113 protein-coding genes, 1 tRNA gene and 1 pseudogene (2 of these 115 cut by a window edge) are annotated in these 113568 nt (G+C 59.6%); 44 read left to right on the top strand and 71 right to left on the bottom strand.

Translation table 11 applies throughout. The features are described from left to right. The 4 genes from K529_RS01625 to K529_RS01610 all read right to left on the bottom strand — a co-directional run. Window positions 1–448, bottom strand: partial view of a nucleoside triphosphate hydrolase gene (locus K529_RS01625; RefSeq protein WP_005626855.1) — the 5' portion only. The gene continues 191 nt to the left of window position 1, outside the view; the window shows 448 of its 639 coding nt (coding positions 1–448); it begins with the start codon at window positions 446–448; its stop codon lies beyond the left edge, outside the window. After that, window positions 445–1221, bottom strand: a complete 777-nt coding sequence (locus K529_RS01620; RefSeq protein ID WP_005626858.1) for an ATP-binding cassette domain-containing protein — start codon at window positions 1219–1221, stop codon at window positions 445–447. The genes K529_RS01625 and K529_RS01620 overlap by 4 nt, the downstream gene beginning before the upstream one ends. Continuing rightward, on the bottom strand, window positions 1221–2282 hold the full coding sequence (locus K529_RS01615; RefSeq protein WP_005626860.1) for an ABC transporter permease: 1062 nt from the start codon (window positions 2280–2282) through the stop codon (window positions 1221–1223). The genes K529_RS01620 and K529_RS01615 overlap by 1 nt, the downstream gene beginning before the upstream one ends. A 182-nt stretch (window positions 2283–2464) precedes the next feature. Next, a complete protein-coding gene (locus tag K529_RS01610; protein ID WP_005626863.1) occupies window positions 2465–3481 on the bottom strand; it encodes a sugar ABC transporter substrate-binding protein in 1017 nt (338 codons plus the stop codon). A gap of 196 nt (window positions 3482–3677) precedes the next feature. Here K529_RS01610 and K529_RS01605 point away from each other — a divergent pair, with 196 nt between their 5' ends. From K529_RS01605 to K529_RS01595, 3 genes are all read left to right on the top strand, one after another. Next, the gene (locus K529_RS01605) at window positions 3678–4874 is read left to right on the top strand and encodes an ROK family transcriptional regulator (RefSeq protein ID WP_005626865.1); all 1197 of its coding nucleotides are present in this window, start codon (window positions 3678–3680) and stop codon (window positions 4872–4874) included. 133 nt (window positions 4875–5007) lie between these two features. Beyond that, the gene (locus K529_RS01600) at window positions 5008–5844 is read left to right on the top strand and encodes a sulfite exporter TauE/SafE family protein (protein WP_005626867.1); all 837 of its coding nucleotides are present in this window, start codon (window positions 5008–5010) and stop codon (window positions 5842–5844) included. Beyond that, window positions 5835–6533 carry a FadR/GntR family transcriptional regulator gene (locus K529_RS01595; protein ID WP_005626869.1) on the top strand — a complete coding sequence of 233 codons (699 nt, stop codon included), beginning with the start codon at window positions 5835–5837 and terminating at the stop codon, window positions 6531–6533. The genes K529_RS01600 and K529_RS01595 overlap by 10 nt, the downstream gene beginning before the upstream one ends. Window positions 6534–6614: 81 nt before the next feature. Here K529_RS01595 and K529_RS01590 read toward each other — a convergent pair whose 3' ends face one another. From K529_RS01590 to K529_RS01540, 11 genes are all read right to left on the bottom strand, one after another. Then, a complete protein-coding gene (locus K529_RS01590) occupies window positions 6615–7409 on the bottom strand; it encodes an ORF6N domain-containing protein (RefSeq protein WP_005626872.1) in 795 nt (264 codons plus the stop codon). 120 nt (window positions 7410–7529) lie between these two features. Next, a complete protein-coding gene (locus K529_RS01585) occupies window positions 7530–8492 on the bottom strand; it encodes a glucokinase (protein WP_046002523.1) in 963 nt (320 codons plus the stop codon). 214 nt (window positions 8493–8706) lie between these two features. Further along, window positions 8707–9432, bottom strand: coding sequence for a DUF1868 domain-containing protein (locus tag K529_RS01580; protein ID WP_005634854.1), 726 nt, complete (start codon window positions 9430–9432; stop codon window positions 8707–8709). Window positions 9433–9501: 69 nt separating this feature from the next. Beyond that, window positions 9502–10296, bottom strand: a complete 795-nt coding sequence (locus K529_RS01575; protein WP_005634857.1) for an IclR family transcriptional regulator — start codon at window positions 10294–10296, stop codon at window positions 9502–9504. A gap of 204 nt (window positions 10297–10500) precedes the next feature. Next, window positions 10501–11679, bottom strand: coding sequence for an acetyl-CoA C-acyltransferase (locus K529_RS01570; RefSeq protein ID WP_005634859.1), 1179 nt, complete (start codon window positions 11677–11679; stop codon window positions 10501–10503). A 22-nt stretch (window positions 11680–11701) separates the two neighbouring features. Beyond that, complete coding sequence (locus tag K529_RS01565; protein WP_040642947.1) at window positions 11702–13792, bottom strand: 3-hydroxyacyl-CoA dehydrogenase NAD-binding domain-containing protein; 2091 nt, start codon at window positions 13790–13792, stop codon at window positions 11702–11704. Between the two features lie 181 nt (window positions 13793–13973). Next, window positions 13974–16706, bottom strand: coding sequence for a methyl-accepting chemotaxis protein (locus K529_RS01560; protein WP_081287993.1), 2733 nt, complete (start codon window positions 16704–16706; stop codon window positions 13974–13976). A gap of 455 nt (window positions 16707–17161) precedes the next feature. Beyond that, window positions 17162–18466, bottom strand: coding sequence for a TRAP transporter large permease (locus K529_RS01555; RefSeq protein ID WP_005614769.1), 1305 nt, complete (start codon window positions 18464–18466; stop codon window positions 17162–17164). Further along, window positions 18463–19176 carry a TRAP transporter small permease gene (locus K529_RS01550; RefSeq protein WP_005614767.1) on the bottom strand — a complete coding sequence of 238 codons (714 nt, stop codon included), beginning with the start codon at window positions 19174–19176 and terminating at the stop codon, window positions 18463–18465. The genes K529_RS01555 and K529_RS01550 overlap by 4 nt, the downstream gene beginning before the upstream one ends. A 111-nt stretch (window positions 19177–19287) precedes the next feature. Then, the gene (gene dctP, locus K529_RS01545; RefSeq protein WP_005614765.1) at window positions 19288–20265 is read right to left on the bottom strand and encodes a TRAP transporter substrate-binding protein DctP; all 978 of its coding nucleotides are present in this window, start codon (window positions 20263–20265) and stop codon (window positions 19288–19290) included. Window positions 20266–20301: 36 nt separating this feature from the next. Next, entirely contained in the window at window positions 20302–21549 is a 1248-nt protein-coding gene (locus tag K529_RS01540) for an NAD(P)/FAD-dependent oxidoreductase (RefSeq protein WP_005614763.1), read from the bottom strand. 102 nt (window positions 21550–21651) lie between these two features. Here K529_RS01540 and K529_RS01535 point away from each other — a divergent pair, with 102 nt between their 5' ends. Together K529_RS01535 and K529_RS01530 are read left to right on the top strand one after the other, a co-directional pair. Beyond that, entirely contained in the window at window positions 21652–22584 is a 933-nt protein-coding gene (locus K529_RS01535; RefSeq protein WP_005614761.1) for a LysR family transcriptional regulator, read from the top strand. A 2-nt stretch (window positions 22585–22586) separates the two neighbouring features. Next, window positions 22587–23324, top strand: a complete 738-nt coding sequence (locus K529_RS01530; RefSeq protein WP_005614757.1) for an aspartate/glutamate racemase family protein — start codon at window positions 22587–22589, stop codon at window positions 23322–23324. Here the strand turns inward: K529_RS01530 and K529_RS01525 are convergent. The 6 genes from K529_RS01525 to K529_RS01500 are packed head-to-tail and all read right to left on the bottom strand — an operon-like array spanning window position 23321 to window position 28137. Then, the gene (locus K529_RS01525; RefSeq protein ID WP_046002833.1) at window positions 23321–24196 is read right to left on the bottom strand and encodes an energy transducer TonB; all 876 of its coding nucleotides are present in this window, start codon (window positions 24194–24196) and stop codon (window positions 23321–23323) included. The two genes, K529_RS01530 and K529_RS01525, sit on opposite strands and share 4 nt — an antisense overlap. Further along, the gene (locus tag K529_RS01520; protein ID WP_005612162.1) at window positions 24193–24588 is read right to left on the bottom strand and encodes an ExbD/TolR family protein; all 396 of its coding nucleotides are present in this window, start codon (window positions 24586–24588) and stop codon (window positions 24193–24195) included. Before K529_RS01520 ends, K529_RS01525 begins: the two co-directional genes overlap by 4 nt. A 4-nt stretch (window positions 24589–24592) precedes the next feature. Then, window positions 24593–24985, bottom strand: a complete 393-nt coding sequence (locus K529_RS01515) for an ExbD/TolR family protein (protein ID WP_005612170.1) — start codon at window positions 24983–24985, stop codon at window positions 24593–24595. Continuing rightward, complete coding sequence (locus K529_RS01510) at window positions 24985–25665, bottom strand: MotA/TolQ/ExbB proton channel family protein (protein ID WP_005612171.1); 681 nt, start codon at window positions 25663–25665, stop codon at window positions 24985–24987. Before K529_RS01510 ends, K529_RS01515 begins: the two co-directional genes overlap by 1 nt. Further along, the gene (locus tag K529_RS01505) at window positions 25662–26108 is read right to left on the bottom strand and encodes a hypothetical protein (RefSeq protein WP_005612175.1); all 447 of its coding nucleotides are present in this window, start codon (window positions 26106–26108) and stop codon (window positions 25662–25664) included. The genes K529_RS01510 and K529_RS01505 overlap by 4 nt, the downstream gene beginning before the upstream one ends. Window positions 26109–26124: 16 nt before the next feature. Next, the gene (locus K529_RS01500) at window positions 26125–28137 is read right to left on the bottom strand and encodes a TonB-dependent receptor domain-containing protein (RefSeq protein WP_005612177.1); all 2013 of its coding nucleotides are present in this window, start codon (window positions 28135–28137) and stop codon (window positions 26125–26127) included. Between the two features lie 252 nt (window positions 28138–28389). Between K529_RS01500 and K529_RS01495 the strand changes: the two genes are divergently transcribed. From K529_RS01495 to K529_RS01480, 4 genes are read left to right on the top strand one after another with little or no spacing between them, the layout of a single operon-like run. Beyond that, entirely contained in the window at window positions 28390–29445 is a 1056-nt protein-coding gene (locus K529_RS01495) for a hemin-degrading factor (protein ID WP_005612180.1), read from the top strand. After that, the gene (locus K529_RS01490; protein WP_005612183.1) at window positions 29445–30290 is read left to right on the top strand and encodes a heme/hemin ABC transporter substrate-binding protein; all 846 of its coding nucleotides are present in this window, start codon (window positions 29445–29447) and stop codon (window positions 30288–30290) included. Before K529_RS01495 ends, K529_RS01490 begins: the two co-directional genes overlap by 1 nt. Before the next feature lie 3 nt (window positions 30291–30293). Beyond that, window positions 30294–31382: a FecCD family ABC transporter permease gene (locus K529_RS01485; RefSeq protein WP_005612186.1), complete on the top strand. Its 1089-nt coding sequence runs from the start codon at window positions 30294–30296 to the stop codon at window positions 31380–31382. Further along, a complete protein-coding gene (locus K529_RS01480) occupies window positions 31379–32161 on the top strand; it encodes a heme ABC transporter ATP-binding protein (RefSeq protein ID WP_005612189.1) in 783 nt (260 codons plus the stop codon). The genes K529_RS01485 and K529_RS01480 overlap by 4 nt, the downstream gene beginning before the upstream one ends. Window positions 32162–32228: 67 nt before the next feature. Here the strand turns inward: K529_RS01480 and K529_RS01475 are convergent, their stop codons facing one another. The 10 genes from K529_RS01475 to K529_RS01430 form a co-directional block, all read right to left on the bottom strand. Then, the gene (locus tag K529_RS01475) at window positions 32229–34697 is read right to left on the bottom strand and encodes an ATP-binding protein (protein ID WP_406707199.1); all 2469 of its coding nucleotides are present in this window, start codon (window positions 34695–34697) and stop codon (window positions 32229–32231) included. 207 nt (window positions 34698–34904) lie between these two features. Further along, complete coding sequence (locus K529_RS01470) at window positions 34905–35942, bottom strand: LysM peptidoglycan-binding domain-containing protein (protein ID WP_005612193.1); 1038 nt, start codon at window positions 35940–35942, stop codon at window positions 34905–34907. An 11-nt stretch (window positions 35943–35953) separates the two neighbouring features. After that, window positions 35954–37033 (bottom strand): transporter substrate-binding domain-containing protein, encoded by a 1080-nt coding sequence (locus tag K529_RS01465; RefSeq protein WP_005612196.1) that lies wholly within the window; start codon window positions 37031–37033, stop codon window positions 35954–35956. Between the two features lie 116 nt (window positions 37034–37149). After that, window positions 37150–37809, bottom strand: a complete 660-nt coding sequence (locus K529_RS01460; RefSeq protein WP_046002834.1) for a hypothetical protein — start codon at window positions 37807–37809, stop codon at window positions 37150–37152. Window positions 37810–38398: 589 nt separating this feature from the next. Then, on the bottom strand, window positions 38399–38692 hold the full coding sequence (locus K529_RS01455) for a DUF1330 domain-containing protein (RefSeq protein ID WP_005622431.1): 294 nt from the start codon (window positions 38690–38692) through the stop codon (window positions 38399–38401). Between the two features lie 66 nt (window positions 38693–38758). Next, window positions 38759–40249, bottom strand: coding sequence for an NCS1 family nucleobase:cation symporter-1 (locus K529_RS01450; RefSeq protein ID WP_005622429.1), 1491 nt, complete (start codon window positions 40247–40249; stop codon window positions 38759–38761). A 90-nt stretch (window positions 40250–40339) separates the two neighbouring features. Beyond that, the gene (hydA, locus tag K529_RS01445) at window positions 40340–41794 is read right to left on the bottom strand and encodes a dihydropyrimidinase (protein ID WP_040642375.1); all 1455 of its coding nucleotides are present in this window, start codon (window positions 41792–41794) and stop codon (window positions 40340–40342) included. A 10-nt stretch (window positions 41795–41804) separates the two neighbouring features. Further along, window positions 41805–43055: a Zn-dependent hydrolase gene (locus K529_RS01440; RefSeq protein WP_005622426.1), complete on the bottom strand. Its 1251-nt coding sequence runs from the start codon at window positions 43053–43055 to the stop codon at window positions 41805–41807. Between the two features lie 83 nt (window positions 43056–43138). Continuing rightward, window positions 43139–44572 carry an NAD(P)(+) transhydrogenase (Re/Si-specific) subunit beta gene (locus tag K529_RS01435; RefSeq protein ID WP_065317464.1) on the bottom strand — a complete coding sequence of 478 codons (1434 nt, stop codon included), beginning with the start codon at window positions 44570–44572 and terminating at the stop codon, window positions 43139–43141. Window positions 44573–44585: 13 nt separating this feature from the next. Continuing rightward, complete coding sequence (locus K529_RS01430; RefSeq protein WP_065317463.1) at window positions 44586–46160, bottom strand: Re/Si-specific NAD(P)(+) transhydrogenase subunit alpha; 1575 nt, start codon at window positions 46158–46160, stop codon at window positions 44586–44588. Between the two features lie 238 nt (window positions 46161–46398). Here K529_RS01430 and cofG point away from each other — a divergent pair, with 238 nt between their 5' ends. The 8 genes from cofG (at window position 46399) to K529_RS01390 (ending at window position 53774) form a co-directional block, all read left to right on the top strand. Further along, window positions 46399–47541 (top strand): 7,8-didemethyl-8-hydroxy-5-deazariboflavin synthase CofG, encoded by a 1143-nt coding sequence (cofG, locus tag K529_RS01425; RefSeq protein ID WP_005654359.1) that lies wholly within the window; start codon window positions 46399–46401, stop codon window positions 47539–47541. Then, entirely contained in the window at window positions 47538–48815 is a 1278-nt protein-coding gene (gene cofH / locus K529_RS01420) for a 5-amino-6-(D-ribitylamino)uracil--L-tyrosine 4-hydroxyphenyl transferase CofH (protein ID WP_005654357.1), read from the top strand. Before cofG ends, cofH begins: the two co-directional genes overlap by 4 nt. After that, the gene (cofD, locus tag K529_RS01415; protein WP_046002734.1) at window positions 48812–49780 is read left to right on the top strand and encodes a 2-phospho-L-lactate transferase; all 969 of its coding nucleotides are present in this window, start codon (window positions 48812–48814) and stop codon (window positions 49778–49780) included. Before cofH ends, cofD begins: the two co-directional genes overlap by 4 nt. Then, window positions 49777–50430 (top strand): 2-phospho-L-lactate guanylyltransferase, encoded by a 654-nt coding sequence (gene cofC, locus K529_RS01410; RefSeq protein ID WP_046002735.1) that lies wholly within the window; start codon window positions 49777–49779, stop codon window positions 50428–50430. The genes cofD and cofC overlap by 4 nt, the downstream gene beginning before the upstream one ends. Then, window positions 50427–51200, top strand: coding sequence for a coenzyme F420-0:L-glutamate ligase (gene cofE / locus K529_RS01405; RefSeq protein ID WP_005682662.1), 774 nt, complete (start codon window positions 50427–50429; stop codon window positions 51198–51200). Before cofC ends, cofE begins: the two co-directional genes overlap by 4 nt. After that, the gene (gene npdG / locus K529_RS01400; RefSeq protein WP_040643173.1) at window positions 51197–51865 is read left to right on the top strand and encodes an NADPH-dependent F420 reductase; all 669 of its coding nucleotides are present in this window, start codon (window positions 51197–51199) and stop codon (window positions 51863–51865) included. Before cofE ends, npdG begins: the two co-directional genes overlap by 4 nt. 41 nt (window positions 51866–51906) lie before the next feature. After that, entirely contained in the window at window positions 51907–52947 is a 1041-nt protein-coding gene (locus K529_RS01395) for a TIGR03842 family LLM class F420-dependent oxidoreductase (protein ID WP_005643716.1), read from the top strand. Between the two features lie 203 nt (window positions 52948–53150). After that, on the top strand, window positions 53151–53774 hold the full coding sequence (locus K529_RS01390; protein WP_005643713.1) for a TetR family transcriptional regulator C-terminal domain-containing protein: 624 nt from the start codon (window positions 53151–53153) through the stop codon (window positions 53772–53774). Between the two features lie 77 nt (window positions 53775–53851). On the opposite strand, the gene K529_RS01385 is transcribed toward K529_RS01390, so the two are convergent. Genes K529_RS01385 through K529_RS01375 form a run of 3 tightly spaced genes read right to left on the bottom strand, consistent with a single transcriptional unit; the run spans window position 53852 to window position 56388 of the window. Beyond that, window positions 53852–54628, bottom strand: coding sequence for a MetQ/NlpA family ABC transporter substrate-binding protein (locus K529_RS01385; protein ID WP_005643710.1), 777 nt, complete (start codon window positions 54626–54628; stop codon window positions 53852–53854). Window positions 54629–54665: 37 nt separating this feature from the next. After that, window positions 54666–55340, bottom strand: a complete 675-nt coding sequence (locus K529_RS01380) for a methionine ABC transporter permease (RefSeq protein WP_005643708.1) — start codon at window positions 55338–55340, stop codon at window positions 54666–54668. Then, on the bottom strand, window positions 55330–56388 hold the full coding sequence (locus K529_RS01375) for a methionine ABC transporter ATP-binding protein (protein WP_005643706.1): 1059 nt from the start codon (window positions 56386–56388) through the stop codon (window positions 55330–55332). The genes K529_RS01380 and K529_RS01375 overlap by 11 nt, the downstream gene beginning before the upstream one ends. Before the next feature lie 294 nt (window positions 56389–56682). Between K529_RS01375 and K529_RS01370 the strand changes: the two genes are divergently transcribed. From K529_RS01370 to K529_RS01340, 7 genes are all read left to right on the top strand, one after another. After that, window positions 56683–57408 carry a DUF4129 domain-containing protein gene (locus K529_RS01370; RefSeq protein WP_227512346.1) on the top strand — a complete coding sequence of 242 codons (726 nt, stop codon included), beginning with the start codon at window positions 56683–56685 and terminating at the stop codon, window positions 57406–57408. Further along, window positions 57405–58751: a hypothetical protein gene (locus tag K529_RS01365; RefSeq protein WP_005643702.1), complete on the top strand. Its 1347-nt coding sequence runs from the start codon at window positions 57405–57407 to the stop codon at window positions 58749–58751. Before K529_RS01370 ends, K529_RS01365 begins: the two co-directional genes overlap by 4 nt. After that, on the top strand, window positions 58741–59697 hold the full coding sequence (locus K529_RS01360) for an AAA family ATPase (RefSeq protein WP_009176517.1): 957 nt from the start codon (window positions 58741–58743) through the stop codon (window positions 59695–59697). Before K529_RS01365 ends, K529_RS01360 begins: the two co-directional genes overlap by 11 nt. A 53-nt stretch (window positions 59698–59750) precedes the next feature. Beyond that, on the top strand, window positions 59751–60992 hold the full coding sequence (locus tag K529_RS01355; RefSeq protein WP_005647656.1) for a DUF58 domain-containing protein: 1242 nt from the start codon (window positions 59751–59753) through the stop codon (window positions 60990–60992). After that, window positions 60992–61990, top strand: a complete 999-nt coding sequence (locus K529_RS01350) for a stage II sporulation protein M (protein ID WP_046002736.1) — start codon at window positions 60992–60994, stop codon at window positions 61988–61990. Before K529_RS01355 ends, K529_RS01350 begins: the two co-directional genes overlap by 1 nt. Continuing rightward, window positions 61987–62907, top strand: coding sequence for an RDD family protein (locus tag K529_RS01345; RefSeq protein WP_005648845.1), 921 nt, complete (start codon window positions 61987–61989; stop codon window positions 62905–62907). The genes K529_RS01350 and K529_RS01345 overlap by 4 nt, the downstream gene beginning before the upstream one ends. A 163-nt stretch (window positions 62908–63070) precedes the next feature. Further along, window positions 63071–63847 carry a hypothetical protein gene (locus tag K529_RS01340; RefSeq protein WP_005648847.1) on the top strand — a complete coding sequence of 259 codons (777 nt, stop codon included), beginning with the start codon at window positions 63071–63073 and terminating at the stop codon, window positions 63845–63847. A 126-nt stretch (window positions 63848–63973) separates the two neighbouring features. Here the strand turns inward: K529_RS01340 and K529_RS01335 are convergent, their stop codons facing one another. The 5 genes and pseudogenes from K529_RS01335 to K529_RS01320 form a co-directional block, all read right to left on the bottom strand. Then, on the bottom strand, window positions 63974–64576 hold the full coding sequence (locus K529_RS01335) for a GNAT family N-acetyltransferase (RefSeq protein WP_227512347.1): 603 nt from the start codon (window positions 64574–64576) through the stop codon (window positions 63974–63976). Window positions 64577–64607: 31 nt separating this feature from the next. Next, a complete protein-coding gene (locus tag K529_RS23785) occupies window positions 64608–64751 on the bottom strand; it encodes a hypothetical protein (RefSeq protein ID WP_227511988.1) in 144 nt (47 codons plus the stop codon). Window positions 64752–64793: 42 nt separating this feature from the next. Then, complete coding sequence (locus K529_RS01330; protein ID WP_052699553.1) at window positions 64794–65675, bottom strand: sigma 54-interacting transcriptional regulator; 882 nt, start codon at window positions 65673–65675, stop codon at window positions 64794–64796. A gap of 418 nt (window positions 65676–66093) precedes the next feature. Next, window positions 66094–66170, bottom strand: a tRNA-Arg gene (locus K529_RS01325). A 112-nt stretch (window positions 66171–66282) separates the two neighbouring features. Next, a pseudogene (locus tag K529_RS01320) lies at window positions 66283–67290 on the bottom strand (amino acid ABC transporter substrate-binding protein). 220 nt (window positions 67291–67510) lie between these two features. Here K529_RS01320 and K529_RS01315 point away from each other — a divergent pair. After that, window positions 67511–68176, top strand: a complete 666-nt coding sequence (locus K529_RS01315) for a GntR family transcriptional regulator (RefSeq protein ID WP_110590646.1) — start codon at window positions 67511–67513, stop codon at window positions 68174–68176. Here K529_RS01315 and K529_RS01310 read toward each other — a convergent pair. The 3 genes from K529_RS01310 to K529_RS01300 are packed head-to-tail and all read right to left on the bottom strand — an operon-like array spanning window position 68173 to window position 71732. Further along, window positions 68173–69558, bottom strand: coding sequence for a sensor histidine kinase (locus tag K529_RS01310; protein ID WP_046002737.1), 1386 nt, complete (start codon window positions 69556–69558; stop codon window positions 68173–68175). The two genes, K529_RS01315 and K529_RS01310, sit on opposite strands and share 4 nt — an antisense overlap. Window positions 69559–69575: 17 nt before the next feature. Further along, window positions 69576–70991 (bottom strand): dihydrolipoyl dehydrogenase family protein, encoded by a 1416-nt coding sequence (locus tag K529_RS01305; protein ID WP_046002738.1) that lies wholly within the window; start codon window positions 70989–70991, stop codon window positions 69576–69578. Between the two features lie 3 nt (window positions 70992–70994). Continuing rightward, on the bottom strand, window positions 70995–71732 hold the full coding sequence (locus K529_RS01300) for a TVP38/TMEM64 family protein (protein WP_005632165.1): 738 nt from the start codon (window positions 71730–71732) through the stop codon (window positions 70995–70997). A gap of 427 nt (window positions 71733–72159) precedes the next feature. Between K529_RS01300 and rpmH the strand changes: the two genes are divergently transcribed. From rpmH to yidD, 3 genes are all read left to right on the top strand, one after another. Further along, window positions 72160–72294: a 50S ribosomal protein L34 gene (gene rpmH / locus K529_RS01295; RefSeq protein WP_005632162.1), complete on the top strand. Its 135-nt coding sequence runs from the start codon at window positions 72160–72162 to the stop codon at window positions 72292–72294. 33 nt (window positions 72295–72327) lie between these two features. Then, on the top strand, window positions 72328–72795 hold the full coding sequence (gene rnpA / locus K529_RS01290; protein ID WP_040642909.1) for a ribonuclease P protein component: 468 nt from the start codon (window positions 72328–72330) through the stop codon (window positions 72793–72795). A 133-nt stretch (window positions 72796–72928) separates the two neighbouring features. Then, on the top strand, window positions 72929–73189 hold the full coding sequence (yidD, locus tag K529_RS01285; protein ID WP_039982888.1) for a membrane protein insertion efficiency factor YidD: 261 nt from the start codon (window positions 72929–72931) through the stop codon (window positions 73187–73189). A gap of 1 nt (window position 73190) precedes the next feature. Here the strand turns inward: yidD and K529_RS01280 are convergent, their stop codons facing one another. Beyond that, on the bottom strand, window positions 73191–73739 hold the full coding sequence (locus K529_RS01280; RefSeq protein WP_005632151.1) for a DUF3833 domain-containing protein: 549 nt from the start codon (window positions 73737–73739) through the stop codon (window positions 73191–73193). A gap of 134 nt (window positions 73740–73873) precedes the next feature. On the opposite strand from K529_RS01280, the gene ttcA reads away from it, so the two are divergent. From ttcA to K529_RS01245, 7 genes are all read left to right on the top strand, one after another. Then, window positions 73874–74761, top strand: coding sequence for a tRNA 2-thiocytidine(32) synthetase TtcA (gene ttcA, locus K529_RS01275; RefSeq protein ID WP_005632146.1), 888 nt, complete (start codon window positions 73874–73876; stop codon window positions 74759–74761). A gap of 67 nt (window positions 74762–74828) precedes the next feature. Then, on the top strand, window positions 74829–76373 hold the full coding sequence (locus tag K529_RS01270; protein ID WP_046002739.1) for a putative bifunctional diguanylate cyclase/phosphodiesterase: 1545 nt from the start codon (window positions 74829–74831) through the stop codon (window positions 76371–76373). 291 nt (window positions 76374–76664) lie between these two features. Continuing rightward, on the top strand, window positions 76665–78500 hold the full coding sequence (gene yidC / locus K529_RS01265) for a membrane protein insertase YidC (protein WP_046002749.1): 1836 nt from the start codon (window positions 76665–76667) through the stop codon (window positions 78498–78500). Further along, entirely contained in the window at window positions 78497–79234 is a 738-nt protein-coding gene (locus tag K529_RS01260) for an MOSC domain-containing protein (RefSeq protein ID WP_005635895.1), read from the top strand. Before yidC ends, K529_RS01260 begins: the two co-directional genes overlap by 4 nt. Next, window positions 79234–79884 carry a ribosome biogenesis GTP-binding protein YihA/YsxC gene (gene yihA, locus K529_RS01255; protein ID WP_005635897.1) on the top strand — a complete coding sequence of 217 codons (651 nt, stop codon included), beginning with the start codon at window positions 79234–79236 and terminating at the stop codon, window positions 79882–79884. Before K529_RS01260 ends, yihA begins: the two co-directional genes overlap by 1 nt. A gap of 16 nt (window positions 79885–79900) precedes the next feature. Then, on the top strand, window positions 79901–80260 hold the full coding sequence (locus K529_RS01250) for a DUF2946 family protein (protein ID WP_005635902.1): 360 nt from the start codon (window positions 79901–79903) through the stop codon (window positions 80258–80260). A 68-nt stretch (window positions 80261–80328) separates the two neighbouring features. Then, entirely contained in the window at window positions 80329–81741 is a 1413-nt protein-coding gene (locus K529_RS01245; RefSeq protein ID WP_046002740.1) for a PepSY-associated TM helix domain-containing protein, read from the top strand. 46 nt (window positions 81742–81787) lie between these two features. On the opposite strand, the gene K529_RS01240 is transcribed toward K529_RS01245, so the two are convergent. Continuing rightward, complete coding sequence (locus K529_RS01240) at window positions 81788–82519, bottom strand: SDR family NAD(P)-dependent oxidoreductase (RefSeq protein ID WP_009177046.1); 732 nt, start codon at window positions 82517–82519, stop codon at window positions 81788–81790. Window positions 82520–82690: 171 nt separating this feature from the next. On the opposite strand from K529_RS01240, the gene argB reads away from it, so the two are divergent. The 4 genes from argB to K529_RS01220 all read left to right on the top strand — a co-directional run bounded on the left by argB (window position 82691) and on the right by K529_RS01220 (window position 85453). Then, a complete protein-coding gene (argB, locus tag K529_RS01235; protein WP_046002741.1) occupies window positions 82691–83551 on the top strand; it encodes an acetylglutamate kinase in 861 nt (286 codons plus the stop codon). A gap of 70 nt (window positions 83552–83621) precedes the next feature. Then, complete coding sequence (locus K529_RS01230; protein ID WP_005665575.1) at window positions 83622–84317, top strand: hypothetical protein; 696 nt, start codon at window positions 83622–83624, stop codon at window positions 84315–84317. After that, window positions 84314–84811 carry a SixA phosphatase family protein gene (locus K529_RS01225; RefSeq protein WP_005633197.1) on the top strand — a complete coding sequence of 166 codons (498 nt, stop codon included), beginning with the start codon at window positions 84314–84316 and terminating at the stop codon, window positions 84809–84811. Before K529_RS01230 ends, K529_RS01225 begins: the two co-directional genes overlap by 4 nt. Window positions 84812–85027: 216 nt before the next feature. After that, a complete protein-coding gene (locus K529_RS01220; RefSeq protein ID WP_005633194.1) occupies window positions 85028–85453 on the top strand; it encodes a GNAT family N-acetyltransferase in 426 nt (141 codons plus the stop codon). Between the two features lie 236 nt (window positions 85454–85689). On the opposite strand, the gene K529_RS01215 is transcribed toward K529_RS01220, so the two are convergent. The 8 genes from K529_RS01215 to crcB all read right to left on the bottom strand — a co-directional run bounded on the left by K529_RS01215 (window position 85690) and on the right by crcB (window position 93394). Further along, window positions 85690–86481, bottom strand: coding sequence for an amino acid ABC transporter ATP-binding protein (locus tag K529_RS01215; RefSeq protein ID WP_040642922.1), 792 nt, complete (start codon window positions 86479–86481; stop codon window positions 85690–85692). A gap of 12 nt (window positions 86482–86493) precedes the next feature. Beyond that, window positions 86494–87822, bottom strand: a complete 1329-nt coding sequence (locus tag K529_RS01210; protein ID WP_005633190.1) for an amino acid ABC transporter permease — start codon at window positions 87820–87822, stop codon at window positions 86494–86496. Between the two features lies 1 nt (window position 87823). Next, a complete protein-coding gene (locus K529_RS01205; protein ID WP_005633188.1) occupies window positions 87824–89092 on the bottom strand; it encodes an amino acid ABC transporter permease in 1269 nt (422 codons plus the stop codon). 139 nt (window positions 89093–89231) lie between these two features. Continuing rightward, window positions 89232–90248 (bottom strand): amino acid ABC transporter substrate-binding protein, encoded by a 1017-nt coding sequence (locus K529_RS01200; protein WP_039982887.1) that lies wholly within the window; start codon window positions 90246–90248, stop codon window positions 89232–89234. Between the two features lie 310 nt (window positions 90249–90558). Further along, the gene (locus K529_RS01195; RefSeq protein ID WP_046002742.1) at window positions 90559–91263 is read right to left on the bottom strand and encodes an ATP12 family chaperone protein; all 705 of its coding nucleotides are present in this window, start codon (window positions 91261–91263) and stop codon (window positions 90559–90561) included. A gap of 42 nt (window positions 91264–91305) precedes the next feature. Next, a complete protein-coding gene (locus K529_RS01190) occupies window positions 91306–91974 on the bottom strand; it encodes an HAD-IA family hydrolase (RefSeq protein ID WP_046002743.1) in 669 nt (222 codons plus the stop codon). After that, window positions 91971–93017, bottom strand: coding sequence for an RluA family pseudouridine synthase (locus K529_RS01185; protein WP_046002744.1), 1047 nt, complete (start codon window positions 93015–93017; stop codon window positions 91971–91973). Before K529_RS01185 ends, K529_RS01190 begins: the two co-directional genes overlap by 4 nt. After that, a complete protein-coding gene (gene crcB, locus K529_RS01180; protein WP_009176317.1) occupies window positions 93014–93394 on the bottom strand; it encodes a fluoride efflux transporter CrcB in 381 nt (126 codons plus the stop codon). Before crcB ends, K529_RS01185 begins: the two co-directional genes overlap by 4 nt. Before the next feature lie 167 nt (window positions 93395–93561). Here crcB and K529_RS01175 point away from each other — a divergent pair, with 167 nt between their 5' ends. Beyond that, window positions 93562–94956, top strand: a complete 1395-nt coding sequence (locus tag K529_RS01175) for a multicopper oxidase family protein (protein WP_080929631.1) — start codon at window positions 93562–93564, stop codon at window positions 94954–94956. A 67-nt stretch (window positions 94957–95023) separates the two neighbouring features. Here the strand turns inward: K529_RS01175 and K529_RS01170 are convergent, their stop codons facing one another. The 3 genes from K529_RS01170 to K529_RS01160 form a co-directional block, all read right to left on the bottom strand. Next, the gene (locus tag K529_RS01170; RefSeq protein ID WP_046002746.1) at window positions 95024–96355 is read right to left on the bottom strand and encodes a replication-associated recombination protein A; all 1332 of its coding nucleotides are present in this window, start codon (window positions 96353–96355) and stop codon (window positions 95024–95026) included. A gap of 3 nt (window positions 96356–96358) precedes the next feature. Next, complete coding sequence (locus tag K529_RS01165; RefSeq protein ID WP_046002747.1) at window positions 96359–97756, bottom strand: trypsin-like peptidase domain-containing protein; 1398 nt, start codon at window positions 97754–97756, stop codon at window positions 96359–96361. Between the two features lie 181 nt (window positions 97757–97937). Then, the gene (locus K529_RS01160; RefSeq protein WP_046002748.1) at window positions 97938–99032 is read right to left on the bottom strand and encodes a 3-deoxy-7-phosphoheptulonate synthase; all 1095 of its coding nucleotides are present in this window, start codon (window positions 99030–99032) and stop codon (window positions 97938–97940) included. Between the two features lie 356 nt (window positions 99033–99388). On the opposite strand from K529_RS01160, the gene K529_RS01155 reads away from it, so the two are divergent. Continuing rightward, window positions 99389–100786: an MATE family efflux transporter gene (locus K529_RS01155; protein WP_046002750.1), complete on the top strand. Its 1398-nt coding sequence runs from the start codon at window positions 99389–99391 to the stop codon at window positions 100784–100786. Here the strand turns inward: K529_RS01155 and K529_RS01150 are convergent. Next, window positions 100773–101426: a YitT family protein gene (locus K529_RS01150; RefSeq protein WP_005621793.1), complete on the bottom strand. Its 654-nt coding sequence runs from the start codon at window positions 101424–101426 to the stop codon at window positions 100773–100775. The two genes, K529_RS01155 and K529_RS01150, sit on opposite strands and share 14 nt — an antisense overlap. Before the next feature lie 151 nt (window positions 101427–101577). Here K529_RS01150 and K529_RS01145 point away from each other — a divergent pair, with 151 nt between their 5' ends. Then, a complete protein-coding gene (locus K529_RS01145) occupies window positions 101578–102477 on the top strand; it encodes an NAD-dependent epimerase/dehydratase family protein (protein WP_005621795.1) in 900 nt (299 codons plus the stop codon). Window positions 102478–102532: 55 nt separating this feature from the next. Further along, the gene (locus K529_RS01140) at window positions 102533–102871 is read left to right on the top strand and encodes a zinc ribbon domain-containing protein YjdM (protein ID WP_005621798.1); all 339 of its coding nucleotides are present in this window, start codon (window positions 102533–102535) and stop codon (window positions 102869–102871) included. Between the two features lie 184 nt (window positions 102872–103055). On the opposite strand, the gene rplQ is transcribed toward K529_RS01140, so the two are convergent. From rplQ to K529_RS01095, 9 genes are all read right to left on the bottom strand, one after another. Then, window positions 103056–103481 carry a 50S ribosomal protein L17 gene (gene rplQ / locus K529_RS01135; RefSeq protein WP_005621801.1) on the bottom strand — a complete coding sequence of 142 codons (426 nt, stop codon included), beginning with the start codon at window positions 103479–103481 and terminating at the stop codon, window positions 103056–103058. A 183-nt stretch (window positions 103482–103664) separates the two neighbouring features. After that, entirely contained in the window at window positions 103665–104681 is a 1017-nt protein-coding gene (locus K529_RS01130) for a DNA-directed RNA polymerase subunit alpha (RefSeq protein ID WP_005621805.1), read from the bottom strand. A gap of 113 nt (window positions 104682–104794) precedes the next feature. After that, window positions 104795–105184: a 30S ribosomal protein S11 gene (gene rpsK, locus K529_RS01125; protein WP_005621807.1), complete on the bottom strand. Its 390-nt coding sequence runs from the start codon at window positions 105182–105184 to the stop codon at window positions 104795–104797. Between the two features lie 16 nt (window positions 105185–105200). Continuing rightward, window positions 105201–105569 (bottom strand): 30S ribosomal protein S13, encoded by a 369-nt coding sequence (gene rpsM, locus K529_RS01120; protein ID WP_005621809.1) that lies wholly within the window; start codon window positions 105567–105569, stop codon window positions 105201–105203. 373 nt (window positions 105570–105942) lie between these two features. Continuing rightward, on the bottom strand, window positions 105943–106524 hold the full coding sequence (locus tag K529_RS01115) for an adenylate kinase (RefSeq protein WP_005621812.1): 582 nt from the start codon (window positions 106522–106524) through the stop codon (window positions 105943–105945). Continuing rightward, window positions 106521–107885, bottom strand: a complete 1365-nt coding sequence (secY, locus tag K529_RS01110) for a preprotein translocase subunit SecY (RefSeq protein WP_005621816.1) — start codon at window positions 107883–107885, stop codon at window positions 106521–106523. The genes K529_RS01115 and secY overlap by 4 nt, the downstream gene beginning before the upstream one ends. A 110-nt stretch (window positions 107886–107995) precedes the next feature. Continuing rightward, a complete protein-coding gene (gene rplO, locus K529_RS01105; protein ID WP_005621818.1) occupies window positions 107996–108466 on the bottom strand; it encodes a 50S ribosomal protein L15 in 471 nt (156 codons plus the stop codon). Between the two features lie 183 nt (window positions 108467–108649). After that, window positions 108650–109342 (bottom strand): hypothetical protein, encoded by a 693-nt coding sequence (locus K529_RS01100; RefSeq protein WP_005621820.1) that lies wholly within the window; start codon window positions 109340–109342, stop codon window positions 108650–108652. Between the two features lie 451 nt (window positions 109343–109793). Next, window positions 109794–110009 (bottom strand): DUF1127 domain-containing protein, encoded by a 216-nt coding sequence (locus tag K529_RS01095; RefSeq protein WP_005621822.1) that lies wholly within the window; start codon window positions 110007–110009, stop codon window positions 109794–109796. Between the two features lie 260 nt (window positions 110010–110269). Between K529_RS01095 and K529_RS01090 the strand changes: the two genes are divergently transcribed. Continuing rightward, complete coding sequence (locus K529_RS01090; RefSeq protein ID WP_005621825.1) at window positions 110270–111010, top strand: class I SAM-dependent methyltransferase; 741 nt, start codon at window positions 110270–110272, stop codon at window positions 111008–111010. 94 nt (window positions 111011–111104) lie between these two features. Here K529_RS01090 and rpmD read toward each other — a convergent pair whose 3' ends face one another. The 6 genes from rpmD to rpsN form a co-directional block, all read right to left on the bottom strand. After that, entirely contained in the window at window positions 111105–111293 is a 189-nt protein-coding gene (gene rpmD / locus K529_RS01085; RefSeq protein ID WP_005621828.1) for a 50S ribosomal protein L30, read from the bottom strand. Window positions 111294–111305: 12 nt separating this feature from the next. Then, on the bottom strand, window positions 111306–111869 hold the full coding sequence (rpsE, locus tag K529_RS01080; protein ID WP_005621831.1) for a 30S ribosomal protein S5: 564 nt from the start codon (window positions 111867–111869) through the stop codon (window positions 111306–111308). 167 nt (window positions 111870–112036) lie between these two features. Then, the gene (rplR, locus tag K529_RS01075) at window positions 112037–112396 is read right to left on the bottom strand and encodes a 50S ribosomal protein L18 (RefSeq protein WP_005621834.1); all 360 of its coding nucleotides are present in this window, start codon (window positions 112394–112396) and stop codon (window positions 112037–112039) included. An 11-nt stretch (window positions 112397–112407) separates the two neighbouring features. Next, window positions 112408–112941 carry a 50S ribosomal protein L6 gene (rplF, locus tag K529_RS01070; protein WP_005621838.1) on the bottom strand — a complete coding sequence of 178 codons (534 nt, stop codon included), beginning with the start codon at window positions 112939–112941 and terminating at the stop codon, window positions 112408–112410. 15 nt (window positions 112942–112956) lie between these two features. Beyond that, window positions 112957–113349: a 30S ribosomal protein S8 gene (rpsH, locus tag K529_RS01065; RefSeq protein WP_005621841.1), complete on the bottom strand. Its 393-nt coding sequence runs from the start codon at window positions 113347–113349 to the stop codon at window positions 112957–112959. A gap of 12 nt (window positions 113350–113361) precedes the next feature. Then, on the bottom strand, window positions 113362–113568 hold the 3' portion of the coding sequence (gene rpsN / locus K529_RS01060; protein ID WP_005621844.1) for a 30S ribosomal protein S14. The gene runs 99 nt beyond the window's last position; 207 of the gene's 306 nt are visible here — the last part of the coding sequence; the start codon falls outside the window, past its right edge; it ends in the stop codon at window positions 113362–113364.

Genomic DNA, 113568 nt, shown 5'->3' with positions numbered 1-113568 from the left:
ACACATCCCAAAGTGCTGCCACATCGCGCCAACCGGGCACGTCAAAGAGCAAATAATTGCCTTCAATAACTGCGACACGGCAGTCCGGCCCCACCTCTGCGGCGCCCGAAATGGCAATGTCGCGTCCCCTGTCAAACGCAGGATAGATCACATGATCCGGCTGTTTTAGCGCCTGACACAAACGCATAAATCCATGCAGATCAAAGGTCTCCGGCGCTCCTTTGCGCGCCAGCAACCCGCGTGCCTGAAGCAGGCGATTGTCCAGATGAAACCCATCCATCGGCACCACCTCGGCCTTCCATCCGCGCGCTGTCAGCGCTTTGGCCAAAGGGGCTGACAGCGTTGATTTCCCGCTGCCCGGCGCGCCAGACAGGGCCACCAACTGACGCCCCTGATGCGCGGTGTCGAGCTGCTCAATCACGCTTTGGCACAGCGCATCGATGGTCATGCGGCAGACAACTCCGGATCAGGTTCCTTTGCCCCGGTCATATAGGCCACCGCATCCGACATTTCATGCTGTTTGGGGTCAATCACGCAGAGCCGTTTGCCCAGACGATGCACATGAATGCGGTCGGCCACCTCAAACACATGCGGCATGTTGTGGCTGATCAGAATGATCGGAATGCCTCGCGATCTCACGTCCTGAATAAGCTCAAGCACCCGGCGGCTTTCTTTAACTCCAAGGGCTGCTGTCGGCTCGTCAAGGATGATGACTTTAGAGCCAAATGCCGCCGCGCGCGCCACGGCCACGCCCTGACGCTGACCACCAGAGAGCGTTTCTACCGCCTGATTGATGTTCTGAATCGTCATTAACCCCAACTCATTGAGCTTTTCGCGGGCGACTTCTTCCATACGGGCACGGTCCAACTGGCGCAGGAATTGGCCGCGCCAGCCGGGTTTGCGCAATTCGCGCCCCATGAACATATTGTCAGCAATCGACAGCGCAGGCGACATGGCCAACGTCTGGTAAACCGTCTCGATCCCCGCCTCGCGCGCGTCAATGGGCGAGTGGAAGTTCACCGGTTTTCCGTCCAGTTCCACAGTGCCCTCGTCCGGGATCACCGCGCCCGAGAGCGCCTTGATCAGGGTCGACTTTCCCGCGCCGTTGTCGCCAATCACCGCAAGGATCTCTCCCGGCATCAACTCGAAATCACAGTGATCGAGCGCGGTCACCTTGCCATAGCGTTTGACCAGATTGCGGCCTTTGAGAATGGGTTCCATTACACCGATACCTTTCTGATCCACTGGTCCACAGCCACGGCGGCGATGATGAGCACACCAATAAGGAGGTAAGTCCATTGCGCGTCGGCACCAAGCAGACGCAAACCAAGGGTGAAGACACCGACGATGAGCGCGCCAAAAAAAGTCCCCAAGACCGAACCCCGCCCGCCAAAGAGCGAGATCCCCCCAATCACCACGGCAGTAATGGATTCAATATTCGCAAGCTGGCCGGATGTAGGCGAAACCGACCCGATACGACCAATCAAAGCCCAACCTGCAAAGGCGCAGATCAGCCCCGAGAGCATGTAGACGGAAATCAATACCTTGTCTGTGTTGACACCCGAAAGCTCCGCCGCCTCCTTGTCATCACCGACCGCATAGACGTGCCGCCCCCAAGCCGTGTGACGCAGCACATAAGCAAGGATCAGAACCAGCGCGATCATGAAGATGACCCCGTAAGTAAAGACCGCACCGCCCACTTTGAATTTCTCACCAAAGAACTGCAGGAACGCAGCCTTTTCCGCAATCTCCTGACTACGGATGGTTTCATTCGCGGAATAGAGGAAGTTTGACGCCAGCACGATCTGCCACATGCCGAGGGTCACAATAAAGGGAGGCAGCTTCATCTTGGCCACAAGCCAGCCGTTAATATAGCCACAGAGCAACCCGCAGAGCAGCCCAAATGCCACGCCCATGACAGGCGGCACACCATAACGGAAGGTAAATTGCCCCATCACCACCGATGAGAGCACCATAATTGCACCAACCGACAGGTCGATCCCCGCAGTGAGGATCACCAGAGACTGCGCACAGGCGACAATGCCGACAATGCCAACTTGCTGCAGGATCAGGGTCATTGCGAAGGGGGAAAAGAACTTCGATCCCAATAGCAGCCCAAAGATCACAACGGACATCACCAGCACGATCAATGGCACCAGCGAAGGCGTTACATGCAATGCGTGCTGAAATTTCTGAATGAAACTCTGCGGGCCATGGTCGAATTCGGCCACCTTGTCCGGGCTTCCGGCAACCGCGGCTTCATAGCTCTGCGGGGTAGACATGATACTCCTCCAAATCACCCGCTGCGGCGGGGTTGGTCTTTGTTATTGTTATATTTTGGGATGAAAGGGCGACGAATACGCGCCGCCCTGTTTCAAACATGACATTTTCTGGATCGTAATCGCACTTCACCACAAGGCCTGCGCCAAAGGGGTGGGACCAGATAGGCCCCACCCTGTTCAGATCAGCCCCAGCAGAGGTTGGTGCCCTCAGTGGTATCGATGCTTTCGACACCCTCGACTGGCTTGTCAGTCACCAATGCGACGCCTGTATCAAAGAAGGCCTTGCCCGGGGTCGGTTCGGGTTTCACGCCCTCATCGGCCCATTTCTTGATCGCCTCAACGCCGAGCGAGGCCATCATCAGCGGATACTGCTGCGAGGTCGCACCGATTACACCGTCCTTAACGTTCTGCACACCGGGGCAGCCGCCATCGACAGAGACGATCAGCACGTCGTTTTCACGACCAATGGATTTCAGCGCCTCATAAGCGCCTGCCGCCGCAGGTTCGTTGATGGTGTAGACCACATTGATCATCGGATCTTTGGCGAGAAGGTTCTCCATCGCCTTGCGACCCCCCTCTTCGTTGCCTGCGGTCACATCGTTACCGACGATACGCGGATCGGTCTCATCACCCCATTTGTTAGGGTCGCCCAGATCAATGCCAAAGCCCTGAAGGAAGCCCTGATCGCGCAATACGCCCACTGTCGGCTGGCTAACGCCGAGGTCGAGCATCGCGATTTTTGCGTTTGCCGCCTCATCGCCAAGCGAGGCTGCCGCCCACTGACCGATCAACTCACCCGCAAGGAAGTTATCGGTCGCAAAGGTTGCATCAGCGGCATCAATCGGGCTGAGCGGCGTGTCGAGCGCGATCACTACCAGACCGGCATCACGGGCCTGTTGAACAGCCGGAACAATCGACGAAGTGTCCGATGCCGTCAGCAAAATACCCTTAGCGCCATCAGCGATGCAGGTTTCAATCGCAGCCACCTGGGTTTCATGATCACCGTCAATTTTACCTGCAAAGGACTTGAGCTCCATGCCCAGTTCCTCCGCCTTGGCGGTCGCCCCTTCTTTCATTTTCACAAAGAACGGATTGGTGTCCGTCTTGGTGATCAAGCAGGCGGTCACCTTCTCATCGGCCTGCGCAGCGCCGGCCAACAGGGCCGCACCAGCTATCGTGGTCAGCAAAAGTTTCTTCATGGTCTCCTCCCAGAAACAACAATCTTACTCTGTGTATATGCATCGCTTAGCCCTCTTCTTCGCTGGGGCCCTCGCTGTGACTGACTGCATGAAAACCGTGATTCCACGTTTCTGTCAATAAATAAATAAAGTTGATTTATTAACTCAGCGCGCGCAAGCTCTTGCCTCAGATAAGGGAGGAGCGCATAGACCGGGCATGACAGATCCACGTCCTCACACCACCGGCGCAAGCCAAAGTGAACTGCGCGCTTATAACGAGCGGTTGTTGCTATCGCTGCTGCATCAGGACGGTGCGCTACCGGGGAGCGAGATGGCACGCCGCACCGGGCTGTCGTCGCAGACAGTTTCGGTGATTTTGCGCAAGCTTGAACAGGATGGTCTGGTCCAAAGGGGAGAAAGCCAGAAGGGCCGCGTGGGCAAACCTTCGGTCCCAATGAGCATCAACCCAGAAGGGCTGTTTTCCTTTGGAATAAAGATCGGCCGGCGCAGCACAGATCTGATGCTTACGGATTTTTGCGGTGGCGTGCGTGCTGAACGACGGCTCCGCTACCCCTATCCCCAGCCCACCGAAGTATTCGACTTTATCAAAACCAGCATCGACGAGATCAGCGCTGACCTGAGCGCAAAACAACGTGCGCGTATCTGTGGTATCGGTGTGGCTACGCCATTTGACCTCTGGCGCTGGCACGAACAAATCGGAGCCCCCAAGGCCAGCCTCACCGCATGGCGCGCCCTTGATCCCGCAACCGAGATCGCCCGGTTTAGTTCTCTCAAAGTCTTTGTGATCAATGATGCCACTGCGGCGTGCCGTGCCGAACATATGTTCGGCAGCAGCCGTCGGTGGCGCGACAGCGTGTATTTCTTCATCGCCTCCTTTATTGGCGGTGGCGTGGTGCTGAATCACTCCGTCTATGAGGGCGGCATGGGCAACGCCGGTGCACTTGGCCCCCTGCCCTCCCAACGGGCCGATGGTCGCATTTGTCGCTTGCTCGATAGCGCCTCTATCCGCGAACTCGAACGGCAGCTCAACGAAGCCGATATCGACTCCAGCGCACTTTGGCAGCAGCCACAGGACTGGAGCCCCTTCGCCTCCCTTGTTGATCAATGGCTGGAAGAAACCGCCTGCGCACTCGCGCGGGCTGCTTTGACAACCTGCGCGATCATCGATTTTCAGGCCGTGGTGATCGATGGTGCCATGCCTGCACCCGTCCGCAGCCGCCTCGTTGAACGCATCCGACGTGAACTCCCCACATTAGATTCGCGTGGTTTAATTCTGCCTCAGGTGGAAGAAGGCCAGATCGGCGCAAATGCCTCGGCCCTTGGCGCTGCGGCCAAACCTCTGATCGCACAGTACCTCCTCGACACACACGCAGGTTTTGCAGCTCCAAGCTGAGGCAATCCTAACGCACGACCGCCCTATTCCCTCATGTGGTAAGCGCTGGGGTTGACGAACAATTTATGCAGCGCGTAAACCAATCTTAAATTGGTTCCCCAAGGTCGGGAATGTAAAAGCGGGCAGGATCGACATGCTGGAATTGGAAACACTCTTGCCCTTGATGGGTGTTGCTGCGGGTGCGGGCATCGCTGGCGGCATCCTTGCGGGGCTACTCGGTGTCGGTGGCGGTATTGTTATCGTTCCTGCCCTCTATTTTGCACTTGGCCTTACGGGTATGGACCCAGCTTTGACGATGCAAGTGGCCGTGGGCACCTCGCTTGCAACCATCGTGTTCACGGCGCTGTCGTCGGGGTATGGCCACTACAAAAAAGGAGCGATCGACATGGCGCTCCTAAAGCTCTGGGCCCCTTCCATTCTCGGCGGTGTGGTCATCGGCGGCGTCTTGGGCGGGCTGGTCTCGGGCAATGTCTTGCTGATCGTCTTTGCCACAATCGCAATGGCGGTGGCACTGGATCTGATCCTGCGCAAACCCAAGGAATCCCCTGAACCGCGCTCTTTTTCCAAACCCGTCTGGGCCGCGCTTGGGGTCTTTGCTGGTGCGGTGTCCGCGATGATGGGCATTGGCGGCGGCTCTGTCTGCGTGCCAACACTGAGCTTTCTCGGCTATGACATCCGCAAAGCCGTGGGCACGTCTGCCGCCATAGGGTTCATCATCGGCCTGCCCGGCGCGATTATCTACATGGCAACTGGCTTTGGTGCCGAAGGGTTGCCACCGCTGTCGCTGGGTTATGTGAACCTGCTGCTGGCGGCCGTCATCATTCCCCTGTCGACAACCTTTGCCCGCGTGGGGGTGAAGCTCGCCCATTCAATCCCGCGCCGCGCTTTGAAGCTGTCGTTTGGGCTGTTCCTCATGGCAACCTCTATCCGCATGTTTGCGGATCTGGCGGAGCAGGCAGGGTGGCTCTGAAGCCCGCCACGCTCGCTCAGACTGACTTGCGTGCGGCCATTCTTCAGGGGGATTTTTCCACGGATGGCCGCTTGCCCCCGGAACGCGTATTGGCTGAAAAGCTGGCCATTTCGCGCACACAACTGCGAGGCGTATTGGACGCGCTGGCCAAAGAGGGGCTGATTTTCCGCCGTCACGGTCAAGGCACCTTTCTGCAACCGCCCCCCGTGCAAGGGGCTGAACGGCTGAGCGCGCTTGCCCGGCGGGTTTCGCCCCGTGATCTGATGGAGGTGCGGCTGGATCTGGAACCAGCACTGGCTGCCCATGCCGCAACCCGTGGCAGCACCGAAGACAAATCCCGCCTTCTTCACCTGATGGAAGACAGCCTTATGGCACCCGATCTCGAAAGCTACGAGCGCGCTGACGACATCTTTCACTATAAGATCGCCCAAATGGCAGGAAACCCGGTGTTTCTATCCCTATTTGAGGAAATTCGCACCCTGCGTCAGGCAGCGGATTGGAAACGCACTCGCCGCGAGGCGCTCGGCCTTGAGGAAATCGCCGAGTTTTCGACCCTACACAGCGCCATCGCAAATGCCATTTGTGCCGGCTCCGCAGAGGCCGCGCGCAGCGCAATGGCGGAACATCTGCAACAGGTCTCCCATGCGCTGCGCCGCAGTGACACTTGGCTTGAGAGCCCTGAGATGTGATGCGCCATTGGCGCGACGCCCGTCCGGCGCGTCAGCGCCATAACCTGTGCGCCGCAGGCGCTCCGCTGGGTCACCCGGATGTCAGCTGCCCAGATCGGTCAACACCGCCAACAGCGTATCCACATCGCCCTGTTCCAGATAGCGCTGGACCTCGATGACAATTCTCAGCTGCTTGGCCAGATACGCCAACTGGCGATGATTATTCTCAATGTGCCGCGCGGAAATCTCGGCATCGATCGCCTCTGCTTCCTTCAGGAGCTTATGCACCTCGGCAAGCGTCTTTTCATTGGCGATATCCTGCTTTTTCAGATGCGCCTTGATCGCAGAAAGCCCCTCCAGCGCGATGGTGCGCGCCTCGTCGCGCACTGAGGTCTCCTGTACAGGATCGGCAATGGCATCCAGCACCCGGCCCAAGGCCGCGTCGAGCTTGGTGACCAAACCGCTGCGCTCGGAACTCGCAAGCGGCAACAGATCATTCACCGGCAGCGACAGCGGCAGGTTCTGCCCCTTGGATTTTGACAAAAGCCCCCGACGCGCAGCAACAAAGGTACGCACCACAAAACGAGACGCCTCAGCCGCGCGTGGTGATCGCATAAGCGTTGCTGCCATCACCGCACCGTGTTCAGTATACATCATCGGCGGATGGCGCTGCCCCCCATGGGCTTTTGATATTCCGAGTTGGAATTTCAAGTCGGCAAACTCGTCCTCATTCAGGCGAAAGGCAAAATCCTCGCCAAAGCGTTCGGCGTTGTTGTTCACCAGTTTGTTGAGGTTCCCTGTGGTGTAGGAAAACAGCGCCGCAAGATCTGCGTCCCGGATCACCGGTTGACCCCGAAAGGTGAAAATCTGTGGCGTGGTCAATGTCTCGTCCGTCATAAAGGCGCTGAAACTCCGCTTTGGTCAAATCCAATGGCCCAATGCTTGATCTTCCATCCCGGAATATCAAGATGAGAGTGCACCGTCTCAGCGCCCCATGACAGAAAGGGTCAGATCCGCCTACCGCGCCCGCAGGTAATTCCGCGCCCCGATCAGGCCAAAATTGGGCTGATGATAGAGATGCAGCGGCAACTCTTCACGCCACGCGGTATGACGCCCGCCCGCGTTGAACGCCTCCACAAAGGCATCATCAAAGATCCAGGGGTTGGCGGCAGCAACGCCCCCGGTCACGAACACGCCCCCTTTGGCCGCGAAGACGAGGCCGAGGTCACCCGCGACCCCGGCGAGATACTGCGCAAACAGCTCAACCGCGCGCACCGCTGCGGTGTCGAGCCGGGCATGGGCGGATTGAAAGATCTCGGCCCCCGTAGAAAGCGGCGCAGTCAGTTCCATGCTGCGCGCCACCGCGCGATAAAAATAGGGTAGCCCGGTTCCCGACAGGATCCCCTCCGCCTCCACCGCAAGCCCCGGCCCCATGCCGATCTCAGGCCACTCTTCCCGCAGGGCCTCAAAGATCGCGACCTCTTCGGCGGTGCGCGGGCCGATTGCCACATGACCGCCTTCGCCGGGCACCACGCAGGGTTCGCCATTGGCCCAGATCAAGGCCCCGACGCCAAGCCCTGTGCCGGGACCGATAATCAGGCAAGGCTCCTTGGGAAACACCGCCCGCCCTTGCAGAACTGTCACATCCCCCTCACCCACAGAAGCCAATGACCAAGCAGCCGCTTCAAAATCATTGAGCACTTTGACGCGCTCGGTCTGTAGGGCAGCAGCGATACCGCGTTCCGAGAAGCTCTGGTTGGCGTTGGTCAGCTGTACCGATCCCGCGCGCACCACGCCCGCCGCCGCAATCACCGCACGCCCCGGCGCACTGGCGCGGTGGGCTGCAAAATCTGCGCAGGCCTCTTCCAGATTGCGCGTGCCCTTGCTGTCATAGCGGGCCTGTTCGAGGATCTCGCCCTCGACGTTCACGGCCGCAAGCCGCATATTGGTTCCGCCGACGTCAGCGATCAGATTCCACATCTTAGCCCCTCCAGCCCGCCACGCACACAAGGTACGGGCAGACCCGATGCTCAGGTTGTCAGTTGCCAAGGGTCAAACAGGCTCAGCGCGCACAGGTCAAGTCTCGCAGGTCATTTCACGACCGCTTTGCTGACCGCGAGCCAAAACCCGCGTGACTGTCGCGCAAGAGCGCGCAGGGCGCAAGTGTTAGCGCAAACAAATTTCACGCGAACACTTACTGCGTCAGATAAGCCACCGGCTCGAAATGGTACATGTCTTCGAAGTTGCACAGCTCCAGCGGCCCAAGATCGATCCGGGCCAGCTGCGCCGCATAACGGGCAAAGACCTCATCCGAGAAGGCCACAAGGTCTGCCGCCTCCGCCGCATCCAACCAGCGTAAAAGATAACCAAGGGTCGAATGAAACGTATAGGTGTCAAAGTGATCCGGACGCAGCCCGGTCATCTCGCGCAGAGAGACGCGGGTGGCGCGCAGGCGGGCGTCTTCGGTGGCATCAGCCCCCTCAAGGGTCACGGAATGCCCGGCAAACAGGCCCCGCGCACTCACATGTCTGCTCTTTGGAAGGTCCTGACCCACCAACCTGTCCTGAAATGCCGCCGTCACCTCATCCCGCGTTGCACCCCGCGCGATGCCAGCGGGCCAGTTCCGTTCATCTGGAGCGATCCCACCAAACACTGTCATATGCAGGCTAGAAACCGGGAGCCATGTGAAGAGCGCACCAAACGGGCTCTCACGGACATCATTTTGCATCTCACACAGGGCCGCATGCGCGTCGCTGCGCGGGTCGATATGACAGATCACCGTATTTCCCGGCCAATGCAACACAGTTCCATCGGGTGCAAATTTCCCACCCTGCCCCGGCTCTGTAATCGCAGCCGGACGGTTGGTTTCAGCATCGGCACCGGTCAAATGCCGTATCGGGTCTGGGCGAAAGATAGCCATCGGGTCTCGTCCTTGAGTGGTCTGACCCACCAGCCCTATCGCCCTTTCATGTCAGGTGTTTGACAGCCGCTAGGCCGATGCAACCGCTGACACCGCGTGGCCCGTCAGCGCTTTCAGCTTATCCACCGCTTGCACCAATTCTGGCCCAACCTGTTCATGAATGCGCGCATTGCTCAGGTCATCCACATTGGCCCCACAGAAGATCGAGACCGGTTCGCCAATTTCAGACGGGCGAAACGGGGTGGCAACCGCATTGATCGCCCGGGAGTAGCGCACATCTTCGCACACGCAGGCATAGCCAAGGCGGCGCAGCTGCGAGCGATGATAGTCCCACACCTCTTCGCACATCTCCGCTGCCTCAACCGACAACAGTGTTTCCAGCTTTTCGCGCTCTTCTCGCGACAGCGCCCCTAAATAGGCAATCCCGGATGAGGAGGTCATCACCGGCATGCGATACCCGACATCAAGCCAGATAGTACCGGACCCTTCTGGCCGCCACGTTTTGACAATCAGCATATTGCCATCATCCTGAATGGCCACGCCCACCAGTGCATTCACCTTATTGGCAAGGGCCTGCATGATTGGTGAGGCCACCGTCACAAACCCAAAGGCCGCGGAGGCGATGTTGCCGAGCGCTAAAGCCGCAGGACCAAGGCGATATTTGTCGAAATGCCGCCCATGCGTGAGATAGCCGAGCGCACAGAGCGTAAACGTCAGACGTGAAACCGTCGAACGCGGAATGCCGGTGCGTTCGGAAATTTCGAGATTGCCCAGCCCGTTGTCCGAAGGACGAAACGCACGCAAAATCTTGAGCCCTCGGGCCAGAGTATTGGCGTATCTCCGATCCTGCTCGAGATCGCGCATCGTTTTTCGTCCTTTAGCATCACCTGAAGGCGCAATCATACAAAGTTTTCTCGCGTTAAGAAAAGTAGATTTACTAAGACTCTCAATGCATTTGCCGTAAGATCACCAATGATTGATGAGACATTTGCAGTCGTGGTGATGGCACGCTGGTTTTTGCGTGCCATCTGAGTTTTACAGGACCAGCCCGGCCCCAAAAGCGGTGGATCAGAAGATCTCAAATAGGCCTGCCGCGCCCTGCCCCCCACCGATGCACATGGTCACCACACCGAGTTTCGCCCCCCGGCGCTTGCCCTCAAGGAGCAAATGCCCCGTCATCCGTGCGCCCGTCATGCCAAAGGGGTGGCCGATAGAAATGGACCCACCGTTCACGTTGCAAATTGCAGGATCAATCTCCAGCCGTTCACGACAGTAAAGCGCCTGCGACGCAAAGGCCTCGTTGAGTTCCCACAGGTCGATGTCGGAAACCTTCAGACCATGGCGTTCCAACAGGCGCGGCACCGCAAAGACCGGGCCGATCCCCATCTCATCGGGTTCACAGCCTGCGGTGACAAACCCCTTAAGCGCGCCAAGCGGCTCTAGTCCTTGCTGTGCGGCAAGATCTGCGTCCATCACCACCAACGCCGCCGCCCCATCGGAGAGTTGCGAGGCGTTGCCAGCGGTCACAAAGTTACCCTCGCCGCGCACGGGTTTCAGACCCGCGAGACCCTCAAGCGTGGTGTTGGGTCGGTTGCAGTCATCCATCGAGAATGTCACCTCTTTATAGGAGACCTCCTTGGTTTCCTTATCGGTGATCTTCTGCGTCACAGTGATGGGTACGATTTCATCGTCGAGCTTGCCTGCAGCCTGCGCCGCTGCCGTGCGCATCTGGCTTTCCAGTGACAGCTCGTCCTGCGCCTCGCGGCTCACGCCATAACGCTGCGCAACCACATCGGCGGTCTCGATCATGGTCATATAGACTTCGGACTTATTCGCCTCGATCCATTCGTCCCGGCGTTGCGCCGGGCGCGAGGGCGGCATTTGGCTGATGCTTTCCACACCGCCCGCGATGGCGGCAGAGGCGCCCTCTAGTGTAACCGCATGACCCGCCATGGCGATGGCCTGCAGCCCGGACGAGCAAAAACGGTTCACCGTCGCAGCGGCCACCGTCACCGGCAGCCCCGCGCGCACCACAGCCTGACGTGCGATATTGCCGCCAGTCCAGCCCTCTGGATAGCCGCAGCCAATAAACGCATCCTCAATCAGTGCCGGGTCCACTTTGGAACGCGCGACAGCATGTTGGATCGCATGGCCCGCGATATGGGCACCATGGGTGTCGTTGAAGGCGCCGCGATAGGATTTGGCGAGACCCGTGCGGGCAGTGGAGACGATAACGGCTTGTTTCATAGGTAGTTCCTCCCCGAGGCAATCAGGCGTTGTTGAGGTCGGCAAAGGTCTTACCCTCAGCCACCAGACGTTTCAGAAGCGATGCAGGCTGCCACAGGAAGTCATCCTCCTGCGCGAACCGTTCGATATCGGCGAGGATTTTATTAAGGCCCACGGTATCGGCGTATTGCATCGGGCCACCACGCCAGCGCGGGAAACCATAGCCATTCAGCAGGGTCACATCGACGTCGAGTGGACGTAGTGCGATGCCTTCCTCCACCACACGGGCGGCCTCATTGACCATCGCAGCCATGTAGCGATCGACAATTTCCTGTTCAGAAATTTCACGCGCGGCAATGCCTTTGGCGGCGCGCTCCATGGCGATATGCTCCAGCACCTCGTCATTCGGAACCTGCCCCTCCTCGCCATAAACATAGAATCCTTTGCCGGTCTTGCGCCCGAAATGGCCCGCCTCGCACAGACGATCCGCAAACTCTGCATAGACCTCAAGCGGATCGCGGGTCGGGGCGAGACGCTTGCGCGTGGCCCATCCGATGTCCAGGCCGGCCAGATCGCTCACCGCATAGGGCCCCATCGCAAGGCCGAAATTCACCAAGGCGCGATCCACCTCAAAGGGGCTTGCGCCTGCAAGGACCGCACCATCGCCAGCTTTCCGGTAATGGCTCAGGATACGATTGCCGATAAAGCCATCACAAACACCTGCGCGCACCGCGACTTTTTTCAACCGTTTCGCAAGCGCAAAGCCGGTGGCTGTGACCTCTGGTGCCGTTTTGTCCGCAACCACGATTTCCAACAGACGCATCACATGCGCGGGCGAAAAGAAATGCAGCCCGATCACATCCTCAGGCCGGGACGTCATCGCTGCGATCTCATTCACATCAAGATAAGAGGTGTTAGACGCCAAAACCGCACCGGGTTTGCAGATGGCATCAAGCTTGGTGAAAACGTCCTTTTTCACCTCCATGCTCTCAAAGACAGCCTCAATCACCACATCTGCCTCGGCGAGCGCCGCGTAGTCGTCGCTGGCACGGAAGGTTCCGCCCATAATGGCGTCGTATTTCTCTTGTGAAAGCTTGCCGCGTTTGACCGACCCTTGCAGGGTCTTTGACACATTGGCCTCAGCGCGTGCGACAGCATCTGCGTCGCGCTCAATCAGTGTCACCTGAAGCCCCGCCAGCAGCACCGAAACCGCAATACCTGCGCCCATGGTGCCGCCGCCGATCACACCGATCTGGTCAATCGCACGAGGCGCAACATCCTTGATCTCAGGCACTTTGGCCACCTGCCGCTCGGCAAAGAACGCATGTATCAGGGCTGCGCGCTGGTCGCTTTCCATCAATTCCTGAAACAAGGCGCGCTCATTGGCGAGCCCCTCTGCAAACGAAAGGCGCGTTGCACCCTCCACCGCTTTGATGCAGTTTTGGGGCGCCAGTTGCCCGCGCGCTTTTTTTGCTAGTCGTGTGCGGGCGGCGTCAAACACCTCAGCCGCTACCGGGGCTGGAGAAAGTTCACTGGTCCGGCGCGGCGTGGCACCGGAGGCGACCAATTCTCGTGCGTAAGTTAGGCCCATTTCACGAACGTCGGAGGTGTCGCTGATGCGATCAATCACTCCGGTTTTCAGCGCCTCATCTGCGCTGATCTGACGGCCGGACGTTATGGCTTCCAGCGCGAATTCTACTCCTGCCAGACGCGGCAGGCGCTGGGTTCCCCCCGCCCCCGGTAGAATACCAAGCGTGACCTCCGGCAGACCAAAACGCGCGTTTGGTACTGCCACGCGATAATGCGCCCCAAGAGCGACCTCAAGACCGCCGCCAAGAGCTGTGCCATGCAGGGCCGCGACGACCGGAACGGTGCATGCTTCAATGCGGTTGATCAAATCCGGCAGGAACGGCTCTTGCGGCGGTTTGCCAAATTCACGAATGTCTGCCCCCGCAATAAAGGTGCGGTCCGTGCCATAAATCACCACCGCCTTCACATCATCACGGCGCGCGATCTCGGCAAAGGCTGCATCCAGACCGCTGCGCACAGCGTGGCTGAGTGCGTTTACGGGCGGATTGGCAATCGCGATGACTGCAATATCATCAACAACTTCCATAAGCACGGGGTTCGACACGGGCGGCTCCTCCTTGCGCGGCAGCATTCGATTCCGCCTAAGTCCTATCCTCCTCGCCGCTTAGTTTCAATATGCGGAATTATGTGCTTCAATGCGGAATACCTCTGCTGCGCATGAAAAAACCCGGCAGGAGCAATTCCCACCGGGGGTTGTTCATCACATTGCAGTTTGTCTTATGCGATCAGGAGCCGGTTTCCTTGACGTCATCGAAGTCGGACCAGTCTGTCACTCTTGGCGCTTCAGCTTCGACCACATCTGTGGTGTCCCACTCCACATCCGCCTTCTCTCCCCAGCTGCTCGGCGCGGGGCTGTCCTTGGGACTGGCGGGGTCTGCCGCCGCCGGGTCGATCTGGGCCGTCTGGAACCGTGCCACCAATTCTGCAAGCGTCTGTGCATCGGTGTTGAGCAACTGCCCTGCCGCCGTGGCTTGTTCTACCATGGCCGCGTTCTGCTGGGTGACCTGATCCAATTGGTTCATGCCCGTGTTGATTTCACCAAGCCCCGTAGATTGCTCCTGCGCGCCCGTGGCAATCCCGGAAATCAACTCCGATATATGGCTCACCCGCTGCAAGATATTCTCAAGCGCGCTGCCCGCTTTGCCAACAAGATCCACACCGCGCTCCACCTGCACGGAGCTGTCACCGATCAGGTTCTTGATCTCCAGTGCCGCATCGGACGACCGCTGCGCCAGCCCGCGGACCTCGGAGGCAACCACCGCAAAACCCCGCCCCGCTTCGCCTGCGCGCGCCGCCTCGACCCCGGCATTCAGCGCCAGCAAATTGGTCTGAAAGGCGATGTCATCGATTACGGAAATGATCTGCGCGATTTTGCCGGAGCTTTGTTCAATTTCCGTCATCGCCGAGACCGCATTGCGCACGATTTCCCCGCTGGCTTCGGCTTCGGCGCGCGCTTCATTTGTGGTGCGTTCCACATCCCTGGCCCCCGTCGCCGCCGAGGTCACGCTGGCGGTCATCTCATCCAACGCTGCTGCCGTCTCCTCCAGCGTTGCCGCCTGGCTCTCGGTGCGATGCGACAGATCCTGCGAGGCCTGACTGATCTCAGAGGCTCCATTGCGGATCGAAGACGAGGTGTTGATCACCTGTCCAACGGTATCATTGAGCGTATCCAGCGTGCGGTTGAAATCAATACGCAGCCGGTCATATCCCTCGCCCAGTTCATCGGAAATATGGGCCGTGAGATCGCCCTCTGACAGGCGGGCCAGACCCGTTCCAAGCGCATCTACCGCCTTGTCCTGCACCGCGCGCCGCTGCGCACGTTCTTCGGCCGCCGCCTCTTCCATCTTCTCTTTTTCCACGATCCCGTCCCGGAACACTGATAGCGAACGCGCTATGCGATAAATCTCCGTGCTGGTGCGCTCAAAACCCGTGATCGGGCTGCGATCCCCCTCTGCCAACGCCTCGGTGCTGGCGCTAATACGGTTCAGAGGGCGAAGGATAAGCAACTGAATCAGCAGCAAAGCGGCAAGGAAAACGCCGCCAGCCACCGCCAGCAACACCATCATATTACGGTTGGCGAGATCGACCTCTGCCGAGATTTCATTCGCCATCCCTCTGATCGATCCAAGGGTCTGCGTTGCAAACGCCGACGCACGATCGGCAATCCCCAACACCATGGTTTCGGTGGTGTGGGTGGCCTCATCCGCTGCAGCCCTTGCATTGAGTGCGTTCAGACGCAACGCCGCCAATCCGGTATCTTCCGCAGCAAAGGCAGAGATTCGCTCCAGAAGATCCACCACCCGCGCATCCTGAAATTCCTCGTAAAAGGACAGGTTCAGAGTGGCGCTGGACATATCAAACGCCGCATCTTTCACATGCTGGGCATCCGGCGCGGTCAGCGCATCAAGGGCGGCGACCTGAAAACTGTTCACATTCTGGCTGATCTCCATCAGCGTGTTGAGGAAGCCAACTTCATTTTTCATCAATTCGCGCAGCGCCTGACCATTTTCCTTGCTCGCTCTTGCAGCCGAGACGGAGAGCTTGTGAAGCTGCGCATCTATTGCCATCACGATAAATCGATCTGTATCTGCGCGGGCTTTCATAGCGGCGCGACGGAGCGATTCTGAGGGAAACAAGCTCTGGGCGATCACGGATTGCAACGTGAAAATCGCACCATGAATGAGGGTCACGTCCATCATTTCCGGGGCGTTCAACTCAATTTCATCGGCGATCTCCAGCAACCGGGCGTCCGAGCTGTCGGCGAGCTCCTGAAGGCTCGCGAGGGTTTCCGGATCCTTGGTCCCGCCAAACGCAACTGCAGTCCCCGCCAACAAATTCAACTCCGCACGCGCTTCTAGCAGCAGTTCGAGGTTGTGGAAATCTCGCTCAACAAGAACCTTCAGGGAATTGTCGATGGCGTTGTAGGTATTGACCGCCCCTTTGTTGAGCTCGACCGATGCAGCCTGCGCCAATTCTGTCATCACATCGCGCAATTCGTTATTGATGCTGTGGAAATTCGCAACTTCTGTTTCGATCTGAGCATCGCTTTTCAAGGTCACGCGACGGGCTGCGGCCAGATCCGTCAGTGCATTTGCCACCTCGGCGGCCTGCGTTTCAAAGGCTGGCTGCATATCCGGGTCGAGATTATCAATCAGCCGCGCCAATTGCTGCGAGACCGCATCGGCGCTGGACACCGCTGCATCAACCGCGCCCATGTCCTCTGCCGACATCAGGGCCAGCATGCTGTCTTTGGCCTGCGCCGCCGCCAGTGAAATCTCTGACGCCAGTTCCAGATCAGGCAGGTTGTCCACGTTCAACTCGCTCATATCCCGATCGATCTCGGACAGAACGGAGTGGATCATATAAGCAAAGACGCCAAATGAAGCCCCTATAACGAATAGGATCATACCCATCTTGGCGCGGATGCTGCGCAACAGGCCGAAACCTTTACGCGTCATGGATGGGAGGGCTTTGGGCTGGGGCATAACGTCACTCTGCGTGATAGTGGGTTGGGATCTGCGTGGATTTGCGCAGTGAGGCTCAGGTCGGTGAAGATCGCAGAGGGCCAAGCGGCCTCACAAAACAGCGATAGAGAGGCGCGGTTCGCGACACGCCCTCGCCTGCCTGCTTGTTCAGGTCGCAAAGTCGCTTTCGGCGGGGCAGTTTCAGCACGCAAACCACTCGACTTCTCCGGCTTCATTCCAGTCGAAGTTTGCGAACAGAGCCTTTAATTTTCGGTGAAATCACCGTGCTGTCACGCGGCCTTTGCTACGGTTTCACGGACAAAATGCGTCTTCAAAGCCAATATATACGGCGGATTTGGTTAAATTTCGTCAGAACCAACGCCCTGCGTAAAAACGCGCACCCCAAGAAGAAGGGCCGCCCTGCAAGGCGGCCCTTTGGATCTGCGTCCCTATTGCTGCCGAATATTCTCCGGCAGCCACGTGGCCAATTCCGGCCAAACCACCAATATACCCACCATCAACAGCATTAACGCCACCATCGGCACGGCCGTCTTGGCGATGTAGGAAATTTCGTGCCGGGTCATCCCCTGCAGCACAAAGAGGTTGAACCCGATAGGAGGCGTCACCTGCGCGGTTTCGATCACCACAACGAGGAAGATGCCAAACCAGATCACATCGATCCCGGCTTGACGGATCATGGGTTCCACAATGGCCATGGTCAGTACGACCGAGGACAGGCCATCCATGAACATACCAAGGATCAGGTAGAACACTGTCAGCACCGCAATCAGCGCAATGGGCGACAGGTTGTAACTCTCGATTAGTCCCGCAAGGGCACGCGGCAGCCCCGTAAATCCCATGGAGAGCGACAAAAACGCAGCTCCCATCAGGATAAAAGCAATCATCGCAGAGGTGCGCGTCGCCCCCATCAGGCTCTCGACAAAGGTTGCCCAATTGAGACTGCCCTGCATCAAGGACAGGCCCAATGCCCCCAAAACACCGACGGCTGCCGCCTCGGTCGCGGTGGCAAACCCCATATACATCGACCCGATGACCACAATGACCAGACCAAAGAGCGGCAGCAGAAAGCGGCTCTCGGCGATCATTTCGCCCAGCGACAGGCGCGGCTCTTCTTTTGGGCGCTGACCGGAGCCAAAGAAATGCCAGCCCACAATATAGAGCATGAACAGCCCGGCCAAAACGAGGCCAGGAAAGACCCCGGCCATGAACAGCTTAGTGATGCTCTCATTGATGGTGACGCCGTAGACGATCAACGTCAGCGATGGCGGGATCATCAGGCCCAGTGTGGCCGCACCGGCCAGTGTGCCGATAATCATATACTCCGGATAGCCGCGCGCACGCAGTTCCGGGATCGACATTTTGCCCACCATATTGAGCGTCGCAGCAGAGGAACCTGACACAGCCGCAAAGATCGTGCAGCCCGCGATGTTGGTGTGCAAAAGCCCGCCCGGCAGAAACCGCATCCACGGCGCGAGACCACGAAACATGTCCTCCGATAATCGGGTGCGATAGAGGATCTCGCCCATCCAGATAAAGAGCGGCAGGGCGGTGAGCGTCCAACTGGACGAGCCGCTCCAGATCGTGGTGATCATCGCATCCCCTGCGGGGCGCGAGGTGAACAGCTCCATCCCCACCCAAGCAACGCCCATCAGCGCAAGACCAATCCAAACGGAACCGCCCAAGAGCCCAAACAGGACAAAGAGGAAAATAATAGTGGTATAGACCTCACTCATTCCAAAGCCTCCCCTTTGATTTGGGGCGCGCCCGTCACCAGCATCCGCGAAAGGTAATCCCAAAGCGCGATGGCCAAAAGCACAGTGCCAATCGACATCGGCAGTTGCGGCAACCAGACGGGGGTATAGACCCAACCAGACCCGCTCTCAGCCCAGAGGCTGCCCCAGTTCCAAGGCCATGTGCCAAACATCGCGACAAGTGTCAGCAGCCACTCTGGCGCAAAATCCTGACCTTGGGTGCGGTCATTCAGCATATGCGACAGAAGGTTTGTCTTGATCGCGTAGCGGGCAAAATAGGTCGCCGTCAGCGCTGAAATCAGCATCGCGCCTGCATCAAGCCAATAGTGATGCCGCCCGCCGAGGTTCAGAAAGATTGATACCCGGATATGGCCACCATGCGTGAGCGTATAGGCCAGCGCAAAGAAAGACGTCGCCGCCATCGCGTAGCCTGCATATTCGGTAGAGCCGGGAAATGTGACCGACGCCCAGCGCGCAATCATCTGTCCCACGATCAGCAACAAAATAGTCACCATGAACACAGCCGCCACGACGCCCGCGCCATTATAAAAGCGGTCCAGCACCCCCCAAAGCGGCTGCAGGAGCCGCCGCATCCGGTCCGGCTTCAGAATACACAGAAGCATCAAGCCGCTTGGCACAACAAAGAGCCACACCCACAGGGGCAGGCCCAGAACAGGTTGCCAGTCACGCATATCATGTCCTTTGAATTATGGGTCGGGCGCGAGGTGCCAAGCCCTCGCGCCCGTGATACGGATCTGAAACGATGCAGCCTTTATTCAAAGCGGCAAAGACTGCGATGCAGATCAATTCGCCTTGAACGCGTCGACGATTTCCTGACCGTCCTCACCCACGGTTGCCAGCCACTCATCCGTCATCTTGGCACCGATGGCTTCCAGTTCCGCGCGGAACTCAGGCCCCGCTTCCACCACTTTCATGCCATTGGCTTCGAGTTGTTCGAAATACCAGTTGGCAAGCTCTTCGGATTTGGCGGTACAGGCGGCACCGGTTTCATCCGCAGCCTTCTGGATCGCGTCCTGCGTGTCGGCGCTCAGACCATCCCAAACCTGCTTGTTGACCATCACATAGTTGCGCGGCAGCCAGGCATTGACCTTGTAATAATAACCCAGCTGTTCCCACACCTTGCGGTCATAACCAGTCGACCCCGAGGAGATAAACGCATCGACAACGCCAGTTGCCAGCGCCTGACTTAGCTCGGCCGCTTCGACCTGAACCGGGATCATGCCCAGCTCCTCGGCAAAGGTGGCGGTCGCGGTATTATACGAGCGGAATTTCACGCCCTGTGTGTCTTCGGACGAATTGACTTCCTTTTTGAAATAGAAGCCCTGCCCCGGCCACGGGCAGGAATAGAGCGTCACGAGGTTTTGCTCGGCAAGCTTGGCGTTCACCTTATCCTTGGCAACCGCCCATAGTTTATCGTTGTCGGCATAGGACGTTGCGAGGAAGGGAAGGTTATCCCAGCCAAGCAGAGGCTCTTCATTGGTATGCGCGGACATCAGCCGCTCCCCAATCGGGGCCTGCCCGGTTTGCACCGCGCGTTTGATTTCGCCGCCCTTAAAAAGCGACCCACCGGCATGCACGGTGATGTCGACATCGCCGCCTGTGTAATCGCGCACCTTATCGGCAAAAACCACGCCCATCTCGGAATGATAGTTGGACGCCGCATAGGCCATCGGCATGTCCCATTTTTCAGCTTGCGCACCAGCCGCAACGACAGCGAGCGCGGCGCTGGCGACGGTGGTCTTCAGGGTCATTTTGTTCATTTGTTCAGTCTCCCGTGTTGGTCAGTTTTTTTCTATTTAATGTGTCGCAAAGCGCATCGGATCAAAGGCGCTTGTATCCGCGTTGGGCCAGTTTCCCGTAATCATGTCAGCAACCAGTCGGCCCGTCTTTGGCCCACCTGTCAACCCGATGTGGTGATGACCAAAGGCCGTGAAGACACCGCTGCCACGGACTTCACCAATCAGTGGCAGGCTGTCTGTGGGCGCGGGCCGAAAGCCCAGCCACTCCTCTTCTGATGAATAGCTCAGTTCAGGGAAGGTCCGCGCGACGGTGCGGCGCAGCATATCCAGCGGTTTTTTGGATTTCTCTTCCGTCAGGCCACCAAATTCCACGATCCCAGCACAGCGCAGTCCTTGATCCATCGGGGTTGCGACAAATTTCCCATCCGTCAGCATCATTGGAGCGTTGGGCAATTGGCTCGGATCTTTGAAGATGATGTGATAGCCGCGTTCGGCCTCAAGTGGCACCTCAAGCCCCAGACGCTTCATCAGGGCCGCAGACCAGACGCCAGCAGACAGCACCGCCCGGTCACAGGCAATCCGCCCCTGATCGGTATCAACCGCTGTGATCTGACCACCCGTCAGGTCAAAATCGCGCACCTCCGCTTGCACAAAGCGGCCTCCCATCGCTTCCAGTTGCTTGACCAAATCCTGCACATAACTGCCCGGGTTGAGGATAAACCCATGATCCTTGTTGATCGCCAAAAGGCCCATGTCGGGCGACAGGATCGGCTCGCGTTCACGGACCGCTGCGCCCTCGACGATCTCAGGTTCAAACCCGGCCTCACGTCTGAGGTTCCACGTATAGGCATCCGCCTCAAAACCCGCGCGATCGCGGTAGACAAAGTTATATTCGCTGTCCTTGATCCATTTTGCAGCGGGCATCCCATCGGTGAGTGCCTTGTGCTGTTCGACGCTATCGCCAACAATGGTCAAGAGCCCCTTGGAAATCCGCCGGGTATCTGCGTCATTGGTGTGCTTCAAATAACGCGCGAGCCATGGCAAAAGCCGCGGCAGATAAGACCAACGCATATAGAGCGGAAAATTCGGGTCGAGCAGATATTTCGGCCCCTTTGCAATCAGCCCCGGCGAGGTGACCGGCACAATCGCGCTTCGGGCCAGAATGCAGGCGTTGCCATAAGAGGTCCCCATGCCCGGCCTGCCCTTGTCGACAAGTGTCACCTCCAGCCCTGCCCGACGCAGCCAGATGGCACTGGCCGCGCCGACGATACCTGCTCCGACGACCACAATATGCTGCGTTGCCATGTCACTTCCCTGTCTCTTGTTAAAAGCGAGACTGTCGACAAGATGGCATCATTTCAAATACTAATTGATCATGCATACATCAGTTTAAGTGATACGTTACTCGTGAAAATTCGCTTTCGTCAGCTTCAGGCCTTTCACGCCATTGTGGAAACCGGCACCGTAACCGGTGCGGCGGGGCTGTTGGGGATCTCTCAGCCCGGTGTCTCTAACCTTTTGTCCCAGCTTGAAGATCAGGCAGGGCTGCCCCTGTTTGAACGGCTCCATGGTCGCCTGCTGCCCACCCCGGAGGCGGAGCTGCTATTTGCTGAGGTGGACACGGTGATGCGCGGAATGAGCAAAGTCACCCAGACCATGGTTGACCTAAAAACCCGCAAGCTTGGCCAGCTGCAGATCGCATCACAGCACGCCATGTCCTTTGGGTTCATGCCCCGGCTGATCGCGCGGTTTGCGGCCGACCGACCGGAGCTCAACATTTCTTTTCAGTCGCAATATTCCAGCAAAGTGCAGGAATGGGTTTGGAACGGGTTGTTTGAAATCGGCGTCTGCGAGATGCCGCTGCTTTACGACACGCTCACGGTCTACCCGCTTTATGTGGAAACGATGCTGGCCCTTCATAAGGACAACCCGCTGGCCCGCCACGAGGTGCTGACGCCGGAATTGCTGGCAGGCGAGCCGTTTATCGTGATGGGACAAGACCACATGACCCACCGCCGCCTGCGTGAGGCGTTTCAAAATGCGGGCGTGCCCCTGCGCGCAAGGGTGCATTCACATCTGTTCAAGAACCTCCTGAGCTTTGTCCAAGAAGGCATGGGCGTCGCGCTATTGGACCGGTTCATGCTGGATTACGACATGCAGGGCGACGTGATCACCCGCCCGTTTCGTCCCACGATCATGATGGATATGTGCGTGATCACCTCAAAATCGCGACCCATGTCGCAGCTTGGCAAGGAGTTCCTTGACCTGCTGTTGCACGAGTTGCAGCACTACACATTAGATGGGCGTCCCTTGCGACAAGCGGACCGAACACGGAGATAGCCATGCAAAGAGGCGGTAAAACGGTTTATGGCGCAGGCATCGGTGTCTTGATGCTGGAGACACGCTTTCCCCGCATTCCGGGCGATATCGGGCATGCCGAGAGCTTTCCCTTTCCGCTGCAGTATCGCGTGGTGCGCGGGGCCACGCCAGACCGTGCCGTCCGGCAAGATCCGCGCGCCTTGGTGGATGATTTCATCAAAGCGGGCCGCGATCTGGTCGATATGGGCTGTGACGGGATCACCACCACCTGCGGGTATCTGTCGCTCATTCAGGATCAAATCAAGGATGCGCTTGGTGTGCCGGTGGCGGCCTCATCACTGATGCAGGTGCCGATGGTTCAGACATTGCTGCCTATGGGCCAGAAGGTCGGCATCCTGACCGTCTCTCAGGTTGCGCTGACGGATGCGCATCTGGCAGCCGCAGGCGTGCCGCTTGACACACCCGTTGTGGGCACCGAAGGCGGACGCGCCTTTTATGATGGGTTCCTCAACAACCGGGTTGAGATCGACATTACGGCCTGCCGCGCTGATCTTTTGGATGCGGCCAACACGTTGTGCCGTGACCACCCGGAGGTCGGGGCGATTGTGTTGGAATGCACCAACATGGTGCCATTCGCGCATGACATCCGGCGTGATACAGGCCTGCCCGTCTACTCGATCGAGAGTTTTCTGACGTGGTTTCAGGCTGGCCTCATGCCGCGTCGTTTCTCAATGGATCTTTCTGATCCGCGCTGGCGCTAGCGCCCCTTGATGGCAATGGAGAACTGCGTCCGCGCCCCTGTCGGGGGCGGCGGGAACGGGGCCGCTTTGCGAATTTGCTGCAACGCCAGTTGGTCCAGCTCTGAGGAGCCGGAGCTTTTGCGGATACGCACCGACGCCAGCTGTCCGCCGCCGCCAATGACAAACGACACATGCGCCACCCCCTTGACGGAGGTTCGCGGTTTTCGGACCCGGGAGATCTTGCGCATCACCAGCCCCTGATAATTGGAGGCCGCCGCATTCCCCGCACCGCTGCCCTGCGCCGGGCGGGTGCTGGCGGCTTGCGCTGCGCGCTGGTTTTCTGCGCCACTTTCGGTCCCAGCCCGCGCATTCACGGTGCTGTTGCCGCGCGGGGCAGCTTGGCGTGGCTTTGCCTTGTCAGGTTGGTCAGGTTTGGGATCTGGCCGCGTTTCAGGACGCGGGCTTTGCACGGGGGCGAGGTCCGATGGCTCTTCCACCGGCTCCATCTGATCGGGCTGCACCTCAGTCACTTGCTGATCGACCGGAACGGCAGCTGCCGCATGTGTCACCGGCACTATGGCGGATGCGCTTTGTGCGGTTTTGGGGGCTGTCACCTCTGGTGTGACCGGTTGCACCTGAGGGGATGCCGCCCGGTCTGGCTCTGTCGGCACCATAGGCTCGACTGGCGCGGTTTCACTGACAGTTTCAGCCTCCACAGAGGTAGCCGTTCCTTGCGCCAAATCGGCAAAACTATTGCCCAGCGCCGCCGGGGCCACATTGCCGCCGCCCTCGAGTTCAACGGTGTTGTCCTCAACATCCACCAGAAACGCCGCATGCGCCGCAAGCGCAAAGCACAGCGACAGGCCAGCAATAAAAGGCGAGCGCGCGATCATGACAGGTTTCGCTCTGACAGAAGTGTAATTCTCACCGCCCCAAGGCGCCGCAATTCCTTTGCCACCGCCAACAGAGAGGCCGCTGGAAGCGCGCGGTCAGGCACCAGCCGCGCGGTGAACTCTTCCTCTTCCTCCCAGATGATGCGCACATAGGCCTCGGGCGAGGTCAGCTCCGCCCCGCGAAAACTGAGGCTGCCGTCGGCGCGGATCACCAGAGCATCAGGCGGCGGGCTGGCTTCAAGGTCGGACGCCTCCACCAGCCGCACGGATGGGTCCATTGAGGGGGCCAATGATCCTGCAACCATAAAGAACACCAACATCAAAAAGACCACGTTGATCAGCGCAATCGTGGGCTCCCGGTGGCTCTTGGTTTTGCGACGTCGCATCAGCATAGCGCTACCCCATGACCGTTACGGCCAAGTCAGGTTGGCCGCGTAGCACCGCCAAAACATCGACCAATCGCTGCGATGTCACCTCACCTGACAGGCTCAACAGCACCTGTTGCGAAGAGTTTTCTTGTTGCGCGCGCAACTGGCCGAGGCTCTGTGCCAGCCGATCCAGCGCAACCACTTCTCCGTTCAGCGAAATCTGCCCCGGTGACAACCTCAGAAATAGTGGGCGCGTCTCGCCAGACACGCCCTGCCCGGCCTCGGCCGCCATCAGATCGACAGTGCCAAACCGGGAAAATGTGGACGACAGCATGAAAAACAGCAGCAGCAGAAAAATCACATCAATGAGCGAGGTCATCGACAGTCTGCGCTTGTGTTTCTTGCTGAGGCTCAGTGCCATCAGGCGGCCTCCGGTCGCGCCGCGCGAGGGGCAGACTGCCGATCGGGGGCAAAAGCCTGACGCAATGCGCGATTGGCAAAGACCCGGTCGCGCTCCACGGCACCACTCAGCCAGCCATGAATGGCAGCCACAGGCATCGCCACCGCCAACCCCGCCGCAGTGGTCAAAAGCGCCACCCAGATCCCGCCTGCCAGCACAGTCGGATCAACCGAAGTGCCCGCTGCCTGCAATCCCTGAAACGCCTCGATCATGCCAAGAACGGTTCCGAACAAGCCGATGAGCGGCGCAAGTTGCGCAACCAGATCCAGAAATCCAAGCCCGGTCTCAAGGCGCAAAAACAGCGCCTCCGCCTCCGCATCACAGCGATCCGATGCCGCCGCACGATCTTTGACCTCTGCGCAGGACATCGCACGCTGGATCGGGGCGACAAGATAGCTCTTTGATTGCGCCAGTAGCGCCGTGGCGGTTTTGGCATCGCCCCGCTCATAAGCCTCCAGTGCCATGGAAACCCGCCGATGGCGTCCGACACCGGAGCGGCGAAACTGCCATATTTTATAGAGAACCGTCGCCGCGCTGATGATCGACAGCGCAATCAACAACACAACAACAGGGCCACCGACCTCGATCACCTCAAGGAGGGACGCCCGCATCGAGCCCCAGATTTGCGTGATATCATTCATCCCAGCAACTCCACATCCGTGCGGCTGGAGAGCGAAAGCCCTTCTGTGCAAAGCGTGCTACCGCCACCGCTTTGACATTGGCTGGCACCGTTGATCAGAACCCGCCCCAGATCTTCGCAAGCCACGTCTGAGAGATCGAACTGCCGCACCCGAGGGCGCTCTGACGGCAGGTCGCGAAAATCAAACAGCGTAAGCATCATCACCTGACCGGCCCGATCAAAGAGCACGGTCTCGTAGACCGCCTCCTCGATATCGGTGGTACCGGCGTTCTGCGCCACAAACGACAGGCGGCACGCGCCCGCCTGATCCTGCAACGCATTGAGTTCAATCTGAACGCCTGATTTTGGCGGGGTATCCGTGTCCTGTGCCAAGGCTGCCCCCCCGAGGGAAGAAAGGGCCGCGATGGCAAGGACAGCTTTATAAGCCTGGCTCTGGTGGTTCATGATGTATGCTCCCTGATCAGAAGGCCGCTGAGAGCGAAACCTTGATGTTGCGACCGGGAGCCGGGCGTGTTGCAAGATGAGTTTGGTATTGTTTGTCAAAGAGGTTATCAACACCGACACGCAGCTTCGCCTCTTTCAAATAACCTGTGTCAATTTGATAAGACGCGCGCAGGTTATGCACTGCAAACCCCGGGGTGGCTTCGAATCTCTTATAAAATTCGCCTTCCCAAGAGACATCCAGCCTGTCGTTGAACTTCTTACCTAGGGTCAACTCGAGATTGTTGGTCGGCATACCATCATAGCGTTGCAAATATCGGTTGGGAGTCGGAATGGCGAACTTGGACCAATGCCCGCTGCTGATGTTTGCATTCATATCCACATAGAAGCCGGAGGCGTGGCTGTATGAGGCTTCAAGCTCGACGCCTTTGGTGTCTTGCTGATCGAAATCCATGAAGTTGGATCCTGACGACGTGTAGTCCCACAGACGGGTCTGCCAAAAATTCACTTTGGCCATCAGAGTATCATCTGACGCAAACACGCCGACCCGATCATAAGACGCACCAAGTTCGTAGGTCACAGCCTTCTCGGTCTGTGTCATCAAGATTGGATAGTGCGTGTAGTCGACGTCATCGATGACCGGGAAACCCGCTGTGTAGGCGACTGAGCCAAAGAGGGCAAAACCACTTTGGAATTCATACCGCGTTGAGAGCCCCCCCATGAGCGCGCTATTGTCAAAATCCTGACCCGCGCGGATGTTTGTGCCATCATTGCTGGCCTCGATATTTTGGCGTTCATAGCGCAGCGCTGGTGTCACCGTCAGCCCATTGTCAAAGTCGATCTCGTCAACCGCGAAGAAGGCCAGCCGCTTGTCAGTGCCGCCAGGAGCAGAGGCGGCATTCAGGCGTTCTTTGCGCAGAACTTCAACACCTGCACGCAGGTTGTGTTTCACACCAAATGCCTGAAACAACGACGCGTTTTTAACCGTGAGCTTGGTTGTTTCGTACCGGTGATCGGCGTCTTGAATACCAAACGGTATACCGCTCACCTGCTCTTGCTCGATGTACTGATCCGCGTAAGATAGCGTTGCGGTCAGATCGAGCAGATCGTTACCCACCGGATTGTAAGCATATTCCAAAACTGCTGTCTTGGACTCTGTCAAACGGTCCACGTTGCCAAAGACCGAATTCCCGGCGAATGCATCATAGGGGACGTCTTTTTCATCGGAAGTGCTCTCATTCCACGAGAGCGTCAGAGACTGATCAGCATTGTCTCCAAAACTATACTTGCCCTTGAGCAAAAGTGATGACACCTCAGAGGCTGTGTTAGCCACGACATTGCCATCGCCATCGGTGTAGTCATCCTGTTCGCGGTAGGTGTAATTGAACAAGAATTCCAAGTTCTCTGTTGGCTGCCAGCCCAAAATGGTGGAGGAAATACGCGCGCCAGAGTTACCATGGTAGCTTAGCGTCTGACGCCCCGCGAGACCCATTTGACCTTCGGTCAGGTCAGATGCATTGATCGTATCAAGCTTTACAATACCACCGATAACGCCTGAACCGTATTCGAATGAACCAACCGTACCGCGAATGACAGAGACCTCGCGATACAACTCTGGATCAGTCGAGAGTTGGGTCCCAATCCGATAAAGTTCTTCAGACCCCACCGACGCTCCGTCGATCTGGATCTGAACCTTCTGATTGGCTCCATAGGTGCCATCTGCGCCATGCCCGCGAATGTTGATCCCGGCACCCGTGGGCGTGCCGGAGTTTACCAATGCCACACCAGGCACAGAGTCGATCAGCTCAGCGATGCTGCTGGCCTGACGGTCCTGAATTTCTTCGGCGTTGATGACGGTCTCTGGCGTTGCGGTATCGGTCTGGACGTCGCGCTTGTTGTTGCCCAGAACCAGCAGACCGAGGAAGCCATCCTCATCGCTTGCATCCTGAGCGACGGCAACCGTGCTCGTCATCGCCAATGTCATCGCGGAGGCAGAGCACAAAAGTGCTCGGCGCATATGTTTGATTTTCATGTCGTCCCCATGTTTTTCGTGCAGTTGGATTCCGCATGCTCGCCTGGGGCTGGCTTGGTATCTCGCGCCTGATTTTATCGAATAGTTGCGATCTTCTGGCGTTCACTCTTGCGGCCATTAAGATGATTTATTAAATCTGTCAAGAATTATCCCGACGCAGGCCACGGCCCACGCGCCGGCCGTCAGCCTGATCGTCCCGCCTGCCAGCGGACGCAAGCCAGCAGTACCCCATCCCAAAGATCGAGGACCCTGATGGATCAGGCCATTTCTACTTCCCCCGAGGGAATCCGCCGTCTGCGCGACGAACATCACGCTCTGCGCGCACGCGATTTCTGTGATCGATTTCAAATCTCTGAAGCCCAGCTCGTCGCCGCGTACACCGGCCAAGGCGTCACTCGGATCAAAGCGCATCCTGATGATATCATGCCCCGCATTGAGCGTCTGGGAGAGGTCATGGCGCTAACGCGGAATGCGTCCTGCGTGCATGAACGCGTCGGCATCTACGGCAACTATAAAAGCGGGCCACATGCGGCCATGATTCTGCAGCCGGAAATCGACCTGCGTCTCTTTCCCTCGCATTGGATCAGCGCCTTTGCGCTGGAAGAGCAGACCGATAAGGGCATGAAACGCTCGATCCAGATCTTTGACGCGGCGGGGGACGCTGTGCACAAGATCCACCTGCGAGAGACCTCAAACCATGACGCCTGGGCGGACGTGATAGCGGAACTTGCCACTGAAGACACCTCAGACACGCTGGAGGTCGCCCCGCGCAAACCCGCAGAAGCTGCCAAAAGCAACCCCGACAAACGCGAGCTTTTGCGCAGCGAGTGGCGCAAGATGACAGACACGCATCAGTTCCTGCGTCTTACGTCCAAACTCAAGATGAATCGCTTGGGGGCCTATCGCATTGTGGGCGCGCCCTTTGTAGAGCGCATGGGACCAGAAGCCGTCGATGCTGCGCTGCAATCACTGACCGGAAGCGGCACTGAGATCATGCTTTTTGTTGGCAATCGCGGCTGCATCCAGATCCATGGCGGCCCTATTGAGACCCTGCGCGCAATGGGGCCTTGGCAGAACGTGATGGATGAGCGGTTCAATCTGCACCTGCGCCTTGACCACATCCATGAGGTCTATGTGGTCAACAAACCAACGCAGCGCGGCCCGGCTGTCTCACTGGAAGCCTTCGACGCTGAGGGAAACATCATTCTACAGATCTTTGGCCGCGCCACCGCAGAACGCGACAGCCGCCCTGACTGGGAAACGCTCCTGTCCGCCCTGCCCCGCCTTCAAACAGAGGACGCCGTCTGATGCGCCATATCGCTTTTGCCGCAGCCCTGAGCCTGATGGCTACAGCCACCCCCATGCTTGCCGCCGAACGCATTCTTTCCATCGGCGGCTCTGTCACCGAGATCATCTATGCGCTTGGAGGAGAGGACAAGGTTATCGCGCGTGACACCACCTCCAGCTATCCGGCTGCCGCCGAAGAGTTGCCCGATGTTGGCTATATGCGCGCGCTGTCGCCCGAAGGTGTGCTCTCCGTGAACCCGGATCTGATCGTCTCCGAAGCTGGCGCAGGCCCGGCTGAGACGCTTGAGGTCCTGAAAAAGGCCGGGATCACTTTTATCGAAGTGCCGGATTCCTTTACCGCTGACGGCATCCTGGAGAAAATCGCCGCCGTAGGAGAGGCCATTGGCAAACCGGCTGAGGCCGCCATACTTTCCGCCAAGGTGGAAAACGATCTGACCTCAGTGGCTGAAAAAACCGCCACCATCCCCGAAACTGAGCGCAAGCGTGTGTTGTTCATCCTGTCTACGCGCGGGGGCCGCATCATGGCATCGGGCACCAATACGGCTGCGGATGGCATCATTTCGCTCGCGGGGGGTGTCAACGCGCTGACGGATTTCGAAGGCTACAAGCTGATGACCGACGAAGCGGTTTCTCAGGCTGCGCCAGATGTAATCCTGATGATGGACCGGGGCGGTGATCATGGCGCACCCGATGATGAGCTGTTGGCCCTTCCTGCAATCGTCACAACTCCCGCAGCAGAGACCCGATCCGTCATCCGGATGGATGGGCTCTATTTGCTGGGCTTTGGTCCGCGCACCGCAGATGCCGCGCTCGCACTGGCGCAAAAAATCTATGGCACGTTCTGATCCATGGTAGCGTTGAGTGAAACCGAACTGCCCGCGCCCACGCAGGACATCAAGCAGCTAGATCGCCGGATCATCGCCCGCCGACTGAGCGTCATTTTGATGGCCTTGCTGGCACTTGCGGTCGTGGTGAACCTTGCATTGGGTGCGTCGGGCACCTCGCTTTGGGGGGCACTTGGCAAACTGATTTCCAGCGAAGACCTGACGACGATGGAACGGGTGGTTTTATGGGACATACGCCTGCCTCGTATCATCCTCTGCATCTTGGTGGGGGCAGCACTTGCAGTGTCAGGCGCGGTCATGCAGGGCCTCTTTCGCAACCCTCTTGCCGATCCCGGTCTTGTTGGGGTTGGCGCGGGGGCCGGTTTAGGTGCAATCACATCTATCGTTTTGGGGAGCCTGCTACCGGTCGGGTTTCAGAGCCTCTTTGGCCATTATGTGACCCCTGCGGCGGCCTTCGTCGGCGGTTGGGGCAGCACGTTGATCCTGTATCGGGTCTCAACCCGCGGTGGGCGCACCTCTGTCGCCACGATGCTGCTTGCAGGGATCGCGCTCGGATCGCTCGCGGGCGCGGTTTCGGGCATTCTGGTCTACATGGCGGATGACAATCAACTGCGTGATTTGACCTTCTGGCAGATGGGGTCGCTTGCCGGAGCCACATGGGAGAAATCAATGATTGCCGGTCCGGTGATCTTGCTCGCCATTGCAGGCTCCACTTGGCTTGCACATGGGCTCAATTGTCTGGCCTTGGGTGAGGCTGCGGCAGCGCATATGGGTATTCCGGTTCAACGTATGAAAAATGCTGCGATCTTCTCGGTCGCAGCCGCCACGGGTGTTGCGGTTGCAGCCACGGGGGGCATCGGCTTTGTCGGCATTGTCGTGCCGCATGTGCTGCGCCTTGCTACGGGGCCAGATCATGGCACCCTGCTGCCCAATGCGGCCCTTCTGGGCGCAACACTCCTGCTCGGTGCGGATCTCATCAGCCGTACAATCATTGCCCCGGCGGAACTGCCCATCGGTATCGTTACAGCGGTTCTAGGGGCTCCGGTGTTTCTGTGGATCTTGCTGAAACGGCGCGGGATGGTGGATCAATGACACTGCATGCAGATCAACTCTCGCTCACGATTGGCAAAAAGCAAATTCTTCGCGATGTGAGTTTCACCGCCCGCGCGGGCGAGGTGTCCGCCATCGTGGGGCCCAATGGCTCTGGCAAATCCACATTACTCAAGGCGCTGGTCGCAGAGTTACCAAGCACCGGCAACATTACCCTGAATGGGCGCGCCTTGCAGGATTATAAGCCGTGGGAACTTGCAAGCCTGCGTGCCGTCCTGCCACAAGCCACCGTCCTGGCTTTTCCCTTCACCGTGCTGGAGGTGGTGCGGCTTGGGCTGGCTGCCGGACCCGACGCCAACAATCCCGAACTTCCGTTTGAAATGCTATCGCGCGTGGATCTCGACGGATATGCCGGGCGCTACTATCAGGAGCTCTCGGGAGGTGAGCAGCAGCGTGTCCAACTTGCCCGTGTCTTGGCGCAGGTGGGGCGTCCGATGCGTGACGGTCACCCCTGCTGGCTGTTTCTGGATGAACCTGTATCGAGCCTCGACATCGCCCATCAGCTAACCGTGATGGAGATCGCGCGCCAGTTTGCAAGCGACGGCGGTGGGGTGATCGCGGTGATGCATGACCTGAACCTGACGGCGATGTATGCCGATCATGTGCATGTCATGGCAGAAGGGCAAACCGCTGGCGCAGGATCCGTAGCAACGGTGCTGACCGATGCACGCCTGTCTCAGGTCTATGGCTGCCCTCTGCGCACCGGGGTGGTTCCGGCAGACGTCGGCGTATTTGTATTGCCGCAAACCGCGCGCGCCTGAGCCCTAAGACAAAAGCGACCTGCGCGTTTCTTGCGCAGGTCTGCCCGAACCGACTTGGCGTGCCGCTTCAGGCCGACGCCGCGTGACGTAGCACATCCGGGTCTTCCATGACCCCCGCCATGCCACTCAGCAGCTCTTTTTTGTTGATCGGCTTTGACAAAAAACCGTTCATACCCGCAGCCAGACAGGCCTCACGATCGCTGGCAAACGCATTCGCGGTCAGCGCCACAATCGGGGGTTGCGGGTGGTTTTGCATACGGATCAGTCTGGTCGCAGTCAGGCCGTCCATTTCCGGCATCGACATATCCATCAGGATCAAGTCGGGACGGTGTCGGGCGCAAAGCTCCACCGCCTCATAGCCATTTTCGGCTTCGATCAACTCTACCCTCAGATCTGACAGATACTTTCGGATCAGGAGCCGGTTAGTGCGATTGTCCTCGGCCAACAGAACCTTACATCCGCGAATGCGATCTAGGTCCGGTTCGTGGGCAGTGTCGGTCTGCTCCGGCTGGCCCAGCGGCGCGTCACACTGGATATAGAGCGAAAAACAGCTGCCCCGCCCCGGCTCAGAATGAACGGTGATATCGCCCTGCATCTGCTGCGCCAAAAGGCGAGAGATGGTAAGCCCCAACCCCGTGCCGCCAAAGGATCGGGTGGTCGCCGCATCTGCCTGCGAAAATCGGTCAAAAATATTGTTGAGCTGAGCCTGCGACATGCCGATGCCAGAGTCCTGTACGTCGATGGTCAGCCTGTAAGGATCCGACTGCGCGCGCAAAACACGCACGTCCACACGACCGGATGCGGTGAATTTCACCGCATTCCCCACAAGGTTCACAAGGATCTGGCGCACGCGCCCATCGTCAGCCCGCACGGACTTGGGCAGGTCGGTGGCATAGTTCACATTGAGCGTCAGCCCTTTTTCGCGCGCAACAGGGCGCAAAATATCGACAGCGCTTTCAATGCAGCGTTCAAGGTCGAAGTCCACGGGTTCCAGCGACAGTTTGCCGGATTCCATCCGTGTGAGATCCAAGATGTCATTGATGATCTTCAAAAGCGCCTTGGACGATGTGCGGATAATCTGGACATATTGCTCCTGTTCTTCAGGCAAGGCCGTTTCCGACAGCAAATCCGCCATCCCGATGATCCCATTCATCGGCGTGCGGATTTCATGGCTCATATTGGCGAGGAATTCCGTCTTAGTGCGATCCGCTTCCTCAGCCGCACGCTTGGCTTCGGCCAATTCAACCGCATTTCGTTTTTGCGAGGTCACATCACGCTCGATGCCGATAACCATGCGCATGTCACCATTCTCATTGAGGACGGGCACAAGGTTCGTGTCCACCCAAATGGTGTTGCCATCCTTGGTGTAATTCAAAATCTCGCGGTGCAGCCGTTCGCCCCGCGCGATATGTTCCGCAATCTCGCGAATTGCCTCCGGGTCGGTTTCAGGGCCGTTCAGCAAGTCTCCCGGTCGCTTCCCAATCGCATCGTCAATCGTGTAGCCCGTCATACGGGTGAACGCATCGTTGACCCAGAACACGCGCAGATCCGGGCCACTCAGAATGATGCTGTCAGAAGCATTTTGCGCAACCGTCGACAATTGCTCCAACTCGACCTGGTGTCGTTCCAATTCCTGTTCGCGCTTGCGCAGCGTCTTGATGGTAGATCGGCGAACAGCTGAGAGCCTGCACGCCATGAACGTGGGTACGATGATCAGGATACCTGCCACGATCAACACAAGCCGCAGCTTCCACAGGTTGCCCGGTTCCTTGGGCCAGCCACCGCGCGGGATTGCGGCCAGTTCCCATGTGCCGGTGGGCAAGATGACATCCATCACCATCGGGCCGTGCTCGTGGATCGCGGGATCCCCGTAGAACACGCCCCCCTGATGGCCGGTGCCATCGCGACCGCTCAGCGCAATTTCAATCGGGAGATCGGCCTGATGTAGCCCAGCCCCCTGATAAAGCGCATCCGCATCAATGACCGCAGCGACCATTCCCCAGAAGGCACGATCCTCACCTTCGCCGGTAAAAACCGGAAAACGGATGATAAACCCGGTTCCGCCCTGAACCAGATTTACGGGCCCCGCGAGGACGATCTCGCCGCTGTCACGCATTCGCATGACGGCTTCTCGCTGGGCGTCATTCTTATTGTAATCAAGACCAAGCACCGCCTTGTTGCGCTCGTAGGGGTAAACCATCGAGACAACCAGATCCGGCGCAACGGCAATATTCAAAATCTCAGGTAAATCGCCAGCGACATAAGCGGCAATCTCGTTGAACCGATCCTGTGTCATCGACTGCTCAGACACCAAAAGCCCCACAAGCCCTTTGATCAGCTGCACGTCCGCAGTCAGCTGACCTTCCAGATGGGAGCGGATCAATCCAGCCTCAGCCAGCACCTCTGCCCGCAGCTCTTGTTTGTTGATGATCCGGTTCTGGTTCTCGGCAAAGATGAGAGATACGCCAACGACAAACAGCGCAATCCAGGTGGGCAGATACGTCCGATTTCCCAACGCTAGAATAATAGACCGCACCCTGTCGCGCACTGTTCCTGTCTCCGTCTCAACTTTGGAACCCCATAACTTGCGTTGCCAGTATCGCCGAGAATCCTTCCCGGGCCGTTAAGCAACCATAATTTCATCATTGAACCGAAGGACAAGGAGATATTTTATATTTCAAAATTAAAGGATCACAGTGCAGTTGCAGAGAAGCACCGCTTTTTGAACCCATGCAGCGCGCTATTACTGCAGGCCCGCCCAGAACAACTCCATCTGGCGGCTCATAATTTCATCGTACTTTCCGCTTTCACGCAGCTTTCGCAGCCCGGCGTTCACCCGGTAAAGATATGACGTTCCGCGCCAGTGTGTTTTTGATATTATGACATGAAGGCTCACCTGAGAGAGCGGTTTCTCAAGTGGCTCGACCTGACCACGTAAGCCTTCTGCCACCAATGCGCTTGCTCCAACAAAGAGATTGAGCGCCGCGGCATCAACGCGCCCCTCGGCCACCATGCGCAGGCAATCACCGGCGCTTTGTGGTTGCAGAAGGGTGATTTTATCCTCGCTCAGCCAGCGTCGCCCGGCGCTGTCCAGATCATACACATCCTCACGCAGCGGGCGGCACAGGGTTTTACCCACCACATCCGCATCGCTGGCATAGGCCATCCCACCACGGCTGCGCACAAACAGCATCACCGGCACTTCGATCAGCGGATCTGAATAATGATACTTCACACATCGCGGATTGCTCGCATCCGCAGTGCAATCTGGCTTGGCCCATGGAAACCCCATATCGAACCGCTTGCTGTCGAGCATGGGCGACAGATGCTGGCTCCAGTCATCTTCCCATGTGATTGCATAAGGCACGGGCGACGGAGCAAGTTCCAACGCGGCATTGACCAGTTCTGTCACCAGCCCCTGTCCGGGCAGGTTCGGATCAGTGAAAGGCGCGTAATTGCCGCCTGTCAGCAGATTGAGCTCTGCTGACGGCTGGCGAGGCGGTGCAGGCTCCACCACGGCTTCCTCAGGCTCGGCATCTGGCGGGCAGGGAATAAAGAGCGTGCGCCCCGGAATGACCGAGGGGCCATCCAAATTTCCCTGATTGCTATAGTAGATCACCGTCCAGCGTTCGCGGTCGCCATAATGCGCCTCTGCAATCGAAAACAGATTGTCTCCGGGCTGCACCACATAATCCACATCACAAATCGCCCATGCGGCTGAGGGCATAAGCCCTAACAACAGCACCACCCGCCAGATCAGCGGCATCAGAACGCGTCGCATCTGTTTCTCCGTCAGAACCCAGCCCAGACGCGGGCAAGGTGATCTTCGACAATGGTTTGATACGACCCATCTTCACGAATGCCGCGCAGGCCGCGATTCACAATATCGAGAAGTTCCTGCGCCTGAGGGTGCGACTTATGCACCACCACATGATGCGACTGGATTGAGATCGGCTCAGGCACCACTTGAATGCGCTCCACGATCCCCATCTCTTTCATCTTATTGCGACCGGTGAATTCATTCAGAACCACCCCATCCGCTTTGCCTTCAAGCACCAAGTCAAAGCAATCACCCGGCGTCGCCGCGACAACCAAGGTGATCTTCTCCTCACGCAGCCAGTTGCGACCGTTTTCGTTGAAAATCGAGGTGTCATAGCCTTTGGGGCGACAGATCGATTTGCCAAAAAGATCCTCGTCCTTGGCAAAGGACACCGGGCGCGCGGCATCGGCAAACATCAGCGTCAGCGTCTCAAACAGCGGATCAGAAAACAGCAGGTTCTTGCACCGGTAGTTATCCGGCAACTCAGTACAGTTGGGTTTGTACCATGGAAAACCAATGTCCAGCAGCGCATTCGACAGCAGTGGATCAAAGTGAGAGGCCCAATCATCCACCCAATGAATCGCAAAGCCGCGCTCGGGGTTTGCCTTGATCATCGCGGTGTTCACAAGATCGGTCAGCAGGCCACCATTATGGAGATTTTTGCCGGTAAACGGTTCAAAATCATCCCCCGTCAAAAGGTTGATCTTCTGACGCACCGCTGCATTTCCCGCCTCGATTCGAACTGGCGTTGCTGCGGCTGGCGCTGCTTCTTTCAGCGCACGTCCCCCTTCAAGCCCAACCGGCAGCCCATTCAGGCAGGTGATCTCCAGCGGCATTCCCACGCGGATCGCACTGGGCTTTGGGCCAATGGCGGCAATGTTGCGATTGTGGATCGCGGTCCACATGCCAGCGTTCTTATAGAGCCGGTCGGCAATCACGGAGAGACTGTCGCCGGGTTGCACCCGATAGATGCCCCCGCACGTCTGAGCAGCCCCCATATGCGCCCAGAGCACGGACACCCCAAGCACCGCAGCCGCGATCAATTTCTTCATTAGTCCCCCCGAAAATACTTTTAGTATTATATCTGCCGAACAGGTTTCATGCTGATGGCAGTCTTGTTTCTATTGTTGGACAACAGGCGTGGCAGCGCGCCGTTATCATTTTGTTTCTACTGAATAAAAAGGCTGAGTATTGTATCCGTGTCGACGCGACCATCGGCCCGCACCAGCCCTCGTGGTACAGAAATTTGCCCCCGCAGATACGCATCATTCAAAAGCCGATCAATATAGGTCGCCGACTGGCCTTGTGCATGGGCGGTCATCACCAGCTGATAGAGGTCAGACCCTCCCACGATTGGGCGTCCTGACACATTGCTCTGACCGCTTGCAACTGCGGGCGGCGCGACCGGTGCGGGCGTGCGCAACGCCGCCAATGTCTCTGCTGTCATCTTGGACATCAGATCACCGCTGGCCTCAAACGCAGGCGTTGCCGTGACCGGCGCGGCAGTCACAGGTGCCGCAACGGTGTTGGGTTCCGGCGTCTCGATCGCTGCAACCTGCATGAGGCGGGCAAGATTATCCGAAGGCGCAACCGAAGCCGCCGCTTCTGGGATCACGGCCGCCGCCACCGGTTCCTGCGTATTCGGGAGCAGCGCCAGTGTGGTGGCCCCAAGGATCAAAATCCCAGCCACCGCTGCAGCCGCCAGCAAAGGTTTGGCAAAACGATCATCCGACAACAGATCAGCCCATGCAAATCGGCCGCCAAAGTCACCGCGCGCGTGGCCGCCAAAATCCCCACCGGCGGAGACCGGAGCGCTCTGCTCAGGCACCGGCTGGGGCGTCGCCGCGGGTTGCGTTGATGGCACAACATTGGCCGCCCGTTGCGGGTCATGGCCTGCAATCTTGCTCTTCAGAGCGAGCTTTACGCTTCCTGAACTGGAAATCGTTTCAATCTTTGTCGGAAATTTTCTTGCCTGTGTCCCATTGGGACTTGCCGTCTGGGCAGTTTGAAACTGCCTCTGCTTTAACTGCTGCATTGTACCCCACCCCGTCACCGATACGCAAAATGCCACCGATAAAAAACTCGCCGCTTGACGTTTACCATTTGTTAACTATTTGCCCGAATCATGTCAACATTTTGCGGGCAGTACAAGTATTGTCGCGAATTACGGCATAACATTCGCTTTATCCGGCGGTCTCTGTATGAGGCCAACGGATCGCGGGCGGCAAAATATGCCACCTGAAAATGTTCAGACTTCGTTTTTTATGGCTGTTCAGGGCGACCCAACTGACCCGGACTGTACCTAGCGCAGCGGGTCGACGTTGGACGGGGTGCGGTCCGCCCTCTCCTCACAGTCACTGCAATCGCGCATGACGTTTGGCGGACTTCTCACTACACCATCGCGCCCGATAAGGGTCTTAGTCCGGCGCTCCTTCAAGGATCAAGATATTGGCGATCCCCGCACCTTCTCTGTGGGCTTTGGCTTCTTGATACTCGGTCGAATGATAGCAGGCCAATGCTGCTTCCATGGAGTCAAACTCGATCACCACGTTGCGCGGATGGCCTTCGCCCTCCAGATGTTCGACCGCACCGCCACGTGCCAAAACGCGGGCACCGTGTTTCGCAAAAGCATTCGTCGCCCCCTTGGCATAAAGCGCATAGGGGTCCGGATTAGTCACGGTAACATGGGCGATCCAATAGGCTTTGGGCATAGAACTCTCCTTCTTTGTGTCCTCAGACGGGATGCGCTCCGGAGACACCCCCCGGAGCGACAGAATTTACTTGTTCATCACCTTGGACAGCAGCAGATAGGCCGCGCCCGCCACAAACAGCCCCACAAACCACGCGTAGGTGTAGATGGTCGCAAAAAACGCAGAGGTCCCATCGGTCAGGCCAACGCCCGCCAGAAAGCCCGGCAAGTTCGGCAGAATACCAATCACCAGCGCCAGAATACCGGCCCAGTTGGTGCCGTTCTGGCCCGAATAGATGCCGTTCGACTTGAATAGATCAGCCACCTCAAGCCGGGTTTTGCGCAACAGGTAGTAATCCGCCAGCATCACACCCGCGATCGGCCCCAGAAGTGCCGAATAGGCAATCAGCCAGCCGACGATATGGTTCACCAGAATCCATGGGAACATGGCGATCCCGATGGCTGCGGTGATGTAGCCGCCGCGCTTGAGGTTGATCTTGCTCGGCGCGAGGTTGGCAAACCCATGCGCGGGTGCCACCACATTGGCCGCAAGATTTGTCGTCAGCGTCGCCACGATCAGCGCAAACAGCGCGATGATCACCGCAGAGCCGCCCATGCGCTCAGACAGTTGCACCGGATCCCAGATCGCCTCGCCAAAGATCACCACGGTGGCCGAGGTCACAGCAGACGCGATAAAGGCAAACAACGCCATCGGGATCGGTAGACCTACCATCTGCCCTACCAACTGGTCTTTTTGGCTGCGCGCGTGACGGGTGAAATCCGGAATATTGAGCGCAAGCGTCGCCCAATAGCCGATCATGCCCGTGAGGCTCGGCCAGAACACGGCCCAGAACTGCCCCTCTTTGGGCTGACCCGGATCAAAGGCGCTGGGGGTGGAAAGCATCTCGCCAAAACCGCCCGCCGCCGAATAGGCCCATGCCAGCAATGCAAGGCCCATCGCCAGCAGGAACGGAGCCGCGTAGGTCTCCAGCCAGCGGATCGACTCCGTGCCGTTCTTGATAAAGTAGAGATGCAGGCCCCAGAAGGCGAGGAAGCAGACAAATTCACCAAGGCTGATCCCAAGGAACGGCAGTGCCTCCCCCGCAAGCGCCCCACCGGTGAGCTTGTTGACGATCACAAAAATCGCAGACCCGCCAACCCATGTCTGGATACCAAACCAGCCACAGGCCACGATGCCCCGTGCGACCGCCGGGATCTTGGCCCCCGCCGGGCCGAAGGACGAGCGCAAGAGCACCGGAAACGGGATGCCGTATTTGGTACCTGCGTGGCCCACCAGAACCATCGGGATCAGGACGATCGCATTGGCGGCGAGAATGGTCATCACCGCCTGATCCCAGCTCATGCCAGCGCCGATCAGATAGGACGCCAACAGATAGGTCGGGATACAGACCACCATCCCCACCCAAAGTGCTGAAATGGACAACCAGTTCCATGTGCGCTCTGCTGCGGTGGTCGGCAACTGGTCTTCGTTGTAGAGTTCCGGATCCAGCCCCGCGAGATCCAGTTGACCCGGTTCGCTGTCCCGAGACGTGGTATACCCACTTGTTATATCGGTCATTTCCTTATTTCCTCCCTTTTATTCGGATTTGTGGCCCTTTCCTCCAAAGGGCGCAAACGAAAATTCCCCGGCCAGTGACCGGGGAAAATCTCAGACGCAGGCCGGCATGTTTTCCGGATCACGCACCACCTTGCGGGGCGCGGTCACTTCTTTCCATTTCGACAGCGCTTTATTGACCTCTGGATAGGGCGCGCGCGTGACGAATTTGCCATGCCCCGCTGTGGCGCAGACGGTGCCATTGTCCACCGCGATCTCGCCCCGGCTGAGGGTATAGCGCGGCAGGCCTTTGACCTCGCGCCCCTCAAAGACGTTGTATTCCACCACAGATTGCTGCGTTTCAGCCGAGATCACCTTGGTCTTTTCAGGGTCCCAGACCACCAGATCCGCATCCGCGCCTTCCAGCACCGCGCCTTTCTGCGGGTAGATGTTGAGGATCTTGGCAATATTGGTCGATGTCGCTGCCACAAACTCATTCGGGGTCAGACGGCCCGTGTTCACACCTTCGGTCCACAACACCGGCATCCGGTCCTCTAGTCCTCCGGTGCCGTTGGGGATCTTGGTGAAATCCTCAATGCCATAGCGTTTCTGCGCAATGCTGAAGGCGCAGTGATCCGTGGCCACCACCTGCAAGGACCCGGCCTGCAATCCCGCCCAGAGGCTTTGCTGATTGGCCTTGTCGCGGAACGGCGGCGACATCACGCGCTGTGCGGCGTGGTCCCAGCTTGGGTTGCGGTACTCGCTTTCATCCAGCACCAGATGCTGAATGAGCGGCTCGCCATAGACCCGCATGCCCTTTTGACGCGCCCGACGGATCGCCTCATGGGCCTGCTCACAAGAGGTATGCACCACATAGAGCGGCACCCCTGCCATATCGGCGATCATGATGGCGCGGTTGGTGGCCTCGCCCTCCACCTCGGGCGGGCGCGACATACCGTGGCCTTCGGGGCCGGTAATGCCATCTGCCAACAGTTTCTGCTGCATGGTCGCGACAACATCACCGTTTTCTGCGTGCACCATGGGCAAGGCTCCAATGGCCGCGCAGCGACGGAAGCTGTCGAACAACTCATCATCCTCCACCATCAACGCGCCCTTATAGGCCATGAAGTGCTTGAAGGAGTTGATGCCATGGTCGACCACCATCTGCATCTCGTCAAAGATCTGCTCACTCCACCATGTCACCGCCATGTGGAACGAATAATCCGCGCAGGCGCGTTTGGATTTCGCGTGCCAGGCCTCCAGCGCCTCCAGCATCGACTGACCGGGGCTGGGCAGGCAGAAATCGACCACCATGGTGGTGCCACCTGCAAGCCCCGCGCGGGTGCCGGATTCAAAATCATCCGCCGAATGGGTACCCATAAAGGGCATCTCCAGATGCACATGCGGATCAATTCCGCCCGGCATGACATAACACCCCTCAGCATCCAGCACTTTGCCGCCGCTCAGGTTCTGGCCAATCTCGACGATCTTGCCGCCTTCGACGGCCACATCCGCATCATAGCTGCGGTCGGCGGTCACAATGGTGCCGCCCTTGATTACGGTTCTCACGCTCACTGTCTTACTCCACGATTTCTGCGGTCTCGAGGACGGCATGCAGCAGCACATCGGTGCCAGCGGTGGCCCATTCGCGGCTGATGTCTTCGTCCTCGTTATGGCTCAGGCCATCAACACAGGGGCACATCACCATCGCAGTGGGTGCGACCTTGTTGATCCAGCAGGCGTCATGCCCCGCACCAGAGATAATGTTGCGATGGGAATAGCCGAGCTTCTCTGCCGCCTTGCGCACCGCGCTTACGCAGCCCTCGTCAAAGGTGACCGGATCAAAATGGCCGACTTGTTCGATCTCCAGTTGCAGGTCCAGATCTTCGGCGATCTTTGCGGCCCCTGCGCGCAGGCGCGCCTCCATATCGGCTTGAGTCTCGAAACTGGGCGAACGGAAATCGATGGTGAAGACAACTTTGCCCGGCACGATATTGCGGCTGTTGGGATAGTAGTCGCACTGCCCCACGGCCCCCACGGCGTCGGGCTGATGGCTCATGGCAATCTCATGCACCAGATCGGTGATTTTCGCCGCACCAAGCCCGGCATTGCGCCGCATCGGCATCGGGGTGGAGCCGGTATGCGCCTCCTGCCCGGTCAGCGTCACCTGCAACCAGTTCAGCCCTTGGCCATGGGTCACAACGCCGATGTCTTTGCCTTCTGCCTCGAGGATCGGTCCCTGCTCGATATGCAACTCAAACATCGCGTGCATCTTACGGGTGCCGACCGGCTCATCCCCGACATAGCCAATCCGCGCCAATTCCTCGCCGAATGTCTTGCCCTCTGCATCCTCACGCGCATAGGCCCAGTCCTGCGAATGCACCCCGGCGAACACCCCCGAGGACAGCATCGCCGGTGCAAACCGCGTGCCTTCCTCATTGGTCCAGTTCACCACCACAATCGGGCGACGCGGCGTGATGCCCTGATCGCGGATCGACCGGACAACCTCCAGCCCCGCAAGAACGCCCAGCACACCGTCATATTTGCCGCCGGTGGGCTGCGTATCCAGATGGCTGCCCATCATCACCGGGTCGAGATCCGGCTCCGCCCCTTCAAGGCGGGCAAACATATTGCCCATACTGTCGACGCCAACCGTCATGCCAGCCTCTTCGCACCAGCGTTTGAACAGATCGCGCCCGTCCTTGTCGGCATCCGTCAGCGTCTGGCGATTGTTGCCGCCGCGCAGACCGGGGCCAACTTGCGCCATTTCCATCAGGCTGCCCCAGAGCCGACTGCCGTCCACTCTCGTATTGCTCTGAAGATCCTTCATAGTCTTCTCCCTTCGTTTGAGGTCCGCAAGCCTCCTCGACCCGCTCCCTCATCTTTCAATCGTATTCCCCGCACACCCGCCGCTCACTCGATGATATTGAGGAGCGTGCTGAGGGATTGTTTTGCGTCGCCGTAGAACATGCGGGTGTTTTCCTTGAAGAACAGCGGGTTCTCGATGCCGGAATAGCCGGTGCCCTGACCGCGTTTGGAGACAAATACTTGTTTCGCCTTCCAGCACTCCAGAACCGGCATGCCGGCGATCGGCGAGTTGGGGTCTTCTTGCGCAGCCGGGTTCACGATGTCGTTGGAGCCGATCACGATGGCCACATCCGTCTCCGGAAAGTCGTCGTTGATCTCATCCATCTCCAGCACGATGTCATAGGGCACCTTGGCCTCGGCCAGGAGCACGTTCATGTGTCCGGGCAAGCGCCCCGCCACCGGATGGATCGCAAAGCGCACGTTTTTGCCCTTGGCGCGCAGGCGGCGGGTCAGCTCGGCCACATTGGACTGCGCCTGCGCCACCGCCATGCCGTAGCCGGGGATGATCACCACGCTGTCGGCTTCTTCCAGGGCCGCGGCCACGCCATCGGCGTCAATCGCCACCTGCTCGCCCTCGACCTCCATCGCGGGGCCGGTGCTGCCGCCAAAGCCGCCCAGGATCACCGAGACAAACGAGCGGTTCATCGCCTTGCACATGATGTAGCTCAGGATCGCCCCCGAAGAGCCCACCAGCGCGCCGACCACGATCAACAGATCATTGCCAAGGCTAAAGCCAATCGCCGCCGCCGCCCAGCCGGAGTAGCTGTTGAGCATGGAGACCACCACCGGCATATCCGCACCACCGATACCCATGATCAGGTGATAGCCGATGAACAAGGCCGCCAGCGTCATCAGCACCAGCGGCAGCATGCCGCCCGCGCCCAGATACCAGAACAGGCACAGAAGCGAGATCCCCGCCGCGCCGATGTTCAGGAGATGCCCACCGGGCAGTTTGGTCGCCGCCGAGGAGACCTTGCCCGAGAGCTTGCCATAGGCAATCACCGAGCCGGTAAAGGTCACCGCCCCGATAAAGACCCCAAGGAAGACCTCCACCCGCAGGATGTTGATCTCAATGCTGTCTTTCTTGGCCAAGAGGGCGGCAAAGCCTTCGAGCGTTTTGCGCGCGCCTTCGTCCATCGCCAGCACCCGGCCCAGTTCGATATGGGCGTTAAAGCCCACCAGCACGGCGGCCAGACCCACCAGCGCATGCATGCCCGCCACCAGTTCCGGCATCTGGGTCATCTCGACCTTGGAGGCCAGCATATAGCCGATCACACCGCCCGCGCCGATCAGCACCAGCGACAGGAACCACAGGCCAGAGCCCGGCCCGATGAGCGTCGCAAACACCGCCAGCGCCATGCCGGTAATGCCGTACCAGACCGCGCGTTTGGCGCTTTCCTGGCCCGAGAGCCCGCCAAGCGAAAGGATAAAGAGAACCGCCGCGACCACATAGGCCGCCGTCGTGAATCCAAAGTCCATGATCTCTCCTCCCTTAGGATTTCTGGAACATGGCGAGCATGCGCCGTGTCACGAGGAAGCCGCCGAAGATATTGATCCCGGCCATAAAAACGCTGAGGGCCGCGAGGAAAATCACCAGCCACGAGCCAGAGCCGATCTGCATCAAGGCACCGAGAATGATGATCGAAGAGATCGCATTTGTGACCGCCATCAAGGGCGTGTGCAGGCTGTGCGAGACGTTCCAGATCACCTGAAAGCCGACAAAGACCGAGAGCACAAAGACGATGAAGTGCTGCATGAAGCTCGCCGGGGCCACCAGCCCAACGGTCAGCAACAACGCAGCGCCCACCGCCAGCAATGTGACCTGATTCTTGGTCTGCTGCTTAAAAGCCGCGACTTCTGCGGCGCGTTTTTCCTCGGCCGTCAGCTCCTTGGGTGGTTCGGGTTTCTTTTGCGCCGCAATGGCTTGCACCTTGGGCGGCGGCGGCGGGAAGGTGATCTCGCCCGCATGGGTCACGGTGGCCCCGCGGATCACGTCATCCTCCATGTCATGCACCACCTGACCGTCCTTTTCCGGGGTCAGATCGGTCATCATGTGACGGATGTTGGTGGCATAGAGGCTGGAGGACTGGCTCGCCATCCGGCTGGGGAAATCGGTGTAGCCGATGATGGTCACACCATTGTCGGTAACGACCTTTTCGTCCCGCACGGTGCCTTCGACATTGCCGCCCCGCTCGGCCGCCAGGTCGACGATGACCGAGCCGCGTTTCATCGCCGCGACCATATCCGCCAGCCACAGCTTCGGGGCCTCGCGGTTGGGGATCAGCGCGGTGGTGATGACGATGTCCACCTCCGGCGCCAACTCGCGGAACTTGGCCAGCTGGGCCTCGCGGAATTCCGGGCTCGATACAGAGGCATAGCCGCCGGTGGCCGCCCCATCCTGCTGCTCTTCCTCAAAGTCGAGATAGACAAATTCCGCGCCCATCGACTCGACCTGCTCGGCCACTTCGGGGCGCACGTCAAAGGCGTAGGTGACTGCGCCCAGCGAGGTGGAGGTGCCGATCGCCGCGAGGCCCGCAACACCGGCGCCCACCACCAGAACCTTGGCCGGGGGCACCTTGCCCGCCGCCGTGATCTGGCCAGTAAAGAACCGGTCAAAATTGTTGCCCGCCTCGATCACCGCGCGGTAGCCGGCGATATTGGCCATGGAACTCAGCGCGTCCATCTTCTGCGCGCGGCTGATGCGCGGCACCATTTCCATGGCGATCACGGTGGCGCCCTTGGATTTGGCGAGCTCCAGCCCTTCTTCATTGCCGCCCGGATTGAAGAAGGAAATCAGCGTCTTGGATTTATTGAGCCGCTTCAGTTCGGTCTCATTGGGTGCGCGCACCTTGGCGATGATATCGGCGGCTTTCCACAGCCCGGCGGCGGTCTTGATCACCTCCACCCCGGCCTCGGCATAGGCCGCATCGGTAAACCCCGCAGCCTCACCCGCGCCAGACTCAATACAGCACTCAAACCCCAGCTTCTGAAGATCAAGCGCCGACAATGGCGTCATCGCTACACGCGACTCGCCAGTCGCCAACTCTCGCGGCGTTCCTATTCGCACTTTGATGTCCTCCCTTAGCGTGACAGCCCTCCTCCCAAAGGATCGCCACGAGCAAGAGGGAGTATTTGATTGTTTTACTTAGTAGTCAATAATTTTCATAAGTTCATTCTTATATCGTTATTATTCATATGGTTAAGTATATTATTGTTACATTTACGTTTCATTTTTTGATCTACAGCTAAAAAAATATTTGACAGCTGCCACCCTGACCCACAATCCTTGAGGCAGGGAGGACACCATGAATACCCAATCGCTCAGCACAGGCACGGCCTGGGCGGAGGCGGGAGATCTGCGCGCTTTGATGAGCCGCGCGGCCCAAATCCGTGATGCCCAATGGGGCCGGACGATCACCTATTCGCGCAAGGCATTCGTGCCTCTGACCAACATGTGTCGCGACACCTGCGGCTATTGCACATTCGTCAAACACCCGGACTCGCCGGAGGCCAATATCATGACGCCGGAGGAGGTTCTGGCGACCGCGCAAAAGGGCGAACGGGAAGGCTGCAAAGAGCTGTTGTTCAGCCTCGGGGAAAAGCCGGAACTGCGCTATGCCAAGGCCCGCGCGGGTCTGGAACGGCTTGGGTATAGCCGCCTCACCGACTACCTGCGCGACATGTGCGAGCTGGTGCTGGAGGAGACCACGCTCCTGCCGCATGTGAATGCGGGTACGCTCACCGACGATGAAATCGGCGTGTTGCGCCCGGTCGCGGCCTCCATGGGGATGATGCTGGAAACCGTCAGCCGTCGCCTGACCCGCCGGGGCCATCCGCATTTTGCCTGCCCCGACAAGGTGCCGGTCCAGCGCCTGCGCACGCTGGAACGCGCAGGCGAGAAACAGGTGCCCTTCACCACCGGTCTGTTGATCGGGATTGGCGAGAGCTTTGCCGAGCGCATTGAGGCGCTGCACGCAATCAATGCGGCCCATGCCCGCCACGGCCACATCCAGGAAGTGATCATCCAGAATTTTCAGCGCAAACCCGATATCGAAATGGCGCAGCACCCGGAGCCCACATTGGAGGACATGCTGCGCACCATTGCAGCGGCGCGGATCATCCTGTCACCGGACATCAGCCTGCAAGCGCCCCCCAATCTCAGCGCGCGTCACATCGCCTATCTTGAGGCCGGCATCAACGATTGGGGCGGCATTTCGCCGGTCACCATCGACTTTATCAACCCACAACATGAATGGCCGGAAATCCGGTCACTGGATCGGTCCTGCACGGAGGCTGGGTTTGAGCTGCGCGAACGGCTGACCGTCTACCCCCGCTACCTGACCACAGAAACCGATTTCATCAACCCCGCCGTCCTGCGCCGCGCGTCGAACATGGCCGGCACCAACGGGCTGGCCCGCGAACAACGGCATATGGGAGAGACCGCATGACCATTCGGCAAACGATTGAATCCCCGACAGCAGCAGTACACGTCCTGACCGATGGCGCCTCCGCCCCGATCCGGCAGATCCTCGATAAGGCCCTGAGCGGCGGCGAAGTCAGCGAAGCAGAAGGCGTGAGCCTCTTTAAAACCAGTGGAGCAGATGCGGAGGCCGTGTATTGCACCGCAAATGAGCTGCGTCGACGCACCAACGGCGATCATGTCTCCTTTGTGGTCAATCGCAACATCAACTTCACCAATATCTGCTACATGGGCTGCCGGTTCTGCGGCTTTGCCAAGCGCAGCGACGAGGCTGGTGCCGAATGGCTCTCACCCGAGCAAGTGGTGGAGCGCGCGCAAGAAGCCTGGGATCGTGGCGGCACTGAGGTCTGCATTCAGGGCGGTCTGCACCCAAAGATGGAAGGCACCTATTACCGCGACATCGTACGCGCCATTAAGGCGGCGCTGCCGGACATGCATATTCACGCCTTCTCGCCGTTCGAGATCTGGTATGGCGCGTCCAAGACCAAGATGTCCTATCACGACTTCCTCGCGGACCTGAAGGACGCGGGCCTTGGCTCTATGCCGGGCACTGCGGCCGAAATCCTCGACACCGAAGTGCGCCTGCAACTGACCAAGAACAAGCTCAGCGCCGAGAAATGGGTGGAGATCATCCGCGCCGCGCATGAGGTCGGCATCCCCACCACGGCAACCATCATGTACGGCCATATTGACGCGCCCGAACATTGGGCCGCGCATATCCGCCTGCTGCGGGACATCCAGAAAGACACCGGCGGCTTTACCGAACTGGTGCCGCTGTCCTTTGTCCATACCGAGTCGCCTCTGTGGTCGGAAAACCCAGACAAGGTCCGCCCCGGCCCCACCGCGCTGGAGGTCGATCTAATGCATGCGGTGTCGCGCATCATGTTGCACGGCTGGATCGACAATATTCAGGTCAGCTGGACAAAACTCGGCGCGGCCCGCGCCCAGCAGATGCTGGCACGTGGTGTCAACGACCTTGGCGGCACCTTGATGAATGAGAGCATCTCGCGCGCGGCGGGCTCCGATCACGGGCAGGAAATCACCGCAAAGGAACTGGTCCAGATGATCCGCGCCGCTGGCCGGGTGCCGGTGCGCCGCAACACCATCTACGAGGTGCGCGACATCTATGACGATCACGACCCCGAAGATCTGGCCCCATTGGTGGATCGTCGCGGGCGCAACCCGCTGGATTTCCTCCAGATGTTCCCAGAACGCAGCACCACGCTGGAGGCAGCGGAATGAGCGACACATCCCAAACAAAGGTCACACTCCTTGCGGGGGGCGTCGGCGGCGCAAAAATGGCCGAAGGGTTGGCCGCGTTACCGGATGTGGCACTCAGCGTGATTGGCAATGTGGCGGATGACGACAGCTTTCACGGACTGTGGGTCTCGCCCGATATCGATACGCTGACCTATAGCCTTGCCGATGTGATCGACCGCCAGCAGGGCTGGGGTGTCGCGGATGAGGGCCACCGGGCGCTAGAGACCCTGAAAACTCTCGGGGCAGACACCTGGATGTCGCTTGGGGATCGGGACTTTGGCCTGCATATCTATCGCAGCCAGCGCCGCCTGAAGGGAGATCGCCCCAGCGACATCACCCGCGACGTCGCCCGCGCCTTTGGCGTCAGTGCAGAGATCCTGCTGCCCACGGATGACCAAGTGCAAACCCGCGTGCGGACCGATGCAGGCTGGCTCAGCTTTCAGGAGTATTTTGTCCGCGAACGCTGCGCGCCCGACGTGCGGGAGCTGACCTTTGACGGCATCACGCAGGCAAAACCAACCCCAGAGGCACTGGCCGCGATCACCTCCGCCGATCTGATCATCATTGCGCCCTCAAACCCGCTGGTCAGCATCGCGCCGATCCTTGGCATCCCCAGTATTGGCGAAGCGGTAAAATCCGCCCGCGCGCCCAAGGTCGCGATCAGCCCCTTTATCGCCGGCAAGGTCGTCAAAGGCCCCGCCGACAGGATGATGGCGGCCCTTGGCGAACGGGCAGACGCGGTGGGGGTTGCCCAGCGCTACCGCGATGTGGTGGACGCGCTGTTCATCGACCACGTCGATGCCGCCCTTGCACCAGAGATCCAAACCATCGGTCCAACGCCGATCTGCTCTGCAATCCTGATGCGCGATCTCAAAGATAAAACACGCATGGCGCGTGAAATCGTCGACTTCCATCACGACCATGCCCGCAAAGGAGCCGCCGCATGACGGCCCGCACGCAAAAGCGGCTGGTGGTCATCCCGATGAAAGACCCCTCTCGCGCCAAGACCCGGCTCGGCGCGGCGCTGGATGCCAACGGGCGCGCGGGCATCGCTCTGGCGCTGTTTCGGGCAACCCTCAATCACCTGTCCGAGGCGCTTATGTTGCTGCCCCGTGGCAGCGTAGACATCGCGGTGCTCACCTCAAGTCCGGAGATTTCTCGCATCGCTAGGCGCGCAGGTGTCGCCTTGATTGATGACGAGGGCCTCGACGGCCTGTCTCAATCCCTGGAAGTGGCCGCCGCATGGGGGGCGTGCCAAGGCTATGATGCAATCTGCATCCTGCCCGGCGACCTAGCCGCGCCAAAAGCTTGCGATCTTGCCCGCTTGCTGCGCCACGACCTCGCGCAAGGGCGCGCCGTGTTCTGCCCATCGGCGGATCTGGGCACCAATGCGCTCTTGGCCCCGCTGCCCTGCCCGTTTCGGTTTCAGTATGGCCCCAACTCCGTGGTGCATCACCGCCGCGCGGCAGAACGAGCGGGGCTTTGGCCCGTCATCCTGCCGCTGGAGAGCCTGCGGATTGACGTCGATACCGTTGAGGACCTCGGCCACCTGCTCGCCCGCAACCCGCAACTCCTTGCGCAGGAGGCCGCCCTATGAGCCTGAGCGTCACCCTCACCGCCCTGCCCGGCGTGCCGGACATTCAAGACGGCGACAATCTCTCGGCCATATTCGCCGACTGCCTGAGCAAAGCCGATCTTCCCTTACGGGATGGCGACATTCTCTGCGTGGCGCAGAAGGTCTTCTCCAAGGCCGAGGGCTGCATCATTCCGCTTGCCAGCGTGATGCCCTCGCCCGAGGCCCTTCGGTATGGCGAAGAGCTGAACAAAGATCCCCGCAAGGTCGAGGTGGTCCTGCGCGAAAGCACCCGCGTCGTGCGTTCGTTCAAACGCCCCGACCAGAACGAGGGGACGATGATCTGCGAACACCGGCTTGGATTCATTTCGGCCAATGCGGCGGTGGATCAGTCCAATTTCGGCGAAGAAGACGCCGCCATGGTGCTGCCCAAAGAGCCGGACACAAGCTGCGCTAGGCTGCAGCGTGATCTGGCGGAGCACTTTGATGCCCGTATCGGCGTGGTGATGACCGACACTTTCGGCAGGCCATGGCGGCTGGGTCAGGTCAATGTGGCGATCGGCCTTTCCAAGGTGCCCGCCACCATCCGCGAACAGGGCAATCTGGACGCCTGGGGCCGCCCGCTGGAGGTCACAGAACCGGCATTTGCCGATGAAATCGCCGCCGCCACCGGCCTCGTGGTGCGAAAAAACGGGCGCACCCCGGCTGTGCTGTTGCGCGGGCTCGACTGGCAACCCGTCGACAGCCGCGGTGCCGACATACTCAGGAAAAAACAGGAGGATATGTTCAGATGAAGATCGCGATCATTGGCGGCACCGGGCCGCAAGGACAGGGTCTGGCACTACGGTTTGCCCGCGCTGGGATTGAGGTCGCACTTGGCTCTCGCGACGCCGAGCGCAGTGCTGGGATCGCCGCCGAGCTGATGCAGAAACTGCCCGAGGGCGCGGCCGAAATCTCCGGCCTTGGCAATATCGAGGCGACGCAAGCCGCCGATCAGATGGTAATCTGCGCCGTGCCTTGGTCAGCCCACAACACAACGCTCACGACGCTCAAACCGCACCTCGCGGACAAGATCCTTGTCGATATCGTGGTGCCACTGGCCGAGGGCGACCCGAAAAAGGTCGATATGCCGCCAGAAGGCTCTGCCACCGAAGCCGCGCAGGCCTTGCTTGGCGATGAGATCCCAGTGGTGGGCGCGCTGCACAATGTCTCCGCCACCACGCTCAACAACCTCGATTGGGACATCAACTGCGACATCCTGATCTGCGGCGACAGCCTGCCCGCCCGCAAACAAGTGATGGAGCTGGTCGGCGCGCTGGATGTGCAGACCTACAATGCAGGTGATGCACAATCTGCCCGCTGCATCGAGGCGATCACCCCGATCCTGATCCGTCAGAATATCTCAAAGGCGGTGCCCTTCACCCATGCGGGCATCCGCATCTGCGCCCCCGATCACTAAACCCACACAGCATAAAAACCTATTCCAACACGGAGGAAGACATGGAATTCGGAATTTGTTTCAAAGGCTTCGTTGAACCTGACCGCGCCCGCGCGCTTGTGCGTCAGGCCGAGAATGCAGGCTTCACCTATTGCTGGTTCTACGACAGTCACATCCTGTGGCGCGAGAGCTTCGTGGCGATGGCGATGTGCATGGAGCACACGGAAAACATGCGCTTTGGCCCGCTGGTTACCAATCCCAACTCGCGCGAATGGTCGGTTGCGGCCTCGCTGTTCGGCTCGCTCGCCAAACAGTCCGGCGGACGCTTCGACATTGGCCTTGGGCGCGGCGACAGCGCCGTGCGCGTGATGGGCAAGAAACCCTCGACGATCAAGCGGATGGAAGAATTCACCCATGTGGTGAAATCCTTGATCCGCGGCGAAGAGGTCCAATACGGCGAATGCCCGGAGCCAGTGAAATTCCCCTGGGCCAACGGTTATGAGCTCCCTGTCTGGATTGGTGCCTATGGCCCCAAGGCGCTGGCCTCGGCGGGCAAGGTGGGCGATGGCGTGGTGCTGCAGATCGCAGAACCCAAGATCGTCAAGTGGCTGGCAGATCAGGCCAAGGCCGGCGGCGAAGCGGAAGGCCGCGACATGTCGAGCTACCGCGTCATGGCGGCCGCGCCTGCGCACACCGGCCCGATCGAGGAAGGCATCGAGAAGACCAAGTGGTTCCCTGCCATGGTCGGCAACCATGTCGCCGACATCGTGGAGAAATACGGCACCGACGGCGATCACGTACCGACCAGCCTGACCGACTACATCAAGAACCGCAAAGGCTATGACTATTCCAAGCACGGCCAGAGCGATAACCCCTATCTGGACTTCATCACCGAAGACATCGTGAAGAGCTTCTGCGTGCTGGGCACCCCGGACGAACATATCGCCAAGCTGCGCGATCTGGAGGCCGCCGGGACCACCCAGTTCAACATCTACCTCGACAGCGGCGATGAAGAGAAAATCATCGCTGACTACGGCGAAAAGATCATCCCGGTGTTCCAACAAGAAGCCGCCGCCAAAAAAGCTTCACTGGCCGCATCCTGACCTCACCACTCCCCGAGAAACTGGCCAGCAGGCGGGCACATGTTGCCCGCCTGTTTTTTATTGCATCACGCAAATGTCACCCCGTAGAATTTCCAATCGCGCCCTTTTCCAACCCCGCTCGCCCACAGGCGCTAGCCACGCCCTTTGACATGTGCCAATAGGTGCGCAACTTTATTTCAGCTTACAAATGGCGGACCCGTTCGATGGCGCGCATGTCAAATGCAAAACCAAAAACCAAGATCCAGCGTCAGAAAACCGAGCAAATCCTGACTGCGGCTCTAGAGGTTTTTGCCCTTCACGGGTCATCGGGCGCATCCATCAATATGATCGCCAAAACTGCCGGGCTGACCACGCCCAACCTGCTCTATTATTTCGAGAGCAAGGACGCGATCCGCAAGGAACTTCTATCGCGCACACTGCAACTGTGGATGGCACCGCTCAGCATGGTCAATCCGCAAGGTGATCCGGTGGAGGAAATCTGCGCCTACATCAAGCGCAAGCTGGAAATTTCAAAGAACTTCCCCCGAGAGAGCAAGTTTTTCGCCAATGAGATCCTCAGCGGCCTGCCGCAGTCTCGCAGCGAAATCTTCGGCCCCCTCAAGGAATTGTTCAACGCCAAGGTGCAGGTTTTTGAGGACTGGATCGAAGGCGGACGCGTGGCCAAGGTCGACCCGCATCACCTGTTGTTCTCCATCTGGGCAACCACCCAGCATTACGCAGATTTCGACGTTCAGATCGAAGAAATCGCGCCCGCCAAGCTTCAGGACCGCTACGCCGAGGCCGAGAGCTTCTTGCTTGAAATGTATAAAAAACTTCTGACGGTCTGACCGCCGCGCCCTCAGGGTATCCAAACAAAAAAAGAGGAGGCCAAAGCCCCCTCTTTTGACGTGTGCACGGCGCGACCTTACCAGGAGGTCAGCACGGTGCCGTTATAGCTCTCATCAATGAAGGTCTTCACCTCATCAGAGTGATAGGCCTTGATCAGCGTTTCCACCCAAGGCGCGTTCTCATCACCACTGCGCACAACGATCACGTTCACATAAGGGTTTTCAGCGCTTTCCATCGCGATAGAGTCGGTCTTTGGGTTCAGGCCCGAAGCAATGGCATAGTTGGTGTTGATCAATGCAGCGTCCAGATCCGCCAGCGAACGCGGCAGCTGTGCGGCATCCAGCTCGGTGAATTTCAGCCCCTTGGGGTTCTCGGTGATGTCGAGAACCGTCGGCTTCAGCCCAGCGCTTTCATCGAGTTTGATCAGGCCAAGTTCCTGCAGCACCAAAAGCGCACGCCCGCCGTTGGTCGGATCATTCGGGATGCCAAAGCTTGCGCCTTCTGCCAGCGCCGAAAGCTCGGTCACCTTGTCAGAATAGACACCCATCGGGGTGGTGATCGTGTTGGCCACCACGGTCAGATCAAAGCCCCGATCCGCCATCTGGTTGTCCAGATAGGGTACGTGCTGGAAGGAGTTCGCCTGAATGTCACCATCCGCCAGCGCCTGGTTCGGGATCACGTAGTCGGAAAATTCCACAACGTCGATCTCCAGCCCCATCGGCTCGGCGACCTCAGCAACCAGTTCCATGATTTCAGCGTGCTCACCGGGGGAGACGCCGACCTTGATTTCAGCCGCCAGCGCGGCAGAGGCCGTGAGCGCCAGAACGGAGGTGAGGGTAGCAATACGCAGCATGTGTGTAGTCCTTGCTAGTACGTGATTGAGGAAAGGATTATTCGCCACGCCCCTTGGGCGCGCGTTTGTCCACCTTGGCGGCGATCCACTCTCCGATGGATTGCACAAGCTGTACGAGGACGATCAGGATGACCACCACAATGGCCATAACTTCGGGCATAAAGCGCTGATATCCATAGCGAATACCAAGATCACCAAGGCCTTCACCGCCCACGGCCCCGACCATGGCGGAATAGCCGATCAGGCTGACCACCGCGAGAGTAAGGCCCAGCGTAATGCCGGGCAGCGCCTCGGGGATCAGCACCTTGCGGATGATCTGAATGGGCGTTGCCCCCATGGCGCGGGCTGCTTCGATCAGGCCGCTGTCCACTTCGCGGATCGCATTTTCCACCAACCGCGCGATGAAGGGCACAGCCGCAAGGGTTAGCGGCACAATCGCCGCCGTGGTCCCGATTGATGTGCCCGCCACCAAACGCGTGAAGGGAATGATCGCAACCACCAGAATGATAAACGGCACGGAGCGTGTCGCATTGACCACCAGCCCCAACACCTTGTTGATCCACGGGGCCGAGAGCAGCTCGCCGCGTTGTGATGTGGCCAGAAACGTGCCGAGCGGCAGGCCAAAGAGCGTGCCGAGCAAGGTCGAGATCGCCACCATATAGAGGGTCTGACCCGTGGCCTCGATCAGCAGATTGATGAGGTTAGCCGACATAGCCGAGCACCTCCGTATTGAGGTTGTGATCTTGCAGGTAACGACGCGCCTCTTCGCCGCGCGCGGCAGGCAGGGACACCAGAAGATTGCCAAAGGGGTGCGAGCCGATTTCCTCGACCGCACCGGCGAGGATATTCACCTCAATGCCCAGCTCTCCGGTCAGCTTGGCCAACATCGGGTCGGTGGCATGCTGCCCAAAGAACGTCACCCGAATGACTTCCTCGCCACCCTCGCTGGGCGTGTCCTGCAAGCGGGATTTGACAAATGCAGGCAGTTTCACCCCGGTGACACCCGACAGGAAAGACCGCGTGGTGGCATGTTTCGGCGCGATAAAGACATCATGCGTCGGCCCATGTTCCACGATGCGCCCACCGTCGATCACCGCCACATGGCTCGCGATATCGCGCACCACGGCCATTTCATGGGTGATCAGCAGAACCGTCAGCCCCAGATCGCGGTTGATGTCCTTCAGCAGCGACAGCACCGTCTGCGTTGTTTCCGGATCAAGCGCAGATGTGGCCTCATCCGACAACAGAACCTTTGGCTTGGTCGCCAATGCGCGGGCAATCCCAACGCGCTGTTTCTGCCCACCCGACAGCTCCGCCGGATAGCGGTTGGCCTGTTGCGAGAGCCCTACGCGTTCCACCAATTCCGCCACACGCGCCGCAATCTCGGATTTTGCGACCCCCGCGATCTCCAGCGGCATGGCGATGTTGCCCGCCACTGTGCGCGAGGCCAGCAGATTAAAATGCTGAAAGATCATGCCCACGTCGCGGCGAATGTCGCGCAGGGCGCGACCGCGTGCGGTGCCGACATCATGCGCGCCCACCAGAACACGACCCGATGTCGGGCGTTCCAGCCCGTTCACCATGCGCAAAAGCGTGGATTTCCCCGCTCCAGAGCGGCCGATAATACCTGTGATCGACCCCGGCTCGACGCGCAATGAGACGTCTTCCAGAGCGTGAACAGTACCGCCCCCCGGTTTGGCAAAAGCCTTGCCCACCGCCTCAAAAGAGATCGATGCCGCATCTCGGTTGCGTTCTGTCATTCCTGCTCCGACTCACCCTTGCCCGCTTCGTGCGCGTGGATAGATCGGAGTTTTCAACGGGCTTCAACCAATTCCCCTGCATATCTGCCTTGCATGAAACGGCAGGGTCCGCTGATTTTGCCCCGCTCACAGGACAGTTTAGCGGCCATGGGACGTCCGGGTACCTGCCTGAAAAGCGTCCCACCAAAGGATCACGCAACCAATTGTCAGTCATCTGCGATCAAATGCTGTACATTGCCGCGCAATTGCAGGTATCGGTTGGGCGTTGAAATTTTGTTCACTTATCGCTTTCGCATGTTTTTGATTTTTCGCCTGTTCTTATTGGCCAGCTTCTTCGCGCTCCCCAATTGGAGTGTTGCGCAACAATCTTCCGAAGCCCCGCTCGAGATTGGCGACAGCGGTGCGGCCTATCTAAAAGCGATCCGATTTCGCCGCATCGACGTGGATGTGGCGTATTTCGACCCGACGCGCCCGCCTCCTCCGATGGAGGCCGGTCAGGAACCCACAGCCCCAGCGGAGCGAACCGACGTAAGCGGCGAATGGGCAATGGGCGACCTGAGTTTTCCCGGCTTGGTAATCTCTGCCGCGGTGCTTTTGCTAATTGTCTATGTCTTTGCCCGTTTCGGCGGCAACGTCTCCGTTTCAATGGGGCGTGACGCCGAAAACGCCAAACGGGAACGTGGCAAAACACCCTTTGGCAACAGAGGCAGCACCCACCCCGTGCCCGGCAACCTCGCCAGCATCCTGCGCCTTCAGGATCGTCGGGAAGCCTTGGTCCAACTGGCACAAGCCGCTCTGGCGGCGGCGATTGCGGCAAATGGTGTGCTATTGCAGCGCAGCTGGACCGCCCGCGAAGCCCTGCGGCATCTGCCTGCCGATCAAAGCCACCTCAGCGCCCTCCGCAGTCTCGTTCTGGCCAGCGAACGGGTGCATTTTGGGGGGCGTGACGTCAGCGAAGAGGAATTTCAGTCCCATGTCGATGAGATACGCCCCCTGTTGCAGGCAGGGGTCTCCGCATGAGCCTGTCTGACCCAAGCGCGCCGACCAACAAGCTCCGGCTGGAAACGCTGGCCATTGCGGGCTTTGCGGTATTACTCATTTTTGTGGTGTTTTACGCTCTATCGCAGCGTCAGCAGGTCCTCAGAACCTCTCCTTCTGGGTTTGATGGTCTGCAAACATGGCTCACGTCCGAGGACATCAGTGCACAGAGCTTCCTCGGCGGGTGGCAGGTTGACCAAAACTCCGTCGGATTGCTGCTGCTGCCGCTGTTTGACACCGCCCCGGATAGCCCCCGCAGCCATCCCTCGACCAAGCGCGAATTGCTGTTTCAGCAGGATGAGTATGATCTGGATATGCGCCCGGTTCTGGAAAAGGCGCGCCGGGTGCAAACGCTTGTGGTGCTGCCCAAATGGCGAAGCGGCATGCGGCTGGCTGGCGTAGCGCATCCGGTGTTGCTGAACGAGCGCGCAGCGACCCAAAAGCTGCTGCAAGACCTGACTGGAGAGAATGACGCAAAAATTGTCGATGCGCGCGTCCCCTTCAGCGACTTCGGTTACACGGCTGAAGACGGCCAAGACATGTCAGCGCGCATTTATGCCGCGCAGATGTTCAAAAGCGAGAGCTGCACGCCTTTGATCGGCACTGAGGCTGCGATGGTATTGGCAGACTGCGCCCTGCCCAAAAGGGCCATCCCCAAAAGCCAAGCGCGCAACAGCACCAACAACACGCGTATGCTGGTGCTGTCCGACCCCGATCTGTTGAACAATCACGGGCTGCGCATGGCCGATAACGCCATGATTGCTATTGATTTTCTCAGCGCCCGCACAGGCGAACGCAATCTGATAATAGATTACAGCCGCGATGTCTGGCTGACCGATCCGGATCGCGGCAGCCAACGTGAACGCACCTGGGCTGACCTCAAACGTTTTTTTGAGCCGCCCTTTCAGGTTTTGTGGCTGGGCGGGCTGTTGACGCTGGCGCTGTTTATCTGGCGCTCATGGCTGCGCTATGGGCCAGTGCGCCGCGACGAAGCAACCGCAACCAGCGGCAAAGCGCAGGCGCTTTTGGCGCGGGGGCGCTTGATGCGCTTGTGCAATCAGGATGGGGCCTTGCTCAGCGACTATGCTCAGGCCCGCCTGGCCGCCACGGCAGCCACGCTCTTTGGCCCGGCCCATGCCCGTCACTACGCTGAACCCACGGCATTTCTGGGATATGTCGCACGCCGTCATCCCGGCCTCGCGGATGCGCTGGAAAAAACCCTGACTGACATTCGAAGGCTCCAGCCAAGAACCGCCCCAGCGGAGGCAATCCGCCATGTCGATGAACTAGAAGCGCTATTGGAGCAGGTAATCCATGACACTTGAAACACTGCAACGTCGATCCGATGCTCTGCGATCCGAGATTGGCAAAACCGTTCTCGGGCAGGAAGAGGCGGTGGACATGCTCCTGATCGCGCTCTTTGCGCGCGGGCACGTGCTCCTTGAGGGACCGCCGGGCACCGCCAAAACCCTGCTTGCCCGCAGCTTTGCAGCGGCGATGGATCTGCAGTTCGGGCGTATTCAGTTCACCCCTGACCTGATGCCGGGAGATGTGCTGGGAACATCGATTTTCAATTTCCAGACCAATGAATTTGTACTGACACCGGGGCCGGTGTTCACGCAGGTGCTGTTGGCGGATGAAATCAACCGCGCCCCGCCCAAAACTCAGGCGGCGCTGCTGCAGGCGATGAACGAACGCACCGTCAGCATCGACGGCACCGACCACGCATTGGGGCGCGAGTTCATCGTTGTCGCCACCCAAAACCCGATTGAGCAACAAGGCACCTATCCCCTGCCCGAAGCGCAACTGGACCGCTTTCTGTTCAAGCTCGTCATTGATTTCCCACCCGAAGAGATCGAGATGGCCATTCTGCGCCAACATGCCGGAGCGCCGATGGAATCCGGTATGGAAACCAGCGGGTTGGAAAAGACCCTCGATGCCGAGGCCCTTGCCGACAGCCGGGCGTTGATCGACGGGATCATTCTGGATGATGACATTCTCGCCTATATCCTGCGGCTGGTCCGCGCGACGCGAGAAAGCTCCGAGATCGCCTTTGGTGCCTCGACGCGCGCCGCCGATGCCTTGGCTGCGGCAACCCGGTCGCTGGCCGGACTAAGCGGGCGCGACTTTGCCATTCCCGACGACGTAAAGCGGCTGTTTGTCCCCGCCCTGCGTCACCGCGTCGTGCTCGGCCCCTCCGCCGAAATCGAAGGCCGCAGCGCTGCCATGGTGCTTGAAAACATCCTCAACCAGATCGAGGCCCCCCGCTGATCCGTCCTTCGCCCCGCCTGCTGATTGCCGCTTGCATTGCACTTCTGGTGTCAATGCTGAGTGCGGTATTTGCCAACGGTCTGCGTGACATTGCGCTGGCGCCCTGGGGGCTTCTTGCCGCGCTGGCTGTGGTGGATCTGCTGCTGTCCTTCTCGCGCCGCAAACAGCTCAGCTATGATATGGCGCAAGAGATTTTCATCGGTGAGAGCCAGACCCTCACTCTCCAGATCCCACAGATGCCTGCCGGGCTGCGGGCGCGTTTGGCGTGGCCCGAAGGGCTGAATGGTGAAAGCGAAATCACCTTTGTGCCGCAACCAGATGGCAGCGGTATGGCCAAAATCCAATGCCGCGGAGTCCGGCGCGGGGTCTGGGCGTTTGAGCACATCTGGCTGTGCTGGACATCGCGGCTACGGCTGTTTGAATTTGTCCCCCGGCTGGCATTTGATCTTGAGGTGCGGGTGGTCCCCAACATCCGTCTCGTGCAATCGGGCAAGATCGCAACCACCGTTCAATCGGCACTCTACGGTGTGAAGGAGAACCGGGCCATCGGTGAGGGATCGGAGTTCCATCAGCTGCGGGATTTCGTTCAGGGCATGGACGTCAAATCCATCGACTGGAAGCGATCCGCCCGACGCCGGTCACTGGTGGCGCGCGAACTGCGTGCCGAGCGCAATCACCATGTTATCGTCGCTCTCGACAATGGCTATCTGATGCGTGAGGACATCGCGGGTCTACCGAAAATCGATCACGCCGTGACCTCTGCGCTGGCGGTGGCATGGGCTGCGGCGATCGGTGGCGATCAGGTAGGATATTACGCCTATGACGTGCGCCCGCGCTCCTTTGTGGCCCCAGTCGAGGGACGACAGGCTTTTGCGCGGCTGCGCAGCTGGAGCAGCGAACTGACCTATTCCGGGCATGAGACCAACCACACGCTTGCCCTGACCGAGTTGAACGCGCGCACCCCAAAACGCAGCCTGATCATCGTGTTCACCGATTTCATCGACACGACATCGGCCGAGCTGTTGGTGGAAAACCTGAGCATTTTGTCCAAACGACATCTGCTGATCTTTGTCGCGATCCGCAATCAAGACACTGAAACTTTGGTCGAAACCGCGCCCGATGACCTTGATGAGGTGGCGCTTTTGGTGGCCGCAAACCAAGCGATCAGTGAACGTCGGTTGGTACTGGAGCGGCTGACCCGCCTTGGGATCACGGTGCTCGATGCGACGCCTGAAACCGTCACAGGCCGGTTGATTTCAACCTATCTTGAGATCAAATCGCGGGAGATGATCTGATGTCCGATGCTGATCTTATGCGGTCGGCCCGGTTCCGCAAGGAACGCGAGGCGGGTTGGCAGCGACTTGAGGCGCTGGTGACCCGCGCCGAGCGCGACGGCCTGCAACGGATGGAATTTGCCGAAGCACGCGATCTGGCCGCGCTCTATCGGCAGGCCACAACCTCGCTTGCCATTGCGCGGGAAATCTCTCTGGATCGTGCCCTTCTGACCTACCTCGAAGCGCTGACCGCACGGGCCTATTTGTCTGTGTACGCGCCGCAAGAACGTCTGGGCGGGCTCTTTCGCAAGTTTTTCACCCAAAGCGCACCGCAAGCCATACGCCGGTCGTGGCTGTTCATCGCCATCGGTTTTTTGTGCATGGGTCTGGGCGTTTTGGCCGGGTATTTCCTCTATCTGGAGAACCCGGCGTGGTTTCATGTGTTCATGCCGCCAGAACTGGCAGGCGGGCGCGGCCCGTCTTCCACCACCGAAGCGCTGCGCCGTGTCATCTATGATGAGAACCCCGCATCCTCCGGTCTGGGCGCGTTTGCGACAACGCTGTTTTCACACAACACCCGCGTCGCCATTTTTGTCTTTGGACTAGGGGTATTTCTCTGTGCTCCAGCGATTGTTTTGACCTTTTATAACGGTCTGATTTTGGGTGCGTTTTATGCTCTGCATGTGGAGCGCGGCTTGGGTGCCGATCTGGGCGGGTGGCTCTCCATTCACGGCGTCACCGAGATTTCAGCGATCTGTATTGCCTGTGGCGGCGGGGTAAAACTGGGGGCGGCTGTGTTGTTTCCCGGTTCCCGTACGCGCAAACACGCCCTGCAGCACGCGGGCAAAGATGCCGCCAAACTGGCGCTGGTCGCCGCCGTTATGCTGGTGGCGGCAGCGCTCCTTGAAGGGTTCGGCAGGCAGCTGGTGCAGGATATGACCGCACGCTACGTGATCGGCTGGGGCGTAGGCCTGTGCTGGCTGTCATGGTTTGTCTTCGCAGGCAGGGCACGCACATGAAGCTCAGATGGCGCAAGACCCCCAAAACCAAACCATCGACCGGTGAATTGGTGCCCCCAGAGGGTGTTCCGCTCAAGCTGGAAGTGGCCGGGCTGGGTGTCAGGCTCGCGGCGCAGATCACCGATGTGATCCTCACACTCGTTGCCTCGATTTGTCTGGTGATCCTTGTGGCCTCGCTGGGCTTCAGCTCGCCCGACACGCTGATAGCCATTGGCAGCCTGATGTTCTTCATTACGCGGGTGCCCTATTACGTCCTCACCGAACTTGCATGGAACGGTCAGACGTTGGGCAAGCGGCTGATGAAGATCAAAGTCGTCTCACACGATGGAAGGTCGCTCAGCACCCATGCGCTGGTTCTACGCAACCTGATGAAAGAAGCGGAGATCTTTCTGCCTGCCACCCTGCTGTTGTCGCTGAACGCCGCCACCCCTCTGGTCTCAGGTCTCGCTCTGTTATGGATCATCGCAGGATTGATGGTGCCGCTGTGCAACCCCTACCGGCAAAGGTTGGGAGACCTGATGGCCGGCACCCATGTCATTCACATGCCTGTGCCCATCTTGCTCAAAGATCTCGCTGGAAAACCGGCAAAGCAGATCACCGAGAAAGAAGGGTTTGTCTTTCTGGCACACCAACTCGATCACTACGGCGCATTTGAATTGCAAACCCTCGAAGCGCTGCTGCGCGCTCAAGAGACCGGCACCGCACAACAAAAGGGTCAGAAACAGGTCGCGACCATCCAAGCGGTGGTGGAAAAGATCCGACAGAAAATTGGCTATGCCAACAAAGTGCCAGAGGCGCGGCGGCTGGAGTTCCTTCGCGCCTTTTACAATGCGCAACGCGCACATTTGGAACAGCGGCAGCTTTTTGGTGAACGGCGCAAGGACAAACATTACGCAGCAGAAGATGCCCCCTCATGACGGAAATCCGGCAAATCAGCCTTGCTCATGAGCCATCAGGCTTGCGGAACGCCCGGCCCGGCTCCAAAGATAACACCGTTAAAATACCGTTTACTCCCTCGCCGGGTCACCCTTGGACCCAAAGACATTAAGACAACTGAAAATACAGAGATAAAGGATTATCATGTCGAGTACTGCTGATACAGACGCCCGGATCGCATTGGGTGTGGGCGCGATCGTTGGCGAGAGCTTTTCGATCTTCTTTAAAAACCTCATCCCCGTCACGCTTATGGGCTTGATTGTAAGCCTCCTGGGCTTGCTCCTGACTGGCGCGCTTGTCGGCGTCGATGTGGTGATTGGTGTCGCGTTGCCCGACATGAGCACTCCGGCGGGTGTGTCAATGTGGGCAATCACTGTGGTTCTGCAAATTGCGTTTTACAGTTTGGCTTCTGCCCTGCTGGTTCAACTGGCCTATGATGCAAAACTTGGAAACCCCATTCAAATCGGACGCTATATTTCTCCCGCGATCCGGGCAATCGTGCCGGTTGCCGTGCTCTCTATCGTCGTGGGACTCATGATAGGGGTTGCGAGCATCGCGCTCATCATTCCGGGCCTTTGGGTGTATGCGGTATTTTCCGTCGTCACCCCAGCGGTTGTGATCGAGCGCATTGGCTTTGGCGGGCTTGGAAGAAGCGCGGATCTCACCAAAGAATACCGCTGGCCCATCCTGGGAGCCCTGATCCTCATCGGGATCTGCGTTGGTATCATCAACTTTGTTGGCCCCTTCCTCGCAGGCATCCTGATGGTCAACGCAGGGATTTTGTTGGCGTCGGTTGCATATGTCGTCACCTCGGCACTGGGCTTGGGCCTGAGCGGCATTTCAATCGCGTTGATCTATGCGCGGCTGCGCGAAATCAAAGAAGGCGTCACCGTCGATCAAATCGCCTCGGTTTTTGATTGATACGCTGACCAAAGTGATAAATTGGCCTGATTTACAGACAGGCCAAAGGGTTCGCGCAGCGCCTGCGCGGACCACGCCCGCCGTCAATCGCGCCATTCCGGCAATCTATCTGGGAGCCGCCAGTTCTCAACCCTGCGGAAGACGATAAACATCCACCGCGTGCCCGCAGCTCGGGTCGGTGGTTCTTCGGTCAAAGACCATCCCGAGCTTTTGCATAATGCGCGCCGACGCACCGTTTTCAATCTGGCATATGCTAACGATATCGGTGATGCCTCGCTCTTTCACACCAAATGCAAGCGCTGCCGCCGCTGCTTCGCTGGCGTACCCCCTGCCCCAGTTTGGTTTTGAAAACCTCCAACCGATTTCGACAGAAGGATACACTTCTGGCAAAAAGTCCGGCGACGACAAGCCCGCAAAACCGATCAGATCCCCTGTATCCTTGGCCTCAACCGCAAATAGGCCATAGCCCCGCACTCGCCACCCTTGCTGAAATGATGCAATAGAGCGCGCGGACTGAGCCCGACTGCGGGTCTTTCCATCTCTAATGTAGCGCATGACTTCTGGATCGGCGCACATGGCCGCAAACGGCGCGAGATCATCGGGCGTCCAGCCCCGCAACAGCAATCGTTCAGTATGGATAAAAGGCGGTGTCATAGCCTGTTGTACCCAAAACACCCAAGCATCGCCCAGTGTTTTTACCCCCATACGGGCACCGCTACCGTCACGCATCCACGGCGCGCAGTGCTCAAGCGCTGTTCACCTAGTCCCAGTCGATGCCGAACTTGGCGAGGTATTTACGCAGCCGGTCGGCGTCATTGGTAGATTTGCGGCGGTTTCTGGACTGCGCAAAGAGGTTGCGCCCAGCCTCGCTCAGGCTGGCACTCAGCCGGCAGGTACGGATCACTTCGGCCAGTTGCGCACGATCAAAAAGGTCGATGTCATCGACTTACGGCCCAAGGAGGTCAGCCAGAAGTTTCAAATCCGGATCGCTTTGAGAGGCCGACCACAACCCGCGCAGACGGCGGATTTCCTCTTCGACCATTGCTCGGGTGATCCGCCCGCGCGCCGCCAGGATACACATGCGCCGCACCGAGGCCCCGAAATCACGGAAGTTACCCGGCCAGAGCGTCGCCGGGTCACGACAGAATTTCAGATACCGCTCCCGCGCATCGAGAATAAGCCCATATTGCGCGCCCAACTCACGCTCTGCCCGCGCCAACTCAAAGATGAGGTTGGGTTCAATATCTTCGCGACGCTGCCGCAACGGCGGGATTTCAAACGTCCATGCTGTCAGGCGGCTCAAGAGATCCTGCCGAAACAGACCATCCGCCGCCAGTTTGCGCAGATCACGGTTCGCCCCGGCAATCACTTGAAACTGACTGGTGACCTCATAATCTGCTCCCAGCGGATAATAGCGCCCCGTCTCGATTGCATGCAGGATGACCGCCTGTTCGCGCAGGCCCAACTCGTCAATTTCATCAAGAAACAGGACACCGCCATCCGCCTCGCGCAGCAAGCCGTTGCGCTCTGACCCTGCCTGCCCCGTATACCCGCGACGCTGGCCGAAAAGCATGGCAATCCCGTCAGGCCCACTGAGCGTGGCGCAGTTCACATGCACCATCCGCCCTTTAATCATTCGCCGGTCGCGCTTTAGCGTATGAATGCGTTCAGCGAGTTGAGTCTTCCCGGTGCCGGTCTCGCCCAATAGCAGGATCGGCGCGCGCGTCGCGCCTGCGACGTGTTCGATCTGGGAAATCAGCCCATTATACGCAGTATTCCGGGTCTCAATCCCACCTTTCAGCAGGTCACTGTATTCCTGCGCGATCAATCACGTCCTGTGTTAACGCCGCAGTATTTCGTTTGTTCCGCCGAAGCTCGAACACGGCGCGCTCCCAAGCCCCGAAAGGCACACCATCCAGCCCATCGAACGGAGACGGGGCTGATGGCCCCGCCGCTTCTGTTTTGTGGGCAATTCTATTAGACCGGGCCGTGTCCTCGGCTGCGCCTGCGGGCCGCACCAACCCGGTCGAATAGCATTGCCTCGCCCCCTTCCGCGTTCGCCCGCCTTTAGAAAATACCTGGCAGATCAGCAGGAACAGGCGACATCAAAGTCTGAACCTGCAAATCAGCCCTGATTTTCCAAAAGGAAGGTCAGATCAACGCAACAATCCACACGGCAAAAACAGTGGATTGGGTCAGTCTATGACGCCTAGGTCAATTTCGTCTGACGTTCAACAAATGGGAAGTGGCGGACCGAGGAGGATTCGAACCCCCGACCCCTTGATTCGTAGTCAAGTACTCTATCCAGCTGAGCTATCGGTCCACTGAGGGCGGGGTTTATAGCTGGCCCTCGACGGGCGCAACCCCAAATCAGAACTTTTTTAAAACATCTATGACAGCACGCCCCGCTGATCGCTCAGGGGGCGCATACACTCCTAGCGGAAGGGAGGCGCATAGAGGATGCCACCGTCGCGATAGAGCGCATTCAGACCACGGTCGAGGCCGATCAGCGTGTCTTCTCCCAGAAACCTCGCAAAAATCTCTCCGTAGTTGCCCCCGGCAGAAATCGCTGCGACCGCCCAATCCTGATCCAGGCCCAGCATCTCACCATAGGTGCCTTCTGTGCCCAGCATCCGGTTGATCTCCGGGTTATTGGTCGCGCTTGCCGCGAGCGCGGTGACGTCATCCTGCGTGATTCCGAGCTCTTCAGCGATAATCAGGGCATTCAAGGTCCAGCGCACCACGTCGCCCCATTGATTGTCCCCATGACGCACCAAAGGACCAAGCGGCTCTTTCGAGATGGTTTCCGGCAGGATCAAGTGGTTCTGCGGATCAGCAAAGGCCGAACGAGTCGCCGCCAACCCCGCCTTATCAGTGGTGTAGACGTCACAGGCCCCCGCCAGATACTGCTGTTGGGATTCCGCATTGGTTTCCACCGGCACAGGCTCGTATGAGATGTCGTTGGCGCGGAAGAAATCCGCAAGGTTCAGCTCGGTCGTGGTGCCAGTCTGGATGCAGACGGTCGCGCCGTCCAGTTCCTTGGCAGAGGCTACGCCCAATTCCTTGGGCACCAAAAACCCCTGACCGTCGTAATAGTTGACGCCTGCGAATTCGAACTTCAAATCCACGTCGCGACTGAAGGTTCATGTGGTGTTGCGGGCCAGCACGTCAACCTCGCCAGAGGCCAGAGCGGTAAAGCGGGTCTTGCTGGGGGTGGGAACAAATTCCACCGCCGTGGGGTCTTTTAGAACCGCTGCGGCCAAGGCCCGGCAAAAGGCCACTTCGGATCCCATCCACGTGCCATCCTCAGACAAAAAGGCAAAGCCCGGCAGCCCCGGATAGACCCCACATATGAGCTTGCCGCGTTCTTTGACCTCCTCAAGCGTTCCCGCCATCGCCGTGCCTGCACTCAGGGCCACAAGCGCCACCGTTAGTCTCAACATCCCCAATCCTCCCAGATGCCGCGCGGCTGACCGCCGCCAGATAGGGAGACTGTCAGACGATACCGGGCGAGAGTCAACATTTTTGAATTCAATTTAGACATTTATGACGTATTTTGAATTCACAAATGATAATCTGACTGTCAAAAATGGCGGCACAGCAGGTGATGTTGACGCCGCGCAGCCAGCGCGCCAGAACACTTGAATGAGCAAGGAAGACCAAATGCAACGTGGACAAAGCGCGCGTCAGACGGCGGATCGCATCCGAGACATGATCCTTGACGGCCGGTTTGAGGATGGCGCGCCGCTGCGCCAATCCCGCTTGGCCGAAGAATTGGGTGTGAGCCGGGTGCCCCTGCGCGAGGCCTTCCAACTGCTTGAAACAGAAGGGTTGGTGGCGTTGCGCTCCAACCGGGGCGCCATCGTCAGCTTGCCCTCCCCCAGCGAGATTGAGCAACTGGCCGAAATGCGCGCCCAGATCGAAGGCTGGCTGGCGCAAATGGCCGCGCGCTATGCCACCGAGGCGGATATTGCCAAACTGGAGGCCGCGCAGGCCGCGATGGAAACCTGCAGTGATGAGGATTGGTCACGGCACAATATCGCCTTTCACGAGGCACTGCTGGCTCCGGCCAATCGTCCGCATGTGATCGAACATCTGCGCGCCCTGCACCAGCGCCTGTTCCAACGGTTTGGCAAGCCGATCATCTCGGTGCGGGCACGGCAGCGGCAATTGCGCGAACACGCCGAAATTTTGGACTGTTTTCGTCGCTGCGACGGTGAGGCGCTGGCCGCCCATCTGGAGACTCATATTATCATGAGCGCCCGCCCGGCGATTGATCACATCCTCAATAGTCGCCGCTCGCAAAACGCCAGCAGATCAGAGAGTTAAACCGCGCCATCGCCTTTGGGCAGGCAAATCTCAAACACCGTGCCTTCTGGGCCGGTTCTGCCCAGCGTCAGTTGACCGCCGTGCCCTTTGACCAGCTCCGCCGCAATCGCCAGCCCAAGTCCGGTACCGCCCTTGCGCGCGCCGCCCTGAAACGGGGTGAACAGATTGTCGAGCGCCTTTTTCGGCAGACCGGGGCCATCATCGGCCACTTCGATCCACCACGCATCCTCCTCTTCGCGCAAGGACACCGTAATGCGCCCATCGCGCCCTGTGGCGATGATCGCCTGCCGGGCATTGCGCACGAGGTTCATGATCACGCGAAAGATCTGTTCCTTGTCGCAGCGGATCATCGTGGGCAGCGGCACGGTATTGGCGATCTCCACCACCACATCAGAGGCCACGAGGTTTTCACTCTCTGCCACATCATCAATGATCTCGCTGAGGCACACCCGGCCAAATGTCGGTGCCGGTTCTTCGGCGCGACCAAAGGCCAGCGTGCCCTCGCAGAGCGACACCGCGCGGGTGATGGAATTCACCAGTTTCGGCGCCAGACGTCGCACAAGGGGGTCTTCGCTCATCTCGATGCGGTCGGTGAAGAGTTGCGCCGAGGTGAGGATATTGCGCAGATCATGGCTGATCTTGGCCACCGCACCGCCAAGCTGCGCCAGCCTCTCGCGCTGCTTTAGCGCATGGGTCAGCTCGATCTGGAGCTTTTGCAGCGCCTCCTCGGCTTCGCGCAGCTCGATCACCCCGGCCTTGGGGGTAATGATCCCACGTGCATCTTCAGGCGCGGCTGCGTAGCGCTGCATATAGCCAATCACACCCTTGATCGGCTTCACCAGAACCATGCGCACCGCGATAAACAACAACACCGCCGTCAGCACAGAAATCACCGCCGAGAGCAGCAGGATACGCAGGCCATAGTCGATCATTGCCGCCCGCAGCGGACCCGTCTCCATGGTGATTTCAATGAGCAGACCCGCGTCCCGCACCGGTGCGCCGATCACCCGAATGATGTCGTTGCCCGGCGTCGAAAGGCGCATCAACGCATCGCCAATCAGGGTCAGCGCGCTGGCGTCGCGCAGATCAAATGTCGCACCGATCGGACGCGGGATGGGCGAGGACAGCACCAGCTGGCGCATCTCGTCGCGCCGAAGCACCACGTTATAAACGCCCGCATTCTCCAACAGCTCCCGCTCTAAGCTGCTTTCGATCATGTCATCGGCCAACAGCGCAAGCGAGGCGATCTGAGCCCGCTCCAGACGGTCCTCCAGATAGTCCTGCCGAAACCGAGAGATCGAGGGGACAAAGATCAACACTTCGGCCAACATCACGAAGACCGTTGTCAGGATCAGGAATCTGCCCGAAAGCGTGTTTAACATCAGTCCCCGTTTTCGCCTCAGGGTAGCCAGCGCTGCACCAGCCGGACAACCCGTTTTATGCCGGAATTTTCAAATAGTCTCGGTGAGAAATACGCCCCCGCGACCCGTTTGTTAAGTTCCGCGATTGTTGGATAAGGCGCAACCATTGCGGCGATTTGGCTCATCTTCATCGCATTGGCAATGGCAAGCGACCATGTGGCGATCAACTCTCCAGCCTGATGACCAGCAATGGTCGCCCCCACCGGGCGGCCCCTGACCACCATCACCTTGATGAAACCACGCGCCTGACGGGTCGCAATGGCGCGGTCGTTGTGGCCGTAGTCAAACCGCGCCACCTCCAGTCGCCCCTCGTATTTTTCGCGCGCCTCAGCCTCCGTAAGCCCCACTTGGGCGATCTCCGGATCCGTATATGTGGCCCGAGGGATGTGGTCGCCCTTGGCCTTGGCAGGTAGGGCAAACAGCAAAGAGCGGATAATGACACTGGCGTGATAACCCGCGAGATGGGTGAATTGCCCCTGCCCGGCCACATCCCCGATGGCGTAGACTTTGGAATTGCTGCTGCGCAGGTCCGGCCCGACCTTGATACCGGCGCGTGTCACATCGACCCCTGCTGCCGCAAGGTTCAGCCCGTCGATATTGGGCTTGCGCCCCACCGCCACCAAAAGATGCGAGCCAGAGACCGTCCCGGCGCTGGTCTGCACCACGATCTGGCCTGCCTCCTGCCGCACAGCCTGCGCTGCGGTGTGTTCTCGAATGTCGATCCCCTCGCCGCGCAAACGCTCCAGCACAAAGGCTGCCGCCTCCGGGTCATCGCGCCCCAGCGCGCCCTGCGCCTCAAGCACCGTGATCTTGCTGCCCAGACGGCGATGCGCCTGCGCCATCTCCATGCCGATCGGGCCGCCGCCAATCACAATCAGATGCGCCGGGCGCTCTTTGAGCTCCCACAGCGTTTCATTGGTCAGATAGGGCACATCCTCCAGCCCCGGTATCGGTGGCACAAACGGGCTGGAACCGGTGGCAACCACGATCCGCCGCGCGGTGATCCTTGTCTCGCCAGCCTCCACCTCGTTGGGGCTGACAAACCGGCCCTGTTCGCGAATGACCCGCACGCCAAACCCTTCAAACCGCTCCTGACTGTCCACCGGCGCGATGGTGTCGATCACCTCCTGTACGTGCCCCTTGGCGGCAGCATAATCCACCTGAGGCGCATGATCTGCGATGCCAAACGCCGCGCCATGTGCCTGTGCATGGGCCATATGGCCGCTCGCCAGCAGCGCCTTTGACGGCACGCAACCGTAGTTCAGACAGTCGCCGCCCATCTTGTGCGCCTCAAGCAGCACCACATCGGCCCCCATCTGGCTTGCACCCGCCGCCAGCGACAGCCCGCCGGACCCCGCACCGATAATAAGCAGATCACATTTGATCGACTGCATCTCTCAGACCTCCGTCTTGCCGCGCAGGGCCTTGATAACAATGGGCAGCGCCGCCAGTGCACACAGACCAAGGATCGGCCCCAAGACATGCGGCTCCCACAAAAGGCTGAGGTTCGGGCTTTCGCCGCGATCAAACACCTCGCCCAGGCCGACACCAATCCATGTGAACACAATCGCCCCCGGAATGATGCCCAGCGCCGTGGTCCAGAAGAAATTCCACAGCTTCACCCCCACCAGCGCCGGCAGGAGGTTCGCGACAAAAAACGGCACCGCTGGCACCAGACGCAACAGCAGCAGCACCTCGATCTCTGTGTCATGGAGCGCAGCTTTCAACCGCTGGATACGGCCTTCACTGGCCGCCATCTTGGCCGATAGTGTCGCCCCCAACCCCCAGCGCGCGGCAAGAAAGATCGCCATCGCCCCGATGGTGGCGGCGATCACGTTGAACGCGGTGCCAGCGATCAGACCAAACAGGAACCCCCCGGTCATTGACGCCACCGCCGCGCCCGGCAGCGAGAAGGCGACGATCACGATGTACGCGGCCAGAAACGCCAACACGAGCCCCACATAGTTCTGATCCCGAAATGCCAAAAGCGCCTCGCGGTTGTCACGCAGGGTTTCAAAAGACAGCACATCCCCGAGGGTCACAGCCCCAATGATGGCAATGACCGCCACAAGGGCCAACGGCACATGTCTGAGCCAGGTCTTTTGGGGCGGGGAGGACGGGGTTTCGCTCATCATCTCATATTCCTTACGCGGGCTCTGCAGGCATCCGTCGGTGCGGGTGCTCTTTTGCTCTAGCGCTCTAGATGTGGGAATGGCGAGAGCGCTGCAGCCTCTCTCACGCCCGCTTGATGACGGCCTGCCGTTTCGTGATGATCCGGGCCCTTCGATGACAGAATTGAAACATTTCCTCGACGTTGCGCGCTGCGCATGATGGTGTAAGTGATTCCCTTCGATGACGTGCCACCGCCGCGCCATTGGGCGATTTGCCCTGTTTGATCGCGCCGCGCCTTGTGTTTTTTAACAGAAATATGGCAGCAGGCGCTGAAATTGCCCGCATGGGGTTTGACAGCCGGGCATCAGGCGTCTAGAGACCGGGCTTCGAGATAGACCCCGGGGGGCGATTCCGCGCCGTACCCGATGACAACATTTGGAGACCGGAGCGATGAAACGCACCTATCAGCCTTCGAACCTGGTTCGCAAACGCCGCCACGGCTTCCGTGCGCGTATGGCCACCAAGGCAGGCCGCAAAATCCTGAACTCACGCCGCGCACGCGGTCGTAAGTCCCTGAGCGCATAAGTTTTCGCGCTCAGACGACTGGTTCTGACGGACATGACACCGCCGGAGGCTCCCATGGACGGCAAAGCTGACCAGGGGACACAGCCTCCGGCGGTGTCCGTTTGTGCATCTGCCACCCCCAAAACAAGCCGCGCCCCGCGCCCGTCCAAGCCTGCAAAGATTCGGGCGGGAATGGAACTCTTGACCAAACGCGGCGATTTCCTCGCTGCCGCCCGCGCGCGCAAGCAGGGCACAAGGTCGATGATGGTGCAGGGACGCAAGCGCGGCGACGATGGTGCGTTTCGGGTTGGCTTTACCTGTTCCAAAAAGGTCGGCAACGCGGTGATGCGCAACCGCGCCAAACGGCGCTTGCGTGAAATCGCGCGGCTGCTGTTGAAAGAGCACGGCAAACCCGGCTGGGATTATGTGCTGATCGGACGCGCAGGCGAGACCACCACCTGCCCGTTTGAGCAAATGCAAAAAGACTTTGCCTACGCGCTGCGCAAAATCCACGGCTCCTGACAGGGGGGAGGCTCCCGCCCGTGTCGGGTGCATTAAAATGCCCCCTCCCCCGTTGGGCCCAGCGCCGCTGCGCGGCGCGATCTGCCGCCCCATCAAAGTTGCGCTGTCAGATCCCAGCGCTTATGCCGGTGTCATGCGCTTTCTCGCCCGTCTTATCGCCCTCCCCGTCCGCGGCTATCGGCTGCTGTTCAGCCCATGGGTGGGCTTTAACTGTCGCTATCAGCCGACCTGTTCCGCCTACGCGCTCGAAGCGCTGGAGAGACATGGCCCCCTCAAAGGCACATATCTGATGCTACGCCGCATTGGCCGGTGCCATCCCTTTGGCAGTTCAGGCTATGATCCGGTGCCCGGTGCCGACCCGGAGCATGACCGCTGCTGCGGCCACGACCACTAGATCACTGGCGTTTTTCAAAGAAAATCGTAACCTCGCCCAACGTCACGCCAAAGCGCTGCATATAGGCGATGTTCAACAGACGCCCGTCCTCCTGAAGCCACATCCAGTCGTCAAAATCGACCCGCATGCTGTCGCCATCGGGCATCGGCAGATCAATGGTGTAGGTCCAGTTAAACGTGTCTCCGACCTCGCGCCCCTGCGCCTGCCCCTGCACTCCTTCGGCGGTGCCAACCCATTGATCCGCGCCGGTTTTCGTCAGCACCCAATTGCGTGTCTCGCTTGACCCATCCGCATAAGCGAACCGCTCGTTCAAGGTGAGCCGCTCGCCATCCCATGCGCCGTCGATATCCACTTTGAACCGTCGCCGCACTGTGCCAAAGCGATCCTTGAACTGACCGTAGGCCACTGTCTTTCCGGCAAAATAATCCTCAAGATTGAGCTGCCGATCGCTGAGTTTTGCGTCCCCCAGCGAGGGCCGCCCGCAATTGGCAAGCCCCAGCATTGCCAGCACCGCAGTCACCATCAGCGCCGCGCGCCATATGTATTTCATCACGCTCTCTCCCTGCCGTTACATGAAGGAATACGCGCCATCCCCCCACGTGGATCGAAAGTCTGCAGATCTTTTGCGCAGGCTTCATGCAGGTTTTACTTGGCAAGCCCTCAGACAGGCGCTACGGGGCGCTTATGCTGGACCAGGACATCGACGACATTCACCCGCTCTTTCACGGCGCGCCGCAGACCACCGAGTTCAAAAAACTCCGCAAACGTATCGTGCGCTACACGCGCGAAGCGGTGGAGCAATATGGCATGGTGGAACGGCGCGAGGACGGCTCTGTGCCGAAATGGCTGGTCTGCCTTTCTGGCGGCAAGGACAGCTACACCCTGCTGGCCGTGCTCTATGAACTCAAGTGGCGCGGGCTGTTGCCAGTGGATCTGCTGGCCTGCAACCTTGATCAGGGGCAGCCGGGGTTTCCCGCCACGGTGCTGCCGGAGTTTCTGGAAAAGATGGGTGTGCCGCACCGGATCGAATATCAGGACACCTATTCCATCGTGATGGACAAAGTCCCGCAGGGGCGCACCTATTGTGCCCTGTGTTCGCGCCTGCGGCGTGGCAATCTCTACCGTATTGCGCGTGAGGAAGGCTGCTCTGCCGTGGTGCTCGGCCATCACCGCGATGACATTCTTGAGACGTTCTTCATGAACCTCTTTCACGGTGGTCGTCTGGCCACCATGCCACCGAAGCTGGTCAATGAAGAAGGCGATTTGTTTGTGTTTCGCCCCCTTGCCCATGTGGCCGAGGCCGATTGCGAGAAATTTGCGCGCTCGATGAATTATCCGATCATCCCTTGCGATCTTTGCGGCAGTCAGGACGGGCTGCAGCGTCAGCAGGTGAAACAGATCATTGATACATGGGAATCAAACAACCCCGGACGGCGTCAGGTGATGTTCCGGGCGCTGATGAATGCGCGCCCGTCGCATCTTCTGGACCCTAAGCTGTTTGATTTTGCCGGGTTGGCGCTCAAAAATTTCGAAGATGTGACGGAATCCGAGGAAATCCCGCAGCTGCGTTAACTCCTCAGTCAGACCCGCGATTTAGTCTGTGCTTGCACCACCGGCGAAGTCGAAAGGTCTCGAACTCATGAATTTTCCGTATTCACGTCTCCTACAGCGGGTCAGAGACGGAATCTCGCAAGTGGTGTTCGGCCCGCCGATGCTGGCTTTCCTGCCTGCGCTCACCCTTGGGGCGTTCTGGTTTGGTGGTGAAAAAGCATTGGTGGCGGTGGCGCTCGGCCTGCCGCTGGCATTTGCCCTCTTTTCAGGCTTCTCCCGCAAACGCGTGGTCACACCGGGGCGTGACGGCTTGACGGGTCTGTTGCTGGCGTCCGGGTTTGAAACCCACACGCGCGACGTTTTTAATCGTACCGAGGACAGTGGCCTGAAATCCGCGCTTCTGGTGATTGAGATCGACGATTTTGACGACTTGATTGGCGCGCATGGTCAGGATGCCGGGGATATCGTGATGCAACGCGTCGGGGAGCGAATCCGCTCGACCTTGCGCCATCGCGACACCGTGGCCCGGCTGGGGCGCAACCGGTTTGCGATTTGCCTCACCCCGATCATGCAGCTTGATCTTGAGCTGTGCATCCAGCTTGCAGGTCGCTTGCAGTACCGCGCCGAAGAACCCATTCCCTTTGGCGGCACCTCTCTCTTTGTGTCCTGCTCTATCGGCATTTGCCAGCGCCACCGCGTCCCCAAGGATGCGGGCAGCAGCTGGCTGGAGTGCGCGGTGGCCGCGCTCGACGAGGCGCTGATCGTTGGCCCCTCCAGCATCCGTGCCTTCTCCAGCGATACGCATGTGCACCTCAACCGCACGGATAACCTGCTGGAGGACGCAGCTTCCGCGCTGCAAAATGGCATGATCCAAGCATGGTTCCAGCCGCAGATTTGCACCGATACTGGCCGCGTCTCCGGCTTCGAGGCCCTTGCGCGCTGGTGTCATCCGGTAAAGGGCATGATCCCGCCCTCGGCTTTTCTACCCGCACTGGAGCAAGCTGGCCTTTTGCAAAAGCTCAGCCAGGTCATGGTGCAACAGGCGCTGACAGCGATCAAATCATGGGACGCTGCTGGCCTCAAAGTGCCGTCGGTTGGGGTCAACTTCGCCACTGACGAACTGCGCGACCCTGCTTTGGTTAACCGCATTCGCTGGGAACTTGATCGCTTCGGCCTCACGCCCAACCGCCTCACCGTCGAGGTGCTGGAAACCGTGATGACCGATCAGCCCGACGAGGTTGTGGCGCGCAATATCACGGCGCTTGGCGAGCTGGGCTGCCACATAGATCTCGATGATTTTGGCACCGGTCATGCCTCGATTGCCTCCGTGCGCCGTTTCAGGGTCTCCCGGATCAAGATTGACCGCTCCTTTGTGACCAAGGCCGATCACGATCCCGAACAGCAGAAGATGATCGCCGCCATCCTCACCATGGCGGAGCGTCTGGACCTCAAGACCCTCGCCGAGGGGGTGGAAACCGCAGGCGAGCATGCGCTCTTGGCACAATTGGGCTGCGACCACGTACAGGGATTTGGTATTGGCCGCCCGATGCCCTTCGACCAGACGCTTGATTGGGTGATAAACCACGAAGCTAAGCTGCAAGACGCCCCAGCCATCGGTCGCCAGCGTCACTGACAGGTTGCACTGACGACAGATACCACGCCTTCGCCTGGCTATCGCGGGGCAATCTAGGCGTGGCAAAAACGGCGAATCCCGGCGGCTGCAATGTACGTCCGGTGACGCCCCCCTCTTATGCAAAGAGACAGGCGGGCTGCATCCACTCTGATACGACTTGCCGCACCAAAGCCAATGTTTTTAGGGATTCCGCCCCCTGCGCGCACTACGATCCCCGGATTTCCCTTGACCTTCCGGACCGACCTCTGTTGAACCACACCCTGACTTTGCATGCATGAGGTGGCTGTCCAGATGGACGATCAGAACAAGAATCTATTGCTCGCAACCGCTCTGAGTTTCCTAGTGATCCTCGGCTGGTACTTCTTCTTCCCGCCCCCGGAAGAGGCCCCGCAGCCAGCGGCACAAGTCACCGAAACCACCGCGACACCGGGCGACACCTCTGGCCCCGCGGCCGCGCCCAGTGCCGGTGAAGCAACCGCTGAGGCTGACGCGGCCGCCACCGCCGAGGTTGACGCAGCCGAGGACGCCCCGCGCCTTGCGATCAACACGCCACGGGTTGAGGGCTCCATCTCGCTCAAAGGTGGACGTATCGACGATCTGCGCCTCAAGGATTATCGCGAAACGCTGGACGACGATTCGCCCATCGTGACGCTGCTGTCCCCCGCCGGTCAGGCCAACGCCTATTATGCGCTCTATGGCTGGGCACCGGGCACAGGCCTCGGGATTGAGGACGTCCCCACTGCCAACACCCGTTGGCAGGCGGCAGATGGCGCAACCCTGACGCCCGAAACCCCGGTGACCCTCACTTGGGACAACGGCAAGGGGCTGACCTTCTCGCGCGAGATCGCCATCGACGAGGACTATATGTTCTCGATCACCCAGTCGGTCACCAATACTTCTGGCGAAAGCGTCGCACTCGCGCCCTACGGCACCTTGGCCCGCCACGGCCTGCCTGCAAATCTTGAGAATTTCTTCGTTCTGCACGAAGGCGTCGTCGGCATGGCCGATGGGGAACTGGCCGAGATCGACTATGACGACATGACCGATTTCGACCCCGATCCGCGCGATGGTTCGCGCTCTCAGATCACTTCCGTCACTGAAAACGGCTGGATCGGTTTCACGGGCCACTACTGGATGTCGACGCTGATCCCCGCACCGGGCGACGCATTCCGCTCTATCGTAAAATACGACGAGCGCCGCGACATCTACCAAACCGACGTTGTCCTGCCGACCGTGACCCTCGCCGCGGGCGAGAGCACCTCGGCCAGCACCCAGCTTTTTGCCGGTGCAAAGGAATGGGCCACCATCCGCGAATATGAACGTGGCGGCATCGCAGGTTTCCTCGACTCGATCGATTGGGGCTGGTTCTTCTTCTTCACCAAACCGATCTTTGCCGTGCTGCATTGGCTCAATGCCGCCATCGGCAACATGGGTGTCGCGATCATCGCGCTCACTTTCCTGCTGAAAATCCTCGTCTTCCCGCTGGCCTATAAATCCTATGCCTCCATGGCACGGATGAAGGAACTGCAGCCCGAGATGGAAAAACTGCGCGAACGCGCAGGCGATGACCGTCAGAAGATGCAAAAGGAGATGATGGAGCTTTATAAGCGCGAAAAGGTGAACCCGGCTGCGGGCTGTCTGCCGATCCTGATCCAGATCCCGATCTTCTTCTCGCTCTACAAGGTGATCTTCGTCACGCTGGAACTGCGCCATTCGGCCTTCTTTGGCCCGTTCCAAGACCTCTCCGCACCCGATCCGACCTCGCTCTATAACCTCTTTGGCCTGCTGCCATGGGGTGCGCCTGCGCCGGATTCGATCCTTGCGCTGGTCTTTATCGGCATCCTGCCAATCCTGCTCGGTATCTCCATGTGGCTGCAGCAGAAGCTGAACCCGGCCCCCGCCGATGAGACCCAGAAGATGATTTTCGCGTGGATGCCTTGGGTCTTCATGTTCATGCTGGGTGGTTTTGCCTCGGGCCTCGTGGTCTACTGGATCACCAACAACGTGATCACCTTTACCCAGCAGTACCTGATCATGCGGTCGCACGGCTACACGCCGGATGTGTTCGGCAATATCAAGTCGAGCTTCAAACGCGGTGAAAAAGCCGAGAAGGCCGATAAAAAATGACAGCAACTGTCAAACAAATGTGGCGGCACCCGATCAAAGGGATCGGGGCCGAACCACTGACAGAGGTCCGCTTGGAAACAGGCGGGCCTATGCCTTTGGATCGGGCCTGGGCGGTGCTGACCGGCACATCCGAGGATACCGGCGCGTGGCAGCCCTGCCGGAACTTTGCCCGTGGCTGTTTCGGCCCCGAGCTGATGGCGATCACCTCCGAGTGCAACGGCGATCAGATCACTCTGCGCCATCCCAAACAGGGCGAGATCACCCTTGATCCGGCCACCGATGGTGCGCGGCTTCTGGACTGGCTGTTGCCGATCTACCCGGCCGAGCGTCCCCAGCCCCACAGCCTGATCAAGGCGCCTGCGGGCGGCATGGCGGATGCGAAATTCTCTGCCGTCTCGATCCTGTCGCTGACATCGCTGAAGGCGCTGGGTGAGGCCTTGGAACAAGACCTCGATCCGCGCCGGTTCCGTGGCAATCTCTGGATCGACGGCACCGCCCCCTTTGAAGAATTCGACTGGGTGGGACGGGAGCTGAAAATCGGCTCCACCCGGCTGGAAGTGGTGGATCGCATCACCCGCTGCCGCGCCACCGAGACCAACCCCGACACCGGCGAACGCGATGCCAACACGCTGAAGGCACTGCGCGCGCATTGGGGCCACACCGATTTTGGCATTCGCGCCAAAGTTCTGAGCGGTGGCGACATCGCGCTCTCCGACAGCCTAGAGGTTCTGTGATGCAGCTTCCCTTCCCCCTCGCCGAAGATCCCGAAGCAGTGGCCGCAGAAACCGGGCGCAAGCTCTTTGCCGGCCAGTCCGAATTCCTCAAGGGGGTGGTGGCGATGTCCGGCCTGCCCCCGGCGGATCGGATCGAGGTCTGCTTTGCCGGGCGCTCCAACGTGGGGAAATCCTCGCTGATCAACGCGCTCACCGGCACCAAGGGGCTGGCGCGCGCCTCGAACACGCCGGGGCGCACGCAGGAGATCAACTTCTTCACCCAGGGACCCGAGCTCTATCTCGTTGACCTGCCCGGCTATGGCTACGCCAATGCGCCGCTGGCGGTGGTGGAGAAATGGCAGCGCCTGCTGAAACAGTATCTCTCCGGTCGCCAGACGCTGCGCCGCGCCTTTGTGCTGATTGACACCCGTCACGGTGTCAAAAAGGTCGACGAGGAGATCATGAAGCTGCTGGACAGCGCCGCCGTGACCTTTCAGGTGGTGATGACCAAGGCCGACAAGGTGAAGGAGAAAGACCGCGCCAAGATCCTCGATCAGGTGCGCGACGCGCTCTCCAAACACCCCGCCGCCTACCCCGAGATCGTGCTGACCTCGTCGGAAAAAGGCGACGGCATCGCCACGTTGCGCTCCATCATCGCGCATCTGGACTAAGCCCCTGCGCCGCCTCATGCCATATCTGGGCCTGTTGGCTATCCTGATCGCCGGGTTGATCCCGGCGGGCTGGATGCCGGTGACGGCGCATGATGGCAAGGTGCTGCTGGTACTTTGTACGGGCAACGGCCCAGAGGAACGTTGGGTCGACCTCGATGAGGGCACGCCCGCGCACGGCGAACACGAAGAGAACGAAAGCGCCAGCCGCAATTGTCCCCTCGCCGCCCAGCCACAGCTCGCGGCCCATACGGCCGCGCAACTGCCTCTGCCCCTGATGGGGCCAGAGCGTGATCTGTGGTATCGCGCCCCCTTCACCCATCACAGCGCCGGGTTTCACTGGCGCTATGATGCCCGCGGCCCGCCCGCTCTCTCCTGATCCTTCGCAAAATCACCCTGATTGCACCGCGCTTTGACGCGGCTTTACTGGTATGGAGAACTCCCACAATGGCACTCAGCCAAACCGCTGGCGCGGATAGCCGTCCCGCCACCCCGAATCTGTCGCAAAAATTCTACTTCGCCGCATGGCGCTGGCATTTCTATGCGGGCCTCTACGTCATTCCATTTCTCATCATGCTGGCCGTCACCGGCCTTGCGATGATGTATATTTCGATCTTTGACGGGCGCGATGGTGAATATGTCGCCGTGCCCGTCGGCGCATTGGTGCAGCCCATCGAGGCCCAGACCCAAGCGGCCGTGGACGCCATTCCCGGCGCCACGCGTGTTGAATGGATCGGCCCCAAGGCCGCAGATCGCGCCGCCGTGGTGCGTGTCGCCACCGAGGGCGGCATGCGTATGGTCGCCGTTGATCCCTACACCGCCGAGGTTGTGGAGACATGGGACCGCCGCGCGGGCTGGTATGACTTCCTCTCTGACATTCACGGCACATTGCTGATCGGCAACACCGGTGATCGCCTCATCGAGATCGCCGCAGGTCTCGCCATCGTTCTGGTGCTCACCGGACTTTATCTGTGGTGGCCCCGTGGCGACTGGACCTCTGCCTTTGTGCCGCGCCTGCGCGCCAAGGGCCGCGCCCTGTGGAAGAGCCTTCATGCGGTGATCGGCGTCTATATCTCGCTCATTCTGGTGGTGTTTCTGGTGTCCGGCCTGTCCTGGGCCGGGATCTGGGGCGAGCGTTTTGTGCAGGCCTGGTCCACCTTCCCGGCGCAGAAATGGGAGGCCGTGCCGCTCTCGGACAGCACCCACGCGGACCACATGAACCACGGCGCCATGAAGGACACGCCTTGGGCACTGGAGCAGACCCCGATGCCCGAATCCGGCTCTGACGCCGGGATCACGGGCCTGCCCGAAGGCAGTGCTGTGACCGGTGACAGCATCTACGCGCTGGCGCGCACGCTGGGCTACGAGGGCCGTTTTCGCATCGTGTTTCCCGGTAATGACACCGGCGTCTACACGATCAACCAGGACAGCATGAGCAACGACAGCGCCTGCCCGACGTGCGACCGCACCGTCCATGTCGATCAGTTCACCGGCAAGATCCTCGCCGATGTGAAATTCTCCGACTACTCACTGGCCGGGAAGTCCATGGCGGTGGGCATTGCCTTTCACGAGGGCGACATGGGGCTTTGGAACATCGTGCTGAACACGGTGTTCTGCCTCTCGGTGATCTTCGTCTGTGTGTCGGGCGTGGTGATGTGGCTCAAACGGCGCCCCTCGCGCGCAGGCCGTCTTGCCGCGCCGCCAGTGCCGCAGGATCTGCCGTTCTGGAAAGGCGCTGTGCTAATCGGGCTCTTCGCCTCATTGGCCTTCCCGCTAGTGGGTCTGACGCTCTTGGCGGTGCTGGCACTGGATGTGCTGATCCTGTCGAACCTGCCCCGCCTCAAGCGCGTGGTCAGCTGACCTTCGGCCCGGCTTTGCGCGCAAGGCCGGGCCAATCCCGCTCCGCTCAGACGTGTTGCGCGCCGTTCACCTCGATCTCGGTGCCGGAAATATAGCTGCTCTGTTCGGAGCACAGGAAATAGATCGCATCCGCCACCTCAGAGGGCTGACCCAGCCGGCGCAGCGGCAGTTTTTCCACAATCTTGTCAGTGCCCGGGCTGAGGATCGAGGTCTCCACCTCACCCGGCGCAATCGCATTGACCCGCACGCCCATCGGCCCGAAGTCATGCGCCATCTCTCGCGTCAGCGCCGCCAAAGCCGCCTTGGAGGTCGCGTAGGCCGCGCCCGCAAAAGGATGCACCCGGCTGCCCGCAATCGAGGTCACATTGACCACCGCGCCCTTGGCGGCCGCCAGTTCCTCCCGCAGGCCCCGCGCCAGCACCACGGAGGCAAAGAAATTGACGTGAAACACCTTGGCCCAGTCCATCAGATCGGTGTTGAGCGTGCTCAGACGCTCCCCTTCTGGTCCCTTGGGCGAGATCCCGGCGTTGTTCACCAGCGCATCCAGCTTGCCGTCCTCCAACCGTTCCTGAATGATGCCAACCGCGTTGATGGTATCCGAAGGGTCCGACAGATCCAGCTGCACATGGTTTTCCTCGCCCCCACCCCAGGGGCATTCCTTTGGGAAAGGCTGGCGCGAACAGGTAATCACCCGCCAGCCCTCGGCATTGAACCGGCGCACGGTGGCATGACCGATGCCCCGGCTGGCTCCGGTCAAAAGCAGGGTTTTACGACGCATGGGATGTCCTCTCGCGGGTGATGCTGCGCCTGCAACAGTAGCACTCGGCGCGGCAACGGCAATGGGATGCGTGGCTGTCAGGCCAGATCATCCTTGGCAGGGGCTGCGGAAATGCGTAACACCTCAGTGACACCCCGCTCCGGTGCGCCGGGGCCTCAGGACCTGACAGCGATGAAGACCCGAGACATGAACCGCGACTGGATTGCCACTGCTGAAACCCTCTCAAGCGCCCTGCCCTACCTGCAGCGCTATGACGACGCCATTGTGGTGATCAAACTTGGCGGGCACGCCATGGGCAGCGACGAGGGCATGGAGAGCTTTGCCCGTGATGTGGTACTCTTGCGTCAGGTGGGGGTAAACCCGGTGATCGTGCATGGCGGCGGGCCGATGATTAATTCGCTGCTCGATAAATTGCAGATCAAATCCGAATTTGTGAACGGCAAGCGTGTGACCGATGCGGCCACCATGGAAGTGGTGGAGATGGTGCTCTCCGGCATGGTCAACAAACGCATCGTGCAGGCGATCAACGCCCAAGGCGGCAAGGGGATTGGCCTCTCGGGCAAGGACGCTAACCTGATCACCTGCGAGATGACAGATCCGGCGCTTGGCTTTGTTGGCACCCCCTCAGAGGTGAATGCCGATATGCTGAAGAACCTCTTTGAAAAAGAATTCATTCCCGTGATCGCCCCTATCGGTGCGGGCCGCGCGGGCGAGACATTCAACATCAACGGCGACACCGCCGCCGGTGCCGTCGCCGCCGCGCTCAAGGCCGACCGGCTTTTGCTGCTGACGGATGTGGCGGGTGTCAAAAATGCCGAGGGCGTGGTGGTCACCGAACTCAAGGCCGCCGATGTCGAGGCCATGACCGCTGCAGGCGTGATTGCAGGCGGTATGATCCCCAAGACCGAGACCGCGCTGACAGCCGTTCGCGGCGGCGTGCGCGCTTGCACCATCGTCGATGGCCGCGTGCCCAATGCAGTGCTGCTTGAACTGTTCACCGATCACGGCGCAGGCTCGATGATCCGCAGCTGATCGCACAGATCACGAAGGTCGCATCACGCAGCGACTTGCCAGCACGCCCGGTTCGGGCTTTGCTGGCGCTATGGTCGCAAATGATCCCCACGCACTGACCGATGACCGCTATGGGCAGCTTGATGCTGCCCTCGTGCCTTATGGTCTGATGATTTACGGCGGCATTCACCCTAGACGTGTGCCCGTCCCCGAATACGACAGCGGCACACTGATCCTCATCGGCACCGCTCCGGCGTTTTGGGACCGCTTCCGCGCAGCACCAGAGGGACGCGACCAAGCCCCCGATCCGGTTGATCGCTATTCCCTGCGCGTGCTCAGCTCCATCGCTCGCAAGCACCAAGCGCAGGCTGCGAAATTCCCCTTTGATGGTCCCCCCTACGCGCCATTTATCGCTTGGGCGCTGGCCTCTGGGCGCGCTTTCACATCTCCGTCGCAGATGCTGGTGCATGATGAGGTTGGCATGCTGATTTCCTACCGCGGAGCACTCCACTTTGACGAGACTTTCACGATCCCACCACCCAAATACCAACACTCCCCCTGCAAGACCTGCGCGACGCGACCTTGCCTCTCTGCCTGTCCCGTACACGCTTTGGTTGACGAAGGCCCCTATAAGCTGGCAGCCTGTCACGACCACCTCGACACAGCACAGGGGGCGGAGTGCATGGCATCGGGCTGTATCGCGCGCCGAGCCTGCCCGCTCAGTGACGGTGCCGGGCGCCCGCCTGCGCAAACTGCCCACCACATGAGATATTTTCACCGCCCATGACCTGCACCCTGTATCTGACCCGCCATGCCAAATCCGCCTGGAACACCGACGCCCCCAGTGACCACGCACGCCCCTTGAACAAACGCGGCCGCCGCTCTGCCGCAGCCTTGGGCGCGTGGGTGCGCGAGCAGGAAGTCCAGCCCCTGCAAGTTCTGTCGTCGTCGTCGCAACGCACCCGTGAAACCTATGACCTGATGGAGCTTACCGCACCGGCAAGTTTTACGGAGCGGCTCTATCACGCGACGCCCGAAATCATCCACGATGTGCTGCACGAGGCAACACAGCCGCAGGTGCTTTTGCTCGGTCACAATCCCGGCCTGATGGAATTTGCCCATGAGATCGTGAAACACCCTCCGCCCCATTCGCGGTTCGACGACTACCCGACAGGGGCCACACTGATCGTGGAGTTCGACATTGCGCATTGGGCCGAGATGCAGCCTGCCAGCGGCAAGGTGATCGACTTCGTGGTCCCGCGCGAGCTTTTGGGCGAATAATCCTTCTGTTCTGAGTAGTTGCATGGCCCCGAAGCGCAGGTTATCAAAGGCCACCGACATAGGAGTTTTGATGTCCCGTTGATGCCGGTGCCAAAGCACCAGTACCGCAAGAACCAAAAACGCGAAGGCAACCCATCCGGCTGCCGCTTTTAGCTTGCGCAATAAAAACATCAAATTCGTCGCCTACAGGCGACCCTAAACGGGATACCCCTGACAATGATCAAACCCTATTCTCCGTCGGACAAACCGGCGGTTCTCCATATCTGGCGTGAGGCCAGCGCCATCGCGCATCCCTTCCTGAGCGCGGCCTTGGTCGCACAGGCCGAAGCCATGATCCGAGACCAGTTTCTCGACCTCGCGGAAACCTGGATGATTGACGCAGATGACACGCCCGCAGGCTTTATCGCCCTGCTCGGCAATGAAGTCGGCGGCCTTTTTGTACTGCCCTCGCATCAGGGCAAAGGGTACGGGCGCGCGCTGCTGGATCACGCGCTGCACACCCGCGCGGAACTGGAACTCTGCGTCTTCGCGGCCAACCACCGGGCACGCGGTTTCTACAAGGCCTATGGTTTTCAGGCCGGAGAAGAACGGCTCAACGCCTTCTTCGGCCAACATGAAATCGTGATGCATCTTTCACGCTAACAACACGCAAACGGGCGGGGGAGCACTCCCGCCCGTCTCCATCGCATTGAAATGCGCGTTCGCCCGTTGGGCCGGGCGCGCCGCTGACGCGGCGCGATCCCGCTCTGCCTTCAGCTTTTTGAAAATATCTCGGGGGTCGGGCCCGCAGGGCTCGAAAGGGGGCAGCGCCCCCTCATATCCAAAACAGGCGAAAAGGCCGGGCAGCGCCCGGCCTTTTCTCAATTTAACAACAGATCTCAGTGACCGAGGATCTGGCTGAGGAACAGCTTGGTACGTTCGCTCTGCGGGTTGTTGAAGAACTCTTCCGGCTCGTTCTGCTCCACGATCTGACCGGCATCCATAAAGATCACCCGGTTCGCCACCTGACGGGCAAAGCCCATCTCATGCGTCACACAGAGCATGGTCATGCCTTCTTCGGCGAGCTCGATCATGGTGTCGAGCACCTCCTTGATCATCTCCGGATCCAGCGCCGAGGTCGGCTCGTCAAACAGCATGATCCGCGGCATCATGCACAAGCTCCGTGCAATCGCCACCCGCTGCTGCTGACCGCCCGAGAGCTGGCCGGGGTATTTGTCGGCCTGCTCGGGGATCTTCACTTTTTCCAGGAAATGCATCGCGCGCTCTTCGGCCTCTTTTCTGGGCGTCTTGCGCACCCAGATCGGGGCCAGCGTGCAGTTTTCCAGAATGGTCAGATGCGGGAACAGGTTGAAGTGCTGAAACACCATACCAACCTCGGAGCGGATCTTGTCGATGTTCTTGAGATCATTCGACAGTTCAGTACCATCCACCAGGATCTTGCCCGCCTGATGCTCTTCGAGCGCATTGAGACAGCGGATCAGGGTGGATTTGCCGGAGCCCGAAGGCCCCGCGATGACGATACGTTCGCCTTGGTTCACCGTCAGGTTGATGTCGCGCAGCACGTGAAACGCGCCGTACCACTTGTTCATATCGGTGATCTGGATGGCGACCTCATCCGAGACTTTCATCTTGGAGCGGTCGATTTCTCGGTCGAGAGCAAGTTCAGACATATGTTGAACTCCTTAACGATGGCCAGTCTGGAGTTTGCGCTCCAGATACATGGAATAGCGGGACATGCCGAAGCAGAAGACGAAGAACAGCAGCGCGATGAAGCCGTAAAGCTCCCACACAAGACCATTCCAGTCCGCATCAGCACGGATGGCGTTTGTCAGGTTCAGCGGGTCGAACAGACCGATGACCGACACCAGTGTGGTGTCCTTGAAAACGCCGATGAAGGTGGAGACGATGCCCGGAATGGAGATCTTCAACGCCTGCGGCATGATGATCAGCCGCTGCGCCTGCCAGTAGTTGAGGCCAAGACTGTCGGCCCCCTCATACTGACCTTTTGGCAGCGCCGCGAGACCGCCCCGGATCACCTCGGCCATATAGGCGGAGGCAAAGAGCGTCACCATGATGAAGACCCGCATGATGATGTCAAAGTTGGTCCCCGGCGGCATAAAGATATTCAAAAGCGTCGAGGCCACGAACAACAGTGTGATCAACGGCACACCGCGGATGAACTCGATAAAGCCCACGCAGAGCGTTTTGACGATCAACAGGTCCGACTGACGTCCCAGTGCCAACACGATCCCGATCGGCAGCGATAGGCCGATGGCCACAACGCCGATGGTGATCGACAGCATAAAGCCCCCGAACTGACGCGATTCCACCGTTTCCAGTGCCAGTGGGACCACAGAGGCCAGCGCCGATGAAAACAGCGAGGCGACAAACAGCCACCACACAAATGCAGCGACAACACCGACGATCAGGCCGACCAGCTCCGATGCGCTCTGAGCGAGCGCCTTATAGACCACGTAGCCCAGCACAAACCCAAGTGCAGCAGACACCGGTGTCCACACGGTGCCACCCCACAACAGCCAAGGCATCAGGAACGGGTAAACTGCGGTGAAGTAGATCAGCTTGGCCGGAACCTTGTCGGAAAACAGCACCGGCGCCAGCGCGACGAACAGCAACACAAAGGCCAGAACCGGACGCCAGCGCAGGTCAGCCGTCCCTTCCTCGTACCCATTGGGGTAAAAGCCAAACAGCAGCTGTGGCCAGCGTTCGGCAATCACGCCCCAGCACGCCCCGGCATTGTGGCCGCTGCGCCCCAGCTGTTCAAAGATCTCGCGGCACTCTGGCAGCGAAGTCGCCGACCATGTCGGCACCCACGCCCAACCGATCAATCCGATCAGGAGTTTGATCACGATGTACAGTGACACCACGGTCAGGATCGAATTGAACCAACCGGAGAACAGATTGGCGCGTGCCCATCCCACCACGCCAACTTCGCTGGCTGGCGGATCTTTGGGTGGCAGCATCTCCGTGCGAACGAAAGAAATGTCACTCATATTACCGCTCCACCAGTTTGACGCGATTGTTGTACCAGTTCATGGCGCTGGAAATCAGCAGGCTGATCGTGAGGTACACGAGCATACCCAAGAGAACGGTTTCCAACTCCCGTCCGGTCTGGTTCATGGTGATCCCCATCAATGTCCCGGTCAGATCCATGTAGCCCACGGCAATGGCGAGCGAGGAGTTCTTCGTCAGGTTCAGATAGTTGGAGATCAGCGGCGGAATGATAACGCGCAACGCCTGCGGCAGAACCACGAGGTTCATGATCCGCTTGGGGCGCAGACCAAGGGCCGCAGCCGCTTCTGTCTGACCTTTGGAGATTGCGAGGATACCAGAGCGCACGATCTCGGCGATGAAGGCCGCCGTATAGAGCGACAAGGCCAACCACAGCGCAATCAAGGAGTTGCGCAGATGGGTCCCGCCCGAAAAGTTGAACCCTTTCAATTCCGGGTAACCAAGGTGGAAGCCAAGCACCAACATCAAGAGCGCGGATGGCACGATCACAACCGCTGCGCGGATGTGCCAGATCGTTGGCCGCCGCCCAGTGGATTCCTGCAGCGCGTCAGCCCATTTGCGAATGCGCATGGAAGCATAGAGGCTGCCGCCAAGCACGATCAAAAAGGCCATCAGATCAAGCGAGACATCAAAGCGCAGCGCTGAATCGCCAAACACATGGATGTTGCCAAGCGAGTTGTGAAACAGCGGCTCTGGCACATAGACACCGCGATTGGTCACGGCAACGCTGTCAAAGACGCTCATCGTGGCTTCGGGAGTGTCCCCCCTAAAGGCGCGAGGCGCAGGCAGTGTCTCGATCAGGATCGCCATGATGAAGACGATCCACAAGAGCACCGGCACGTTGCGGAACATCTCGACGTAGATGGTCATCAAACGGGCGACAAGCCAGTTCGACGACAGGCGCAAGACGCCGATGATCACGCCAAGGATGGTTGCAGTGATACAGCCAAGAACGGCCACAACCAGCGTGTTCAGCAGACCAATCAACGACGCCCGCATGTGGCTGTCTTGATTGTCATAATCCAGAAGTCGCTGGTTGATGTCATAGCCCGCTGGCTCTGACAGGAAGCTAAAGCTGGGTTCTTTACCCAGATCCGTGAGGTTGTGAACGGTGTTGCTGATGATTGATCCGATAAGGATCATAAACCCGATCATGGCAACCACCTGAATGGTCGCGGAGCGATAGCGGGTGTCGTAAATCAGCATCGACAGCCGAAAACTCTCTTTCGGCGGGTCAGTCAAAGTCGACATATATAGGGATCCCCGAGGCCTGCAGTTCCAATCCTCCCGGCGAGGTTCATCCTCACTCTGTGACTGGCCGCAGATTTCGTTATTCTTTACTGGGAAGAAGGGCGCGAGGAGAACCTCACGCCCTTTCCGGTTTCAAAACTTAACGGAACGGCGGTGCGTAAAGCAGGCCACCATCGGTCCACTGGGCGTTCAGGCCACGGGCCAGACCGACCGGAGTGTCCTCACCAATGGTCTTGGCAAAGATCTCACCGTAGTTACCACCAGCGGCCAGCGCTTTTTGGGCCCAGTCAGCGTCCAGACCGAGCATCTCGCCGAGGTTGCCCTCGGAGCCCAGCAGACGGTTGATTTCCGGGTTGTCGGTGCCAGCTGCTTTTTCGGACATGTTCGCGGAGGTGATGCCCAGCTCTTCAGCTGCGACCAGCGCGTTCAGGGTCCAGCGCACCACGTCGCCCCACTCGTTGTCGCCGTGACGGACCAGCGGGCCGAGCGGCTCTTTGGAGATGATCTCCGGCAGGATCACGTGGTTGGACGGATCGTCAAAGGTCGCGCGGGTTGCCGCCAGACCGGATGCGTCGGTGGTGTAGACGTCGCAAGCACCCGCGAGATACTGCTGGCGCGCTTCTGCGTTGGTCTCGATCGGAACCGGCTCATAGGAGATGTTGTTGGCACGGAAGAAGTCCGCAAGGTTCAGCTCGGTGGTGGTACCGGTCTGAATACATACGGTCGCGCCGTCCAGTTCCTTGGCCGAGGACACGCCCAACTCTTTGGGGATCATGAAGCCCTGACCATCGTAGTAGTTCACGCCGATGAATTCGAACTTCAGGTCAACGTCGCGGCTGAAGGTCCAAGTGGTGTTACGGGCCAGCACGTCAACCTCGCCAGAGGCCAGTGCGGTGAAGCGGGTCTTGCCGGTGGTCGGCACGTATTCGACCTTGCTCGGGTCACCAAGGACGGCTGCTGCCACAGCGCGGCAGACCGCGATGTCAAAGCCTTCCCACTCACCGTTGGCGTTCGGCGCAGAAAAGCCGACCAGACCGGTGGAGACCCCGCAGTTCAGTTTGTCGCGTGCCTTGACGTCGTCCAGCGTGCCGGCTGCTGCAGCACCGGCTGCGAGACCGGCCACGGTCAGCGCGCCAAAGAATACGGAATTGTTCATGTTTACCTCTTCCTGACTATCCACCTGAGTTGGTGGTTCTTTATCACCCACCCCGTCACGGTGCGGGCTGTTTGAAGCGAGGTTGGCCCCGCTTTCGTGGCCGAGTTTGGGCGGATTCATCAACGTACGTCAAGGGCAGTATCACCGAAATCAATGGGCTTTTCGCCTTGATCGGCTTGAGCTTGGTATTTTTTGGGCAATGGATTTGCGAATCTTCGACCCCCTGATTCGACAAACGGCGCCCCGATTGGGACGCCGCATTGATGGGCCGCCAACCGCTGGCGACGAGCATGAATCACTCAGCCTGCGCTCAGACCCGCGCGTAAAAACCCGCAGCGTGTTCAAACGCCTGTTTTTTCTGGGCTTCAATAGCTTGCGCCTCGTCGTCCGGGCCCCAAAGTTCCTCTTGCCAGCGCTCATCAATGCGCGAAATTTCCCAGATCTCATCCAAGGAACGCCAGTTCGCAGCCGTTGCGAACCCAAGGATCAAGGAGCCGGTCAACCCCACCAGATCGTGAAACGCCGCGAGCTGAAACGGTGTCATTTGATGCACCCGCTTGCGCAGCACCTCCAGTGCAGCCCCGTCTTGCGGCGCATGCAGGATGCCGGCGCGTGGCAGCAGGCGTGCGCCCAGCGCAGCCTCGGCCCAATCCAGCGCCGCATCCCAGGATTCGCTCTGACGGGCAACCAGCCCCTCGGGGCTTTCGGCACGGTAACACAACAGATCGCTGTCGCCATATTCCGCCAGCATATCGGCAACCTCGGCGAACTGTACCGCCACCTTGTCGATCGCCGCATTGGCCGACCGTGTGTTGGGCATCGACAACGGGTCGATCTGGTCTTCCTGTGCGTCCCACTCGGCGGCAATCGCCTCAGCCAGCGCCCGTGTCGGCACCACCAGCGCGGTTTTTGCCGGTGTTTTTACGCGCCGCCCGTCCAGCGCCACGGCAAAGCCCGCGCCGTCTTCCTCGACGCTCACCTCTTTCCAGAATCGCTTCTGTTTCCATTCACTCATCTCGGTCAGTCCTTCTTCGTCTCGGGCGTGGTCGCGGCAGGGTCAGTCCGGCCAGATCCGGCGCAACAGATCCGGCAGCGCGGCAAACTCCGCCAGCATGTGATCCGCCCCCAGATGCGCAGCCGCATGGTAGCCCCAATCCACGCCGATGGTCGTCACCCCGGCGGCGCGGCCCATGTCCATGTCAAATGTGGTGTCGCCAATCATCACCGTGTCGGCAGGCGGGATGCCCGTCTCCGACATCGCGGTCAGGACCATCGACGGATGCGGCTTGGAGGGGTGGTGATCGGCCACCTGACGGGTGACGAACATTCCCAGATCATGCCCCTCGATCAGCGCGTCCAATCCGCGCTGGGATTTGCCGGTGGCCACACCGAGGATGTACTCCGGCACCGCATGCAGCGCGTCCAGCGCCTCGCGGGCTCCGGGATAAAGCGGCGAATGCGCCGCCCCTTTGTGTAAACGCTCTGCCTGAAAGGCGCGTTTGTAGCCCTCAACGAGCGCGTCCTGAACCTGCGCGGACTGATCCGCCGCCAAACGCGTCATCGCCTGCGGCAGCGACAGCCCCACGATGGACAGGATCGCCGCGCGTGAGGGGGGCACCAATCCCGCCCCCGCAAAGGCCTCATTCATGCAAGACACAATCGTCCCCTGACTGTCCACCAGAGTCCCGTCCACATCAAACAGAATGAGCTTCAGCGCAGAGGTCAAAACAGCGTCTCAAAGGGATCGTCGGCGGCCAGATCCTCGGTCCAGCCAAAGGTGTCCCAGCTCTCTTTCATATGATCCGGCAGCGCGGCGGTCACCGTCACCACTTTGCCAGTGACGGGGTGTTCGAACTGCAAACGGCGCGCGTGCAGGTGCAGTTTCTTCGAGATCAGACCGCCAATTTGCGCGCCCCAGCCATCGCCGAGGTTCTCCTGACCGGAACCGCCATATTTGCCATCGCCAATGATCGGATGCCCCATGCCCGCCATATGCGCGCGCAGTTGGTGGGTGCGGCCCGTCACAGGCTCCATCGCAACCCAGCTCGCACGGCTCGCAACGCGGTAAAGCGTGGCATAATAGGTATGTGCGCGCTTGGCTCCGGGCGTGGCATCCACATCGCGCGGATCAACGGGGATCATCTTTTCGCCCTCGCCGGATTTGCCGTGCCCGGGTGCCTTCACCAACCCGGTCTTGATCTCGCCAAGGTAGGGCGTCGGCACGCCTGCGACCAAGGCCCAGTAGATCTTGCGGGTGTTCTTGTGGCGAAAGGCTGCGGTCAGCCCCTGCGCCGCTTTGCGGTTGCGCGCCAGCACCAGCAGACCGGAGGTGTCCTTGTCGAGACGATGCACCAGCCGCGGCTTGTCCTCAGCGTCAAAGCGCAGTGCCTCAGAGAGGCCATCTACATGTTTGGTGGTGCCAGAGCCGCCCTGCACCGCCAGCCCCGCCGGTTTATTGATCACCAGAACATCGTCGTCCTTATAGACCACGCAATCGCGAATCATCTTGGCGTCGGCATCCGAGATCTTCACCGGGCGCGCCTCGGCCAGTTTCATGTCGCTCTCGGCCAGTGGCGGCACCCGCACCACCTGTCCGGCCTCAACACGGGTGTTGGCCTTCACACGGCCCCCGTCCAGACGCAGCTCGCCCTTGCGGCACATCTTCTCGATGCGGCCCTGGTTTACATGCGGGAAAAGCCGCCGCAACCAGCGGTCGATCCGCTGGCCGCCGTCGTCTTCGGTGACGGTGATCATCTGCACGCCGCTCATGTCAGCACTCCTCTGGCCGCCATCATGCCAAGGGCAAGGGCTGCAATAGACAGGCCTGCGGAGAGGCCAATATAAAGCGCGGCCTGCCCGTAGGCCCCGCGCTCAAACAAGGTAACCGCTTCCAGCGAGAAGGCCGAAAACGTGGTGAAACCGCCCAGAACACCGGTCATCACAAAGGGCGACAGATGCGTCAGCCCCTTATGCGCCGCCAGCACCACAAAGGCGCCCATCAGAGCAGAGCCAAGGATATTCACCCCCAGCACCCCCAGCGGAAACGAGGTCGGCCCGAGCATGCGCAGCACGCCCACCCCCACGAGGTAGCGACAGCTTGCCCCAATCGCGCCGCCCAGCGCCACATTCAACACGGTTATCAACATGCCCGCTCCCTTCGCGCGAGGCGCGCTGGATGTCAAGTTTTGCGGCCCAATCGCGCCCCATGGCCGCTCTGCACCAGACGCAGACCGGGCCGTTCACAACTGCGTCAGCTTCCAGTGGGTGGAAGTCTTGTTCCCGACGGCTCGCTGGTTAGGCTCAGGCAAACGATATGAAAGCCCATCTTATGCGCCTCAGCCGACGTCACGCCCTGCAAGGGCTCACCGCCTTCGCTACGCTCCCCGCCCTGCCCCGCATGGCCCGCGCCACGGCCCATCGCCTGACGCTTGCACCGGCATCACAGCAGATCGCCCCGCCGAACTACCCGGTCACGGATCTGTGGTGCGTCAACGGCACCATGCCGGGCGAGACCCTGCGCCTGAAACAGGGCGCACGGTTGGTGGCCGAGGTCGAAAACCGCCTGCCACAGCCCACCAGCCTCCATTGGCACGGCATCCGCATCGAAAACGCCATGGACGGGGTGCCCGGCGTCACGCAGGAGCCGATCCAGCCCGGTGAAACCTTCACCTATGATTTCGCCCTGCCCGATGCGGGCAGCTATTGGTATCACTCTCACGCGCAATCGGTGGAACAGGTCGAACGCGGCCTGCAAGGCGTGTTGATCGTCGAGGAACCAGATGCGCCGGATGTGGATCAGGACCTGCCGCTGGTGATCGACGACCTGCGTGTCACGGCTGAGGCCGCGGTCGATACCGCGTTCAATGCCCCGCATGACCTCTCGCACGCGGGCCGCATGGGCAATGTGCTCTTGTGCAACGGCAAGATGGTGGCGGACCACCCCGTCAAAACCGGCGACCGCCTGCGCCTGCGCCTCATCAACAGCGCCAATGCGCGTATCTTCACCCTCGGGCTACAGGGGCTTGAGGGCTGGGTGATGGCCTATGACGGCATGCCACTGGCCACGCCGATGCCGCTGCCGGATCAGCTAGTCCTTGCCCCCGCCCAGCGCATCGACCTCTTTGTCGACGTGACTGCCAAGGCTGGCGAGGACGCATTTCTCGTCCAGTTTGAGCGCGATGGCGGCTATGAGCTGGCCCGCTTTCCGGTGTCATCCGGCACCCGCACCCGCCGCGCCGCGCCCGCTGCACTACCGCCCAACCCCGACTTTCCCATCGATCTGAACTCGGCCCGCAGCGTCGATCTGATCACCGAAGGCGGCGCGATGGCGTGGCTGCAAAGCGCCACATTCAAAGGCGAAAACCTCACCGGCCAGGACCTCGCGCAATTGGGCCAGTTCTGGTCCTTCAACGGCACCGCAGGCCGCCCGATTGACCCGCTGATCACCGCAAGCCGAGGCGAAACCATCCGCATCCGCATGGTCAACGACACCCAGTTCCCACATGCCATGCATCTGCACGGGATGCATTTTTCCGAGGTCCTGCCAGATGGCACCCTCGGTCCGTTGCGCGACACGCTGTTGATGCTGCGCGGAGAGACCCGCGAGATCGCCTTTCAGGCCCATAACCCCGGCGACTGGCTGTTTCACTGTCATATGCTGTCGCATCACGCTGCGGGCATGGGCACATGGGTGCGGGTGACAGCCTGACGCCCTTGTTCTTCTAACCGCAAATATCCCCGCCGGAGGCCTTCAGGTTTTGCCCGCCAAACCTGAATTACTCTCCCTGGCGCTGAATCCGCTTCTTGGCAAAGAACTCCGTGCGCTTGCGCAACTCGCGCTCAAACCCGCGTTCCACCGGCTGATAGAGCACAGGTCGTTTCACCCCGTCGGGAAAGTAATTTTGCCCCGAAAACCCATCCTCAGCGTTGTGGTCGTAGTCATAGCCTTTGCCATAGCCCTGCTCTTCCATCAGCTTGGTCGGCGCATTCAGAATATGTTTGGGCGGCGGCTCTGACCCCGTCTCCTTGGCCAGACGCCGCGCCGCCTTATAGGCCATGTAGCCCGCGTTGGTCTTGGGCGCGAGCGCGAGGTAAATCACCGCCTGCGCCAGCGCCAACTCCCCCTCGGGCGAGCCAAGCCGCTCATAGGCTTCCCAGGCTTGCAGGCAGATCGCCTGCGCCTGCGGGTCGGCCAGCGCGATATCCTCCACCGCCATCCGGGTCAGACGCCGGGCGAGATACTTGGGATCTTCACCGCCCTCCAGCATCCGCGCAAACCAATAAAGCGCCGCATCCGGGTCGGAGCCACGCACCGATTTATGCAGCGCCGAGATGAGGTTATAGTGCTCATCGCCGGATTTGTCGTATTTCGCCGCCCGCCGCATCAGCCGCGTCGCCAGCGCCTCCCGGCCCAGGGGCTGATCCACCTTCCAGGCCGCGACCTGCTCGATCAGATTTAAGAGCGCCCGCCCGTCGCCATCGGCCATCTGATGCAGCGCATCGCGCGCCTCCGGCAACAGCGGCAGCTTGCGCTCCAGCGCCTGTTCCGCGCGCTGCGTCAGCCGCTCCAGATCCGCAAGGCTCAGGCGTTCCAGCACCAAAACCTGCGAGCGCGACAACACGGCGGCATTGAGCTCGAAACTCGGGTTTTCCGTCGTGGCCCCGACCAGAAGAATTGTGCCATCCTCCATATGCGGCAGGAACCCGTCCTGCTGCGCCTTGTTGAAACGGTGGATCTCGTCCACAAACAGCAGCGTGCCCTGCCCATTCTGGCGACGGATCTTAGCGGCCTCAAACACTTTCTTCAGATCCGGCACGCCGGTGAAAATGGCCGAGATCTGCACAAAATGCAGATCGGTTTCCTGCGCCAACAGCCGCGCGATGGTGGTCTTGCCCACCCCCGGTGGCCCCCAGAAAATGAGCGAAGAGAGGCTCCCGGAGGCCAGCATCACCCCCAAAGGCGCCTCTTCGCCCAAGACCTGCTCCTGCCCGATCACCTCGGCAAGCGTGCGGGGCCGCAACCGGTCCGCGAGCGGGCGCGGCGCGTCATTGGCCCCGCCGTGATCGCGCTGAGCGCCCGCATCCCCGCTGTCAAACAGATCCGCCATTGCTCAGAGCCGGAACCGCAGCGACACGCGCTGGCCCTGTCGCAACAGATCCAGCCGCATCCAGCGGCCACTGTTCATCAGAAGGTTCGCCACATCCTCGGGCGCTGTGATCTCCTCGCCATTGATGGCCAGCAGCAAATCCCCCGCGCGCACGCCGCCGCGCCCGGCATAGGGGCCGGGGTCCATCACCACCACCCCTTCGGTCGACAGCGGCAGCTGCATCTTGGTGATGACCTGCGGGTTCACCTGCCCCACCACCAGCCCCGGCATCGGGGTCTGTTCGTTCAGCGTGATCGGATCAGCAGCCGGAGAGTTGGGCGCTTCCATCAGCGCGACCTCAACGGTCTCGGTTTCGCCCTGACGCACCCGTGTCACCGCACTGGTGCCGCCCAGTTCCGCCACCGACAGACGAAAGGCCATCTCGGAAGGCGAGTTCACCGGCTCGCCGTCCACGGCCAGCACCACATCGCCCACCTCAAAACCCGCCTCGACAAAGGGGCTCTGCGGATGCAACTCGGAGATCAGCATGCCGTCCACCTGGCCCAGACCCAGCGCCTCGGCCAGATCGGAATCCACCGGCTGGCCCGTCATCCCCGCCCACGGGCGCTGAAATTCGCCTTCGCCCTCACGCGCCTGACGCACAAATTCGCGCACCAGATTGGCCGGGATGGCAAAGCCAATACCATTGGAGCCGCCCGAGCGGCTGAGGATACGGGTGTTGATGCCAATGAGATCGCCATTCACATCAATCAGCGCCCCACCAGAGTTGCCCGGATTGATCGGCGCGTCGGTCTGGATGTAATAGCCAAACCCCTGCCCGCCGCCGGTGCCCGTGCGCGCAAGGCCCGAGATAATGCCCGAGGACACCGTCTGCCCCACCCCAAAGGGGTTGCCGATGGCCAGGGTCAGCTCGCCCACCTCGACCTCGTCACTGTTGCGCAGGCCAAGGAACGGCAAGCCTTCGGCGTCTTTCAACTGCAGGATCGCCAGATCGGATGCCTGATCCGCAAGGATCACCTCGGCCTGATACTCGCGCCGGTCATTGGTCACCACGCGGATATCGGATGCCTCTCCGACCACGTGATAGTTTGAGACCACGATGCCATCGTCGGACAGGATCACGCCAGATCCGAGCGAGTTCTGCACCCTTGGGCGCGGCTGGGCAAACTGGCGAAAGAAATCATCAAAGAACGGATCATCGGCAAAGGGGCTGCGGGCACGGTTCTGCCGGATGATCTTGGCGTAAATATTCACAACCGCCGGTGCGGCCTCTTTGACCAGTGGCGCAAAACCCAGTGAAATCTCGGTCTGGCTCTGCGGTACTTTGGTCTCTGCCTGCGCCGCAAGCGGCAAGCTGGTCACCAGAGCGAGGGTCAGGGGAAGGGCAAGACTGCGGATCATGGGGCCTCCGGACATATTATTTCGGTTCTGATGATATGCGGAGGCGGACAGGTGATTGCAAGCATGTGCAGAAAAACCGGGATTTAAGGGGCGCTGCCCCTCCTGACCTGCGGTCAGTTCACCCCGGGATATTTTTGGTTAGAAGATGAAGGGGGCGGATTTGCGCCGCCCCCGGCTCCGGTCAGCCTGCAAGGCGCGCGCCAAGGGCGCGGCGGCTGTCCACGGCCTGTGCCAGTTTGCGCAGCTGGGTTTCGGTTTCCTCCCAGCCGATGCAGCCGTCGGTGATCGACTGACCGTAGGTGAGGGTCGACAGATCGCCGCCCGAGGGCAGGTCCTGGCGGCCGTGTTTGAGGTGGCTCTCGATCATGATGCCGGTGATGCGGGTTTCGCCCTGCACCATCTGATCGGCCACATCCGCAAGCACCTCGGGCTGTTTGGCCGGGTCTTTGGCGGAATTGGCGTGGCTTGCGTCGATCATCACCTGCGGGCGGATGCCGTCGGCCGCGGCCTTTTGGCAGGCGGCATCAATGCTGGCCGCGTCATAGTTGGTACCACCGCCGCCGCGCAGGATGATATGGCAATCGGGGTTGCCCGCCGTGGCGGCAATCGCCGCAAGGCCCGAGGGCGCCAGAGCCATGAAATGATGCGGCGTTGCGGCAGAGCGCACCGCATCGATGGCGATCTGCACATTGCCGCGGGTGCCGTTCTTGAACCCCACCGGGCAGCTCAGGCCTGAGGCCATCTCGCGGTGGATCTGGCTCTCGGTGGTGCGGGCGCCAATCGCGGCCCAGCTGACCAGATCGCTGATGTATTGCGGCACCGCCGCATCGAGGAATTCGGTCCCCACCGGCAGGCCCATCTCGCTCAGTTCGAGGCAGAGTTTGCGGGCAATCGACAAGCCCTTGTTGATGCGGAAGGAACCATCGAGGTTGGGGTCGTTGATCAGCCCCTTCCAGCCCGCGATGGTGCGGGGTTTTTCAAAGTAGACCCGCATCACAATCTCTAGCTGGTCGCCCAGCTCGGCGCGCAGAGGGGCGAGGCGGCGGGCGTAGTCCAGTGCGGCCTCGGGGTCGTGGATAGAACAGGGGCCAACCACCACGACCAGCCGGTCGTCCGCGCCATGCAGGATCTTCTGAATGCTGGCGCGTGCAGACAGGACGGTCTCGCGCGCGGCATCGGTCAGCGGGTGTTTCACCGCAAGGGCTTCGGGGCAGATCAATTCCTGCATATCGGTAATCCGGAGGTCATTTGTCGGGGTCGCAGAGAGCGTTGTCATCGGGGCTTTCCTTTGGCGGGTGCCCCGTTTGGACCTCTGGACAACAAAAAACCGCCCTTGGTCCCGGGGCGGTTTGGTGCGGTATTCTGATGTTTCTGTCAGTTCAATTCAGAAACGCGAAGACCCTCCGTCCGCCATGTGGCGCGGATAAAAGTAATACCAGAACTGGGCGAACTGTTGGGTCATGCGCCGGACGCTAGCGGAGATTCGCGCGCCTGTCGATCCCCAAAAATTGCCATGATTTCATCAAAGGCACCGGGAGGAACACGGACGGGAAAGGGTTTGTACCTGCGCGCCGTGTGACTAGATAGGACCAGCGGATGCTCCGCAAAGACCCAGATGACGGAGATCCGCACATGCAACAGGCCAAGTTTCTCAAGGGCAATTTGCTGCGCCATATCACGGTGATGTCGCTCACCTCCTCGGTGGGGTTGATGGCGGTGTTTGCGGTGGATTTCATCGACATGGTCTTTATCGCCATGCTCGGTAAAGAAGAGCTGGCGGCCGCCGTGGGTTATGCCGGTGCGATCCTGTTTTTCACCACCTCATTCAACATCGGGATTGCCATTGCGGCAGGCGCGTTGGTGGCGCGGGCCCTCGGCGCGGGGGATCACGTACTGGCGCGGCAGCAGGCCTCTAACGCCTTGATATGGGGCGGAGTTTTCTCGGCGCTCTTTGCCGTGGTGATCTGGATCTACCTCTCGCCGCTGGTGTCGCTCCTTGGGGCCAGCGGGCGGGCGCATGATCTGGCGGTGGACTATCTGCAAATCATCGTGCCGACCTTGCCACTGCTGTTGATGGGGATGGCGGGCGGGGCAATCCTGCGCGCCCATGGCGATGCGCGCCGCGCCATGATGGCCACCATTGCCGGGGGGCTGGTCAATGCGGTCTTGGACCCGATCCTGATCTTTGGCCTTAATATGGAACTGACCGGCGCGGCCCTTGCCAGTGCGGCCTCGCGCGTGGCGGTTGCGGTCTTTGCCTTGGGGCCGATCTTTCGCCACCACGGCGGGTTGGAGCGCCCGCCGCTGTCGCTGTTTATCGCCGGGCTTGCGCCGATCTTTGCGATTTCCTTTCCGGCGATTCTCACGCAGCTGGCCACCCCGGTCGGACAGGCCTTTGTCACTCGCGCCATGGCGGAGTTTGGTGAGGATGCGGTGGCGGGCATGGCGATTATCGCCCGGATGTCGCCGCTGGCCTTTGGCACCATCTTTGCGCTGTCGGGTGCCGTGGGGCCGATTGTCGGACAGAACTACGGCGCGGGGAATTTTGCCCGTGTGCGGCGCGCGTTTTGGGATGCGCTCCTGTTCACTGGTATCTTTGTGGCGGTGATGACGGCGATCCTGTTTGCCCTGCGCACCCATGTTGCGGCGCTGTTTGACGCCGACGGCACCGCGCTCACGCTGATCTATCTGTTTTGCGGCCCGCTCGCACTGGCGTTCTTCTTTAACGGAGCGATCTTTGTGGCCAATGCCAGCTTCAACAACCTTGGCCGCCCGTTCAACTCCACCTGGCTGAACTGGGGACGCAATACCATCGGGACCATCCCGCTGGTGTGGCTCGGCGCGCATTTTTATGGCGCATCCGGCGCATTGATCGGTCAGGCGGTGGGCGGTGTGATCTTTGGCGTCTTTGCGATCTGGCTTGCGCGGCGCGTGATTGCCGAGGTTGAGGCCACAGGTGGCGCTCCCAAAGGCCCCGGCCTGTTCCAGCGTCAGGCGCGACAGATCATCCTTGCGTTCAGTCGGCGCTAGGCTCTTTGGGCGTGGCGCGCCCATAGCCGGGGCGCCCTGTGCCGCTTTGGGCGACGTCAAAATTCCACACGATGCAGAGGTTGGTGAACATCGCGCCAATAAAGGAATAGATCAGCTGTTCGGGTGACAGCACCAGCGCGGCAGCGGCAAAGACACAAGCGTCGACGCCCAGTTGGAACCAGCCAGCCTTGAACCCGGTGCGGTGCTCGATGATGATGCCAAGAATGGTCATGCCACCGGCAGAGGCATTGTGGCGAAAGATCGCGATCAGCCCGGCCCCGCTGCAGGCCCCACCCAAGAGCGCCGCAACGCCGATGTGCAGCGCATCAAAGTTCAGGTAGTGCGGCAGGATCTGCGCCCCGGCAGAGATCCCCAGAACCACCATCACCGTGCGCAGAGCAAAAACCGCGCCGCGTTTGCTCCATGCAAGGATCAGGAACGGAATCCCGATCATAAAAAACAGCGGCCCAAAGCCCAGCGGCAACACATAAGAGAGCAACAGCGCAATCCCCGCCGTCTGCCCGGTCACCAGTCCCGCGGCCTTCAGGAACACCACGCCGAGCGAACACATCAACACGCCAAAGACCAGACCTTGCAGATCAAAGAGGGTCAGGAGGGGTTTGGGCTGTGTTGTGCTCATCAAAGCTGTCCTTACGTTGCTGTGCATTGGTGATAGGGCGCTGCAGCGCAGAAAACAATGTCTGAGGCGCGCGGGAGGTGGATCACGCAAGAGTGCACTGGACCGAAGCTCCGTTAACGCTATCCTCCCGCAAAAATATGAGGAGGACGTCATGCGTATTCTATTCACCGGAGGGTCTGGCAAGGCCGGGCGTCATGTGATTGCCTATTTGCTGGCACGAGGGCATCGGGTGGTCAACGTGGATCTGAAACCGCTGGACCTGCCCGGTGTCGACAACCGCATCGCGGATATTTCGGATGCCGGTCAGATGCACGACGTGATGCATGCTTGGGCGGGCTATGACGAGATGGAGCATCACCGAACCCCGCCCCCCTTTGACGCGGTTGTGCATTTCGCCGCCGTGCCGCGCCTTTTGATGACCTCAGATAATGAATGCTACCGGATCAATACCATCGGCACCTACAATGTGATCGACGCGGCGCTGAAGGCTGGTGTGCGAAAGGTGATCTTTGCCTCCTCCGAGACCACCTATGGCATCTGTTTTGCAGGCGGTGAGCGCAAACCCGAGTATCTGCCCATCGACGAGGACCATCCGGTGGTGCCCGAGGATGCCTATGCCATGTCCAAGGTCGCCAATGAGCACGCCGCACAAAGCTTTCAGCGCCGCACCGGTGCCGATATCTATGGGCTGCGCATCAACAATGTGATCGAGCCGCATGAATACAAGGCGAACTTCCCCGCCTATATGGCCGACCCGGACATGCGGCGGCGCAACATCTTTGCCTATATCGACGCACGGGATCTTGGCCAGATGGTGCAGCGCTGTCTGGAGGTCGACGGCCTTGGCTACGAGATCTTTAACGTGGCCAACAGCGATCACTCAGTGAACCTGACCACCTCCGAAATCATCACCCATTATTATGACGGCATCCCCGCCAAGGAAATGGGAGAGGATGAGACCTTTTATTGTATTGAGAAGGCCGAGCGATTGCTGGGTTTTGCGCCTGAGCACAATTGGCGCATGTATCTTCATGACCCGCGCGAGGCGTAGGCGTCGGGAAACATTTGACTAGGCGCAGGCGGGGCTAGGGAGTAAGGGGATTGTCATGACAGATACCTTGCCCCCCTGCCCCGAATGCGCCTCCGTCTATACATACGCGATGGACGCCCTGTTGGTCTGCCCCGAGTGCGGCCATGAATGGTCTGCTGAGGCCGCCTCAGACGCGCCGGTGGTGCGCGACAGTGTGGGCAATGTTCTGGTGGATGGCGACACGGTGACAGTGATCAAGGACCTGAAGGTCAAAGGGTCCTCTTCTGTGGTCAAAGTCGGGACCAAAGTGCGCGGCATCCGTCTGGTCGACGGTGATCACGATATCGACTGCAAGGTGCCGGGCATCGGGCAGATGGGCCTCAAGAGCCAGTTTGTGAAAAAGGCGGCCGACTAAAATCTCCGCATAATCAGGCCAGCATAATCAAGACAGAGCCCGAGCCTGAGTGAGCACGCAAGCCCCCTCCCGAGGGGAAAATCGGGGATTGTCCGACCTGACGAGACTTCGCCATCGTCCAAACAAAAAACCCCGCCCTGTTTCCAGAGCGGGGGAAGTCAGACGGTCGGATGACCGCGAGATCTTATTCTTCGTCTTCGACGGCTTCGATTTCTGCCAGACGGGCCTTATCGGCTGCGCCTTTTGCGGAAATGTCGCGGTCTACGAATTCGATGATCGCCATAGGCGCCATGTCACCATAACGGAAACCAGCCTTCAGGATGCGGACGTAACCGCCCTGACGATCCTTGTAGCGCGGGCCCAGGACTTCGAACAGTTTCGCGACGTCCTTTTCCTCTTTCAGCTTGGAAGCGGCCTGACGGCGGGCGTGCAGGTCGCCGCGCTTTGCCAGCGTGATCATCTTTTCGATGATCGGACGCAGTTCTTTTGCTTTGGGAAGGGTGGTCTTGATCTGTTCGTGTTCGATTAGCGAGCCAGCCATGTTGGAGAACAGGGCCTTACGGTGCTCGTGAGTACGGTTCAGGCGGCGATAACCACGTGCGTGACGCATTTTCTATATCCTTTAACTTGCGTTTTGCTTTGTCAGGCAGCTGATGCGTGTCGGCTGCTCACCTTGGGGCGGAAGGCCCATTCAGGGTCGAAACGCTCCACTGGAGCCTTTCTCGCCTTCATTCCCCGGCAGGTCCGGGAATTTTGAAGGGGGCCTTAGCCCCCCTCAGATCGAAAGTCCAGCTTAGAAGCTGTCTTCGAATTTCTTGGCCAGCTCTTCGATGTTGTCCGGCGGCCAGTCCTCGACGTCCATACCAAGGTGCAGACCCATGCCAGACAGCACTTCCTTGATCTCGTTCAAGGACTTGCGGCCGAAGTTCGGGGTGCGGAGCATCTCGGCTTCGGTTTTCTGGATCAGATCGCCGATATAGACGATGTTGTCGTTCTTGAGGCAGTTTGCCGAACGCACGGACAGTTCCAGTTCGTCCACTTTCTTGAGCAAAAGCGGGTTGAACTCGAGACCATCGTCCTCGTCCTGACGGCCTGCGGATTCCGGCTCGTCGAAGTTCACGAAGATCGACAGCTGATCCTGCAGGATGCGGGCTGCAAACGCCAGCGCGTCCTCGGGCGTGATGGAGCCGTCGGTGTCAACTTTGAGGGTCAGCTTGTCATAATCCAGCACCTGGCCCTCACGGGTGGGCTGAACGTCGTAGGAGACCTTCTTGACCGGGGAATAGATTGCGTCGATCGGAATAAGACCAATCGGAGCGTCCTCGGGCTTGTTCTTGTCGGCAGAGACATAGCCTTTGCCGGTGTTGACGGTCAGTTCCATGAACAGATCCGCACCATCGTCGAGGTGGCAGATAACGTGCTCGCGGTTCAGAACCTCGATGCCAGCAGTTTCGGCAATGTCGCCTGCGGTGACGACGGCCGGACCTTTGGCATTGATCGACAGGCGCTTGGGCCCTTCGACTTCCATGCGCAGGGAGACCTGCTTGAGGTTCAGGATGATGTCTGTGACGTCTTCACGAACACCGGCCACGGAGGAAAACTCGTGCAGCACGTTGTCGATCTGAACGGATGTGATGGCCGCGCCTTGCAGCGAGCTCATCAGGATGCGGCGCAGTGCGTTGCCGAGCGTCAGACCAAAGCCACGCTCCAGCGGTTCCGCAACGAGCGTTGCCTGACGTGCCGGATCATTGCCCGGTTTCACCTCAAGCTGCGTGGGCTTGATCAATTCTGCCCAATTCTTATGGATCATGCGTTCCCTCCATTCCTGTCTGAACCCCATGTCCAAAGGATCAGACGCCCGAGGTTTCTAATGACGAACTGAGGCCCTGCACATGGCAAGGCCCCAGTATTCTTTGCTGTCGCTTAGACGCGGCGGCGCTTCGGCGGGCGGCAGCCGTTGTGGGCGATCGGGGTCACATCACGAATGTTGGTGATGTTGAAGCCGATTGCGGCCAGCGCGCGCAGGGCGGATTCACGACCCGAACCGGGGCCTTGAACCTCGACCTCAAGGGTCTTTACGCCGTGATCCTGAGCCTTGCGGCCCGCGTCTTCTGCAGCCATCTGCGCAGCATAGGGCGTGGACTTACGGGAGCCCTTGAAGCCCATGGTGCCAGCGGAGGACCAGGAGATCGCGTTGCCCTGAACGTCAGAGATCAGGATCTTGGTGTTGTTGAACGAAGAGTTCACATGGGCAACGCCCGTTGCGATATTCTTACGCTCTTTACGCTTCGTGCGGGTTTTATCACGTGCCATCTGTCAGGACCCTCCCTTACTTCTTCTTACCAGCAATGGCCTTTGCGGGGCCTTTGCGAGTACGAGCGTTGGTGTGGGTACGCTGACCACGGACCGGCAGGTTGCGACGGTGGCGCAGGCCACGGTAGCAGCCGAGATCCATCAGGCGCTTGATGTTCATCTGCACTTCACGACGCAGGTCACCTTCAACGGTGAAGGTTGCGTCGATGTGTTCGCGAATCGCCAGAACTTCTGCGTCGGAGAGTTCGTTCACACGACGGGTTACGTCGATGTTCACGGCCTCGCAGATGGCTTTGGCGGATGCAGGACCGATACCCGTGATATAGGTCAGGGCGATCGGGACCCGTTTGGCAGTCGGGATGTTAACGCCGGCAATACGTGCCACGTGTCACTTTCCTTTTTGGTTGCGGTTCCGTAGCTCCAGAACCTTTTTTCACAACACTCGACCAATTGGCGTGTGCCAAAGGGTCTCGCATGTCTCGAGGTAATCAGGTGGACAACGCAAATTGCCCGCCTGGAATGATTCCCAGCAGGGATGTGGGTTCGTATGTGGATTTGGCGGATGGGTCAACCCTCAAACCGGAAGGAAACGGCGTGGGCTGTAACTCCTGTTGCCTCACGTCAGTATCGGCCATCTCGACAGAGTCAGCAATGCCCAATTTGAGAGCAGATCGCCCCCGCCTTGCGCCCCCTGCCCCAAAAGAAAAACAGGCCGCCCATGGGCAGCCTGTCGAGAAATTCTGCGATGAGAATCAGGCTTACTCGCCCAAGATCCACGCGATGGATTTCTGCACCTCATCAATGGAGGCCATACCGTCGAGGCGCTGCAGGTTGCCCTTGGCCCAGTAGTAGCCAATCAGCGGCGAGGTCTTTTTGTAGTATTCCATCAGGCGAATGCGTACGGATTCCTCGTTGTCGTCCGCACGCGCTTCTTTGCCCGCAGCGCGTGCCTCTTCGGCGCGGTTGACGATGCGCTTTACGAGCACCTCATCATCGACCTGCATCTCGATCACTGCATCGAGCTTCAGATCCATTTCCGCCAGCAGTTTCTCAAGCGCATCCGCTTGCGCCAGAGTGCGCGGGAAGCCGTCGAAGATGAAACCACCCTCTGAACCCTCCTGCAGGCGTTCACGGATCAGACCGATCACGATCTGGTCGGTGACAAGTTTGCCCTCGGCCATGATCGCGGCAACTTTCTTGCCCATCTCGGAGCCGGAGGACTGCGCAGCGCGCAGCATGTCACCGGTGGAGAGCTGAGTCATGTTGCGGCTTTCAACCAAATGGCTGGCCTGTGTTCCTTTGCCTGCGCCCGGCGGGCCCAAGAGAATGATATTGGTCATCGGCGAGACGGTCCCCGTTTGGTGCGTTTCTTGTTACGACCGCGCAGTTGGCTCTTCTCAATGAGGCCTTCGTATTGGTGCGCGAGAAGATGGCTCTGTACCTGCTGGATCGTATCCATGGTCACAGAGACCACAATCAGAACCGAGGTACCGCCAAAGTAAACCGGAATGGCGAAATTGTTGCGCAAAATCTCCGGCAGCAAACACACCAGTGCGAGATAGCCTGACCCGAGCACAAGGATGCGGTTCACCACATATTCGATGTACTCCGCAGTCTTCTTGCCGGGGCGAATTCCGGGCACAAAGCCGTTCTGGTTCTTCAGGTTTTGCGCAACTTCATCCGGCTTGAACGAGACGTTGAAGGTGTAGAAATACGCGAAGAACACGATCATCCCTGTAAAGAACAGCAGATAGAGCGGCTGGCCGGGGCCAAAGTTCGCCAAGAGCCAGCTCATCACCGGGCTTGATGCGGAACCCTGGCTGAAGGTGGAGATCGTGGTCGGCAGCAAGAGCAGCGAGGAGGCAAAGATCGCCGGGATCACGCCTGCCGGGTTGACCTTCACGGGCAGATGCGAGGAACCACCATCATAGACCTTCATGCCGACTTGGCGACGCGGGTACTGAATGTGGATCTTGCGCAGCGCACGCTCCATGAAGACCACGAACATGATCACTGCAACCACCATCACGATGACCGCGATGATCACCGCCGGAGAGATCGCACCAGACCGGCCAGAGGCAAAGAACTGTGCAATCGCGGCCGGGATTTCCGCAATGATGCCGACGAAGATAATCAGCGAGATACCGTTGCCGATGCCGCGGTTGGTGATCTGCTCACCCAGCCACATCAGGAACATGGTTCCGCCCACCAGCGTGATCATGCACGAGAGGCGGAAATAAAGACCCGGATCAAAGGCCATATCCCCCGCTTCCAGCGAAGCCGCAAGGCCATAAGCCTGTGCGGTTGCCAGCACCACAGTGCCGTAGCGGGTGTATTGGTTGATCTTCTTGCGACCCTGCTCGCCCTCTTTCTTGAGCTGTTCGAGCGCGGGCACCATGGAGGTCAGCAACTGCACGATAATGGAGGCCGAGATGTAGGGCATAATGCCCAGGGCAAAAATACCCATGCGGCCCAATGCACCACCGGTAAACATCGACACCATACCGCCAATGCCCTGCCCGGCGGTGTCCATGAACTGGCGCAATGCATCGGCGTCGATTCCCGGAACGGGAATCCAAGTGCCCAAACGATAGACAATCAAAAGTCCGATCGTAAACAGGATGCGGTTGCGCAGATCCGTGGCCTTGCCGAGCGCTGCCCAGCTGGTGTTCGCCGCCATTTGTTCTGCTGCTGATACCATAAAAGGAGTCTCTTTTTGCGAAAACGCCGCCCGGAACCGTTTTCCGGCTCGGACGGCGTATGGGAAAACTGATGACTTATGTAAGCGGCTTACGCGCCGCTCACAAGCCGTTACTCAGCTGCGGCCTCAGATGCCACGGTCAGGGCGCCGCCTGCCTTGGAGACTGCCTCGACGGCAGCTTTGGAGGCACCGGTCACAGCGATGGTCGCTTTTGCGGTGAATTCACCTTTGGCCAGCACGCGGACGCCGTCGAGCTTGCGACGAACCAGACCGGATGCAACCAGGCTGTCTTCGGTCACAGAAGCCGCGTCGAGCTTGCCTGCGTCGATGAATTTCTGGATCAGGCCGAGGTTCACAACAGCGTATTTCTTGGCGTTGGGCTTGTTGAAGCCACGCTTAGGCAGACGCTGGTAGAGCGGCATTTGGCCACCCTCGTAGCCATTGATTGCTACACCGGAACGGGACTTCTGACCTTTGATACCGCGGCCACCCATTTTACCTTTGCCGGAACCCGGACCACGGCCAACGCGGGTCCGTTTTTGGGCTGCACCTGGGTTGTCGCGCAGTTCATTGAGTTTCATATCGCTTCTCCTACAGCCGGAAGTGACCCCATGAAGCGATCAGGGTCAGACACGGCATTTCTTGGTTTTGATTCTTGCAGCACAAAAGGCCACCGGGGGCGTATAGACGGGATGCGGTGCGGGATCAAGAGCGGCCTCACCCGATGCGCCTGATGACCCAAGGCAGCGCGCGATATCGCGGCGCTATTTCTTCAACGCGCTGGTGATGGTAACCGTCTCTTTAGCACTGGACCCCACATTGACCGTCCCGCCCGTTACCGAGACCTCGCCCAGAAGACGCCCCAACTCGTAGCCCCAGACGTGATAGTCATAGCACCCGGGCTGCACCGCAAACGCACGCGTCTGACCCGGCTCGATGGTCTCTTTGGGGGCCATGGCATCTGGGGTGCGCTTGCCACAGGGGCTGATGCTGACCGATGTCAGCGCAAAAGGAGTGGCATTGCTGACGATCACTTGCGCCTTGGCCTGCGCCACGGGGGGCGTATTAGGCGTGGCGGAGCGCCCCGTGCCAGAGCTGTCCTTGCGCGCCTCCAGCACATATCGCTGCTCCGCCGCATCGAAACGGTAGTTTTCTACACGGTAGATCACGCCGGTATCGGCATTATACTGCACCGCGCTATACCCCGACGTGCCAGAATAGCTGGCAAAATTCGCCTGCATGTTCCGCCCACCCTGCGGGTTTTTGGCCACCGGCTTCCCGTAGAGAGCAATCACCTCTGAAATAGTGGTGCGTCCGGGTTCAATCGCGCCCATCAACGCCGCGCGCCCCTCCGGTGAATCGCCGATCTGATTAGAGCCGCTGATGTCATCGCTCATACAGCCTGCGGCCAAAGTCAGACAAAACAGGGCACACAGGCTGCGTCGGGCGCGAAACATGGCATATTCCTCTCAGATAGACTGAGTGGACCGTGCCGCATCCCGGCCACGGTTGTAAATCCCACAGGCATTGTCACGCGCCATTGGGGTGTATTTTACGGCGTCTCTACCGCTGTCTGTGTGATGAGGGCGCTGAAAGTGATAAAGGGCGGCGCCGCCAGTTTGGAAATGGATCGGAGGCGTCACCCTCCAAGAAGAACAGATATCTGACCTTGCACCCCCAGACGTCACTCCGGGGGTCCTGCTCCAGATTGGCCAGCCTGCCACGACCGGCCTGCGAGTTGCGCAACTCGCCGAACACAATACCCTATCCACGCAAAGATCCCCCTACCGGACCGCGCGCCCCTCGCGCAACAAAAACGCCCCCACGATGTGGAGGCGCTTTTATGGGGCTGCTCATACTAAGGGAGGAGGATCGGATGGCGGCCGCCTTATCTCAGAGATCGAGCGTTCACGCGCCGTAAACGTGGGTGCGCGCCAGATCAGCGATATCGCAGCGACGAATGCCGATGTCGGCCAGATCACGGTCGGTGAGCGCGTCCAGCTCGTCATAGGTGCGCTTATATTCCTTGTAGAGCGCCCAGGAGGTGCGGGCATTCTCTGCCACGCCACGCAGGCGGGCAAAAAGGGAAGAAGACGCGATGTTTGTGTTCAGTACATGTGCCATGTGTTTTGGTCCTTATCTCTAGCCGGGACGGGTTTCCGCGGCTCTTGTTGTCTCTGTTCAATTCCTTTGACACTTGCGAAGATAAGGTAGGGTGTTGGCGCTAACAACTGACAGTTCGGAACACCCGCTATGCTGCAGGTGCATAGACGATCTATTAACCCGCATTTTCCCACCTGACATTCCCCTTCCCTTTCGTGAGAGTGAACGAAAGACACAATTTTCTCTCTTTCCCTTGCACACCAACCCATTGCGAAGGTGCCATGACCGAACCCGCCAAAGACATTTACGACCCTGAATTTGTCGCTGACCTTTTTGATCGATGCTCCTCAAGCTACCGCAGCTGGAGCGCCGTGAGTTCGTTTGGCTTTGTCGCGATCTGGCGACATCAATGCGTCGCGCGCCTGCCGCGTCGTGTTGGATCGCGCCCTGTTGTGGTCGACTTGATGGCTGGCACCGGCGAGGTCTGGCCCTACGTGCTGCGCCGGATACCCGAGGTTGCGACCATCACCGCGTTGGATATTTCGCATCGCATGCATCTTGAGGCCGTAGAGCGGCTGCATCGCAGCTATTCCGATAGGATCACACATATCGAAGCCAACGCGCTGCAAAGCGACCTGCCCGCAAACCATGCGGATTTACTTGTCTCGACCTTTGGGCTGAAGACCTTCAACACCGATCAACAAAGCGAGTTGGCAAGACAGATCGCACGTATTCTGAAACCCGGCGGCAGCTTTTCCCTGATTGAGGCCTCCGACCCCAAAGGATGGATGCTGCGGCCTTTCTATCGGTTCTACCTCGACAGGATGCTCCCTTTGATTGAGCGGTACTTCCTGCGCGGTGCAAATGATTTCAGCATGATCGGCGCCTACACACAGAATTTTGGCGACTGCACATATTTTGCGGATGCATTGCGGGCAAATGGTCTTTCGGTCGAGATGAAGAAACACTTCTTTGGCTGCGCCACCAGCGTTGCGGGCACCAAGCCACCGCACCACACGTAGGAGGGCGCGCGCCCACCGGCGCATTGACCTTATCAACAAAAAACGCCCCCGGATCTCTCCGAGGGCGTTTTTTAGTGCATGTCGACAAAGAGGCTTAGCCGCGCTCTTCGACGATTTCCACCAGATGCGGGATCTTGTTGATCATGCCGCGTACGGAAGGGGTATCTTCCAGTTCGCGGGTTTTGTGCATCTTGTTCAGGCCCAGGCCGATCAGGGTTGCGCGCTGTTCGGCGGGGCGACGGATCGGGGAACCGATCTGTTTCACGACGATTGTTTTAGCCATGGATCAGTCTCCTTACGCTTCTGCTTCCGCAGGTGCTTCGTCCCGCTTGGGCAGGATGTCAGCAACCTTTTTGCCACGACGCTGAGCAACAGAGCGCGGGCTCTGCTCTTTTTTCAGGCCGTCGATGGTGGCGCGGATCATGTTGTAAGGGTTCTGAGAGCCAACGGACTTGGAAACCACGTCCTTGATGCCCAGCATTTCAAACACGGCACGCATCGGACCACCGGCGATGATACCAGTACCTTCCGGAGCGGTGCGCATGACCACTTTGCCGGCGCCGTGGCGACCGTACATGTCGTGGTGCAGGGTACGACCCTCTTTCAGCGGCACGCGGATCATCTGGCGCTTGGCTTGCTCGGTTGCCTTGCGGATCGCCTCGGGCACCTCTTTGGCTTTACCTTTGCCGAAGCCGACGCGACCTTTTTGGTCACCTACGACGACGAGCGCGGCGAAGCCGAAGCGCTTACCACCCTTAACGGTTTTGGACACGCGGTTGATCGCGACCAGACGATCTGCAAACTCCGGTGTCTCTTCACGGTCGCGGCGGTTGCCGCGGCGGTTATCACGTTCTGCCATTTGGCATTCCTTCATGATGTGACGAGGAAGTCAGACCGCCCCGTCAAATGCTCCAATCCTGGTGAGCTTGCCGCAAGGCCTGCCCCCGGATCATCGGGACCACCAAGGCGGTCCACTCTTTCCAAAATCGCTCGGGCGCCCCGGCCAGCGGGACGCCCGGTTGATCCTTAGATCTTCAGACCACCTTCACGCGCAGCGTCGGCCAGAGCCTTCACTTTGCCATGATAGAGGAAACCGCCACGATCGAAGTATGCTTCGGTCACGCCAGCCGCTTTCGCGCGCTCTGCGATCACGGAACCTACTTTGGTTGCCGCTTCGATGTTGTTCTTGCCTACAAAACCAAGATCCTTTTCCAGGGTCGAGGCTGCGGCGAGAGTCACACCTTTGACGTCGTCGATCAGCTGAACAGAGATGTTCTTGTTCGAGCGGTGCACGGAGAGACGCAGACGACCTGCGTTCACCTTGCGAAGCTTGTTCCGGACGCGCAGACGACGCTTCAGAAACAGGGTACGTTTGCTGTTTGCCATTTTGCTTGTCCTTACTTCTTCTTGCCTTCCTTGCGGAAGATGAACTCGCCTTTGTAGCGGATGCCTTTGCCTTTGTAGGGCTCGGGACGACGCCAGTCGCGGATTTTCGCCGCCACTTCGCCTACCGCTTGCGCGTCTGCACCTTCCACAACGATTTCGGTCTGCTTCGGTGCGGTGATGGTGACACCTTCCGGAGCAGTGAAATCGACGTCGTGGCTATAGCCAAGGTTCAGCTTCAGGGTGTTGCCCTGCATCTGAGCCCGGTAACCAACACCCTGAATTTCAAGCTCTTTCTTGAAACCTTGGGTGACGCCCTGAACCATGTTGGCAACCATGGTGCGGGACATGCCCCACTGCTGACGCGCGCGCTTGGATTTACCGCGCGGCTCAACTTTCACCACGTTGTCCTCAACAGTGAGGGTGACGTCGTCAGTTGCGGTGAAGGTCTGGGCGCCTTTCGGGCCCTTCACTTCGATGGTCTGGCCGGACAGGCTCGCGGAAACACCGCTGGGCAGGTCGACCGGTTTTTTACCAATACGAGACATTGTGCACAGGCCTCCTTAGAAGACGGTGCAAAGCACTTCGCCACCAACGTTGGCCGCGCGTGCGTTTGCATCCGACATCACACCTTTGGGGGTGGAGACAATCGACACACCCAGGCCCTGACGGACCGACGGGATGTCATTGACGCCCATGTAAACGCGACGACCGGGTTTGGAGACCCGCTTCAGTTCGCGAATAACAGGTTCGCCTTCGTAGTACTTCAGGCTGATTTCCAGCGCCGGGTGGCCGCGTTCATCAGTCGCGCTCTCATAGCCGCGGATGTAGCCCTCGGACTGCAGCACATCCAGAACCCAAGCGCGCAATTTGGACGCCGGAGTCATGACAGTGGATTTGCCACGCAGTTGAGAGTTACGGATACGGGTGAGCATATCGCCGATAGGATCGTTCATATTGTCTCTCCCTTACCAGCTCGATTTCACCATGCCGGGGATCTGGCCATTGGAGCCCAGTTCCCGCAGAGCGATCCGGCTTACCTTCAGCTTACGGTAGTAAGCGTGGGGACGGCCGGTCAGCTGGCAGCGGTTATGCAGACGGGTTGCCGAGCTGTTGCGCGGCAGTTTCGCCAGTTTCAGACGCGCTTTGAAACGCTCTTCCATCGGGCGGGATTC

The sequence above is a fragment of the Tritonibacter mobilis F1926 genome, from assembly GCF_000376545.2.
Classification (GTDB): Bacteria; Pseudomonadota; Alphaproteobacteria; order Rhodobacterales; family Rhodobacteraceae; genus Epibacterium; species Epibacterium mobile.
The sequence above is the reverse complement of the archived record's forward strand: the minus strand, read 5'-3'. Positions and strand labels throughout refer to the sequence as shown.

Excerpts from the sequence above, each read along its gene's own strand:
- K529_RS01100 (WP_005621820.1), bottom strand. The coding sequence starts at position 109,342 with ATGTTTCGCGCCCGACGCAGCCTGTGTGCCCTGTTTTGTCTGACTTTG.
- K529_RS01240 (WP_009177046.1), bottom strand. The coding sequence starts at position 82,519 with ATGCGTCGTAAAACCCTGCTTTTGACCGGAGCCAGCCGGGGCATCGGT.
- K529_RS01375 (WP_005643706.1), bottom strand. The coding sequence starts at position 56,388 with ATGACAGAACGCAACCGAGATGCGGCATCGATCTCTTTTGAGGCGGTG.
- cofH (WP_005654357.1), top strand. The coding sequence starts at position 47,538 with ATGACCATTCGGCAAACGATTGAATCCCCGACAGCAGCAGTACACGTC.
- K529_RS01580 (WP_005634854.1), bottom strand. The coding sequence starts at position 9,432 with ATGGCTATCTTTCGCCCAGACCCGATACGGCATTTGACCGGTGCCGAT.
- rnpA (WP_040642909.1), top strand. The coding sequence starts at position 72,328 with ATGACACCGCCGGAGGCTCCCATGGACGGCAAAGCTGACCAGGGGACA.
- K529_RS01500 (WP_005612177.1), bottom strand. The coding sequence starts at position 28,137 with ATGAAAATCAAACATATGCGCCGAGCACTTTTGTGCTCTGCCTCCGCG.
- K529_RS01095 (WP_005621822.1), bottom strand. The coding sequence starts at position 110,009 with ATGGCACATGTACTGAACACAAACATCGCGTCTTCTTCCCTTTTTGCC.
- K529_RS01175 (WP_080929631.1), top strand. The coding sequence starts at position 93,562 with ATGAAAGCCCATCTTATGCGCCTCAGCCGACGTCACGCCCTGCAAGGG.
- K529_RS01215 (WP_040642922.1), bottom strand. The coding sequence starts at position 86,481 with ATGTCTGAACTTGCTCTCGACCGAGAAATCGACCGCTCCAAGATGAAA.
- K529_RS01525 (WP_046002833.1), bottom strand. The coding sequence starts at position 24,196 with ATGATCGCGCGCTCGCCTTTTATTGCTGGCCTGTCGCTGTGCTTTGCG.
- yidC (WP_046002749.1), top strand. The coding sequence starts at position 76,665 with ATGGACGATCAGAACAAGAATCTATTGCTCGCAACCGCTCTGAGTTTC.
- K529_RS01515 (WP_005612170.1), bottom strand. The coding sequence starts at position 24,985 with ATGGCACTGAGCCTCAGCAAGAAACACAAGCGCAGACTGTCGATGACC.
- K529_RS01160 (WP_046002748.1), bottom strand. The coding sequence starts at position 99,032 with ATGACAACGCTCTCTGCGACCCCGACAAATGACCTCCGGATTACCGAT.
- K529_RS01620 (WP_005626858.1), bottom strand. The coding sequence starts at position 1,221 with ATGGAACCCATTCTCAAAGGCCGCAATCTGGTCAAACGCTATGGCAAG.
- rpsE (WP_005621831.1), bottom strand. The coding sequence starts at position 111,869 with ATGGCAGAACGTGATAACCGCCGCGGCAACCGCCGCGACCGTGAAGAG.
- K529_RS01610 (WP_005626863.1), bottom strand. The coding sequence starts at position 3,481 with ATGAAGAAACTTTTGCTGACCACGATAGCTGGTGCGGCCCTGTTGGCC.
- K529_RS01510 (WP_005612171.1), bottom strand. The coding sequence starts at position 25,665 with ATGAATGATATCACGCAAATCTGGGGCTCGATGCGGGCGTCCCTCCTT.
- K529_RS01590 (WP_005626872.1), bottom strand. The coding sequence starts at position 7,409 with ATGACGGACGAGACATTGACCACGCCACAGATTTTCACCTTTCGGGGT.
- K529_RS01550 (WP_005614767.1), bottom strand. The coding sequence starts at position 19,176 with ATGCGTGACTGGCAACCTGTTCTGGGCCTGCCCCTGTGGGTGTGGCTC.
- rplQ (WP_005621801.1), bottom strand. The coding sequence starts at position 103,481 with ATGCGTCACGCACGTGGTTATCGCCGCCTGAACCGTACTCACGAGCAC.
- K529_RS01440 (WP_005622426.1), bottom strand. The coding sequence starts at position 43,055 with ATGAAGGATCTTCAGAGCAATACGAGAGTGGACGGCAGTCGGCTCTGG.
- K529_RS01090 (WP_005621825.1), top strand. The coding sequence starts at position 110,270 with ATGACCGAACCCGCCAAAGACATTTACGACCCTGAATTTGTCGCTGAC.
- K529_RS01230 (WP_005665575.1), top strand. The coding sequence starts at position 83,622 with ATGGTCGCAAATGATCCCCACGCACTGACCGATGACCGCTATGGGCAG.
- rpmD (WP_005621828.1), bottom strand. The coding sequence starts at position 111,293 with ATGGCTAAAACAATCGTCGTGAAACAGATCGGTTCCCCGATCCGTCGC.
- K529_RS01140 (WP_005621798.1), top strand. The coding sequence starts at position 102,533 with ATGACAGATACCTTGCCCCCCTGCCCCGAATGCGCCTCCGTCTATACA.
- K529_RS01225 (WP_005633197.1), top strand. The coding sequence starts at position 84,314 with ATGACCTGCACCCTGTATCTGACCCGCCATGCCAAATCCGCCTGGAAC.
- K529_RS01150 (WP_005621793.1), bottom strand. The coding sequence starts at position 101,426 with ATGAGCACAACACAGCCCAAACCCCTCCTGACCCTCTTTGATCTGCAA.
- cofG (WP_005654359.1), top strand. The coding sequence starts at position 46,399 with ATGAATACCCAATCGCTCAGCACAGGCACGGCCTGGGCGGAGGCGGGA.
- K529_RS01455 (WP_005622431.1), bottom strand. The coding sequence starts at position 38,692 with ATGCCCAAAGCCTATTGGATCGCCCATGTTACCGTGACTAATCCGGAC.
- K529_RS01555 (WP_005614769.1), bottom strand. The coding sequence starts at position 18,466 with ATGAGTGAGGTCTATACCACTATTATTTTCCTCTTTGTCCTGTTTGGG.
- cofC (WP_046002735.1), top strand. The coding sequence starts at position 49,777 with ATGACGGCCCGCACGCAAAAGCGGCTGGTGGTCATCCCGATGAAAGAC.
- K529_RS01520 (WP_005612162.1), bottom strand. The coding sequence starts at position 24,588 with ATGCTGATGCGACGTCGCAAAACCAAGAGCCACCGGGAGCCCACGATT.
- K529_RS01490 (WP_005612183.1), top strand. The coding sequence starts at position 29,445 with ATGCGCCATATCGCTTTTGCCGCAGCCCTGAGCCTGATGGCTACAGCC.
- K529_RS01270 (WP_046002739.1), top strand. The coding sequence starts at position 74,829 with ATGAATTTTCCGTATTCACGTCTCCTACAGCGGGTCAGAGACGGAATC.
- K529_RS01570 (WP_005634859.1), bottom strand. The coding sequence starts at position 11,679 with ATGAAACAAGCCGTTATCGTCTCCACTGCCCGCACGGGTCTCGCCAAA.
- dctP (WP_005614765.1), bottom strand. The coding sequence starts at position 20,265 with ATGAACAAAATGACCCTGAAGACCACCGTCGCCAGCGCCGCGCTCGCT.
- K529_RS01370 (WP_227512346.1), top strand. The coding sequence starts at position 56,683 with ATGTTTTTGATTTTTCGCCTGTTCTTATTGGCCAGCTTCTTCGCGCTC.
- secY (WP_005621816.1), bottom strand. The coding sequence starts at position 107,885 with ATGGTATCAGCAGCAGAACAAATGGCGGCGAACACCAGCTGGGCAGCG.
- K529_RS01615 (WP_005626860.1), bottom strand. The coding sequence starts at position 2,282 with ATGTCTACCCCGCAGAGCTATGAAGCCGCGGTTGCCGGAAGCCCGGAC.
- K529_RS01335 (WP_227512347.1), bottom strand. The coding sequence starts at position 64,576 with ATGCGTGACGGTAGCGGTGCCCGTATGGGGGTAAAAACACTGGGCGAT.
- K529_RS01210 (WP_005633190.1), bottom strand. The coding sequence starts at position 87,822 with ATGAGTGACATTTCTTTCGTTCGCACGGAGATGCTGCCACCCAAAGAT.
- K529_RS01350 (WP_046002736.1), top strand. The coding sequence starts at position 60,992 with ATGTCCGATGCTGATCTTATGCGGTCGGCCCGGTTCCGCAAGGAACGC.
- ttcA (WP_005632146.1), top strand. The coding sequence starts at position 73,874 with ATGCTGGACCAGGACATCGACGACATTCACCCGCTCTTTCACGGCGCG.
- K529_RS01300 (WP_005632165.1), bottom strand. The coding sequence starts at position 71,732 with ATGATGAGCGAAACCCCGTCCTCCCCGCCCCAAAAGACCTGGCTCAGA.
- K529_RS01600 (WP_005626867.1), top strand. The coding sequence starts at position 5,008 with ATGCTGGAATTGGAAACACTCTTGCCCTTGATGGGTGTTGCTGCGGGT.
- rplR (WP_005621834.1), bottom strand. The coding sequence starts at position 112,396 with ATGGCAAACAGCAAACGTACCCTGTTTCTGAAGCGTCGTCTGCGCGTC.
- K529_RS01395 (WP_005643716.1), top strand. The coding sequence starts at position 51,907 with ATGGAATTCGGAATTTGTTTCAAAGGCTTCGTTGAACCTGACCGCGCC.
- K529_RS01450 (WP_005622429.1), bottom strand. The coding sequence starts at position 40,249 with ATGACCGATATAACAAGTGGGTATACCACGTCTCGGGACAGCGAACCG.
- K529_RS01355 (WP_005647656.1), top strand. The coding sequence starts at position 59,751 with ATGCTGAGTGCGGTATTTGCCAACGGTCTGCGTGACATTGCGCTGGCG.
- K529_RS01530 (WP_005614757.1), top strand. The coding sequence starts at position 22,587 with ATGCAAAGAGGCGGTAAAACGGTTTATGGCGCAGGCATCGGTGTCTTG.
- K529_RS01145 (WP_005621795.1), top strand. The coding sequence starts at position 101,578 with ATGCGTATTCTATTCACCGGAGGGTCTGGCAAGGCCGGGCGTCATGTG.
- K529_RS01480 (WP_005612189.1), top strand. The coding sequence starts at position 31,379 with ATGACACTGCATGCAGATCAACTCTCGCTCACGATTGGCAAAAAGCAA.
- K529_RS01605 (WP_005626865.1), top strand. The coding sequence starts at position 3,678 with ATGACAGATCCACGTCCTCACACCACCGGCGCAAGCCAAAGTGAACTG.
- rpmH (WP_005632162.1), top strand. The coding sequence starts at position 72,160 with ATGAAACGCACCTATCAGCCTTCGAACCTGGTTCGCAAACGCCGCCAC.
- K529_RS01470 (WP_005612193.1), bottom strand. The coding sequence starts at position 35,942 with ATGCGACGCGTTCTGATGCCGCTGATCTGGCGGGTGGTGCTGTTGTTA.
- npdG (WP_040643173.1), top strand. The coding sequence starts at position 51,197 with ATGAAGATCGCGATCATTGGCGGCACCGGGCCGCAAGGACAGGGTCTG.
- K529_RS01365 (WP_005643702.1), top strand. The coding sequence starts at position 57,405 with ATGAGCCTGTCTGACCCAAGCGCGCCGACCAACAAGCTCCGGCTGGAA.
- K529_RS01115 (WP_005621812.1), bottom strand. The coding sequence starts at position 106,524 with ATGACCAATATCATTCTCTTGGGCCCGCCGGGCGCAGGCAAAGGAACA.
- K529_RS01540 (WP_005614763.1), bottom strand. The coding sequence starts at position 21,549 with ATGGCAACGCAGCATATTGTGGTCGTCGGAGCAGGTATCGTCGGCGCG.
- crcB (WP_009176317.1), bottom strand. The coding sequence starts at position 93,394 with ATGTTGATAACCGTGTTGAATGTGGCGCTGGGCGGCGCGATTGGGGCA.
- cofE (WP_005682662.1), top strand. The coding sequence starts at position 50,427 with ATGAGCCTGAGCGTCACCCTCACCGCCCTGCCCGGCGTGCCGGACATT.
- K529_RS01165 (WP_046002747.1), bottom strand. The coding sequence starts at position 97,756 with ATGATCCGCAGTCTTGCCCTTCCCCTGACCCTCGCTCTGGTGACCAGC.
- K529_RS01485 (WP_005612186.1), top strand. The coding sequence starts at position 30,294 with ATGGTAGCGTTGAGTGAAACCGAACTGCCCGCGCCCACGCAGGACATC.
- K529_RS01385 (WP_005643710.1), bottom strand. The coding sequence starts at position 54,628 with ATGCTGCGTATTGCTACCCTCACCTCCGTTCTGGCGCTCACGGCCTCT.
- argB (WP_046002741.1), top strand. The coding sequence starts at position 82,691 with ATGAAGACCCGAGACATGAACCGCGACTGGATTGCCACTGCTGAAACC.
- cofD (WP_046002734.1), top strand. The coding sequence starts at position 48,812 with ATGAGCGACACATCCCAAACAAAGGTCACACTCCTTGCGGGGGGCGTC.
- K529_RS01465 (WP_005612196.1), bottom strand. The coding sequence starts at position 37,033 with ATGAAGAAATTGATCGCGGCTGCGGTGCTTGGGGTGTCCGTGCTCTGG.
- K529_RS01305 (WP_046002738.1), bottom strand. The coding sequence starts at position 70,991 with ATGCAGTCGATCAAATGTGATCTGCTTATTATCGGTGCGGGGTCCGGC.
- K529_RS01200 (WP_039982887.1), bottom strand. The coding sequence starts at position 90,248 with ATGAACAATTCCGTATTCTTTGGCGCGCTGACCGTGGCCGGTCTCGCA.
- K529_RS01185 (WP_046002744.1), bottom strand. The coding sequence starts at position 93,017 with ATGAGCGGCGTGCAGATGATCACCGTCACCGAAGACGACGGCGGCCAG.
- K529_RS01585 (WP_046002523.1), bottom strand. The coding sequence starts at position 8,492 with ATGTGGAATCTGATCGCTGACGTCGGCGGAACCAATATGCGGCTTGCG.
- K529_RS01155 (WP_046002750.1), top strand. The coding sequence starts at position 99,389 with ATGCAACAGGCCAAGTTTCTCAAGGGCAATTTGCTGCGCCATATCACG.
- K529_RS01380 (WP_005643708.1), bottom strand. The coding sequence starts at position 55,340 with ATGTCGGCTAACCTCATCAATCTGCTGATCGAGGCCACGGGTCAGACC.
- K529_RS01260 (WP_005635895.1), top strand. The coding sequence starts at position 78,497 with ATGACAGCAACTGTCAAACAAATGTGGCGGCACCCGATCAAAGGGATC.
- K529_RS01435 (WP_065317464.1), bottom strand. The coding sequence starts at position 44,572 with ATGGACTTTGGATTCACGACGGCGGCCTATGTGGTCGCGGCGGTTCTC.
- rpsK (WP_005621807.1), bottom strand. The coding sequence starts at position 105,184 with ATGGCACGTGATAAAACCCGCACGAAGCGTAAAGAGCGTAAGAATATC.
- K529_RS01195 (WP_046002742.1), bottom strand. The coding sequence starts at position 91,263 with ATGAGTGAATGGAAACAGAAGCGATTCTGGAAAGAGGTGAGCGTCGAG.
- K529_RS01340 (WP_005648847.1), top strand. The coding sequence starts at position 63,071 with ATGTCGAGTACTGCTGATACAGACGCCCGGATCGCATTGGGTGTGGGC.
- K529_RS01345 (WP_005648845.1), top strand. The coding sequence starts at position 61,987 with ATGAAGCTCAGATGGCGCAAGACCCCCAAAACCAAACCATCGACCGGT.
- K529_RS01245 (WP_046002740.1), top strand. The coding sequence starts at position 80,329 with ATGGCACTCAGCCAAACCGCTGGCGCGGATAGCCGTCCCGCCACCCCG.
- K529_RS01575 (WP_005634857.1), bottom strand. The coding sequence starts at position 10,296 with ATGCGCGATCTCGAGCAGGATCGGAGATACGCCAATACTCTGGCCCGA.
- K529_RS01170 (WP_046002746.1), bottom strand. The coding sequence starts at position 96,355 with ATGGCGGATCTGTTTGACAGCGGGGATGCGGGCGCTCAGCGCGATCAC.
- K529_RS01360 (WP_009176517.1), top strand. The coding sequence starts at position 58,741 with ATGACACTTGAAACACTGCAACGTCGATCCGATGCTCTGCGATCCGAG.
- K529_RS01560 (WP_081287993.1), bottom strand. The coding sequence starts at position 16,706 with ATGACGCGTAAAGGTTTCGGCCTGTTGCGCAGCATCCGCGCCAAGATG.
- K529_RS01280 (WP_005632151.1), bottom strand. The coding sequence starts at position 73,739 with ATGAAATACATATGGCGCGCGGCGCTGATGGTGACTGCGGTGCTGGCA.
- K529_RS01495 (WP_005612180.1), top strand. The coding sequence starts at position 28,390 with ATGGATCAGGCCATTTCTACTTCCCCCGAGGGAATCCGCCGTCTGCGC.
- K529_RS01310 (WP_046002737.1), bottom strand. The coding sequence starts at position 69,558 with ATGTTAAACACGCTTTCGGGCAGATTCCTGATCCTGACAACGGTCTTC.
- K529_RS01205 (WP_005633188.1), bottom strand. The coding sequence starts at position 89,092 with ATGTCGACTTTGACTGACCCGCCGAAAGAGAGTTTTCGGCTGTCGATG.
- yidD (WP_039982888.1), top strand. The coding sequence starts at position 72,929 with ATGCGCTTTCTCGCCCGTCTTATCGCCCTCCCCGTCCGCGGCTATCGG.
- yihA (WP_005635897.1), top strand. The coding sequence starts at position 79,234 with ATGCAGCTTCCCTTCCCCCTCGCCGAAGATCCCGAAGCAGTGGCCGCA.
- rplO (WP_005621818.1), bottom strand. The coding sequence starts at position 108,466 with ATGAAACTCAATGAACTGCGCGACAACCCAGGTGCAGCCCAAAAACGG.
- K529_RS01250 (WP_005635902.1), top strand. The coding sequence starts at position 79,901 with ATGCCATATCTGGGCCTGTTGGCTATCCTGATCGCCGGGTTGATCCCG.
- rpsH (WP_005621841.1), bottom strand. The coding sequence starts at position 113,349 with ATGAACGATCCTATCGGCGATATGCTCACCCGTATCCGTAACTCTCAA.
- K529_RS01220 (WP_005633194.1), top strand. The coding sequence starts at position 85,028 with ATGATCAAACCCTATTCTCCGTCGGACAAACCGGCGGTTCTCCATATC.
- K529_RS01315 (WP_110590646.1), top strand. The coding sequence starts at position 67,511 with ATGCAACGTGGACAAAGCGCGCGTCAGACGGCGGATCGCATCCGAGAC.
- K529_RS01130 (WP_005621805.1), bottom strand. The coding sequence starts at position 104,681 with ATGATCCATAAGAATTGGGCAGAATTGATCAAGCCCACGCAGCTTGAG.
- K529_RS01390 (WP_005643713.1), top strand. The coding sequence starts at position 53,151 with ATGGCGCGCATGTCAAATGCAAAACCAAAAACCAAGATCCAGCGTCAG.
- rplF (WP_005621838.1), bottom strand. The coding sequence starts at position 112,941 with ATGTCTCGTATTGGTAAAAAACCGGTCGACCTGCCCAGCGGTGTTTCC.
- K529_RS01505 (WP_005612175.1), bottom strand. The coding sequence starts at position 26,108 with ATGAACCACCAGAGCCAGGCTTATAAAGCTGTCCTTGCCATCGCGGCC.